The organism is Micromonospora sp. DT63, from assembly GCF_049841615.1.
Taxonomy (GTDB): domain Bacteria; phylum Actinomycetota; class Actinomycetes; order Mycobacteriales; family Micromonosporaceae; genus Micromonospora.
This window is the reverse complement of record NZ_JBNCKQ010000004.1, coordinates 202093-316035: the sequence shown is the minus strand read 5'-3', so window position 1 is coordinate 316035 and position 113943 is coordinate 202093. Positions and strand designations below refer to the sequence as shown.

At 71.8% G+C, this 113943-nt stretch carries 103 protein-coding genes (2 of these 103 cut by a window edge); 56 read left to right on the top strand and 47 right to left on the bottom strand.

The genetic code is table 11. The features are described 5' to 3' along the window. From ACLQ27_RS17245 to ACLQ27_RS17235, 3 genes are all read left to right on the top strand, one after another. A protein-coding gene (locus ACLQ27_RS17245) for a putative bifunctional diguanylate cyclase/phosphodiesterase (RefSeq protein ID WP_357493866.1) crosses the window boundary here: on the top strand, window positions 1–573 show its end. 1704 nt of this gene lie to the left of the window's left edge; 573 of the gene's 2277 nt are visible here — the last part of the coding sequence; its start codon lies beyond the left edge, outside the window; the stop codon is at window positions 571–573. Window positions 574–623: 50 nt separating this feature from the next. Further along, on the top strand, window positions 624–1382 hold the full coding sequence (locus ACLQ27_RS17240) for a MerR family transcriptional regulator (RefSeq protein ID WP_357493868.1): 759 nt from the start codon (window positions 624–626) through the stop codon (window positions 1380–1382). A 120-nt stretch (window positions 1383–1502) separates the two neighbouring features. Continuing rightward, window positions 1503–2303 (top strand): hypothetical protein, encoded by an 801-nt coding sequence (locus ACLQ27_RS17235; RefSeq protein WP_425867594.1) that lies wholly within the window; start codon window positions 1503–1505, stop codon window positions 2301–2303. Window positions 2304–2310: 7 nt separating this feature from the next. Here ACLQ27_RS17235 and ACLQ27_RS17230 read toward each other — a convergent pair whose 3' ends face one another. Then, entirely contained in the window at window positions 2311–3711 is a 1401-nt protein-coding gene (locus tag ACLQ27_RS17230; RefSeq protein WP_357493872.1) for a serine hydrolase, read from the bottom strand. 155 nt (window positions 3712–3866) lie between these two features. Between ACLQ27_RS17230 and ACLQ27_RS17225 the strand changes: the two genes are divergently transcribed. Beyond that, complete coding sequence (locus tag ACLQ27_RS17225; RefSeq protein WP_234583040.1) at window positions 3867–4151, top strand: putative quinol monooxygenase; 285 nt, start codon at window positions 3867–3869, stop codon at window positions 4149–4151. A gap of 12 nt (window positions 4152–4163) precedes the next feature. Here the strand turns inward: ACLQ27_RS17225 and ACLQ27_RS17220 are convergent, their stop codons facing one another. Both ACLQ27_RS17220 and ACLQ27_RS17215 read right to left on the bottom strand, forming a co-directional pair. Further along, window positions 4164–5828 carry an SLC13 family permease gene (locus ACLQ27_RS17220; protein ID WP_425867874.1) on the bottom strand — a complete coding sequence of 555 codons (1665 nt, stop codon included), beginning with the start codon at window positions 5826–5828 and terminating at the stop codon, window positions 4164–4166. Between the two features lie 80 nt (window positions 5829–5908). After that, window positions 5909–7462 (bottom strand): gluconokinase, encoded by a 1554-nt coding sequence (locus tag ACLQ27_RS17215; protein WP_425867592.1) that lies wholly within the window; start codon window positions 7460–7462, stop codon window positions 5909–5911. Window positions 7463–7706: 244 nt separating this feature from the next. Between ACLQ27_RS17215 and ACLQ27_RS17210 the strand changes: the two genes are divergently transcribed. The 4 genes from ACLQ27_RS17210 (at window position 7707) to ACLQ27_RS17195 (ending at window position 12118) form a co-directional block, all read left to right on the top strand. Beyond that, window positions 7707–8867: a hypothetical protein gene (locus ACLQ27_RS17210; RefSeq protein ID WP_357573239.1), complete on the top strand. Its 1161-nt coding sequence runs from the start codon at window positions 7707–7709 to the stop codon at window positions 8865–8867. A 46-nt stretch (window positions 8868–8913) separates the two neighbouring features. Next, on the top strand, window positions 8914–9459 hold the full coding sequence (locus ACLQ27_RS17205; RefSeq protein WP_425867589.1) for a WapI family immunity protein: 546 nt from the start codon (window positions 8914–8916) through the stop codon (window positions 9457–9459). 143 nt (window positions 9460–9602) lie between these two features. Next, entirely contained in the window at window positions 9603–10733 is a 1131-nt protein-coding gene (locus tag ACLQ27_RS17200; RefSeq protein WP_425867588.1) for an epoxide hydrolase family protein, read from the top strand. A gap of 140 nt (window positions 10734–10873) precedes the next feature. Then, window positions 10874–12118: a hypothetical protein gene (locus ACLQ27_RS17195; protein WP_425867586.1), complete on the top strand. Its 1245-nt coding sequence runs from the start codon at window positions 10874–10876 to the stop codon at window positions 12116–12118. A 27-nt stretch (window positions 12119–12145) separates the two neighbouring features. Here ACLQ27_RS17195 and ACLQ27_RS17190 read toward each other — a convergent pair whose 3' ends face one another. Beyond that, a complete protein-coding gene (locus ACLQ27_RS17190) occupies window positions 12146–12583 on the bottom strand; it encodes a VOC family protein (protein WP_357493884.1) in 438 nt (145 codons plus the stop codon). 281 nt (window positions 12584–12864) lie between these two features. Here ACLQ27_RS17190 and ACLQ27_RS17185 point away from each other — a divergent pair, with 281 nt between their 5' ends. The 3 genes from ACLQ27_RS17185 (at window position 12865) to ACLQ27_RS17175 (ending at window position 17659) form a co-directional block, all read left to right on the top strand. After that, entirely contained in the window at window positions 12865–13977 is a 1113-nt protein-coding gene (locus ACLQ27_RS17185; RefSeq protein ID WP_425867585.1) for a ricin-type beta-trefoil lectin domain protein, read from the top strand. Then, window positions 13974–15242 carry a cellulose binding domain-containing protein gene (locus tag ACLQ27_RS17180; RefSeq protein WP_425867583.1) on the top strand — a complete coding sequence of 423 codons (1269 nt, stop codon included), beginning with the start codon at window positions 13974–13976 and terminating at the stop codon, window positions 15240–15242. The genes ACLQ27_RS17185 and ACLQ27_RS17180 overlap by 4 nt, the downstream gene beginning before the upstream one ends. Window positions 15243–15514: 272 nt before the next feature. Beyond that, the gene (locus tag ACLQ27_RS17175) at window positions 15515–17659 is read left to right on the top strand and encodes an MMPL family transporter (protein WP_425867581.1); all 2145 of its coding nucleotides are present in this window, start codon (window positions 15515–15517) and stop codon (window positions 17657–17659) included. Between the two features lie 75 nt (window positions 17660–17734). Here ACLQ27_RS17175 and ACLQ27_RS17170 read toward each other — a convergent pair whose 3' ends face one another. The 3 genes from ACLQ27_RS17170 to ACLQ27_RS17160 all read right to left on the bottom strand — a co-directional run bounded on the left by ACLQ27_RS17170 (window position 17735) and on the right by ACLQ27_RS17160 (window position 20615). Continuing rightward, window positions 17735–18253, bottom strand: coding sequence for a flavoprotein (locus ACLQ27_RS17170; protein ID WP_357573231.1), 519 nt, complete (start codon window positions 18251–18253; stop codon window positions 17735–17737). Between the two features lie 191 nt (window positions 18254–18444). Next, window positions 18445–19305 carry a cellulose binding domain-containing protein gene (locus ACLQ27_RS17165; protein ID WP_357573230.1) on the bottom strand — a complete coding sequence of 287 codons (861 nt, stop codon included), beginning with the start codon at window positions 19303–19305 and terminating at the stop codon, window positions 18445–18447. 119 nt (window positions 19306–19424) lie between these two features. Next, on the bottom strand, window positions 19425–20615 hold the full coding sequence (locus ACLQ27_RS17160; RefSeq protein WP_357573229.1) for a hypothetical protein: 1191 nt from the start codon (window positions 20613–20615) through the stop codon (window positions 19425–19427). A 66-nt stretch (window positions 20616–20681) separates the two neighbouring features. Between ACLQ27_RS17160 and ACLQ27_RS17155 the strand changes: the two genes are divergently transcribed. The 3 genes from ACLQ27_RS17155 to ACLQ27_RS17145 all read left to right on the top strand — a co-directional run bounded on the left by ACLQ27_RS17155 (window position 20682) and on the right by ACLQ27_RS17145 (window position 22949). Then, window positions 20682–21653, top strand: coding sequence for an S-4TM family putative pore-forming effector (locus ACLQ27_RS17155; protein WP_357493898.1), 972 nt, complete (start codon window positions 20682–20684; stop codon window positions 21651–21653). 24 nt (window positions 21654–21677) lie between these two features. Beyond that, window positions 21678–21845: a hypothetical protein gene (locus tag ACLQ27_RS17150; protein ID WP_357493900.1), complete on the top strand. Its 168-nt coding sequence runs from the start codon at window positions 21678–21680 to the stop codon at window positions 21843–21845. Window positions 21846–22238: 393 nt separating this feature from the next. Further along, window positions 22239–22949 (top strand): hypothetical protein, encoded by a 711-nt coding sequence (locus ACLQ27_RS17145; protein WP_357573228.1) that lies wholly within the window; start codon window positions 22239–22241, stop codon window positions 22947–22949. Here ACLQ27_RS17145 and ACLQ27_RS17140 read toward each other — a convergent pair. Then, the gene (locus tag ACLQ27_RS17140) at window positions 22854–23222 is read right to left on the bottom strand and encodes a DUF4180 domain-containing protein (RefSeq protein ID WP_357573227.1); all 369 of its coding nucleotides are present in this window, start codon (window positions 23220–23222) and stop codon (window positions 22854–22856) included. The genes ACLQ27_RS17145 and ACLQ27_RS17140 overlap by 96 nt on opposite strands. After that, window positions 23215–23664, bottom strand: coding sequence for a helix-turn-helix domain-containing protein (locus ACLQ27_RS17135; protein WP_357573226.1), 450 nt, complete (start codon window positions 23662–23664; stop codon window positions 23215–23217). Before ACLQ27_RS17135 ends, ACLQ27_RS17140 begins: the two co-directional genes overlap by 8 nt. Window positions 23665–23778: 114 nt before the next feature. On the opposite strand from ACLQ27_RS17135, the gene ACLQ27_RS17130 reads away from it, so the two are divergent. Continuing rightward, a complete protein-coding gene (locus tag ACLQ27_RS17130) occupies window positions 23779–27246 on the top strand; it encodes an ATP-binding protein (protein ID WP_357573225.1) in 3468 nt (1155 codons plus the stop codon). Between the two features lie 107 nt (window positions 27247–27353). On the opposite strand, the gene ACLQ27_RS17125 is transcribed toward ACLQ27_RS17130, so the two are convergent. Together ACLQ27_RS17125 and ACLQ27_RS17120 are read right to left on the bottom strand one after the other, a co-directional pair. After that, the gene (locus ACLQ27_RS17125) at window positions 27354–28208 is read right to left on the bottom strand and encodes an ABC transporter permease (protein WP_357493910.1); all 855 of its coding nucleotides are present in this window, start codon (window positions 28206–28208) and stop codon (window positions 27354–27356) included. Next, window positions 28205–29218, bottom strand: coding sequence for an ATP-binding cassette domain-containing protein (locus ACLQ27_RS17120; protein WP_357573224.1), 1014 nt, complete (start codon window positions 29216–29218; stop codon window positions 28205–28207). Before ACLQ27_RS17120 ends, ACLQ27_RS17125 begins: the two co-directional genes overlap by 4 nt. A gap of 175 nt (window positions 29219–29393) precedes the next feature. Here ACLQ27_RS17120 and ACLQ27_RS17115 point away from each other — a divergent pair, with 175 nt between their 5' ends. Next, window positions 29394–29909, top strand: a complete 516-nt coding sequence (locus tag ACLQ27_RS17115) for a GNAT family N-acetyltransferase (RefSeq protein ID WP_425867575.1) — start codon at window positions 29394–29396, stop codon at window positions 29907–29909. Between the two features lie 24 nt (window positions 29910–29933). Here the strand turns inward: ACLQ27_RS17115 and ACLQ27_RS17110 are convergent, their stop codons facing one another. Both ACLQ27_RS17110 and ACLQ27_RS17105 read right to left on the bottom strand, forming a co-directional pair. Then, window positions 29934–30920 (bottom strand): aldo/keto reductase, encoded by a 987-nt coding sequence (locus tag ACLQ27_RS17110; RefSeq protein ID WP_425867573.1) that lies wholly within the window; start codon window positions 30918–30920, stop codon window positions 29934–29936. Between the two features lie 84 nt (window positions 30921–31004). Continuing rightward, on the bottom strand, window positions 31005–31757 hold the full coding sequence (locus tag ACLQ27_RS17105; protein WP_357493918.1) for an SDR family oxidoreductase: 753 nt from the start codon (window positions 31755–31757) through the stop codon (window positions 31005–31007). Window positions 31758–31859: 102 nt separating this feature from the next. On the opposite strand from ACLQ27_RS17105, the gene ACLQ27_RS17100 reads away from it, so the two are divergent. Continuing rightward, complete coding sequence (locus tag ACLQ27_RS17100) at window positions 31860–32702, top strand: helix-turn-helix transcriptional regulator (protein ID WP_357573221.1); 843 nt, start codon at window positions 31860–31862, stop codon at window positions 32700–32702. Window positions 32703–32765: 63 nt separating this feature from the next. Here the strand turns inward: ACLQ27_RS17100 and ACLQ27_RS17095 are convergent, their stop codons facing one another. Together ACLQ27_RS17095 and ACLQ27_RS17090 are read right to left on the bottom strand one after the other, a co-directional pair. Then, window positions 32766–33617, bottom strand: coding sequence for an aldo/keto reductase (locus tag ACLQ27_RS17095; protein ID WP_425867570.1), 852 nt, complete (start codon window positions 33615–33617; stop codon window positions 32766–32768). Window positions 33618–33714: 97 nt separating this feature from the next. After that, window positions 33715–34674: a LysR family transcriptional regulator gene (locus tag ACLQ27_RS17090; protein WP_357573219.1), complete on the bottom strand. Its 960-nt coding sequence runs from the start codon at window positions 34672–34674 to the stop codon at window positions 33715–33717. Window positions 34675–34725: 51 nt separating this feature from the next. Between ACLQ27_RS17090 and ACLQ27_RS17085 the strand changes: the two genes are divergently transcribed. Together ACLQ27_RS17085 and ACLQ27_RS17080 are read left to right on the top strand one after the other, a co-directional pair. Beyond that, window positions 34726–35640: a serine hydrolase gene (locus ACLQ27_RS17085; protein ID WP_357493926.1), complete on the top strand. Its 915-nt coding sequence runs from the start codon at window positions 34726–34728 to the stop codon at window positions 35638–35640. Window positions 35641–35793: 153 nt separating this feature from the next. Further along, window positions 35794–36771 carry an MBL fold metallo-hydrolase gene (locus ACLQ27_RS17080; protein WP_357573218.1) on the top strand — a complete coding sequence of 326 codons (978 nt, stop codon included), beginning with the start codon at window positions 35794–35796 and terminating at the stop codon, window positions 36769–36771. Window positions 36772–36803: 32 nt separating this feature from the next. Here ACLQ27_RS17080 and ACLQ27_RS17075 read toward each other — a convergent pair whose 3' ends face one another. Genes ACLQ27_RS17075 through ACLQ27_RS17065 form a run of 3 tightly spaced genes read right to left on the bottom strand, consistent with a single transcriptional unit; the run spans window position 36804 to window position 39195 of the window. Continuing rightward, window positions 36804–37343 (bottom strand): DUF1697 domain-containing protein, encoded by a 540-nt coding sequence (locus tag ACLQ27_RS17075; RefSeq protein WP_357493930.1) that lies wholly within the window; start codon window positions 37341–37343, stop codon window positions 36804–36806. Window positions 37344–37372: 29 nt separating this feature from the next. Further along, window positions 37373–38041, bottom strand: a complete 669-nt coding sequence (locus ACLQ27_RS17070; protein WP_234581547.1) for a response regulator — start codon at window positions 38039–38041, stop codon at window positions 37373–37375. Further along, window positions 38038–39195: a sensor histidine kinase gene (locus ACLQ27_RS17065; protein WP_357493932.1), complete on the bottom strand. Its 1158-nt coding sequence runs from the start codon at window positions 39193–39195 to the stop codon at window positions 38038–38040. The genes ACLQ27_RS17070 and ACLQ27_RS17065 overlap by 4 nt, the downstream gene beginning before the upstream one ends. Window positions 39196–39364: 169 nt before the next feature. Here ACLQ27_RS17065 and ACLQ27_RS17060 point away from each other — a divergent pair, with 169 nt between their 5' ends. From ACLQ27_RS17060 to ACLQ27_RS17050, 3 genes are read left to right on the top strand one after another with little or no spacing between them, the layout of a single operon-like run. After that, window positions 39365–40117 (top strand): ABC transporter ATP-binding protein, encoded by a 753-nt coding sequence (locus tag ACLQ27_RS17060; RefSeq protein ID WP_357493934.1) that lies wholly within the window; start codon window positions 39365–39367, stop codon window positions 40115–40117. Continuing rightward, window positions 40111–42540, top strand: a complete 2430-nt coding sequence (locus tag ACLQ27_RS17055; protein WP_425867566.1) for an FtsX-like permease family protein — start codon at window positions 40111–40113, stop codon at window positions 42538–42540. The genes ACLQ27_RS17060 and ACLQ27_RS17055 overlap by 7 nt, the downstream gene beginning before the upstream one ends. Window positions 42541–42582: 42 nt before the next feature. Further along, the gene (locus tag ACLQ27_RS17050) at window positions 42583–43563 is read left to right on the top strand and encodes a hypothetical protein (RefSeq protein ID WP_425867564.1); all 981 of its coding nucleotides are present in this window, start codon (window positions 42583–42585) and stop codon (window positions 43561–43563) included. Here ACLQ27_RS17050 and ACLQ27_RS17045 read toward each other — a convergent pair whose 3' ends face one another. The 4 genes from ACLQ27_RS17045 to ACLQ27_RS17030 are packed head-to-tail and all read right to left on the bottom strand — an operon-like array spanning window position 43564 to window position 46589. Beyond that, a complete protein-coding gene (locus tag ACLQ27_RS17045) occupies window positions 43564–44127 on the bottom strand; it encodes an SOUL family heme-binding protein (RefSeq protein ID WP_357493940.1) in 564 nt (187 codons plus the stop codon). A 31-nt stretch (window positions 44128–44158) separates the two neighbouring features. After that, window positions 44159–44896 carry a YqeB family protein gene (locus ACLQ27_RS17040; RefSeq protein ID WP_425867563.1) on the bottom strand — a complete coding sequence of 246 codons (738 nt, stop codon included), beginning with the start codon at window positions 44894–44896 and terminating at the stop codon, window positions 44159–44161. A 2-nt stretch (window positions 44897–44898) separates the two neighbouring features. Beyond that, complete coding sequence (locus ACLQ27_RS17035; RefSeq protein WP_425867561.1) at window positions 44899–45696, bottom strand: ABC transporter permease; 798 nt, start codon at window positions 45694–45696, stop codon at window positions 44899–44901. Continuing rightward, window positions 45693–46589: an ABC transporter ATP-binding protein gene (locus tag ACLQ27_RS17030; protein WP_357493946.1), complete on the bottom strand. Its 897-nt coding sequence runs from the start codon at window positions 46587–46589 to the stop codon at window positions 45693–45695. The genes ACLQ27_RS17035 and ACLQ27_RS17030 overlap by 4 nt, the downstream gene beginning before the upstream one ends. Window positions 46590–46721: 132 nt before the next feature. On the opposite strand from ACLQ27_RS17030, the gene ACLQ27_RS17025 reads away from it, so the two are divergent. The 3 genes from ACLQ27_RS17025 (at window position 46722) to ACLQ27_RS17015 (ending at window position 49300) form a co-directional block, all read left to right on the top strand. After that, complete coding sequence (locus tag ACLQ27_RS17025) at window positions 46722–47981, top strand: sensor histidine kinase (RefSeq protein WP_357573214.1); 1260 nt, start codon at window positions 46722–46724, stop codon at window positions 47979–47981. After that, window positions 47960–48682, top strand: a complete 723-nt coding sequence (locus ACLQ27_RS17020; protein WP_425867872.1) for a response regulator — start codon at window positions 47960–47962, stop codon at window positions 48680–48682. The genes ACLQ27_RS17025 and ACLQ27_RS17020 overlap by 22 nt, the downstream gene beginning before the upstream one ends. 126 nt (window positions 48683–48808) lie before the next feature. After that, the gene (locus tag ACLQ27_RS17015) at window positions 48809–49300 is read left to right on the top strand and encodes a hypothetical protein (protein WP_425867559.1); all 492 of its coding nucleotides are present in this window, start codon (window positions 48809–48811) and stop codon (window positions 49298–49300) included. A 100-nt stretch (window positions 49301–49400) separates the two neighbouring features. Here the strand turns inward: ACLQ27_RS17015 and ACLQ27_RS17010 are convergent, their stop codons facing one another. Next, a complete protein-coding gene (locus ACLQ27_RS17010; protein ID WP_234581536.1) occupies window positions 49401–50189 on the bottom strand; it encodes a D-Ala-D-Ala carboxypeptidase family metallohydrolase in 789 nt (262 codons plus the stop codon). Window positions 50190–50494: 305 nt separating this feature from the next. On the opposite strand from ACLQ27_RS17010, the gene ACLQ27_RS17005 reads away from it, so the two are divergent. Both ACLQ27_RS17005 and ACLQ27_RS17000 read left to right on the top strand, forming a co-directional pair. Next, window positions 50495–51133 carry a DUF6642 family protein gene (locus tag ACLQ27_RS17005; protein WP_234581535.1) on the top strand — a complete coding sequence of 213 codons (639 nt, stop codon included), beginning with the start codon at window positions 50495–50497 and terminating at the stop codon, window positions 51131–51133. Window positions 51134–51212: 79 nt separating this feature from the next. After that, window positions 51213–51677 carry a PPOX class F420-dependent oxidoreductase gene (locus ACLQ27_RS17000; protein WP_357493953.1) on the top strand — a complete coding sequence of 155 codons (465 nt, stop codon included), beginning with the start codon at window positions 51213–51215 and terminating at the stop codon, window positions 51675–51677. A 216-nt stretch (window positions 51678–51893) separates the two neighbouring features. Here ACLQ27_RS17000 and ACLQ27_RS16995 read toward each other — a convergent pair whose 3' ends face one another. Further along, window positions 51894–52535 carry an NAD(P)-dependent oxidoreductase gene (locus tag ACLQ27_RS16995; RefSeq protein ID WP_234581533.1) on the bottom strand — a complete coding sequence of 214 codons (642 nt, stop codon included), beginning with the start codon at window positions 52533–52535 and terminating at the stop codon, window positions 51894–51896. A 53-nt stretch (window positions 52536–52588) separates the two neighbouring features. Then, a complete protein-coding gene (locus ACLQ27_RS16990; protein WP_425867556.1) occupies window positions 52589–53821 on the bottom strand; it encodes a serine hydrolase domain-containing protein in 1233 nt (410 codons plus the stop codon). 94 nt (window positions 53822–53915) lie between these two features. Between ACLQ27_RS16990 and ACLQ27_RS16985 the strand changes: the two genes are divergently transcribed. From ACLQ27_RS16985 to ACLQ27_RS16975, 3 genes are all read left to right on the top strand, one after another. Next, entirely contained in the window at window positions 53916–54509 is a 594-nt protein-coding gene (locus tag ACLQ27_RS16985) for a pentapeptide repeat-containing protein (RefSeq protein ID WP_234581531.1), read from the top strand. Window positions 54510–54698: 189 nt separating this feature from the next. Then, window positions 54699–55667: a hypothetical protein gene (locus ACLQ27_RS16980; RefSeq protein WP_357573211.1), complete on the top strand. Its 969-nt coding sequence runs from the start codon at window positions 54699–54701 to the stop codon at window positions 55665–55667. 99 nt (window positions 55668–55766) lie between these two features. Further along, window positions 55767–56096: a hypothetical protein gene (locus ACLQ27_RS16975; protein WP_357573210.1), complete on the top strand. Its 330-nt coding sequence runs from the start codon at window positions 55767–55769 to the stop codon at window positions 56094–56096. A 39-nt stretch (window positions 56097–56135) separates the two neighbouring features. Here ACLQ27_RS16975 and dacB read toward each other — a convergent pair whose 3' ends face one another. Together dacB and ACLQ27_RS16965 are read right to left on the bottom strand one after the other, a co-directional pair. Continuing rightward, a complete protein-coding gene (gene dacB / locus ACLQ27_RS16970) occupies window positions 56136–57719 on the bottom strand; it encodes a D-alanyl-D-alanine carboxypeptidase/D-alanyl-D-alanine endopeptidase (RefSeq protein WP_425867553.1) in 1584 nt (527 codons plus the stop codon). 51 nt (window positions 57720–57770) lie between these two features. Then, entirely contained in the window at window positions 57771–58502 is a 732-nt protein-coding gene (locus ACLQ27_RS16965) for an MIP/aquaporin family protein (RefSeq protein WP_357493964.1), read from the bottom strand. Between the two features lie 108 nt (window positions 58503–58610). Between ACLQ27_RS16965 and ACLQ27_RS16960 the strand changes: the two genes are divergently transcribed. Next, the gene (locus tag ACLQ27_RS16960; protein ID WP_357573208.1) at window positions 58611–59684 is read left to right on the top strand and encodes an NAD(P)-binding domain-containing protein; all 1074 of its coding nucleotides are present in this window, start codon (window positions 58611–58613) and stop codon (window positions 59682–59684) included. A gap of 190 nt (window positions 59685–59874) precedes the next feature. Beyond that, window positions 59875–60156: an adhesin gene (locus ACLQ27_RS16955; RefSeq protein ID WP_007456076.1), complete on the top strand. Its 282-nt coding sequence runs from the start codon at window positions 59875–59877 to the stop codon at window positions 60154–60156. A 40-nt stretch (window positions 60157–60196) separates the two neighbouring features. Here the strand turns inward: ACLQ27_RS16955 and ACLQ27_RS16950 are convergent, their stop codons facing one another. Next, on the bottom strand, window positions 60197–61267 hold the full coding sequence (locus tag ACLQ27_RS16950; protein ID WP_425867551.1) for a beta family protein: 1071 nt from the start codon (window positions 61265–61267) through the stop codon (window positions 60197–60199). Between the two features lie 91 nt (window positions 61268–61358). Here ACLQ27_RS16950 and ACLQ27_RS16945 point away from each other — a divergent pair, with 91 nt between their 5' ends. From ACLQ27_RS16945 to ACLQ27_RS16930, 4 genes are all read left to right on the top strand, one after another. Next, window positions 61359–62252, top strand: coding sequence for a sulfotransferase domain-containing protein (locus ACLQ27_RS16945; protein ID WP_357573206.1), 894 nt, complete (start codon window positions 61359–61361; stop codon window positions 62250–62252). A gap of 244 nt (window positions 62253–62496) precedes the next feature. Beyond that, window positions 62497–62889 (top strand): cupin domain-containing protein, encoded by a 393-nt coding sequence (locus ACLQ27_RS16940; RefSeq protein ID WP_357493972.1) that lies wholly within the window; start codon window positions 62497–62499, stop codon window positions 62887–62889. A gap of 39 nt (window positions 62890–62928) precedes the next feature. Continuing rightward, window positions 62929–64725 carry a glycoside hydrolase family 15 protein gene (locus tag ACLQ27_RS16935; protein ID WP_234581522.1) on the top strand — a complete coding sequence of 599 codons (1797 nt, stop codon included), beginning with the start codon at window positions 62929–62931 and terminating at the stop codon, window positions 64723–64725. 279 nt (window positions 64726–65004) lie between these two features. After that, the gene (locus ACLQ27_RS16930; protein ID WP_357573205.1) at window positions 65005–66381 is read left to right on the top strand and encodes a pectate lyase; all 1377 of its coding nucleotides are present in this window, start codon (window positions 65005–65007) and stop codon (window positions 66379–66381) included. A gap of 39 nt (window positions 66382–66420) precedes the next feature. Here the strand turns inward: ACLQ27_RS16930 and ACLQ27_RS16925 are convergent, their stop codons facing one another. Continuing rightward, window positions 66421–67611, bottom strand: a complete 1191-nt coding sequence (locus ACLQ27_RS16925; RefSeq protein ID WP_234581520.1) for a threonine synthase — start codon at window positions 67609–67611, stop codon at window positions 66421–66423. A gap of 14 nt (window positions 67612–67625) precedes the next feature. Beyond that, on the bottom strand, window positions 67626–68675 hold the full coding sequence (locus ACLQ27_RS16920) for a DNA polymerase ligase N-terminal domain-containing protein (protein WP_425867548.1): 1050 nt from the start codon (window positions 68673–68675) through the stop codon (window positions 67626–67628). 94 nt (window positions 68676–68769) lie between these two features. On the opposite strand from ACLQ27_RS16920, the gene ACLQ27_RS16915 reads away from it, so the two are divergent. The 3 genes from ACLQ27_RS16915 to ACLQ27_RS16905 all read left to right on the top strand — a co-directional run bounded on the left by ACLQ27_RS16915 (window position 68770) and on the right by ACLQ27_RS16905 (window position 70804). Next, window positions 68770–69558, top strand: coding sequence for an aldo/keto reductase (locus ACLQ27_RS16915; RefSeq protein WP_357493980.1), 789 nt, complete (start codon window positions 68770–68772; stop codon window positions 69556–69558). A 125-nt stretch (window positions 69559–69683) separates the two neighbouring features. Continuing rightward, window positions 69684–69839 (top strand): hypothetical protein, encoded by a 156-nt coding sequence (locus ACLQ27_RS16910; RefSeq protein WP_425867546.1) that lies wholly within the window; start codon window positions 69684–69686, stop codon window positions 69837–69839. Beyond that, the gene (locus ACLQ27_RS16905) at window positions 69839–70804 is read left to right on the top strand and encodes an N-acetylmuramoyl-L-alanine amidase (protein ID WP_234581516.1); all 966 of its coding nucleotides are present in this window, start codon (window positions 69839–69841) and stop codon (window positions 70802–70804) included. Before ACLQ27_RS16910 ends, ACLQ27_RS16905 begins: the two co-directional genes overlap by 1 nt. Before the next feature lie 143 nt (window positions 70805–70947). Here the strand turns inward: ACLQ27_RS16905 and ACLQ27_RS16900 are convergent, their stop codons facing one another. Together ACLQ27_RS16900 and ACLQ27_RS16895 are read right to left on the bottom strand one after the other, a co-directional pair. Continuing rightward, window positions 70948–73836 carry a M20/M25/M40 family metallo-hydrolase gene (locus ACLQ27_RS16900; RefSeq protein WP_425867543.1) on the bottom strand — a complete coding sequence of 963 codons (2889 nt, stop codon included), beginning with the start codon at window positions 73834–73836 and terminating at the stop codon, window positions 70948–70950. Between the two features lie 242 nt (window positions 73837–74078). After that, window positions 74079–75203: a GH12 family glycosyl hydrolase domain-containing protein gene (locus ACLQ27_RS16895; protein WP_357493985.1), complete on the bottom strand. Its 1125-nt coding sequence runs from the start codon at window positions 75201–75203 to the stop codon at window positions 74079–74081. A 300-nt stretch (window positions 75204–75503) separates the two neighbouring features. Here ACLQ27_RS16895 and ACLQ27_RS16890 point away from each other — a divergent pair, with 300 nt between their 5' ends. Further along, entirely contained in the window at window positions 75504–76610 is a 1107-nt protein-coding gene (locus ACLQ27_RS16890) for an FAD-dependent monooxygenase (protein WP_234581513.1), read from the top strand. Window positions 76611–76740: 130 nt separating this feature from the next. After that, window positions 76741–78498: an aa3-type cytochrome oxidase subunit I gene (gene ctaD, locus ACLQ27_RS16885; RefSeq protein WP_234581512.1), complete on the top strand. Its 1758-nt coding sequence runs from the start codon at window positions 76741–76743 to the stop codon at window positions 78496–78498. Between the two features lie 583 nt (window positions 78499–79081). Here ctaD and ACLQ27_RS16880 read toward each other — a convergent pair. From ACLQ27_RS16880 to ACLQ27_RS16865, 4 genes are read right to left on the bottom strand one after another with little or no spacing between them, the layout of a single operon-like run. Then, window positions 79082–80329: an MFS transporter gene (locus tag ACLQ27_RS16880; protein WP_425867540.1), complete on the bottom strand. Its 1248-nt coding sequence runs from the start codon at window positions 80327–80329 to the stop codon at window positions 79082–79084. A 40-nt stretch (window positions 80330–80369) separates the two neighbouring features. Beyond that, the gene (locus tag ACLQ27_RS16875; RefSeq protein WP_425867539.1) at window positions 80370–80951 is read right to left on the bottom strand and encodes an isochorismatase family protein; all 582 of its coding nucleotides are present in this window, start codon (window positions 80949–80951) and stop codon (window positions 80370–80372) included. A 31-nt stretch (window positions 80952–80982) separates the two neighbouring features. Next, window positions 80983–82269: a nicotinate phosphoribosyltransferase gene (locus tag ACLQ27_RS16870; protein ID WP_234581509.1), complete on the bottom strand. Its 1287-nt coding sequence runs from the start codon at window positions 82267–82269 to the stop codon at window positions 80983–80985. Between the two features lie 16 nt (window positions 82270–82285). After that, entirely contained in the window at window positions 82286–84964 is a 2679-nt protein-coding gene (locus tag ACLQ27_RS16865; protein WP_425867536.1) for a LuxR C-terminal-related transcriptional regulator, read from the bottom strand. Window positions 84965–85161: 197 nt separating this feature from the next. Between ACLQ27_RS16865 and ACLQ27_RS16860 the strand changes: the two genes are divergently transcribed. The 11 genes from ACLQ27_RS16860 to rdgB all read left to right on the top strand — a co-directional run bounded on the left by ACLQ27_RS16860 (window position 85162) and on the right by rdgB (window position 94381). Continuing rightward, entirely contained in the window at window positions 85162–86712 is a 1551-nt protein-coding gene (locus tag ACLQ27_RS16860; protein ID WP_357493995.1) for a hypothetical protein, read from the top strand. A gap of 148 nt (window positions 86713–86860) precedes the next feature. Next, entirely contained in the window at window positions 86861–87151 is a 291-nt protein-coding gene (clpS, locus tag ACLQ27_RS16855) for an ATP-dependent Clp protease adapter ClpS (protein ID WP_234581506.1), read from the top strand. Between the two features lie 2 nt (window positions 87152–87153). Continuing rightward, window positions 87154–87648 (top strand): DUF2017 domain-containing protein, encoded by a 495-nt coding sequence (locus ACLQ27_RS16850; protein WP_234581563.1) that lies wholly within the window; start codon window positions 87154–87156, stop codon window positions 87646–87648. Window positions 87649–87700: 52 nt separating this feature from the next. Beyond that, the gene (locus tag ACLQ27_RS16845; protein WP_308195324.1) at window positions 87701–88189 is read left to right on the top strand and encodes a M67 family metallopeptidase; all 489 of its coding nucleotides are present in this window, start codon (window positions 87701–87703) and stop codon (window positions 88187–88189) included. Window positions 88190–88257: 68 nt separating this feature from the next. Continuing rightward, entirely contained in the window at window positions 88258–88629 is a 372-nt protein-coding gene (locus ACLQ27_RS16840) for a MoaD/ThiS family protein (protein ID WP_425867534.1), read from the top strand. A gap of 11 nt (window positions 88630–88640) precedes the next feature. Then, the gene (locus ACLQ27_RS16835) at window positions 88641–89606 is read left to right on the top strand and encodes a PLP-dependent cysteine synthase family protein (RefSeq protein ID WP_357494000.1); all 966 of its coding nucleotides are present in this window, start codon (window positions 88641–88643) and stop codon (window positions 89604–89606) included. 224 nt (window positions 89607–89830) lie between these two features. Beyond that, window positions 89831–90574 carry an MBL fold metallo-hydrolase gene (locus tag ACLQ27_RS16830; RefSeq protein ID WP_357494002.1) on the top strand — a complete coding sequence of 248 codons (744 nt, stop codon included), beginning with the start codon at window positions 89831–89833 and terminating at the stop codon, window positions 90572–90574. An 89-nt stretch (window positions 90575–90663) separates the two neighbouring features. After that, window positions 90664–91809 carry a glycosyltransferase family 4 protein gene (locus tag ACLQ27_RS16825; RefSeq protein WP_357573198.1) on the top strand — a complete coding sequence of 382 codons (1146 nt, stop codon included), beginning with the start codon at window positions 90664–90666 and terminating at the stop codon, window positions 91807–91809. Then, a complete protein-coding gene (locus ACLQ27_RS16820; RefSeq protein ID WP_425867531.1) occupies window positions 91806–92975 on the top strand; it encodes a glycosyltransferase in 1170 nt (389 codons plus the stop codon). Before ACLQ27_RS16825 ends, ACLQ27_RS16820 begins: the two co-directional genes overlap by 4 nt. Before the next feature lie 10 nt (window positions 92976–92985). Next, window positions 92986–93711, top strand: a complete 726-nt coding sequence (rph, locus tag ACLQ27_RS16815; RefSeq protein ID WP_357573196.1) for a ribonuclease PH — start codon at window positions 92986–92988, stop codon at window positions 93709–93711. Window positions 93712–93763: 52 nt separating this feature from the next. After that, window positions 93764–94381, top strand: coding sequence for an RdgB/HAM1 family non-canonical purine NTP pyrophosphatase (rdgB, locus tag ACLQ27_RS16810; RefSeq protein WP_425867529.1), 618 nt, complete (start codon window positions 93764–93766; stop codon window positions 94379–94381). A 62-nt stretch (window positions 94382–94443) separates the two neighbouring features. Here rdgB and hutH read toward each other — a convergent pair whose 3' ends face one another. Genes hutH through ACLQ27_RS16780 form a run of 6 tightly spaced genes read right to left on the bottom strand, consistent with a single transcriptional unit; the run spans window position 94444 to window position 102243 of the window. Then, window positions 94444–95982, bottom strand: coding sequence for a histidine ammonia-lyase (gene hutH / locus ACLQ27_RS16805; protein WP_234581498.1), 1539 nt, complete (start codon window positions 95980–95982; stop codon window positions 94444–94446). Beyond that, window positions 95979–97163, bottom strand: coding sequence for an imidazolonepropionase (gene hutI / locus ACLQ27_RS16800; protein ID WP_425867527.1), 1185 nt, complete (start codon window positions 97161–97163; stop codon window positions 95979–95981). Before hutI ends, hutH begins: the two co-directional genes overlap by 4 nt. Then, window positions 97160–98527, bottom strand: coding sequence for a formimidoylglutamate deiminase (locus ACLQ27_RS16795; protein WP_425867525.1), 1368 nt, complete (start codon window positions 98525–98527; stop codon window positions 97160–97162). The genes hutI and ACLQ27_RS16795 overlap by 4 nt, the downstream gene beginning before the upstream one ends. Beyond that, complete coding sequence (locus ACLQ27_RS16790) at window positions 98518–99720, bottom strand: allantoate amidohydrolase (protein WP_425867523.1); 1203 nt, start codon at window positions 99718–99720, stop codon at window positions 98518–98520. The genes ACLQ27_RS16795 and ACLQ27_RS16790 overlap by 10 nt, the downstream gene beginning before the upstream one ends. Next, window positions 99717–101375, bottom strand: coding sequence for a urocanate hydratase (gene hutU, locus ACLQ27_RS16785; RefSeq protein WP_357494019.1), 1659 nt, complete (start codon window positions 101373–101375; stop codon window positions 99717–99719). Before hutU ends, ACLQ27_RS16790 begins: the two co-directional genes overlap by 4 nt. A gap of 16 nt (window positions 101376–101391) precedes the next feature. Continuing rightward, window positions 101392–102243 carry a MurR/RpiR family transcriptional regulator gene (locus ACLQ27_RS16780; RefSeq protein WP_425867521.1) on the bottom strand — a complete coding sequence of 284 codons (852 nt, stop codon included), beginning with the start codon at window positions 102241–102243 and terminating at the stop codon, window positions 101392–101394. Between the two features lie 327 nt (window positions 102244–102570). Between ACLQ27_RS16780 and ACLQ27_RS16775 the strand changes: the two genes are divergently transcribed. From ACLQ27_RS16775 to ACLQ27_RS16765, 3 genes are all read left to right on the top strand, one after another. After that, on the top strand, window positions 102571–104538 hold the full coding sequence (locus tag ACLQ27_RS16775) for a trypsin-like peptidase domain-containing protein (protein ID WP_357494023.1): 1968 nt from the start codon (window positions 102571–102573) through the stop codon (window positions 104536–104538). After that, window positions 104538–106346 carry an O-antigen ligase family protein gene (locus ACLQ27_RS16770; protein WP_357494025.1) on the top strand — a complete coding sequence of 603 codons (1809 nt, stop codon included), beginning with the start codon at window positions 104538–104540 and terminating at the stop codon, window positions 106344–106346. Before ACLQ27_RS16775 ends, ACLQ27_RS16770 begins: the two co-directional genes overlap by 1 nt. A gap of 300 nt (window positions 106347–106646) precedes the next feature. Continuing rightward, window positions 106647–107576 (top strand): glycosyltransferase, encoded by a 930-nt coding sequence (locus ACLQ27_RS16765; protein WP_357494027.1) that lies wholly within the window; start codon window positions 106647–106649, stop codon window positions 107574–107576. 53 nt (window positions 107577–107629) lie between these two features. Here the strand turns inward: ACLQ27_RS16765 and ACLQ27_RS16760 are convergent, their stop codons facing one another. The 5 genes from ACLQ27_RS16760 to ACLQ27_RS16740 are packed head-to-tail and all read right to left on the bottom strand — an operon-like array spanning window position 107630 to window position 112973. After that, window positions 107630–108340 carry a nucleotidyltransferase family protein gene (locus ACLQ27_RS16760; RefSeq protein WP_357494029.1) on the bottom strand — a complete coding sequence of 237 codons (711 nt, stop codon included), beginning with the start codon at window positions 108338–108340 and terminating at the stop codon, window positions 107630–107632. Further along, window positions 108337–109377, bottom strand: a complete 1041-nt coding sequence (locus ACLQ27_RS16755) for a GDP-mannose 4,6-dehydratase (protein WP_357494031.1) — start codon at window positions 109375–109377, stop codon at window positions 108337–108339. Before ACLQ27_RS16755 ends, ACLQ27_RS16760 begins: the two co-directional genes overlap by 4 nt. Then, complete coding sequence (locus ACLQ27_RS16750; protein WP_357494033.1) at window positions 109370–110317, bottom strand: NAD-dependent epimerase/dehydratase family protein; 948 nt, start codon at window positions 110315–110317, stop codon at window positions 109370–109372. The genes ACLQ27_RS16755 and ACLQ27_RS16750 overlap by 8 nt, the downstream gene beginning before the upstream one ends. Beyond that, window positions 110314–111345 (bottom strand): glycosyltransferase, encoded by a 1032-nt coding sequence (locus tag ACLQ27_RS16745; protein WP_357573187.1) that lies wholly within the window; start codon window positions 111343–111345, stop codon window positions 110314–110316. Before ACLQ27_RS16745 ends, ACLQ27_RS16750 begins: the two co-directional genes overlap by 4 nt. Before the next feature lie 32 nt (window positions 111346–111377). Next, on the bottom strand, window positions 111378–112973 hold the full coding sequence (locus ACLQ27_RS16740) for a lipopolysaccharide biosynthesis protein (protein ID WP_425867518.1): 1596 nt from the start codon (window positions 112971–112973) through the stop codon (window positions 111378–111380). Window positions 112974–113177: 204 nt separating this feature from the next. Between ACLQ27_RS16740 and ACLQ27_RS16735 the strand changes: the two genes are divergently transcribed. After that, window positions 113178–113943 carry the 5' portion of an endo-1,4-beta-xylanase gene (locus ACLQ27_RS16735; protein ID WP_357494039.1) on the top strand. The gene runs 404 nt beyond the window's last position, so 766 of the gene's 1170 nt are visible here — the first part of the coding sequence; the start codon lies at window positions 113178–113180; the stop codon falls past the right edge of the window.

Here is a 113943-nt window from a genome sequence, read left to right as displayed (position 1 = left end):
GGGCTGATCCTCCCGATCGACCGCTGGGTGATCCACGAGGCGTGTCGGGCGGCGGCGACCTGGCGGGCCCGCGCGCCGGAGGCGACGGTCGCGGTGAACATCGCCGCGGCACACCTGCGCCGGCCCGACCTGATCGCCACGGTCACGGCGGCCACCGCCAGCGCCGGGTTGGCGCCGCGCGCGTTGACGCTGGAGCTGACCGAGTCGGCGTTGATCGAGGGGACCGACGCGGTGCTGGAACGGCTGCACCAGCTGCGGGAGCTGGGCATCCAGATCGCCATCGACGACTTCGGCACGGGCTACTCGTCGTTGAGCTACCTGCACCGCATCCCGGCCACCGAGCTGAAGATCGACAGGTCGTTCGTGGCACGGCTGGGCACGGACGACCGGGCGTACGCCACGGTGGAGATGGTCACCCGGCTGGCCGGAGCGTTCGACCTGGCGGTGATCGCCGAGGGCGTGGAGACCGAACGCCAGCACGACGCGGTCGCCGCGATCGGCTGCCCACGGGGCCAGGGCTATCTGTACGGGCGTCCGGACAGCCCCGCCACGGTGGGTCAGAATCGAGCTTGACCCTGACGTAACGGCAGGCGGGAGCCTGGTTCCCGGAAGGGAGGGGAACCATGGCGTACACGGTGGGTCAGGTGGCGAGGATCGCCGGCGTGACGGTACGGACGCTGCACCACTACGACGAGATCGGTCTGCTCTCGCCGAGCGGCCGGACGCCGACCGGCTACCGCCGCTACGACGACGCGGACCTGCAACGGCTGCAACTCGTCCTGTACTACCGCGAGCTGGGTTTCCCACTTGAGGAGATCACCGCGATCATCGACGACCCGGCGGCCGATCCGGCCGCGCATCTGCGCCGACAGCACGAGCTGCTGACGGTACGGATCAAGCGGTTGCAGGAGATGGTCACGGCTGTCGAGTTCGCGATGGAGGCGAGCAAGTTGAACATCCAACTCACGCCGGAGGAACGGTTCGAGGTCTTCGGCGACTTCAGGCCGGAGGAGCACGCGGCCGAGGCGGAGCAGCGCTGGGGCGACACCGACGCGTACCGGGAGTCGAACCGGCGGGTCGCCGGCTACCGCAAGGACGACTGGCTGCGTAACAAGGCCGAGAACGAGGACTGGGGCCGGCGGATCGTCGCGCTGCTGGCCGCGGGCGCACCGGCGGACGGCCCGGAGGCGATGGACCTGGCCGAGGAGCACCGGCAGCTCATCAGCCGCTGGTTCTACGAGTGCTCGTACGAGATGCACACCGGGTTGGCCGACATGTACCTGGCCGACGAGCGGTTCACCGCGTACTACGAGAACATCGCCGCCGGCCTGGCGGCGTACCTGCACGAGGCGATCCACGCCAACGCGATCAGCCGCGCCTGATCGACGGGGTGGTCGGCCGGGAACGGCTGTCGGTGCGGTCCGGCTACTCTGGCCGGACCGCACCGCGGTACGCGTCGATCGGCGACCGGCCGGCGGGCGCCCCGCCCAGGGGAGATGACAGTGAAGAAGCCCAAGCTGGTCGCCGTCGGCGCTGTCCTCGTCGTGGCCGTCGCGGTCGGCGTGTGGGCAGTGGTCGCAGCCGGTGACGAGCCGGAGGCGGGCCGCCCGTCAGCCGGTGCGTCGACCTCCCCGACCGGCGCGGCTCCGGCCCCGACCGACCCGGCCGGTGTGCTGGTGGCCGCCGCCGCGAAGGTCGACGAGCAGGCGTACCGGCTGACGGTGGGCAGCGGCGCGACGGCCGAGGGGGACACCACGGTCCTGACGTGGGACCCGAAGGCGCGGCGCGGCACGGAGACCACCTCGCTCAAGGTGCGCAACGGCGAGGTGCGGATCGAGCGGCTGACCACCGGTGCGGACGTCTACGTGCGGGTCAGCGCCCCGGACCGCCGGGTGCCGGTCTGGGACGGCAGGACCTGGTGGCACGTCGGCAGGCCGGGCCGACCGGTCACCAACAAGGGCCTGGACAACACGCGGCTGGCCAGCACGCTGACCGCGCCGTCCGTCGTCCGCCAGACCGGGGCCCGGGAGTACGCGGGCACGCTGGATCTGCGCGACAGCGCCGCCGTGCTGGGCGGCGGGATCGGCGGGGTGCTCGGTGACCGGGCCGCGAAGGTGCCCTTCACCGCCAGCGTCGACGAGCAGGGCCGGTTGGTCCGTTACCGGATCGAGTTGGCCACCGAGCAGGAGAAGACGGCTCAACTCGACCTGACGTACTCGGATTTCGGGCTGTCGGTGGCGGCGGACCCGCCGGCGGCCGACCTGGTCGGGGAGGACCCGCCGGCGAACATCCCTGGCGCCTGACGCCGGTTCACTCCTCGACCGCTCCGTCGCTCGGGGTGACCAGGAAGTCGTAGACGGTCCGGGCCATCCGGCGGACCGTCTCGTCGCCGGTCGCCATCGGGCCGGCGGTGAGGAAGGCGACGGCGGTCTCGGTGCCGGGGATCAGGTAGTAGCCGACGTCGTGGGAGGCGTCCGGCAGGTCGCCGGTCTTGTGGGCCACCGGAACTCCGGGCGGCAGCGCCGCCGGGATCTTGGTGTTCAGGGTCTGTTCCCGCATGAAGCCGATCATCAGGTCGCGGGAGGCCGGGGTGAGGATCTCGCCGTCCCAGACCGCGCCGAGCAGCGACACCACGTCGTCCGGGCTTGTGTAGTTCTCCTCGCCGCGCTGGGCCGCCGCGCTGTCGAGCATCCGGCGGGCCAGGATGGTGGACCGCTGGTTCATCGAGTCGATCAGCGCGTTGACCGGGGCGAACCCGCCCAGGTAGGTGATCAGCACGTTGGCCGCGACGTTGTCGCTGTACTTGATCAGGTATCGGGCGAGCCGGTACAACGTGACCACCTGCGGAAACGTCTCGAACTGGAGCTGACCGGTGCCGCCGACCACGTCGGCAGGTGTCACCAGCACGCCGTCGTCCAGCGACACCTGTCCACAGTCGACCCGGCGGAGCAGCTCCACCAGGATCCACAGCTTGATGACGCTGGCGGCCTTGGGGCGCAGCGCGCCGTTGACCGAGATCTGCTGGTCCCCGTACCGGCCGGACAGGTCGCGGACTGTCGCTCCGGACGGGTTGAGGCTCGCGTCGGCGACCACCCGGGCGAGCTGCCCGCTGAGCGGGAACAGCCGGGCGCCCTCGACCGGATCGGTGGGCGGCTGCGGGCTGGTGACCACCACGCCGGGCAGCTCCACCGGCTGAGCCTGCGGCCCGGACACCACGAGCGTGCCCGCGCTGCGCCCGATCAGCGGCACCCGGTAGCGAAAGCTCCTGCCCTCGACGGTGACCTCGCCACTGGCCACCCCGGCGGCGACCCGCATGTCCGGATCGGCGACCCGGCCGGTGTCGCCGTCGCAGGCCCGGTATCGCACGGTGTGCCCGAGCGAGTCCACAGCGAACGCCCCGCCGGGGAACGACAGCCAGGACACCTCACTTGTCGGCGCTCGCTCCGGCGCGGGCTCCACGCCCGGCTCGTCGCTGCGCCCGTCCTCGTCGACCGGCCCGTCGTTTCCCGTCGGTCCGTCGTGGGCCGGCTCGGTCCCGTACCCCGGCGTGGTCCGGTGGTCCGGGCCGGTTGCCGGGTCGAGGCCGTCGGCGGTGGCCGGCCCGGTCGTCGCGACGACGACCAGCGCGACTGTCGTCGCCAGCCACCGCAGGGGTACGCGGGGGTACGGCACGAAGAGGGAAGATGAGCGCTTCTTGTCGCTTTTTCTCACGTTTGCACGATAAGAAGCGGGGGAGGCGGATGGGGCTGCCGGGACCGCCATCACCCGTCCGGGAGCCGATGTGTCCGGGAGCGACATACCTCAGAGGTATAAATATGACTCTGCGGTATCAAGGGCATCAGCGACACCGGCCCGGGGAGGCACCCATGTTGATCATTGCCGGCAGTCTGCGCGTCGAGCCGGACGCCCGCGACGACTACCTCTCCGGTTGCCGCCAGGTCATCGAACAGGCCCGCGCGGCGGCCGGCTGCCTCGACTTCCTGCTCGCGGCGGATCCGCTCGACCCGGGCCGGATCCACGTCTTCGAGCGCTGGGAGTCCCCGGAGCAGTTGGCGGCGTTCCGCGGCGCCGGGCCGAGCGACGCCCAGACGGTGGCCATCCTCGACGCCGACGTGCACCGTTATCTGATCTCCGGCGTCGAGGCGGCCTGACCCCTCCGCGCGCTACACCAGCAGATCGAGCAGGAGTACGCCGGCGAAGCCGATCACCGAGATGAGCGTCTCCATCACCGACCAGCTCTTGATGGTCTGGCCGACGGTCAGGCCGAAGTACTCCTTGACCAGCCAGAACCCGGCATCGTTGACGTGCGAGAAGAACAGCGACCCACAGCCGATGGCCAGCGCCAGCAGGGCCACCCCCGGCCGGTCCAGGGTCGCGGCGAGCGGTGCCACGATGCCCGCCGCCGTGATGGTGGCTACCGTCGCCGAGCCGGTGGCGACCCGGATGCCGACCGCCACCAGCCAACCCAGCAGCAACGGGGAGAGGTTCGCGTCCTTGGCGGCGTCGGCGACCAGGTTGCCGACCCCGGCGTCCACCAGCACCTGCTTGAACCCGCCGCCGGCCGCCACGATCAGCAGGATGCCGGCGATCGGGGGCAGCGAACCGCCGAGCACCGACGAGACCTGGGACCGGCTGAACCCGGCCTGGTAGCCGAGGGTGAACATCGCCAGGATCACCCCGGCGAGCAGCGCCACGATCGGCGTGCCGACGATGTCGAGCGTCTTGCGGCCCGCCGTGCCCTCGTCCAGCGCCAGCTCGCCGATCGCGCGGAGCAGCATCAGCACCACCGGCAGCAGCACGGTGATCACCGCGGGCCAGAACGCCGGGGTACGCCGGGCGGTCTCCGTGCCGCTGTCGTCCACCGGCTCGCCCGGTCGACCGCCGCCCGGGTTGACGAGATCGTCGTCGGTGAGCAGGTCGCCGTCCACATCGCGCCGAGCCGGCGTCCCGGCGGTGCCGGTCGTTCCAGCTTGGCCCGTCGTTCCGGTGATGCCAGTCGTTCCAGCTGGGCCCGTCGTTCCGGCTACGCCAGTCGTTCCGACCGTGTCCGTCGTTACGCTGGTGCCCGGCGTTTCGGGGGTGCCCGCGGGGGTGGCGGGCCGGCGGCGGGTGGGCAGCAGCGCGGCGGGTGCGGTCGCCGGCACGTACCGGGCGATGAGGTTGCCGAAGACCGGCCCCGAGATGATCACCGTGGGGATCGCCACCAGCAGGCCCAGTCCGAGCGTCAGGCCCAGGTCGGCGTTGAGCGACGAGATCGCCACCAGCGGCCCCGGGTGCGGTGGCACGAGGCCGTGCAGCACCGACAGGCCGGCCAGCGCCGGGATGCCGAGTTTCATCAGCGGCACGTCGGTGCGCATCGAGACGAGCAGCACGATCGGCACCAGCAGCACCACGCCGACCTCGAAGAAGAGCGGCAAGCCGATGAGCGCCGCCACCCCGGCCATCGCCCAGGGCAGCGCGCGGCCGGACACCCGACCGACGACCCGGCTGACGATGCCGTCCGCGCCACCGGACTCGGCGAGCAGACCGCCGATCATGGCTCCCAGCGCGATCAGCAGCCCGACGCCGCCGACAGTGGTGCCGACGCCACCGGTGAACGAGGTGATCATCTTGTCGGGCGCGACGCTCGCCACCACGCCGAGCACCGCCGCGCCGAGGATCAGCGACAGGAACGGGTGGACCTTGGCCCAGGCGATCAGCAGCACCACGGCGACGATGCCGAGCACCGCGGCGAGGACGAGCTGGCCGTCGCCGGCGGTGGTGACCGGCTCGGCCGGCGCGGCGAACGAGGCGTGCGCGAGCGACGCCGGCGTGGCGAGGGAGGTCAGCGGTTCGGTGAGGGGTGGGAGCACGGCGATCACGACCTTCGGGACGGGGGGTCGACCCTGGGTGGGGCCGGCCGAAGGGCCTACATCGGTGGTCCTGCGGGGTTGGCCGGCTCGGCGGGCAGGCCGGGTTCCAGCCGGCGCATCGACGTGAAGGTGGGCACCAGCGCGTCGTACAGCTCGGCGAAGAGCGGCAGCAGCGCCGCGTACGTGGCGGCGGCGGCCGGGTCGGGGCGGATGACCTCCTCGATGCGGACCAGGTCGGCCGCCACGTCGATGCTGGGGATCAGGCCCAGCGCCTGCATGCCGAGCAGGGCCGCGCCGAAGCTCGACCCCTCACGGCCGGCCGGGAAGCTCACCGGCATGCCGAGCACGTCGGCGAGCATCTGCCGCCACAGGCCACTGCGGGCGAAGCCGCCACCGGCCCGGATCTCGCGAACCTCGTTGCCGGCGGCACGTACGGAGGTGAGCACCAGCGCGAGCTGTTGGCAGACCCCCTCCATCGCGGCCCGGACGAGGTGTTCGCGGCGGTGCCCGTGGGTCAACCCGACGTACGCGCCGCGGGGCAGCGCGCTCCAGTGTGGAGCCCGTTCGCTGTGCAGGTACGGCAGCATGATGAGCCCGCCCGAGCCGACCGGGGCACGGGCCGCGAGGGCCACCAGATCCTCCTCGGGGTGCTCGCCCAAGTCCGGCGCCAACGCCGCGCCCGCCCACTTGAGGACGATGCCGCCGTTGTTGATCGCGCCGCCGACCACCCAGCGATCCTCGGTCAGCGCGTAGCAGAACACCCCGCCCAGCGGGTCCACGCCGGGGCGTTCGACCATGACCCGCATGGCGCCGCTGGTGCCGATCGAGCAGGCCACCATGCCGGGGTGCACCGCGCCCAGGCCCAGATTGGCCAGCGGTCCGTCACCGGCGCCGACCACCACCGGGGTGCGTGGCGGCAGGCCGAGGGCGCTGGCCGCCTGCGGGGTGAGGCCGGGCAGGACGGCGGTGGTGGCGACAAGTTGCGGCAACTGCTCCTCGGTGATGCCCGCGATCGTCAGCGCCTCGGTGTCCCATTCGAGGGTGTGAATGTTCATCAGGCCGGTGGCCGAGGCGATCGAGTGGTCGGTGACCAGCGCCTCGCAGAGTCGCAGCAGCACCCAGTCCTTGATGCCGACCCAGTGCGCGACGCGCTCGAAGAGCCGGGGCTCCTGCTCGGCGAACCAGAGCAGCTTGGGCAGGGGTGACATCGGGTGCATGGGCGTACCGGTACGCCGGTGCAGGGCCAGCCCGGACGGCACCGCCCGCAGCCGCTCGGCCTGGCGGGTGGCCCGGGAGTCGGCCCAGGTCACCGACGGCGTGAGCGGCTTGCCGGCCGCGTCGAGCCCGATGAGGCTGTGCATGGCGGAGCAGAAGGCCAGGCCGGAGACCGGAACGGTCAGCTCGCCCACCACGGTCCGGATCGACTCGACGACGGCGGCGAGGATCACCTCCGGGTCCTGCTCGGCGTACCCGGGGTGCGGATCGTCGAGGGGATATGCGGCGGAGTGGCTGGCCAGCAGCCGCCCGTCGGTGTCGTACGCCATGGTCTTGGTGCTCGTGGTGCCGATGTCGACCCCGATCACCACACCGGGCAGGGTGTCTGGCGGCATGACCCTCACCCCCTTCGTGCAGGCGGTGCGGCGGCGTCGCCACCCGGCTGCGGCTGACGTTACCGAGACCGCGACCGCCCCGCACGACACGACGGAAGGTGAATCGACGCAGCAGTATCGCCCTATCGTCCGGGTTGCTCCGCCGTTCGGATAGTTCGTCCGTCGTGGCGTGTCCCGGTCGACCGTCAACGCTGTTAATTCGAGTGCACCCCGGATTGGTGGCCTGCGCGGCGAAGGAGTCGGCGTGGCAAAGACTGAATCGACGGGTTCCACGTGGCGGTACCGCTGGGCGCAGCGGCAGAACGTGCGGCGGGTCAGCACGTACCGCGGCGCCGAGAAGGCTTGGCGGCGACGCGACGACGAGTTACGGCGGCTGCGCGCCCTGGCCGCCGACTTCCAGGGCTCGGCGGCGGCCGGCGCGGGCCTCCCACTCGAGCTGGCCAACGACGAGGTGGTGCTGTGGGCACTGCCCGCCGCGCAACTGGTCGAGGTACGACACACGACAGTGCTGCCCGCACCGGACCTGACGGTCGCCGCGCCGGCAGCGCCGCTGCGCCCACGCCGGCCCGACGGCGTACGCGTCACCGACGCCGGCATGGCCGTCATCACCAGCCGTCGGCTGGTCCTGCTCGGCGGGCGCGGCCGGCGTGACTGGGCGTACGGCCGGATGACCGGCCTGGCGCACGACCCGGCGGCGCCGGTGACCCTGATCCAGGTGCTGGACCGGCGGCGTACCTCCGGACTGCTGCTGCCCACCGACGCGGCGGCGGACTTCCGGTTCAAGCTGACGTTGGCCTTCGCCGACGCGATCGAGCAGCGCGCCGCGGTGCTCGCCCAGCTCGACGAGCTGATCGCGGAGCACGGCCAGCTCAAGCCGTTCCGGCCGGCGGTGACCACACCGGCGCAGGCCCGGCTCTCCGCACTCGTTCCCGGCGGTCGTCGGACCATCGCGGTGGCCGCGGGGATCGCGTTGCTGGTGCCGGCGGCGCTCTTCGACTCGAACCCGTCGGACCCGACCGGAGGCGCGGAGGTCGCGGTGGCGGCCACGCCGGCGCCGACCCCCAGCGCGCTTCCCGCGCTGCTGCGCCCGGCCTCCCCGCCGCCGGCGCACACCACCGCGCCGAAGCGGTCGTCGCCGCGCCCGCTGTCGCCGCGCCCGTCGTCCACCCCGACCGCCGGGCCGCGCTGCGGGGCGCCGGAGAATCCCCTCGGGTACGACTTCTGTGCCGGAACCCGGATCCGCCGGCCGGCCGCCGAGGTCTGCGACTGGTTCGACTGCGTGCCGCAGTTCTGGGCGGGCCGGGGCTATCTGGTCCAGTGCCGGGACGGCTCGGTCAGCCTGACCGGTGGCCGGGCGGGCGCGTGCGCGGACCATCGGGGCGTCCGGCGGACCATCTCTCAGTAACCTGATTTGGGGGTTGTTGTCCGCTTCGGTCGGCGAGAATGATCGGGTGGAGATCCGGTCCGATGATGGTGCCCGGGTGCGGATCCGCCCGGTCGGCTACCAGCCCGGCATCGACCCGCCCGACGATCCCGAGCGGGCCGCGCCGGGCTGGCAGGACTGGCTGCTCATCGAGGTGGACGCCCGCACCGCCGACGGCCAGACCTGGTCGCACCACTACCCGAGCCTCATGGTCGAGGAGGCCCGCGCGCTCGGCAGTTGGCTGCACGGCCAGGCGATGGCGGCCGGCGGTCCGACCCCGCCACCGGCGCTGGTCCGCTTCACCGAACCCAACCTGGCCCTGCGCACCCGGGCGATCCGCCGTCGCCGGCTGGAGTTGACAGTCGAGTTCTCCGCCGAGTCACTGCCCCCGTGGATGCGCCGGCCGGCCAACGCCGTCTATCCGCTCGTCCTCACCGTCTCCGCGGACGCCCTCGCCGTCGCCGCCGACCAGTGGGCCGGGCACTGCGAGGCGTACCCGCCGCGTACCCGGTCGCGGTTTCCGGCCGACGGTCCACTGCTCGGCCCGCTGCCCCGTCGGCGGCGCGCGGGTTGACCGGGGTACGGTGATCCACGTCAGCGACGAGAAGGAGGTGAGCCCCGTGAACACCAGTTGTCACGTCTGGGCGCCCTTCTCGTCCGTCCCCCGCAGCTGACGTCTTCGCGTCGGGGAGTGCGCCCTCCTTCATCGGAGGACCAATGTCTGTTTCCCCGTTCCGCATCGACGTGTCCGATGCGGTCCTCGACGACCTGCGGGCCCGACTGGCCCGCACCCGCTTCACCGACCGCAGCGGCCACCGACAGTGGCAGGGCGGCACCGATCCCGACTACCTGCGGGACCTGGTGTCCTACTGGCACGACGGGTTCGACTGGCGTGCCCGGGAGGCCGCGCTCAACGCGTACCCCCAGTACCTGGCACTCGTCGGCGGTCGGAAGCTGCACTTCGTGCATGTCCGCGCGGACCGCCCGGCCGGTACGCCCGCGCCGCCGCCGTTGCTCCTGAGCCACGGCTGGCCCAGCAGCTTCGTCGAGATGCTGCCCCTGGTCGACCGGCTGACCGGCCCGCTCGGGGGCGCGTTCGACGTGGTGGTGCCCTCACTGCCCGGCTTCGGCTACTCGGAGCTGCCCGACGTGCCGCTGACCCGGGCGGTCCTCGCCCGGACGCTGCACGAGTTGATGACCGACGTGCTCGGCTACGAGCGGTACGGTGCCTTCGGCGGCGACGTCGGCGGGGTCGTCGCCGGTTGGCTCGGTGCCCTCTACCCGGAGCAGGTGGCGGGCATCCACATGATCCATCCACCGTTCCCGGCCAGCTTCGACGGCCAACCGCTGTCGGCGGCCGAGCAGGCGTTTCTGGACGCCGAGGCCGCGTACGACGAGACCGACGGCGGCTACAGCGCCATCATGGGCACCCGGCCGGACACCCTCGCGGCGGCGCTCGCCGACTCCCCGGCCGGGCTGGCCGCCTGGCTCGTCGACAAGTACCGGGACTGGAGCGACAACCGCGGCGACCTGTCGAACAGCTTCGACACCGACACGCTGCTCACGATCATCACGCTCTACTGGGTGACCGGCACGATCGGCTCGTCGTTCCGGCAGTACGTCGACTTCGATCACAACACCCCACGACCCGCCATCACCGTGCCCGCCGCGTTCACGGTGAGCACCGAACCCTCGCAGGCCAACTTCCCGCGCGAGATCGCCGAGCGGGCCTGCACCGACATCCGGCACTGGAGCGAACCCGGCCGAGGTGGGCACTTCATGCCGCTGGAGGAACCGGACCTGCTCGCCGGTGAGCTGAGGGCCTTCTTCACCTCGTTGCGGCAGTAGCCCTGTCCCGGCGGCTGCTCCGGTTCTTTGCCGGAGCAGCCGTCGGCGTCCGTCAATTCTCTCCTTTCGGGCGCAACGGGAGACATCGATTCGACGCGCGTTGCCTGTCACGTACGTGAGCGGTTGTACCGCGTGTGACCGTGACCGCACTGCTGGCACCTCCCTCCTGGCGGCTCGCCTGGGCCGAGCGCGAGAACGAGCGCCGTCGGCGCGCGTACCGCGACGCCACCGCCGCCTGGCGCCGACGCGGGGACCACCTGGTCCGGCTACGGATCGAAGCCGCCGGGTTCCTCGGGTGTACGCGGCCACGAACCGGCCTCCCCGTCGACCTCGACGTCGACGAACTCGTCTTCCGGGTCGTACCCGTCGCAGAGCTCGTCGAGGCCCAGGCCCGGCACGTCGCCGGCCTGCCCACGCCCGGCGGCTGCGCCTTCACCGAAGCCACCGACGCGGCAGTGCCTCCGGGCCTGCGGACCGTCGACAGTGGCCTTGCCGTCGTGACCAGCCATCGCGTGGCCTTCGCCGGCCACGAGCACCGGCGCGAGTGGCGGTACGCGGACCTGCTCGGCGCCGCCCACCACCCCGACGTGCCCGTCACCCTGCTGCACGACCACGGCCGACTCTCCGGGCTGCTGGTCCCGGCCGGCACCGCCGTGAACTTCCGCTTCTATCTCACCCTCGCGGCCGCCTCGGCCGCCGGGGATCGTGCCGCCGTCACCGCGCAGCTCGACGCCCTGCTGGCCGCGCACCAGGCATCCCCGCCCGTGCCGCCGCCGACGGTCGGGCCGGCCGACGCGCCGCTGACTGCGGTACGCCCCGACCGCCGGGTGCTCGCTGTCGCCGCCGTCGCGACTGTGGTGTTCGCGGCACTGGGCCCCGGTGCCGTGGGACCGCAGCAGGCCGGGCCGATGCGGCGGGCGGAAGCGGCGACAGTCGAACCGGCCGCGCGGAACACCGGTGTGCTCGCCCCGCTGCGGGTGCCCGCCGTCCTGGTGGCACCGCCGGCCCTGGTTCCGCCCGCCCGGCCGGCCGAGCCGGCACGGCCTCCGGCGGCCGAACCGCTGCGGCCCGCCGCGCCGGTCCCGTCCGCCGTCGCGGCTGCTGCGCCGGTGCCGGCGACCGCTCCGCAGTCGTCCACCGCTCCGCGGCCGTCCACCGAGCCGCCGCCGTCCATCGAACCGCCGCCATCCAGCGTGCCGACGCCCTCCAGCGCTCCCGAACCGTCGGCCAGCGCGATGACGCCTACCGACCCGCCCACCGCGGCCCGGCCCGGCGCACCGTCGCCCTCGCCAACCACGACACCCGATCCCGCCCTGTTGACGGTGTGCCTGGACACCCTGCTGCCGCTTGTGGACCGGCTGCTCTGCCCGCCGACCGGGCCGTGATCCGCCGCCGCTGCCGCTGGGGGCGGGTCAGGCCGTGGTGCCGAAGTCGGGGAGGGTGAGCGAGCCGTCCGGGCCGAGCGTGAAGCCGGGGTTCCAGGCGATCTCCCAGACGTGACCGTCCGGGTCGGCGAAGTAGCCGGCGTAGCCGCCGTAGAACGTCTCGCGCGCCGGCTGGGTCACCTCGGCGCCGGCCTCGCCGGCGGTGGCCATCACCTCGTCCACCTCGGCCCGCGAGCGGACGTTCTGGGCCAGGGTCATTCCGCCGAAGCCACCGGTGTCCGGGTTGGGAACGTCCGCGTCGGCGGCCAGCTTGTCGCGGCTCCACAGGACGAGGGCCAGGCCGCCGGCCTGAAAGAAGACGGTCCCCTCGACCTCCTGGCCGCGCCAGCCGAGGTGCTCGTAGAAGGCCTTGGCGCGTGGCAGGTCCGAGACGCCGAGGGTGATCAGGCTGATCCGCTGCTCCATCTTCGTAACCTAACGCGCGATCCCTCGGCAGCCGACGTTGCCGGTAGACCAGAGCAATCCAATGTATCTACAATCGTCGCTGTTAACGCTCACACTCGTCCCAGTGCTGAGGCAGTGACGCCGTGCCGACGTGACGATCGGCGCGCGCCGGGTGAACGCCCGGCAGCCGGCGGCTGCTCGGTCCGGCCGGCCCCGATCCCAGACGGTTGCCGGCCGCCCGTGGCGGCCCTACCGGTCGGCCCATGCCCTCGGCCAGCTCGACCAATCCAGGGGAGAAAGCTATGCGAACGAGGGCACGATGGCTCGCGACGCTCGCCGCGCTCGGTGTCGTGGTTGCTTCGGTGGTGACACCCACCGGACCGGCCAACGCGGAATCCAACGGTGGAGTGCGGGTGATGCCGCTCGGCGACTCCATCACCGAGGGCACCCAGGTGCCCGGCGGGTACCGCATCGGGCTCTGGCAGCGTCTCGCCGCGGGGCGGTACACGGTGGACTTCGTCGGATCGCAGTTCAACGGGCCGGCCAGCCTGGGCGACCACGACCACCAGGGGCACCCCGGCTGGCGCATCGACCAGATCGACGCCAACATCGTCGGCTGGCTGAACACCCAGCGACCGCAGACCGTCCTGCTGCACATCGGCACCAACGACATCCTGCAGAACTACAACGTGAGCACCGCGCCGAACCGGCTCTCCACCCTGATCGACAAGATCACCAGCACCGTGCCCACCGCCGAGGTGTTCGTGGCGCAGATCATCCCGATCTCGAACAGCGGCCAGAACGCGGCCGCCCGTACCTTCAACGCGGCGATCCCCGGCATCGTCCAGAGCAAGGTCAGCGCCGGCAAGCGGGTGCACCTGGTCGACATGTACAGCGCGCTCAGCACCTCTGACCTGATCGACGGCGTCCACCCCACCGCCAGCGGCTACGACAAGATGGCCGCCCGCTGGTACAGCGCGTTGCAGTCGGTGCCCGGCAGCATCGGCAACCCGAGCAGCGGCGGCGGACAGACCACCACGATCGTCGGCACCCGGTCGGGCCGGTGCGTCGACGTCCCCGGCGCCTCCACCACCAACAGCACCCAGCTGCAGTTGTGGGACTGCCACGGCGGCACCAACCAGCAGTGGACCTACACGTCCATGAAGGCGCTGACCGTCTACGGCAACAAGTGCCTCGACGCCGCCGGCAACGGCACCTTCCCGGGCACCCAGGTCACCATCTACGACTGCCACGGCGGGACGAACCAGCAGTGGAACGTCAACACGAACGGCACCATCACCGGCGTGCAGTCCGGCCTCTGCCTCGACCCGTACAACCAGGGCACCGCCAACGGCACGAAGCTCGTCCTCTGGACCTGCACCGGCCAGGCCAACCAGCAGTGGAGCCGTCGATGAAGCAGCCAACACGATGGCTGACGGCCACGCTCGCGCTGGTCCTCGGCCTGGCGATGGCGACAGCGACACGGGACGCGGCCGCCGCGGACAGCCCGTACCAGCGGGGGCCGGATCCGACCCTGGCCAGCGTCGCCGCCACCCGGGGCCCGTTCGCCACGACCCAGGCGACGGTGCCCGCCGGCAACGGCTTCAACGGTGGGTACGTCTACTACCCGACCGACACCAGCCAGGGCACCTGGGGTGCGGTAGCGATAGTCCCCGGCTATTCCGCCCTGTTCGCCAACGAGGAAGCCTGGATGGGCCCCTGGCTGGCGTCCTTCGGCTTCGTGGTGATCGGCATCGAAACCAACAGCCGCACCGACGGCGCCGACGCCCGCGCCACCCAGCTGCTCGCGGCGCTGGACTACCTCACCCGCACCAGCCCGATCCGCAACCGGGTCGACCCCAACCGGCTGAGCGTCATGGGCCACTCGGCGGGCGGAGCGGGAACCCTCCTCGCCGCCCTCCGGCGGCCGACCCTGAAGGCGGCGGTCGGCCTCGCACCCGGTACGCCCGGCAACAACCTGAACATGTCCACCACCCAGGTCCCCACCATGCTCCTGTCGGGACAGAACGACGGCACTGTCACGCCCTCCTACGTGCAGGGCATCTACAACACCCTGCCCGCCGGAGTGGAACATGCCTGGGCGGAGCTGGCCGGCAACGACCACCTCTCGTTCACCAGGTCGAACCCCACCGAGATGCGACTCTTGATCCCCTGGCTCAAGACGTTCCTGGACAACGACACCCGCTACACGCAGTTCCTCTGCCCACTGGCCGACAGCACCGGCGTCTCGCGGTACAACGCCACCTGCCCCCTGGTGCCGCCGGACGGGCCGACGTCACCACCCACGACCACCCCGCCCACGACGACCCCGCCCACGTCCACTCCGCCCACCACCAGTGCGCCGACCACGCCGCCGCCCTCCGGCGCTGCCTGCACCGCGACGTACCGCACGGTCAACTCGTGGTCCGGCGGCTTCCAGGGTGAGGTGACCGTGACGGCGGGCACCGCCGCCGTCAACGGCTGGACCGTCACGTGGAACCTCGGCAACGGCCAGAGCATCAGTCAGGTCTGGAACGGCACGTTGAGCACCAGCGGTTCGACCGCGACCGTCCGCAACGTCTCCTACAACGGGTCGCTGGCCCCCGGCGGTACGACGACCTTCGGCTTCCTCGGTTCCGGTACGCCAGCAAACGCGTCACCGACCTGCGCCAGCCCGTGAGCAGTCGTAGGACGTAACCGCGGGTCGTACGGCTCCGATCGGAGCCGCCTGTGGATCGCCGCGCCCTCGGCGGCAAGCGTCGAGGTGCGCGGCGAGGCTCGCCGACCTAGCTGAAACTCCCGCGGTCCTTGAAGGCCATGCATCCGAAAAGGAGTGGCGGGCGACGGTAATCTGCACAGCGGGTAGTGAAGACCACCCACAAGAGTGATGGGGTGTCCGCCCTGGGCGCTCCAGGCCCAGACGACGGTGGTGTCGAACGTACGGGGGAAACCATGTTCGAGCGGCTGGGCAGATTCGTTGTGGGCAGAGCGTGGTGGGTGATCGCCGGGTGGGTGTTGGCGGCGGCCGCCATCATCGCCACCACGCCATCGCTGAGCGACATCACCTCAGCGGATCAGGAGAGCTTCCTGCCCCGCTCGTACGAGTCCGTACAGGCCACCGAGCTCGGGCAGAAGGCGTTTCCGCAGCAGGCAACCGCGACCGCCGTCATCGTGGTCAAGCGCGCCGACGGTCAGAAACTCACGCCGGCGGATGAGGCGAAGGTGGGCCAGCTCGCCCAGGCGCTCAAGGCCAGGAACATCCCGCACACGTCCGGCTACCTGACCGGTCCGCCAGCTGTGGCGCCGGACAAGTCGGTGCAGATCATCAACGTCGGGCTGGACGCCCCCACCCCTGACGATCCGACGCTGCTCGACGCCGTCCGCGATCTGCGGGCGGACATCGGCCCGGAGCTGGCGAACAGTGGACTGTCCGCGGGCGTGGCCGGCGACGTGGCGAGCTTCGTCGACAACGAGGACACCTTCAACAACGCCTTCGCCGTGGTCGGCATCGCGACGATCATCCTGATCATCGGACTGATCCTGATCATCTTCCGGAGTCCCATCGCCGCACTGCTGCCCGTGGTGGTCGTCGGCGTCGTCCTGAGCATCACGACCGGTCTCGTCGCCGCCGCCGGCAAGGCATTCGATCTCAGTGTCAGCCAGGACCTGCAGACGATCCTGCTGATCGTGCTGTTCGGCATCGGTACCGACTACATCCTGTTTTTGCTCTTCCGCTACCGGGAGCGACTGCGGGCCGGCGACGACAAGCGCACCGCGATGATCGTCACCGTCCAGCGGGTGGGCGAGGTCATCACCTCGGCCGCCGGAGCGGTAATCGTCGCGTTCCTCGTGCTGCTCCTCGCCTCCCTGGGCTTCTTCGGCTCGCTCGGCCCGGCGCTCGCCATCGCGGTCGGCGTCATGCTTGTCACCTCGCTCACCCTCGTCCCCGCAGTCGTCTCCCTGCTCGGCCGGTACGTCTTCTGGCCGTCGAAGGCGTGGCAGCGTACGCCCAAGGCCACCCTGTCCCACCGGCTCGGCACCACAGTCGGGCGCCGGCCGGCACTCGTCGCGGCGATCTCCGGCGTCATCCTGGTCGCGCTCGCCGCAGGCGTACTGAGCTACAAGGCCGACTACGACTTCAGCGCCGGCTTCCCACAGGACACCGAGTCGGCGAAGGCCGCCCAGGACCTCCAGCGCGGGTTCGCCGCCGGTGCGCTCGCCCCGACCGAGGTCTACCTGACCACCACCAACCGGTCGCCGCTGACCGAGCAACAGGTCAACGACTTTGCTGCAGCCGTAGCGAAAGCCCCGGGTGTGGGTCAGGCGCAGCCTCCGGAGCGCAGCACCGACCCGAGTGTGGCCCGGGTCAACCTGCTGCTCAACGAGAACCCGGTCTCCAACGAGGCGATCACCCTCGTCCGCGAGGACCTGCGCGGCGCCGTGCACGCGTCGGCGCCGCCTGGCACCCGGGCGCTGGTCGGCGGGACCACCGCGATCTTCGCGGACATCAACTCGGCGAACAACCGCGACCTGTCGGTGATCCTGCCGGTAGCGGCCGGCCTGATCGCGCTCATCCTCGCGCTGCTGCTGCGCAGCCTGGTCGCGCCGATCTACCTCGTGATTGCGGTGCTGCTCAACTTCGCCGCCACGCTGGGCGCCACCGTCTACCTCTTCCAAGGGCTGCAAGGCGAGCCAGGTGTCACCTTCCAGTTGCCGATCATCCTCTACCTCTTCGTCGTGGCCATCGGGACCGACTACAACATCCTGATGATCGCCCGACTACGCGAGGAAGCGCGGGAAGGCAGCGAGCCGCATGAGGCAGCCGCCATCGGCGTGCAGCACGCCGGTCCGACGGTCGCGGCAGCAGGACTGATCCTGGCCGGGACGTTCGCGGTGCTGCTGCTCGCGCCGATCTCGTTCCTGCAGCAGATGGGCTTCGCGGTGGCGATCGGCATCGTGCTGTCGGCGTTCGTCATGTCGATGTTCTTCGTTCCCGCGCTGACCGCGCTGATCGGGCACAAGGCGTGGTGGCCGGGGCACGGCGACGAGCGGCCGACCAGCGGGCGACACGCCCGTGCCGTCGACCAGCCGGGCTAGTGGCACTGCGACGGCAGGATTCGAGTCGAATTCGACACGACTATCCCCGACCCACCGCCTGGCGCCGGACAGGGTTCAAGAAGGGCGAATCGAGCGTATTGCCTCGACGACTGCGCTCCACGGAGTCGATCCCTGCCTCGGGCTGAGCACTCTACCGTCGGCGATGACAACACCCGCTGCGCGCAGCACCCGCACATGGCCCGCATGCGCCGGGTGACGGGCCAGCTCCGCCTTGACGTGTGGAAAGGCGACGATCGGTAGGCCCGCGCCCAGCGATTCGTTGAGCACGCCGAGCGCCAGCGTGTCATTGATGCCCAGCGCCCACTTCGTCACCGTGTTGAACGTGACCGGCGCGGCCACCACCACGTCGGCCGGCGGGTGCGGCTCCGGGTCGCCGGGCATGCGCCACTCGACGCGTACGAGATAGCCGGTCTTTTCTTGCAACGCCGCCCGATCGAGCCACGGCGCGGCGGTGGGACTGACGATCATGCACACCTGCCACCCGTCGGCGATCAGCAGGTCGACCAGCTCGTCGATGTGCTCAGCGGGACCGGCGGCGCACACCACCAGATACAGCACCGGGCGTTCCGTCATGACCGCAGTCTGCCCGAGCCGGACGACGTTCGATCGGCGGGAGACGACCCGGGTCCTCGCGGCACGCGTCCGTCAACGTGTGCGGTCCGCCCGCGATGCTGGCCGGTGTCCGGTCGCGTCTGCGGTCCCTCGGCTTTCCCGCCGCCCACGTCCACACGCCGGTCACCTTCACCCGCTGACTCGCGATCGCGTCAGAACGTGTCGCCGAATTCGCGGACCCCGTCGACGTCCAGCGTGATCCGGTCGTTCTCGGTCCACTGGCCTGCGGGAGCGAGCCAGCTCGGGTCGTCGCGCTCGTCGATGTCGCTCCAACTGTGCCGGTGGTGGCGGAGCTGGATCGGCCCGGTCGACGCGCCCGGGGCGAGCGTCCCGCCGGTGAAGGTCAGCTCGACCCAGCCGGGGATCGTGGTGCCCGGGACCGGATAGCCGGGCGGCGTCCCCGGCGGGACGAAGAACAGCACTGTCTGCCGGACCTTGTCGCAGCCCAGCGCGGCCCAGTCGCAGTTGGTCACCAGCGAGGTGTTGCCGCCCTCGAAGCGCAGATGGTAGCGCACCCGGACGGTACTCAGGTCGAGCGGCCCGCCGCCGGTGTTGGTGACCTGGAGGACGTACTGGATCTGGTTGTTCGTCGGTGACCAGTCCAGGTTGCGGTAGCTGACCGTGGCCCGGCCGGCGGCGGTGCGGACGGTCGTCGTGGGGGAGCTGTCGGAGTAGCCGCCGGGCGCGCGGGCGGCGACCGCGATCCGGTACGTCGTGCCGGGCGCCAGGTCGGTGAGCATGAGGGTGGTGGCGGTGGTGGTGCCGAGGAGGCGGTACGTGTAGGGGCCCAGCGGCGCCTGCACCTCGTAGCTGATCGGACCGTCGCCGGTCGGCTCACCCGCCCAGGCGGCCGGCGCCCAGGTCAGGGTGAGCTGGTGTGGCTCGTTGGCCAGCACCGTCGGGCTGCCGGGGGTGGTCAGCGCCGGGGTGTCGTCGGCGCGGGCGGAGGCGACGGTGAGCAGGCTCGCCAGCACGGCGAGGGCGACGACGGCGGTGACGCGGCGGGCACGCATGGCCGAATCGTAACTGTGATTAACGAAGGTCTATCAGATTTTCCCACCTGGCGGCGTCAGCGCCCGGCGAGCTGACTGCCTCGGGTCTTTCGCACTTGGCGCTGGTTCAGGACTTGTGTCTATTTAGAATACGGCTGAGCCTCGGTGTAGGCATCTGCGGCTCTGGCGCCTAAGTTCAGATACCAATGATGGCCTGACCGGCCAACGTTGCTGTACGAAGTGTAAAGCAGTGACTGGGATAGCAGCGAGAGCAGGTATTGCTTATGAAAAATCTGACGATGGAATGGGTCTAAGCAGCCAACAGCTGCGGCGCGTATCGCTTGAACCGTAAGAGTGGAGGTCGACTCATCTGCTGCTGAAGTCACCGTCGGGCTTTCTTTCAGCAGTGCATGGGTGAGGGCTTTGCTTTGCGAATCGGGCATTCCATCTCGAACCGCCGACAGGACGGAAGAGAGGAGGAGGGCGGCCAGATCTCGTGACAGGGGGGCAGACGGATTGTATCCGGAGAGATCGATAAGGCGGATATCGTGAGCCGTGACCTTCGGATCCATTGTCGGAGGTACAAGAATGTTGTCTAGGTGCAGGTCTCCGTGGCTGTGCCCTGATATGTACTCGACTGACTTGGCGCGGAGGTGGGATCTGCCGGCCAGACGCTGAAGCAGCCCCGATGGCAGCATGCCTACTTGAATCACCGGGTCGGCCGCGTCGCTTTGGGTGTACGAGGGGCCGGTTTGACCGATCCGCGTCCCGGCGGCATCATCTTCTTGCGGTGTGCAGCCCAATTCGAGGCGGATGAAGCTCCTGGCGGAGGTGGTTATCCGTCTGAGACTCCCAGGATTGTTCCATTCTCGGAAAACTAGTCGGATGGTTGCCGTGGCCGCTTCCCGCTGGAGAGTAGTCGGCAATTCTCCCAATGTCCTGGCGTCCAGAAAAGCCTTGGGCGATTCCAGGAACATGATGGTGCGTCCGTCCTTCATGGCAACCGGAGGAAAGAGTTGCATGAAGAGATGCTGACCTGCGAACGCTGGTGCGTTTAGCCAGGCTCGTTCATGATTCTCTGGCTCGTTCGCTGGGCTTCCCTGGGCGCAGACCTTCATCAACGTGTCAGTCGGCTTGGCGGCCCTCCGGCTGGAGGTGATCTGGAGCCGCACCAGCAGTGCTCCACTGCCGCCACGTCGGCGCCAAGGCACTCCGGGAACGTCTACGGCAAGCGATTGATCTTGTGCCCACGCTTCGAGAGCCCGCAGCACCTCTGAGTCGCCAACATATCGGTCCAGGTCAGCGGCGTATTGACCGAGTTTCTGGTTCATCGGCACCGATGTTACTCAGGTCTTCGGGCAATCCTCAATCCTGCAGTCGCTCGGTATAGTGCCCGCATGCCTCCGCCTGAGCCCCTGTTCGTCAAAGCTCAGATCACGCCTTCGGCGCTGACGACGCTGAAGGCCATGTCGGTTTCACACGCGCGAGTTCGCGTTCTAGCGAGTGTTCGGCTCGCGTTGTCGGCGGTTATTGCCGTAGCTGGTGCGGTGGTCACCGTGACAGCACTTCCCGCAGCATGGATAACCGTGCTCGGTGCTGTGTGGGCGGGTGTGTATTCGATTGGTCTCGCATCATGGGTCGAGATGGAGTTAAATCGCGCTGCCAAGCTCCAGGAGATGTTCGAAGCGGAGCTGTTCGGGTTGGGTTGGAACACGGTCCTTGCGGGCCCCGTGGTTCGCTCGGAAGATGTCAGTCGGCTGAGCGGCAAGTTTGCGAGACGGAAAATCTCCGATGACTGGGATCACGTGCCGAACCTTCCGCGTCCCTTCAACGTCCTCGCTCGTCAGATCCAGAATCTCGGATGGGGTTCGAGGATTCGACGGCGGTACGCGAACGTGATTCAGGGAGTCTTGTTGGTGTGGACCCTCGCTGGCGCGGTAGTGGGATTTATCGGCGATTTTACTGTAGGTGAAATCGTGCTGCGATGGTACATTCCATCGCTGGGTGGGCTATTGCTGGGGATAGATGTTGTTCGTCAGCAACGAGCGATCGCGAAAGATCGCGAACGTGCGTGTGTATTTGCGGAGGAGGAGGTCCTGAAGGCTGCGACGAAGGCCGCTGGAGCGCTGCCGGACGCCGACTTGATATTGCTGTCGCGGCAGGTGCAAGATGTGCTCTTCAGGACACGTTGCCAGGCCCCGCGAGCGCCCAGTGGAATCTTCTACCGTGCCTTCTATGGCAATGACGAGATCGACTTCCGGGCTCCGGTTCAGCGGCTGGCGATGGCGCTCGCCCCTCCGGGCGGCACTGATGGCGTAACAGGTGATCCTGGCCTGATGTCCCCGCTCCCTGAGAGACGGAATCCATAACTCAGGTGAAGTCGAGTCCGAGTCGTGTACGCGTTTGAGCACCGCTTCTTTCACACTCGGCAAAGGCAGGCCCGCGTACCCGGCTGGTTCTTCCGACGGTTCCATGCCGCCGACCGGGTCGGCTTCCAGGCCGCGATGGTGAGCCTCGCCGAGTTGCTGGGCGCTCGCCCGCCGGCGGCTCGCACCGGCTGACGTCGCCTTCCGGGAGGCTATGGGACTCGGCTCACGAACCGCCTTGGCGCTGGATCCGTCCGTCGCCGGAGACCTTGGCCCGGCCCTGGTCGCGTTCGGTGCCGGCGGGGCCGGTCGCTGTACGGCGGTGCCGTTGGTCTGGCGAATGCTCAACTGTCGAACCCTGGCGGCCCGGAGCGCCGCTGCCCGGATGGCGCCGACCTCGCGCCGACTCGCCACCACTGTCGTGTTTGTTCTGCTTGTGGCTACCCATGCGGCACGCGTACCCGGTCGCCGGGCGGCTAGTCGTGAGCCCGCTCCCGGTTGATACCGCGATATGGCGTCAGCGGTCCGCAGGTGGGCGTCCCCGTCCGTAGCGTCCGACGGCAGGCGCAGGATCGAAAGGGGGCGGCCATGCAGGTGACCGGAGATGTGATGGTGTCGGATGAGGTCCCGGTGGCGGTTCGCGTCGACCGCTGGCGGGGTGGGCTGCCGCCGGATGCCTGGCCCGACAGCCTCCCGTCGACCGGCGTGATCTGGCGGCGGGACGCGTTTGCGGTCGCCGAGGCGTACCGGGCCGGGTCGGCGAGCGCGCGGCAACTGCTGGCCGCCGTGCTGGCCTGGGCCTACGGGCCGATCGGCTACGGGCCGTGGCGTGCCGCCAGGTCGCTCGCCGCTGACCCGCAGGGCACGCGCCTGGCGTACGCGCTCGAGGGCGTGTCGGGGCCGACGCCCGACGACGTTGCGCTGGGTAGGGCGTACCGGCGCTTGCGTGACCCCGACCAGGCTCGGCTGCCGTGGTTGGGGCCGGGCCTGGTCACCAAGGTTCTCTACTTCGTCGGCTACCGGCGTGGCGTCGGCGGGGTGCAGCCGTTGGTTCTCGACCGCGTCGTGGCCAGCCGTCTTCCCGCGGAAGCCGGTGTCCACCGGCCAAACGGCTGGTCGGCCGAGGAGTGGCTGGCCTATCTGCGCTGGGCGGCCGAGCAGGCCAACAGCCACGGTGTGGAAGCGGACGCGGTGGAGATGGCACTACGCCGTGGCGCGGAGGCGCTCGTCGAGGGCGTCGAGGTCGGGGACGAACCAGATGTGCCCGGCCTGGTTCGATTCGTGCACCAGAGCCCGTAGTGCCGAGCTGTCGTCCAGGTGTGCCGAGATGTCACCGACGATGGCCAGGCGCAGCCGGTAGTTGACGAACTTCTGCATCACGTCGCCGGCGAAGCGGGTGCCCAGCGAGAAGAAGCGTTCGTCGAGTCGGTTGGCGGGCACGGCCACCACCTGCGCGCCGGCGAAGGCCGCGCCGATCAGGTCCAGCGCGTCCTGTTCGGTGGCGACGATCGGGCCGGCCGGGTCGCAGACCAGCACCGGCACCCCGGCGCGTTCCTGGATCTCGTCAGGCATCGTGGACCTCCCGGTCGATCAGGCCGTTGTCGGCGTTGAGGACGGCGTCGAGCAGGTGCAGCACCTCTGCGGTGCCGGCGGGGTCGCCGAGGATGATGATCTTCAGGCGGCGGCGGTCATCGTCGTGCACGGTCTGCACCCGCAGCGGCCGGGCCGGGTCGTGTCCGGTGTTGACGCTGGCCAGCACGAGCGTGCCGAGCCGGTCGGCGGCGGCCCGGTCGACACCGTCGATCTGCACGATGCTCGACACCTCCGCCTGGCCGGCCACGTTGGGGGCGGGCGGCCGTCCGGTGAACGCGTCGAGATCGCTGGCGGCGATCCGGTACTGCTTGCCGATCCGCACGGCGCGCAGCCGGCCGGAGCGGATGTAGCCGCGCACCGTCCGCACGTGCAGGCCGAGCCGGTCAGCAACCTGTTCCACCGAGTACATTTCTTCCGTCATCGTTCCCTATCCTAACCCCATGGGGAAGGATAGGGATTCATGGGATAGCCGTTGCTTGTTGGCAGTCACAGCGAGACGCTCAGCGTCGGTGGGGTCCAGTACCGTCTGGGAACCATGGACGCGCGGGTCGGCGACGCCATCATCGGGCGGGATCACCCCGCGGGTCTGCTGCGCGCCGAGTTGGATCGGGCCGCCACGAGCCACGGCGGTTTCGTCCTGGTCACCGGCGAGCCGGGCATCGGCAAGACCACCCTCGTCACGTCGGTGGCGCGGGAGGCCCGCCAGCGTGGCGCGCTCGTGCTCGGTGCGGCCTGCTGGGATTCCGACAGCGCCCCCGGCTACTGGCCCTGGGTGCAGGTCCTGCGTGCCCTGCGCCGCTCCGCCGACGACTGGGCGCTCGCCCGACCGGACGCCGAGCCGGCCCTCGCCGCCCTGCTCGGCGAGACCGGCGGTGACGTGCCCGGCCTCGCCGCCACCTGGACCGCTCCGCCCGGCGGCAGCCACGTCGCCGAGCAGGAGGCGTTCGCCCTGTACGACGCGGTGACCGCCGCGCTGGTCGCGGTCTCGGCACACCGGCCGGTGGTGGTCGTCCTCGACGACCTGCACTGGGCCGACCCGGCCTCGCTGCGGCTGCTGGCGTTCGCCGCGCAGCACACCTGGTTCGAGCGGCTGTTGCTGATCGGCACGTACCGCGACGCGGAGGTCGAGGCGGGCGAGCACCCGCTGCGTCCGCTGCTGATGCCGCTGGTCGCCAAGGCCACCACGATCACCCTCACCGGCCTCGCCCGCGACGAGGTGGCCGCGTTGATGGCGCGTACCGCCGGACGGGAGCCCGACGCCGACCTGGTCGACGAGGTGCACCGGCGTACCGGCGGCAACCCGTTCTTCGTCGAACAGACCGCCCGGTTGTGGCATGCCGACGGCACGACCGGCACCATCGCGCCCGGCGTACGGGAGGCGGTGCGCCAGCGGCTCGACCAGTTGCCCGCGACGGTGGTCGAGGCGCTGACCGTTGCCGCCGTGCTCGGCCGTGAGTTCCACCGGGAGGTCCTGGCGGCCAGCGCGGCGGCTCCGGCGGCCCAGGTCGACCGGCTGCTCGACCAGGCGGTGACCGCCCGGCTGGTGGTGGCTCGCAGCAGTGGCCGGTTCGCCTTCGCCCACGACCTGGTCCGGGAGACCCTCTACGACGGGCTCACCGCCGACGACCGGCAGGCCCGCCATGCCGCGGTGGTCCGTGCGGTGGACCCGCCGACGGCCCTGACCGACCGGCTGATCCCGGCCGACCTGGCCCGACACGCCTACCTGGCCGGCCCGTCGCTCGACCGGGCCCGGGTCGTCGAGCTGCTGGTCGCCGCCGGGCGGGACGCGTTCGCCCGGCTCGCGGCCGACGAGGCCGGGGTGCACTTCCGCCGGGCGTTGGAGATCGTCGAGGACCCGGCGCAGCGGGTCCGGCTGCTCGTCGACTTCGGTGAGGTGCAATATCACCACGCCGGTCGGGACGAGGCCGTACGCCTGCTCGCCGAGGCCGCGACGCTGGCCCGCACCCTCGACGACCCGCTGCTGCTGGCCCGCGTCGCGCTCACCGTGCACCGGTCGCGCCAGGTCGACACCATCCGTTCGGTCGACACCGCGAACCTGGTGCGCGAGGCGTACCAGCGGTTGATCGGCGAGCCGTCGGCCACCGCGTCGGTGGCCACGCTGGTGGCCGATCTGATCACCGCTACGGAGACCATCGCGCGTTCCGGCCGTGACGACGAGGCGCTCACCTTCAGCCTGTGGGCGCGTCACGACACCACCTGGGGTCTGGGCACCGCGGCGGCGCGAGCCGCGCTCACCGCCGAGATCAGGGAGGTGGCCCGTCGCTCGGGCGACCGGGAGACCGAGTTGTGGGCCACCTCGCTGCGCTGGGTGGCGTTGCTGGAGCTGGGCGACCCCGGGTTCGTCGAGGAGTTCACCGCCTTCGTCACCGTGGGTCAGCAGGGCGACCTGGCCCGTCCCCGCATGGCGGCTGCGGTCGACGGCGGGATCATCGCGGCGTTCCGGGGCGACTTCGCCGAGGCCGACGAGCGGTTCACCGTCATCACCGACCTGTCCGACCCAGGGCACGCCGAGTTCGCCTTCATGGGTCATCACCTGCGCTGGGCCCGGCTGCTGTTGCAGGGGCGGTTCGACGAGATCGACGCGCTGCTGCACGAATGGGCGCCGACCGACTACCCCTACCGGGAGCTGCTGTCCGCGATCACGGCGGCCGAGCGCGGCGACGACGAGACGGCGGTGCGGCTGACCGCCGTCATCGAGGCCGCCGACATCCACTACCCGCGCCCGGTGTCACCGCTGTGGCTGCGCCTGCGGGCGCAGGCCGCCGCCGCGTCCCGCGATCCGCAACGCTGCCGCGACGCGCGTGCCGCGCTGGCCCCGCACCGAGGGCAGTGGGCGGTCGGGCTCTTCGGCTGCGACATCAGTGGGCCCGTCGACCACTGGCTCGCCGTGGTCGACGCCGCCGAGGAACGCTGGGACGACGCCATCGCCGGATTCACCGCGGCCCGCGAGGCCGCCGACCGGATGGGCTTCCGCCCCTGGTCGCTCATCGCTCGCGCCGGGCTGGTGAACGCCCTGGCCGGCCGCGACCACCCGGGCGACGCCGCGACGCGTGCCGAGCTGCGCGCCACCACCGCACGGGAGGCCACCGCCCTCGGCATGCGACAGGTGCTCCTGCGGCTCGCCGTCCCGGGAACGGCCGACGCCGAGCCGGACCAGGTCGCCGACCGGGGCGACGACGCCGGGCCAAACCACGTCGGCCGTCCGGGCCGCAGCACCGAGCCGGGTCGCACCGCCGAGCCGGGTCGCACCGCCGAGCCGGGCCGGACCACCGAGCCGGGCCGGACCACCGGGCCGGGTCGCACCGCCGGGCCGGACCGCGTCGCCGGCCGGGGCGACGACGCGGGGCCGGACCGGGTCGGCCTTCCGGGCCGCACCTTCGAGGTGGGCCAGGTCGTCGGGCGGCGTGAGGTGACGCTGCCCGACTCGACGACCGAGGGGTACGCCTTTCGACGCGACGGTCCGGTCTGGCGGCTCGCGTACGCCGGAGTCGTGGCGCATCTGCCCGACGCCAAGGGCCTGCACGACCTGCAGCTGCTGCTGAGTCGGCCCGGCAGCGACGTGCCGGCGGTGGAGCTGCTCGATCCGGCCGCCGGGCCGGTGTTGGCGGCCGCCCGCCGGATGGGCGGCGATCCGGTCCTCGACGACGAGGCGAAGGCCCGCTACCGGCGGCACCTGACCCGCCTCGACGACGAGATCGACCGCGCCGCCGCACGCGGCGACGAGGCGAAGGTGGTCGCGCTGGACGCCGAGCGCGGCGCGCTGCTCGACGAGCTGCGCGCCGCGGCGGGGCTGGCCGGCCGCAGCCGACGCCTGGGCGACGAGGCCGAACGCGCCCGCAAGACGGTCACCGCGCGGATCCGCGACACGTTACGCAAGCTCGACGACCGTCATCCCGCGCTCGCCAACCACCTGCGCGATTCGGTCACCACCGGCGCCACCTGCCGCTACCTCCCGCAGACCCGCCCACCCTGGCGCCTCTAACCCACCCCACCGCCGCGATCTTGCACTTTCGGTCCCCGAAATAGGGGGTTTCGCCACTCTTGTCGGGGCAGCAAGTGCAAGATCGCGGCGGTAGGGGACGGGAGGGGTCAGCGGCGGTTGTACTTGTACATGGTCAGCGTGCCGAAGACGAGCACGAAGCCGACGCTCCACACCAGCAGCCACATCGTGGCGGACGGGTCCGACTCGCCGGCCATCACCGCGCGCACCGAGGCCACCAGCTGCGTCACCGGGTTGACCTTCACGAACGCCTGGAGCCAGCCGGGCATGGTGCTCGGCTCGACGAAGACGTTGCTGAGGAACGTCAGCGGGAACAGCACCATCATGCTGACCCCCATCACCGACTTCTCGCTGCGCAGGATCAGTCCGAAGAACGTCCACACCCACGAGAACGCGAACGAGAAGATCACCAGCAGCCCGATGCCGCTGGCCACCCCGACGACGCCGCCGGCGGGTCGGAAGCCGAGCGCCAACCCGACGCCGAGGATGACCAGGGCGGCGAGGACGTAGCGCAGCACGTCGCCGAAGATCATGCCGACCAGGGCGGCCGGCCGCCAGACGGGCAGCGTCCGGAAGCGGTCGAAGATGCCCTTCTCGATGTCGGTGTTCAGGCCGACGCCGGTGTACATGGTGATCATCACGACGCTTGTCACCATGATGCCGGGCAGGAAGAACTGCAGGTAGTCACGCGGGCTGTCGGCGAGGGCGCCGCCGAACAGGTACGTGAACATCAGCACCATGATGATCGGGAACGCGGTGACGTCGAAGAGCTGCTCCGGCACGTGCTTGATCTTCAGCAGGGCCCGCCAGCCGAAGGTGAGCGACGCCCCCAGTGCGCTGGGTCGGGCCGGCCGCGCGCCCGGCGCGAGGACTGTCGCCAGCGCCTCGGCGGACGGTACGTAGACCGACGGCGCCCGTTCGGTAGTGGTGGTGGTGTCGCTCATCGGGCTGCCTCCAGCTCGTCGTCGCGCTCGTCGGCCGACACGGCCGGATGATCGGTCAGGGCCAGGAAGACCTCGTCCAGGCTCGGCTGACCGAGGGAGAAGTTGTCGACGACGATGCCGGCGCGGGCCAGGTCACCGAGCGCGCGGGCGGCCTGCGCGCTGGCGTCGAGGTCGCTGCCCGCCTCGCCGACCCGGGCGGTCAACGCGACCGGATCCGCGGCGAGCTGCACGGGCACGTTGAGGGCCTCGCGGAGCACCTTTTCGGCCTGCGGCCGCTGACCGGGGTCGCGCAGTCGCAGGTGGACGGTGCCGGAGCCGACCGACGACTTCAGCTCGCCCGGGGTGCCCTCCGCGATCACCCGGCCGTGGTCGACGACGGCGATCCGCCCGGCGAGCTGGTCGGCCTCGTCGAGGTACTGCGTGGTCAGCAGCACCGTAGTGCCGTGCGACACCACAGCCCGGACGATCTCCCACACCTGGTTGCGGCTGCGCGGGTCGAGACCCGTCGTCGGCTCGTCGAGGAAGAGCAGGTCAGGCGTGTTGAGGATGCTCGCGGCGATGTCGATGCGCCGCCGCATCCCACCGGAGTACTTCTTCACCTGCCGGTCGCTCGCCTCGGTCAGCCCGAACGCGGCGAGCAGCGCCGCCGCGCGCTCGCGGGCGGCCGGCTTGCGCAGGCCGAGCAGGCGGGCCAGGAGCACCAGGTTCTCCGTGCCGGTCAGGTCCTCGTCGACGGAGGCGTACTGGCCGGTGAGGCTGACCCGGCTGCGGACCTTGTCCGCCTCGGTGACCACGTCGTGCCCGAAAACCCGGGCGGTGCCGCCGTCGGGGCGCAGCAGCGTCGCCAACACCCGGACCGCTGTGGTCTTGCCCGCCCCGTTCGGGCCGAGCAGGCCGTAGACGGTGCCGGCGGGCACCCGCAGGTCCATGCCGGCCAGCGCCCGGGTCTCCCCGAACGAACGGGTGAGCCCCTCTGCCTCGATGGCCAGGCCGGTGGAGCGTCTGTTCATCATCCCTACCTCTCGTCCGATGGCCGGCGACGTCGTGGTCGGTGAGGTCAACGACGCCGCCCACCACAGGGCGCGAGGTGACGACCGCCCGCCCGCTAGATCGGAACTAGCGGGCGCTGTTCCGGGCCGGAATGTCGGTGGGATCGGCTTGACTGGGGTCGACGAGGGGGGCGGAATGACGCAGGTACGCATCGAACCGTGGCACGAGGATGATCTCGACCTGCTGCGGCAGCTCAACTCACCTGACACGCGCAGGCACACCGGCGGCCCGGAGACCGACGAGCAGGTGCTCGCCCGCCACGACAGGTACGTGCACTTCGCCGAGGGCGGGCAGGGGTGCATGTTCACAGTGGTACTGCCGGACGGCGCGCGGGCGGGCAGCGTCGGCTACTGGGCCCGCGAGTGGCGCGACCGACAGGTGTACGAGCTGGGCTGGGCGGTGCTGCCCGCGTACCGGGGAATGGGGCTGGCCACCGGCGCGGTGCGCGCGGCTCTCGACGTGGTTCGCGCCCGACGGGACCGGCGCTACGCGCACGCGTACCCGTCCGTCGACAACCCCGCCTCGAACGCGGTCTGCCGCAAGGCGGGCTTCACTCTGCTCGGAGAGACGAATTTCGAGTACCCACCCGGGCACCTGATGCGTGCCAACGACTGGCAGCTCGACCTGACCGCCCCGCCGACCGACGACTGAGGTCGGCGGGGCGGTCGCCGCGGGTCACCAGGTGGTGTCGAGGCGGTGCCGCTGCTCGGCGGTCAACTCCAGCTCCACAGCGGCCAGGCTCTCCTCGAGCTGGGCCACCGAGGAGGCCCCCACCAGCGGAATCGTCGGCAGGTCACCGCCCAGCAACCAGGCGAGCACCACCTGGTTCACCGTCGCGCCGGTCTGCCCGGCCACCTCCCGCAGGGCGGCCAGCCGCCGGGGCGCGCTCGGCAGGTCGTACTCCGCGCCCAGCGGCCTGTCCGCCCGCGTGAACGCCCCCTTGAGCAGCGGCGAGTACGCCACCAGGGTCAGCTGCGGCTCGGCGCGCAGGTAGCTGAGCAGGTCACCGCCGGCGGCGCCCGGGTCGCCGTCCGGGTCCAGTTCGCTGGCCACGTCGGTGCGCCGGGGCAGGTAGCTGTGGTGGTACTGGAGCACCTCGTACCCCGGGAGGCCGGCGGCTGCGGCGAGCGCGCGGGCCCGCTCCACCCGCCAGGCCCGGTGGTTGCTCGCCCCGAGCAGGCCGACAGTGCCCTCGGCGACCAGCTCGGCGAAGCCCTCCACGGTCTCCGCGAGCGGCACCGTGCGGTCCTCGATGTGTGCGTAGAGCAGGTCCAGCCGTTCCACGCCGAGCCGGTCACGGCTGCGCTCCGCCGACTCGCGGATCACCTTCGCCGACAGGCCCTCGGCGTTGTCCAGGTAGCTGGTGCCGGGGGTCAACGGACGGGCACCCAGCTTGGTGGCGATGACGATCTCGGCGCCGATGCCCCGGCTGCGCCGCCACCGCCCGAGCAGCTCCTCACTCTGGCCGCCCTGCGAGCCGTCGACCCAGAACGCGTAGTTGTCCGAGGTGTCGATGAAGGTGCCGCCCGCCTCGACGTACCGGTCGAGGATCGCGTACGAGGTGGCCTCGTCGGTGGCGCTGCCGAACAGCATGGCCCCGAGACTGAGCACGCTTACCTCGCGCCGGGTCGCCGGGTCGGTGCCGATCGTGCGGTACCGCATGGGGATCTCCTTTCGTGCGCCCTGCCGGTGGGCGCCCGAGGACCACCCTGGCGGCTGGAGTGCGCTCCAGGTCAAGCCGTCGTCTCACCAGGGGAGTACGCCGTACCCGCCGCCGGCGTCCATCTGGAAGCCCCACAGCAGCCCGCTCGGGCCGTCGGCCGGCAGCGTCGCCAGGTGCACGCTCACCTCGGCGCCCTGCTCGGGCGTGCGGAAGCCGTTGTTGCCGTTCAGGTCGGTGGCGCAGTAGCCGGGGTTCGCCGCGTTCACCTTGATCGGGGTGTCGCGCAGCTCCTTGGCGTACATGGCGGTGAGCATGTTCAGCGCCGCCTTCGACGACGGGTACGGCACGGAGGTCAACTCGAACAGCGCGCCGTCCGGGTCGGTCATCACCGCGATCGAGCCGACCTCACTGGAGACGTTGACGATCCGCGCCGCCGGCGACCGGCGCAGCAGCGGCAGCAGCGCGTTGGTCACCGTCACCACCCCGAAGACGTTCGTCTCGTACAGCTGACGCAGTGTCGCCACTGTCGTCTCGCTGGGCAGCCCCCGCGCACCGTCGGCGCGCACGATGCCGGCGTTGTTGACCAGCACGTCCAGCCGGCCGTACTCCGCCTCCACCCGCTTCGCGGCGGCCGTCACCGACTCCGCGTCGGTGACGTCCAGTGGCACGTACACCGCGTCCGCGCCGCCGTCGCGCAGCTTCCGCTCGGCGGCCCGACCCCGCTCGGCGTCGCGCGCGCCCACCAGGACTGTCATCCCGAGGCCGCCGAGCTGTCGTGCGGTGGCGAAGCCGATTCCCTTGTTGGCCCCGGTGATCAGGGCGATCGTGTTCGTCATGCCGTCGAGCCTCACCCCGGCGACGGCCTGGGGACAGGGACGGGCCGAGCCTGGGACCGGCGGTACCACCCTGGCCGACTCCGTCCGGGGCATGCTGGGGGGATGACGAGCAGCGGCCTGCGACGTGACGAACTGGCGGCGTTCCTGCGCACCCGCCGCGCCCGCCTGAGCCCCGCCGAGGTCGGCCTTCCCGACGGGACACGTCGGCGCACCCCCGGGCTGCGTCGACAGGAGGTCGCCCAACTCGCCGGGATGTCGATCGACTACTACATCCGCCTGGAGCAGGGCCGTGGGCCGCACCCGTCCCGGCAGGTGCTCGCCGCGATGGCCCGGGCGCTGCTGCTGAGCCGCGACGAGCGCGAGTATCTGTTCCGGATCGCCGGTGAGCATCCGCCCGCGACAGTGGGCCCGAGCCGGGAGGTGAGCCCCGGGCTGCGGCACCTGCTCGACGCGATGACCGAAGCCCCCGCGTACCTCGTCGACGCCGCCTACCACGTGCTGGCCTGGAACCGTCTGGCCACGCACTTCGTGGGCGATCTCGCGACCGTGCCCGACGCCCGGCGCAACATGATCCGCTGGACGTTCCAGCAGCCGATGACCGACGCCCACTGGGCCGATGCCGACGTACGCCGGTTCGTGCACAGCACGGTGGCGGATCTGCGGGCCGCCTACGGCCGCTATCCGGCGGACCCGGCGATCCGGGAGCTGGTCACCGAACTGCTCGGCACCTCGCCGCACTTCGCTCGCCTGTGGGCCGAGCACGACGTCGAGGAACGTCGTCCCATCGTGAAGCGGGTGGCGCACCCCGAGCTGGGGCCGCTGGAGTTCGAGTGCCGGGTGCTGCTGGTGCCGGAGACCGAGCAGCGGTTGATCGTCTACGTTCCCGAGCCCGGCTCGCCGACCCAGGCGGTGTTCCGCCGGCTCGCCGAGCGCGTCGGCTCGTGAACGTGCGAGAACGAGCGCTGCCGCCCGGTCAGATGACCGAGCGGCAGCGCCGTCATTCGAGCGTCAGCGGGGTACGTAGGCGAAGGTGTCCGGGTTCGGGCCCTGCCGCCCGGCCTCACCCTTGTCCAGTGCCGTGATCCGCTCCATCGCCGTGTCGTCCAGCTCGAAGTCGAAGATGCGGGTGTTCTCCTCGATCCGCTTCGGCGTGGTCGACTTCGGGAAGATGATGTCGCCGCGCTGCACGTGCCACCGCAGCACCACCTGCGCCGGGGTGCGGCCGAGCTGCTCGGCGATGTCGACGACCGTCGGGTCGTCGAGCACCTTGCCCTGCGCGATCGGCGACCACGCCTCGGTGAGGATGTTGTGCTCGCGGCCGTAGGCGCGCACCTCGTCGTTGCCGAAGTAGGGGTGCGCCTCGATCTGGTTGACCGCCGGCACCACGCCCGCCTCGTCGGCCAGTCGCCGCAGGTGCGCCACCTGGAAGTTCGACACGCCGATCGAGCGGGCCCGACCGTCGCGCTGGAACTCCTCCAGCACCTTCCAGGTCGAGACGTAGTCGCCGTCGTACAGCGTCGGCAGCGGCCAGTGGATCAGGAACAGGTCGATGTAGTCCATCTTCAACGCGGCAAGCGTCGAGTCGAACGCCTTGCGGGCGTCGTCCGGGCGGTGGAAGCCGTTGTTCAGCTTGCTGGTCACGTAGACGTCACCCCGGTCGAGGCCGGACACGCGGATCGCCTCGCCGACCTCGGCCTCGTTGCCGTACATCTCGGCGGTGTCGATGTGCCGGTAGCCCGTCTCCAGGGCCGTGGTCACCGCCGCAACGGTGTCCTTCGGCTCGATCTGGAACACCCCGAAGCCGAGCTGCGGGATGGTGGTGCCGTCGTTCAGGCTGATGTCAGGAATCGTGAGTGCCACTGCGGCTCCTTCGCGTCTTCGTTATCCGTCATCCATACCCGGGCGGGTGGACGATCCACCGTCCAACGCGAGGTGACGAGCGCAACGTCGGGCCGGTTCACCCGGTCGTGTCGAACAACACCGGCCAGGGTCGCGCCGCCGGCACCGAGGGCGGCGTGGGCGGCGCCGGCTCGGCGACGGCCAGCACCTCGGCGGCGATCTGCCCGACCATCGGGGCCGCCGGATGCGCCGACCGTTGCGGCCAGACCGCCGAGGTGCGTTTCGTCAGCGAGGCGTCGGCGATCGGCCGCCACGCGATCCGGGGTTCCCGGCGTGCCAGCGCCGCCGGCTCCACGGCCACCCCACCGCCGGCCAGCACCAGCCCGAACAGGAACTCCGGATTGCGCGCCGGCCGCACCCGCGCCGGCCGCCACCCGTGCCGCCGGCACACCGCGAGCAGGTGGTCGTGCCAGCCCGGCGCGGTGGCCCGGGGCGCGGCCACCAGGTCGAGGCCGGCGAGCGCCGCGAGCGGCACCTCCCGGCCGCGGGCCAGCGGCGACGTCCGCGGCAGCAGTACCCCCAGTGGTACGTCCACCGGGGCCCCGAAGCGCAGCCCGTCCGCCTCGACCGGATGGTGCACGAGCCCCACGTCCAACCGCCGCTCGGTGAGCATCCGCACCTGCTCGGCGGTGGTCAGCTCGTGCAGCTCCACGTCCAGGCCGGGCGCTCGGCCGGTGAGCTGGTCGAGCAGCGCGCGCAGCGTCACCGCGGGGGTCTCCGGCGGCACTCCGGCCCGCAGGATGCCCAGCTCGCCCGCGCGGACCTGCCCCATGAGGTTGCGCAGCCGGCCCTCGCCGGCGAGGAGTTCCTCCGCCTCGGCGAGCAGCAGACCGCCGGCGGTGGTGAGCCGCACCTGGCGGCGGGAGCGGTCGAACAGCTCGACCTCCAGCTCCCGTTCGAGGCGCTGGATCGACTGGCTCAACGGCGGCTGGGCCATTCCGAGCAGTTCGGCCGCCCGCCCGAAGTGCAGCTCGTGGGCGACCACCACGAAGTGCCGCAGGTGCCGGAGCAGGTCCACGGCCGGACCCTACGCCAGCGGCGGACCACCGCCACTGGATACCGTGCCCGGGTGGATGTGGGGGAGCGGATCGAGGCCATCTTCGCGGGCGTCGGGGTGACGGCCAGCCTGCACGCCGTCGACTTGGACGCGGTGGACGTCGACGCCGTCGACCCGGCCGGAATGGACCGGCAGGTCGGGGTGCGTGCCGACGAGCAGGTGGTGATCGCGTCGATCTTCAAGATCCTGCTGGTGCTGGAGTTCGCCCGGCAGGTCGACGCCGGCCAGCTCGACCCCACCGAACGGGTCCTGGTCACCGCCGCCGACCGGCTCGGCGGGTGGGGGCTGGCCGGCTGCGTCGACGACGCCGAGGTGTCGCTGCGCGACCTCGCGTACTTCGCCATGTCGGTGAGCGACAACACGGCCGCCGACCTGCTGCTGCGCCGGGTCGGCCCGGACCTGCTGCCGATGCTCGCCGCCGAGCTGGGCCTCACCCGCACCCGCGTTCTCGGCGGTCCTCGGGAACTGGTCGAGATGATGCTCGCCGACGTGGGGGCGCGGACCGAGGCGGAGTTCGCGCGGATCTTCCCGACCCTGCCGGCGGAGCGGGTCCAGGCCATGCGGGTCTTCGACCCCGCGCACACCACCAGCAGCACCGCCCGGGAGATCACCCGGCTGCTCACCCTGATCTGGCGCGACCAGGCCGGCCCGGCGGCGGCCTGCGCGATGGTCCGCACCTGGATGGCCCGGCAGCTCTTCTGGACCCGGCTGGCCGCCGGCTTCCCGCCCGGCGTCCGGGTCGCCGGCAAGACCGGCACCCTGCCCGGCCTGCACCTGGAGGCCGGTGTCGCCGAATACCCCGACGGCGGCCGGTACGCCATCGCCGTCTTCGCCCGCGCCGACGAGCTGACCCCGCGCCGGATCGACGTGGACCTGGCGATGGGAACTGCCGCCCGGACGGCAGTCGAGGCGCTGCGCGGCGAGTGAGTTTCCGGGCGTCCGAGCGCCGAAGGGGGACCGCTGAGCAGGCACGATATGCGGTGACGTATCGGAGCTGAAGGCGTTCGATCTTGGACCGGGGCGCGGTGGCGCTGGTTGGCTCGTGCTGACCGATCACCCGAGCACGGGGAGTAGATCCGCATGTCCAACCTCGACCGTCGACGCTTCCTGCGCGACGCCGCCGCCACCACCGCCCTGGTCTCGGCCGGCGGTCTCGCCGCCACCTCGGCCACCCCGGCCCAGGCCGCGCCGCCGGCCGTCGCGCCGACGCCCGCCAGAGGCCGCACCGGCGCGGTCAGCTTCCGCTGGTGGGGTACGGCCGGCTGGCGCATCGACATCGCCGACCGGATCGTCCTGGTCGACCCGTTCCTCAGCCGGATCGACACCGGGCTGTTCAACCCCCCGTTCCGGACCGACGCCCCGTTGACCGTGCGCACCGACGTGATCGATCCGCGCGTCGACCGGGCCACGACCATCCTGGTCACGCACACCCACTGGGACCACTTCATGGACGTCCCGTACATCGCCGGGCGTACCGGCGCGCGGGTGTTCGGCACGCTCACCGCGTACCACCTGGGGTTGGCCTACGGGGTGCCGTCGACGAAGCTCAGCGCCGTCAAGGGCGGGGAGGTGCTCGACTTCGGCGACCACAGCATCGAGGTGGTCGGCTCGCTGCACAGCCGCAACGCGTCGTACTCCGTGGCCTTCCCCGGGGTGCGGGTGAGCCAGCCGGCGCAGCCGGCGACCATCGCCGACCTCCCGGAGGGCGACACGCTGGGCTACCTGCTGCGGGTCGAACGCGGCCCGTCGGTCTACTTCACCGGAGCCAGCGACGTCGCCGAGCGCAACCTCACCGGCCTGGCGCCGGACGTGGCGATGGTGGCCATGCAGAGCGCCACCACCACCGGCGACTACCTGCCCCGGCTGCTGGCCGGTCTGGACTACCCGAAGGTCGTCGTGCCGGTGCACTGGGACAACTTCGAGACGCCGTTGCAGAATCCGCCGGTCGTCGCGCCGGCCGACCGGGACCGACTCAACGACATGATCGCGGCGGTGCGTCGGATCTCGCCGCGCAGCCGGGTGCTGGTGCCCGAGTACGAGACCGCGTACCACTTCTGACCGGTTCCGGGCGGGCGTCCGCGCCCGCCCGGTCAGCCGGCGGCCATCTCCGCCAGGGCGCGCACCGACTTCCAGTTACGGGTGGTCGCCACCACGCCGAGCTTCTTCTCCAGGTAGGCGTTGGTGAACTTCGTCCGGCCGTAACCACCGTCGGGGAAGTGCAGGTAGACCTCCCGGCCGGTCACCGTGAACGATACGTTCTCACCGCCGGGCACGGCGAGCGCGTCCACCACTGCCTTCGCCGGAGGGGTCGCCAGGAACGCCACCAGCAGGAGCTTCGGATCGTCCTCGACCTCGGCGTACGGGTTGCCACCCGCCACCGCCGCCAACTCCCGGCCGCTGCGGACCAGCACCGGCACGGTCAGCCCCAGTTCGTCGGCGAGCGCCCGCTCGATGCCGGCGGCCAACTTCTCCGCGTCGCGCACGGTGCTGCCGAAGGCCACGTTGCCGCTCTGGAGGTACGTCTCGACCGCCTCGTGCCCGAGGTCGGTGACGATCCGGCGCAGGTCGGCCATCGCCAGGCGGGTGGTGCCGACGTTGACTCCGCGCAGCAGCGCGACGTACCGGGTCATGTCTCCTCCTGGGTGCACGGCCGACCGGCTCAGCGTAGGCCGCCCGGCCCCACCAGGCCCGTCTCGTACGCGACGATGACCAGTTGCGCCCGGTCACGGACCGCCAGCTTGGTCAGCAGCCGCCCGACGTGTGTCTTGACGGTGGCCTGGCTGAGGTTGAGGTGCGCGGCCAACTCCGCGTTGGACAGGCCCCGGGCGATCAGCGCCAGCACCTCCCGTTCCCGGTCGGTCACCCCGTCGAGCTGTCGGGGCAGCGGCCGGGTCGGCTCCGGCTGGCGGGCGAACTCGTCGATCAGTCGGCGGGTCACCGTCGGCGCGAGCAGCCCCTCCCCGGCGGCGACCACCCGGATCCCGGTCAGCAGGTCCGCCGGTGGGGTGTCCTTGAGCAGGAACCCGCTGGCTCCGGCGCGCAGCGCGCCGTAGACGTACTCGTCGAGGTCGAACGTGGTCAGGATGATGACCCGGGTGCCGGCCGTCGCCGGGTCGGCGCAGATCCGCCGGGTCGCCTCGATGCCGTCCATCTCCGGCATCCGAACGTCCATCAGCACCACGTCCGGCAGGTGCTGCCCGGTCAACGCGACGGCCTGCACGCCGGTGCCCGCCTCGCCGACAGTGGTGCAGTCCGGGCTGAGGTCGACAAGCAGCCGGAAACTGCCGCGCAGCAGCGCCTGGTCGTCGGCGATCAGGACGCGGATCACGCGGCCACCCGGTAGGGCAGGCTGGCCGTCACCGCGAAGCCACCGTCGGAGCGTGGGCCGGCGCGGAACTCCCCGCCGTGCAACGCCACCCGTTCCCGCATCCCGATCAACCCGTGCCCCTCCCCGCCGAGCAGGACCGGACGCTGGCCGTCGTCGGTCACCTCCACCCGCACCTCGTCGGGCAGAACGGTAACCGTGGCCCGGCACGCCGCCGGCGCCGCGTGTTTCACCACGTTCGTCACCGCCTCCTGCACGATCCGGTACACCGCGAGGCCCACCGACTCCGGCACCGCGCCGACCGGCTCCTCCCGCCGCACGTCGAGCCGCACGTCGACGCCGCCGATCGCCGCCTGCCGGGCGAGGACCGGCAACTCGTCCAGCCCGGGCGTCGGTGCGTACGGGCTGTCCGCGCGCAGGACGCCGAGCACGCGACGCACATCGGTCAGCGCGGTGCGGCCGGTCTCCTCGATGACCCGGAGCGCGGCGCCCGCCTCGCGGGGGTCGGCCTCGGCGACGTGGTTGGCGACGGCAGCCTTTACCACGATGAGGCTCAGCGTGTGCGCGACCACGTCGTGCAGCTCGCGCGCCACCCGCAACCGCTCCTCGGTGGCGGCCTGACGGACCAGCTGGTCGCTCTGCCGGGTGGCGAGGGCGCGTCGCTCCCGGATCAGCCAACCGATCACCCAGGCCGGCGCGACCATGACCGTGGCGTAGACGACCGCCCCGGTCCGCGACCAGAGGTCACCCGCGGTCAGCACCAGGGCGACGCTCACCAGAGCGAGACAACCGGCGGCGCAGAGCAGCGACCGGCGCGTGGTGGTCGACACGGCCACCGTGTAGAAGGACAGGCTGATGGCCACTGCCGGCGCGGCGGCGGCGAAGTTGGGGATCACGCCAGTGATCAGGGCGACGGTGGTGACCGCGCTGATCGCCACGGCGACGGGGATCGGCCACCGTCGCCGGGCGGCCAGCGGCAGCCCGATGGCCATCCCGACGAGCACCGACACCCAGAGCGGTTCGTCCACGCCCCCGTGCAGCGGCGACTCCAGCGCCGCGTACGGGCAGAGCAGCCCACCGACCGCCACGGCGAGCACGGCGTCCACGATGTACAGGTCCACCGGCCGCAGCCGCCGGGTCAGCAGGAGAGCTGTCACCTGTCAGACCGTATCGGCGGGGCGGCCCGGCCGCGTCCACCCGTGGGTGGTCATCCCCGAGGACGACCCGCGGAGGTTCGCGCGCCGTCGACTCCGCCCAGGGGAGGGCCGGAAAGTGCCCGCCCCGGCACGACGCGCCGCACCCCCCGTGTTCGGCACCGTGACGGTCATGACCACAGACACGGTGACCCTGACGGGGCTGCGGACGGTGTACGGCACCGGAGACCGGCGGGTGACGGCGCTCGACGGCGTGACCACCAGCTTCGCGGGCGGCACGTTCACTGCGGTGATGGGCCCCTCGGGCTCGGGAAAGTCCACCCTGCTGCACTGCGCGGCGGGGCTGGACCGCCCGACCGAGGGGGTCGTCACGATCGACGGCGTCCGCCTCGACGACCTCGGCGAGGACGAGCTGACCCGGCTGCGGCGCGACCGGATCGGTTTCGTGTTCCAGGCGTTCAACCTGGTGTCCACGTTGACCGCCGCGCAGAACGTCGAGCTGCCGTCGCGCCTGGCCCGCCGCCGCCCGCCGGCCGCGGACGTCGCCGCCGCCCTCGACGCGGTCGGACTCGCCGACCGGGCCGGGCACCGGCCGAGTGAGCTGTCCGGCGGGGAGCAGCAGCGCGTCGCCGTGGCCCGCGCGTTGATCACCCGTCCGGCCGTGGTGTTCGCCGACGAGCCGACCGGGGCGCTGGACAGCTCGGCGTCCCGGCAGGTGCTCCGGCTGCTGCGCGCGCTCGTCGACGACCACGGGCAGACAGTGGTGATGGTGACCCACGATCCCGCCGCCGCCGCGTACGCCGATCGGGTCCTCCTGCTCGCCGACGGTCGCGTCGTCGACGAGCTGACCGGCCCGATCACCGCCGCTGCCGTCGCCGCCCGGATCGCCGAGCGGGAAACCGTTCCGGCGGAGTCGTCGTGCTGAGCGTCCGGCGGTCGACCAGCGCGTTCGTGGCCGTCGCCATCGGGGTCGCGCTCGTCGCGGCGGCCACCCTCCTCCTCGCCTCCGGGCGTCCGCAGGTGCCGGACCGGTTGGCGCGGGCGGCGGTCGTGGTGCAGAGCCCCGAGGCGGGCGCGTCGGCCGACGCCTTCGTGCCGACCCGGCCCTGGTCCGCCACGGCGACCGCGGGACTCGTCGGCCGGCTGGCAGCGCTGCCCGGTGTCGCCACCGTGGTGCCGGACCGGACCTTCTACGCCCAGCCCCTCGTCGACGGTCGGCCCGTGGCCGCCGACACCCGACGGGAGGACGCCCACCAGGGGCACGGCTGGTCCAGCGCCCAGCTCGGTGGGCTGCGCCGCACGGCCGGCGAGCCGCCCCGCAGACCCGGCGAGGTCGTCGTCGACCGCGCGCTCGGGCTGCGGACCGGCGCACCGGTCACCCTGCTGACCGCCGCCGGTCCGGAGGCGTACACCGTCACCGGTCTGGTCGACGGGCCCGGCGTCCTTGTCGCGGACGAGGTCGCCGCCGCGCTCGCGCCCGGTGTCCGGGCCATCGGGCTGATGCTCGCGCCGGGAGCCGACCCCGAGCGGGTCGCCACGGCGGCGCGCGGAGTCGTCGGCGGCGACGGACAGGTGCTCACCGGTGCCGCCCGTGGTGCGCTGGAACCGCGGGGCGACGCCCGTACCCGGTGGATCGGCATGCAGGTGCTCACCGCCACGGCGGCCCTCGCCGGCTTCGTCACGGTGTTCGTGGTCGCCTCCACCTTCGCGTTCACCATCGCGCAGCGCCGCCGCGAGCTGGGCCTGCTGCGCGCCGTCGGCGCGACCGGACGTCAGGTCCGCCGCATGGTGTACGCGGAGGCGCTCGCCGTCGGCGCCGCAGCCGGGCTCGTCGGCCTGCTGGTCGGCGCGGCGCTCGCCCCGCTGCTGGGTCGGCTGCTCGTCGACGTCGGCTACGAACCGTCGACCTTCCGGGTCCGCTATGAACTCTGGCCGGTCGCGGTCTCGTTCGCCGCCGGGCCGGTGATCGCGCTGCTGGCCGTCTGGTCGGCGTCCCGCCGAGCGGCGCGGGTCCGCCCGCTGGAGGCGTTGCGCGAGGCCGCTGTGGAACAGCGCCCGATCGGGCGGGTTCGCGTCGCCGTCGGGGCGCTCCTCGTCGCGGCGGGGCTCGCCCTCAGTGTCGCAACGGCGACCGCCGACGAGGCCCGGATCGCCGCGCAGTACGCCCTGTACGCGGTGATGGCGCTGGTGGCCGGTGCCACAGTGCTCGCCCCGGCGGTGGTCGGGCCGGTCGTACGGCTGCTGCGGTCGCCGCTGCGTGGGCCCGGAGGCGCGATCGGAATGCTGGTCCGGGGCGGGGCGTTGACCGCGACCCGGCGGACCGCCGCCATCGCCGCGCCGGTGCTGCTCACCGTCGCGTTCGCGGTGCTGGTGTCCGGGATGGTGCGCACCACCACCGCCGCCTACGCGGCTGGTCGGGCCGACAACGTCAACGCCGGCTGGATCATGGTGCCCGACCGGGCACCCGGACTGTCGGACCGGGCCGTCGCCGCGACAGGTGGCACCGCCCTCCTGCCGACCACCGTCTACCGCACCGATCCCGGAAAATTGCCGGCGGACCGGCCGCTGACCGCGCTCGGCGTGGAGCCGGCCGGCTTCGCCGCCGCGAACCGGGCGCTGACCGTCGTCGCCGGCTCGCTCGACGACCTGCGCGGTGACGACACGGTGGTGGTCACCGAAGCGGCGAACCTGCGGCCGTCCGAGGCGTACGCGGTGGTCTTCGCGGACGGGACGTCGGTGTCGCTGCGCGTCGTCGCCGTGGTCAGCGACACCTCGATCCCCGGCGACCTGCTCGTGCCCCGGGCCGTGGTGCGTACGCACGACCCGTCGGCGCTCACGTCCACTGTGTACGCCCCGGACCGGATCGACCCTCCGGCCGGCGCGCGGGTCGTCGACGTCGCCACCTGGGCGGCCGAGGCGGACGCCGCCGAGGACCGTCTCGTCTGGCTCTTCACGTTGCTGCTCATCGGGGTGTCCGCCGGCTACGGCGCCATCGCGGTGGCCAACACGCTGCTGCTGGCCGCTGCCGGCCGCGCCGCCGACCTGCGGCTGATCCGGTTGGCCGGGGCGACCCGACGGCAGGTCCTCTGGCTGGTCACGGCCGAGTCGGCAGTGGTGGTCCTGATCGGCGCGCTGCTGGGTGGGGCTGTCGCGTTCGTCGGTCTGCTGAGCATCCGCGCCGGTCTCGCCGACCAGGTGGGTGCCCCCGTCGACCTGGTGGTGCCGTGGTCGGTGGTCGCCGGTGTGGTGGGGCTGTGCCTGCTGCTCGCGGCGCTGGCGAGCGCGTTGCCGACGTGGCGGATGATGCGGCACCGTCCCGCGCGGTCGCCGGTCGGCCTCGTCGGATGACCGCGGCCCCCGTGACGGCGATCGGGCGGCTACCGTCGACGGATGCGATTCGCGCGCCCGGTCGGGCTGCTCCTGGCTGCCGCCGCCGTGCTGATCTGGGCGGTCGGCATGGCGGTGTGGCAACCGTTGACCGAGCCGATCGGCCCGTGGTCGGAGCGGCTGCCGGGCAACAACGCCTACTGGGCACGGGATCTGCGGTTCGTGGCGATCGTCGCGATCGTGCTCGGGTTGCTGCTGGCGGGCCGGGGGCAGCTCCGGTGGGGCGCTCCGGCGGTCGTGCTCGGTGGGCTCTGGATCGCGGCCGACGTGGCGATCGACCGGGCGGACCCGGCCGGCACGGGGTCGACGGTCCTGCTCGCCGTCTACGGTGCGGCGGTGCTCGGCGTACTGGCGGCCGTCCTGGTGTGGCGGGATCGGGGCCGGCCCCCCACCACCGACCGGCGGGTGTTGACCGGCGCGGCCTGCGTGGCCGGGGTGCTGGCGGTGGTGGCGGCCGGCATCGAGTCACCTACCGACCGGGAGCCGGAGCTGACGCCGGCGGCCTTCGCCACCGGCGTGCTCCTGGTCGCCCTGACCGTCGTCGTCGCCCTGGCGGCGGCACCGGCCCGCACCCGGGGCCGCCGCCTGCTGGCCGTCGGGCTCGGCGCGGTCGCCATCGGCGGTGTCGCGCTGGTCCGGGCGGTCCCGCCCGGCCCGCGCATCCTGCCGATGATCGCGCTCGGCGCGGTGCTGCTCACCGGCGTCACCCTGCTGGCGTGGGACTGGCCGGGCGGTCGACCGGTCTGGCGGCAGCACGCGCTCGCCGGTCTCGCCGCGCTGGTGGGCCCGGTGCCGATGCTGCTGGTCGCGGCCGTCGCCATGATGGTGCTGCTCCCGGTCGGCGCGACGTTCACCGCGCTGGCCGGCAACAGCCCGATCAACTCCGCCGACTCGGACCTGCTGCTCTCGCTGGCCGGGCTGCTCGCCGGGCTGGGAATGGGGCTGCTGCTGGCCTGGCCGACGGTCGACAACCGTCGCCGCTAGCTACTCCACGACGGGCAGCACGACCTCGTTGCGGCGCAGGAACCACGGCTTCCACGGCGGGTCGAAGCGCGCGTACCGGATCGCGCCTGTCGGTTGCAGCCCGGCCGCGGTCACCGACCGTCCGAGCATGGTGGCCCGCTGACTGAACGCCTGCTCGGTCCACCGCCCGGAGAACCGCATGGCCGCCGCCAGGCGTGCCGGGACCTCGTGGACGCGCACCCGGGTGTCCACCGGCTCGGGCAGGGTGGCGGTGGTGAAGGTGGCCGGCATGACGAACTGGATCAGGTAAGCCCCCGGCCGCTCGCCCTCGATCTGGACCACCGGCACGGTCATGGCGATCTTCTCCGAGTCGCCGGCCGCCGACATCGGCGGCCCGGCCGAGCCGATCGGGTGTCGGGCCCGGTTGGCGCCGCCGAGGTAGGCGGCCAGCGGCCGGAACGCCTCGATCGGGGCCCGGGTGAACGACGCCTGGATCTGCATCTCGGCCACCAGGTGAGCCGGGTAGCGGCGCAGCTCGAAGCCGGGGTGTCGGGACACCACCCGGTACGGCTGCTGCTCGGTCATCGCGCGCTCCCAGGATCTCCTGGGACAGACGCTACCGTCCCTTCGGCTCCTGCTCGGCCGAAGTCGGTTGTCCCGCACCGGGGACGGCGGTCCGCCAGTACTGGCGTTTGCCCTCGTCGCGCAGCACCACCCCGAGTCGTCCCAGCTCCCGTCGCAGCTCCCGGGCGTCGTCGCGGCGGTCCCGCTCGATCGCGCGCTCCCTCGCGCGCAGCAGCACGTCCGCGCCGGCGGGCAGACCGGGCAGGTCGGGCACCCACAGCCGGTACGCCGACCGGTGGGGATCGTCGTCCGCCCAGGCCCAGCCGTGCGCCCGGAACGCGGCGGCGAGCCGGGCGGCGGGCAGGTCCGTCGACTCCCGCACCAGTTCCGCCCCGTCGGCGTCGAGCAGCACCAGGTGCTTGTCGGCGAGGAAGACGACCCGGGTGTCGGCCCGTGCGACGGTCCGGTTCTCATCGGCGCGGCGCAGCCGGACCTGCGCCGCGTCGACGCTGACGATCAGTCGTTCGGCGGTGCCGATCCCGGCGAGGACCAGGCCGGCGAGGGTGCCCACGGCGATTGTGCCGGCGGTGGCCTGCGGCTGGGGCAGCCGGTCCAGCCACTCGACGAGGTCGCTGAACGGCACCCAGGGCAGCCGGGCGAGCCAGCCTGTCGTCGCCGCGAGGAGCCATCCGGCGCCCGCGCCGAGCAGCGGGAAACCACCCCAGAGGACCGCCAGTTCCAGCGGGCCGTCGCTGACGGTGGTGCGCGGACGGTGACCGGCCAGGTCCATGGTCAGGACACCTCGCGGCGCAGCGTCCGGACCAGGCCGACGGCCAGGGGCAGGACCATCCAGACGAGCAGGGACACCGCCAGACGGCCCCACTGCCCACCGGTGAGCGCGTCGCCGCTGAACAGCGGTTCCATGGTCCGGTTGGTGTCCAGCCAGCCGGATGGGCCGCGCAGGGGTCGGACCATCTCGCCGAGCACCGCCCACAGGGTGGGCAGCAGCAGATAACCGACGATCGCCAACGGCGGATTGAGCAGCAACAGACCGAAGGCCGCACCCATCAGCACGCTGGCGACCTGAAGGATCGCCGCGTTCAGCAGCAGCGACCAGTCGAACTGCCAGGTGCCCGCGCCGCCGGTGGCGGACGCCACGAGCGTGCCGACGGCGGCGACGGCCAGGCTGGCCAGCACCGAGGCGAGCGCGGTGAGCACGACGGCGATCAGCTTCGCGCCGATCACCCGCTCGCGGCGGGGCACCAGGGCGTACGTGGTGAGGGCGGTGCGTTGCGACCACTCGCTGGTGATCGACAGGATGCCCAGCACCGGCAGCAGCACCGACACCGGCAGCAGCGAGGGGCCGAAGAAGTCGAGGAAGGTCTGGTCGGCGTCCTTCGCGTAGATCAGCTGGAGGGTGACGATCGCGGCGGTGACCAGGCCGATGGTGATCAGCAGCCAACGGCCGGCCCGGGTGTCGACGAGCTTGCGCAGTTCCACGGCGGTGAGCCGGAGCAGCGACGGACGGCGTACCGCCGTGTGCTGCCGGGGCGCGACGGGCCCGGCGGCGGGCGCGGTGGTGGTGGTCATCGGACGGCCTCCTTGGTGGACTCGCCGGCGGTGAGGGTGAGGAAGAGTTGTTCGAGGCCACCGCTGCCGGCCGGGCGCAGCTCGGCCAGCGCGACGCCCGCGTCCGCGGCGGCCTGGCCGACCGTCTCGGCGTCGGCCTGCACGAGCAGACCGTCGGTGCCGTCGGTGGCGCTGAGGCCCGCCGTGTCCAGTGCCCGGCGCAACGCCGCGCCGTCGCGGGCCCGCACGAGCGAGCCGCCCCCGGCGAGCAGGTCGTTCTTGTCGCCCTGGGCCACGATCCGGCCGCCCCCGATCACCACCAGCCGGTCCGCGACCGCCTCCACCTCGCGCAGCAGGTGGGAGGAGAGCAGCACGGTGCCGCCCCGGTCGGCGAAGTCGCGCAGCAGGCCGCGCATCCAGAAGATCCCCTCCGGGTCCAGGCCGTTGGCCGGCTCGTCGAGGATCAACACCCGGGGGTCACCGAGCAGCGCCTGCGCCAGGCCGAGCCGCTGGCGCATCCCCAGCGAGTACGCCCGGACCCGACGCTTCGCGGCCACCGCGTTCAACCCGACCAGGTCGAGCTTCGCGGCGACCTCGCGCTTGTCCAGACCCATGGTGTACGCGGACAGCGTCAACGCCTCGCGGCCAGTGCGCCCGGCGTGCTGGGCGGAGGCGTCCAGCAGCACCCCGACCTCCCGCCCCGGGTTGGGCAGGTCCCGGTAGGGGCGCCCCGAGACGGTGGCCCGGCCGGCCGTCGGCGCGGTGAGGCCGCAGATCATCCGCATGGTGGTCGACTTGCCGGCGCCGTTGGGGCCGAGGAAGCCGGTGACCGTGCCCGGTTCGCACTGGAACGACACGTCGTCCACCGCCGGGTGTGGCCCGTATCGCTTGGTGAGGTTCTCCACGGTGATCATGCCGACGAGCGTGCCCGCGCCCCCCGGCCATCCGCTGCGGCCGCGGGTCGGTGTCGCACCGACCTTGGTCGACGCTCCGGTCGATACTTTGGTAGCTGGTTGCCGGTGCCCGTTGCTGCCTAGCATGGGCGCGTGACCAGCCTCGCCGTCCCGGAACACCCCTGGCTGCTGCCAGGGGAGCTGGTCGTGCCGGGCGAACGCGAACGTGACCGGGCACATCCGCGCCGCACCACCCGTGACTGGATCGTGGACAGCCTCGCGTTCCTGGCCGGGCTGCTCTGGGTGTTGTTCGCCACCGTGGACGCCCTGTCGCCCTCCCCGGAGACGGCGATTCCGCTGCCGCACGACTGGATGGTCGGTGTGGACGCGCTGCTCGGGCTGGCCTCCTGCGGGCTGCTGTGGGTGCGGCGGCGGTGGCCGCTCGGGTTGGCGGTGGCCACCCTGCCGTTGAGCGCGTTCTCGTTGGCCGCGGCCGTCCCGCTGCTGATTCTGTACTTCACCGTCGTGGTGCACCGCCGCACCGCCGTCGCGATCGCGTTCACCGGTGCCGGTCTCGTCACCAACCTGATCTTCAGTTGGGCGCGTCCGGACCCGAACTGGCCGTACTGGGCCACCGTGTCGTGGGGCGTGGTGATCACGATCGCCGTGCTGGCCTGGGGGATGTTCGTCCGGGCCCGGCGACAGTTGATCGTGTCGCTGCGGGAGCGGGCCGAGCGGGCCGAGGCCGAGCAGCAGTTGCGGGTCGCCCAGGCCCGACACCTCGAACGCACCCGCATCGCCCGGGAGATGCACGACGTGCTGGCCCACCGGATCTCGCTGCTGAGCCTGCACGCGGGCGCGTTGGAGTTCCGCCCCGACGCGCCGGCCGACGAGGTCGCCCGGGCCGCCGGGGTGATCCGGGGCAGCGCACACGCCGCCCTGCAGGACCTGCGGGAGGTCATCGGTGTGCTCCGCGCCGACGGCGACAACACCGGCGACGCCCCCGAGCCGCCGCAGCCCACCCTCGCCGACCTGCCCGCCCTGATCGAGGAGTCGCGCGCGGCCGGGGTGCGGGTGAACCTCACCGACAGCGTCGTCGCGCCCGGGGCCGTGCCGGCGGCGCTGGGGCGGGCGGCGTACCGGATCGTGCAGGAGGGCCTGACCAACGCCCGCAAGCACGCGGCCGGTGCGGCCGTCACCGTGGACGTGGCCGGTGGCCCGGGCACCGGGCTGACCGTGGCGATCTCCAACCGGTGGCCGCTGGGCACGCCGGCCGGGGGCGAACTGCCGGGCGCCGGCACCGGGCTGGTCGGCATCACCGAGCGGGTCACCCTGGCCGGAGGCCGGTTGGCGCACGGGCGGGACGAGGCCGGCGACTTCCGGCTGGCCGCCTGGCTGCCGTGGCCGGCGTGACCGGGCCGTCCGGCGGGGCCGGGGAGGCCACCGCGCCGGTGCGGGTGCTGATCGTGGACGACGACGCGCTGGTCCGGGCGGGCCTCTCGATGATCCTCGGCGGCCTGGCGGACCTGCGGGTGGTGGGTGAGGCTGCCGACGGCGGCGAGGTTCCGGCGGCGGTCGCCGCGTACGCGCCGGACGTGGTCCTGATGGACATCCGGATGCCCCGGGTGGACGGGCTCACCGCCACCGAGGCGCTGCGCGCGCGACCGAACCCGCCGGAGGTGCTGGTGCTGACCACCTTCGACGCCGACGAGCAGGTGCTGCGGGCGCTGCGCGCCGGCGCGGCCGGTTTCCTGCTCAAGGACACCCCTCCGGCGGACATCGTGCACGCGGTACGCCGGGTGGCCGCGGGGGAGGCGACGCTCTCCCCGACGGTGACCCGCACGCTGATCGACCACGTGACCGCCGCCGCCCCGGGTCTGGCCGGCCCGGATCCGCGTCGCGAGCGGGCGCTGCGGCTGCTCGACGGGCTCAGCGAGCGGGAGCGTCAGGTGGCGGTGGCGCTGGGGCGGGGCCGCACCAACGCGGAGATCGCGGGGGAGTTGTTCATGAGCGTGGCGACGGTGAAGGCGTACGTCTCCCGGCTGCTCACCCGGCTCGATCTCAACAACCGGGTCCAGGTGGCCCTGCTGGTGCACGACGCGGACCTCGTCTGAGCGCGCGTTAGGGGGACGGTTAGGGGGCGGGGGATTGAACTTTCGTCCGATGCCGGCCGTACCACTGCCCGAGGATGTCGGTGCGGTGGGTCCGCCGTACCGCTGCCGAACTGCGGGAGGCCTGCCGTGCGTGTTGGTGAGCAGTCGACGGATCCCATCGACCAGGTGCTGGGTGAGGTGCCGCTGCCGGCACACCTGACACCCGAGGATGTCCGGCTCGCGGTCCGGGCGGTGGTCGTGCACACCGCCGAGGAGTGGCCGACCGGGCCGTTGTGTCGCAACGACGGCGCCTCCTACCCGTGCCGACTGCACCGGTGGGGGCGTCGGGTTCTTGAGACACACGGGCTCAACGAGCGCCAGATCGAGGCGTTGATCCAGCACGGCAACCCCTTCGTGCACGTGCCCTTCCCGTTCACCGCGACCGGGCCGTCGTCCGCGCGTCCCACCGGCGCCCGGCCGGCGGCGACCGCCGGCTATCCGGCGCCGGCTCCCGGCCGCGCCGGGCTCCCGGCGCGACACCAGGCCGCGCGCGTCACCCCTGCGGGGGTACGACAGGCCTCTGCCGGCCGGCCGGTGACTCCCGGTGTCACCGCGCCGCGCTGGCCCCGGGCCAGCTGAGCGGCGCCACCCCCGCCCGCCCTGTCCGGGGCGACACGACGTCGGCCCGACGCGGAGATTCCCCATCCGCGCCGGGCCGACGTCACACCGGCCGGTTCGTTCAGTCGTTACCGGCGCCGACGCCGCAGTCCGGCGCGGACCAGCTCGTCGTGTTCGAGCTGTGGTCGCTGTTGTTCTCGCGCCGCGAGTCGACGTGCACGTGGTCGTCGTGGTCGGGGTAGCCCGGCCCGTAGATCCCGCTGAAGCCGTTGTCACGGGCGTCCTTGGCCACCCGGCACAGCGAGGACGTCCGCGAGGTGACGTCGGCGGCGTTGCCGTACAGGTGCTGGCTGTCCGAGGCGCCACCGACCTGGTTGTTGCAGGCGCGACTGCGGAAGCCACTCGACACGTTCAGCGGCTTGTCGCCGAGGCTCTTGCGCAGCGCCTCCAATTTCCACATGGTGCGCAGCGCGTTCTGCTTCGTCTGGTTCGCCGACAGGGGGCCGCCGCTCCAGCCGCTGCCGCCGCAGCCGTTGTCCAACTCGCTGTAGGTGAAGTGCGCGGGCGTGCAGTCGTTGTCCTGGAGCTGGTACAGCTTCGCGTAGGTCTGCGGTCCCGCGACGCCGTCGGCGCGCAGTCCGTACGCCTGCTGGAACCGCTTGACCGCGGCGGCGGTCTTCGGTCCGTAGCGACCGTCGTTCTCGACGATGTCCCGGTAGCCGGCCCAGCCGGCGACCCGGATCTGCAGCTGACGGACGTCGTCGCCGGAGCGCCCCTGGTAGAGGTTGCGGTTCCAGGTGTAGCAGCCGTCCGCGTACGCTGCCGGCGCGGCGACCACCGACGCGATCGCTGCCCCGGGCAGTGCCAGGGCGAAAGCGACAGCAACTCGCTTCAAGGTGTTTACGCGCACAGAAGTCCTCCCGATAGGAGAGCGAATGGGGTTGCTTCGGGACATCGACCGGGACGTCCCGTGATTTCCACCCTCGCACTGATCGGTGCGCTAGGCGGCAATTAACGAGAATTGTCCTCACGATTCGTTGTTCCTGGGCATCGGCTGTGAATTCGACTGATTTGCGAAACAGCCATTTCCCCCGGATCGGCCCGGTGGCGCAAGAACTGCACCGAACGTCGCATTCGGCCACACCCAGGGTGATGTTCCTCGCCCGGCGGGGGCCGGTAACGTCAGCCCCGGGCGGCGGACTGGCGGAGGTGCACGTGGCACGCGGTGGCGTCTTCTGTGTCGAGGGTCAGTGGCACCGCGACCTCAACGAACGCGGTTCCGTGCTGCCCACCCTCGAACTGCTGGAGCGGCTGGGCAAGATCCGCTTCATCCACAAGGACGCGGCCACCCGCGACGAGCTGTTCTACTTCCTGGACCGCTGGCTGCTCAAGCAGTACGCCGACCACCGTGTCGGCTTCTTCGCCATGCACGGCGAGCCCAGCCGGCTCTGCCTCACCGACTGGCAGTCGGTGGAGCTGAACGAGGTGGCCGAGCTGATGGCCGGCCGCTGCGAGGGGCGCCGGCTCTATTTCGGCAGCTGTTCGGTCCTGCGCGCGTCGGACGCGGTGCTGCGCGAGTTCCTGGAGGTCACCGGGGCCGCCCTGATCTGCGGTTTCACCCGGGACGTCGACTGGGTCGAATCGGCGGCCTTCGAAACCGTCCTGCTCGACGTGCTGGCCAACGGGCAGCGGCACAACGCCGCCGAACTGCGGATGGGCTCCGCGCACTGGGCACCGCTGGCCTCGTACCTCGGCTTTCGGGTGATCTATGCCAACGGCCGGGCCTGGCGCCCGGCCGGCCGGCCCCGCGTGCCCACCCAGGCCGTGCCCCGCGCCGCCACCGGCCCCCGCTGACCCGCCGACCCGCCGACCCGCCCTGCTGACCCGCCGCCCTGCCGCCGCTGGTTCGTGGCCGCCCTGGTAGGACTGAGTGATGGCGCCCAGCATCGCGAAGAACACCCGGGTCGACCGGGACGCCCTGCTCGACTTCCTCCGGCCTCGGCACCGTGTCGTGCTGATGACCACCCGGGCCGACGGCCGCCCGCAGTCCTCCCCGGTCTCCGCCGGCATCGACGGCCAGGGTCGGCTCGTCGTGTCCACCTACCCCGAGCGGGCGAAGGTCACCAACATCCGCCGTGACCCCCGGGTCTCGGCCTGCGTGCTGTCCGACGACTGGAACGGCCCCTGGGTGCAGCTCGACGGCACCGCCGAGGTGCTGGACCTGCCCGAGGCGCTGGAGCCGCTGGTCGAGTACTTCCGCAGCATCTCCGGCGAGCACCCGGACTGGGACGACTACCGGGCGGCCATGGTGCGCCAGGGCAAGTCGCTGATCCGGGTCACCATCGACGCCTGGGGCCCGATTGCCACCGGCGGCTTCCCGGCCCGCCTCGCCGACTGACCGCGCCTTCCCGGTAGGCGGCGGCGACCGCTACCCCAGGTCCGGCGGCGTCCGAACCTCCGAGCGCGCCCGCACCCGCCGGGTGGGTTGGCGTCCTGTCGAGCTGCCCCAGATATGGGGCGGGCTGCGCGCTGTCCTCTGCGGTTGGTTGCCCCACAGCTGGGGCAGCTCGACAGGACGCGAAGGGGAGGTAGGTTCCTCGGCCTCGACCGGCGGTCAGTACGCGGCGGTGAAGCGCGTGTTGACGTACCGGGGCTGCTCGATCTCGTCGACGATCGCGACCGCCAGGTCCTCGTAGGTGAGCACCGACCGGCCCTGGTCGTCGGTGACCGGTTCGTCGGTGCCGGTGCGGTAGTGCCCGGTGCGGTCGCCGGGGTGGAACTCCAACGGCGGCGGGGAGACGTAGGTCCAGCTCACCCCGTCGGCGGCGGTGCGGTAGTAGTCCAGGGCGTCGGCCTGGCCCAGCGCCGCGTCCCGATACTGCTCCGGGAAGTCCGGCTCGTCGAGGATGCGGGTGCCACGCGGCGTGAGCAGCGTCGACCCGCCGCCCAGGTGGATGATCCGGGGTGCGGCCGGCATCGACCGCAGCGTGGTCACCAGGTTCTCCGCGGCGCTGCGCCACAGCCCGCGCTCGCCGCCGCCGATCGCCACCACCAGCGCGTCCGCCTCCGGCGCCAGCTCCCGGACACTGCGCTCGCTGGTGGCGTCGCCGGTGACCGTCCGTACCCCGGCCGGCAGGTACGAGGTGGCCTCCGGGCGGCGGACGGCGGCGATCACCCGGTGCCCACGGTCGGCCGCCTCGGCGGTGACCCGCGACCCGGCGGTGCCGCCCGCGCCAAACACGACGATGGTGCTCACCAGCCCAGGCTAGGGACCGGGCCGCCCGCCCGTCGGCGGAACGCCGATCCCGGTCAGTCGACGAGAGCGGCGTAGACGAGCTGGCGCAGCTGGGAGCGCAGCGGGTACGTGCTCGACGGCATGAGCTGGGTGAACAGCAGCGCGGTGATCTCCTCGGCCGGGTCGACCCAGAACGCCGTGCTGGCGACCCCACCCCAGTAGTACTCGCCGACGCTGCTCGGCACCCGGCTCGGGACCGGGTCCTCGACCACCGCGAAGCCGAGGCCGAAGCCGATCCCGTCGAGGGTGGTCTCGGCGAAGCCGCCGGTGGACAGGGTGCCCAGATCCTGCCCGCCGGGTAGGTGGTTACGGGTCATGAAACGCACCGTGCGCGGCCCGAGCAGGCGTACGCCGTCCAGCTCCCCGCCGCGCAGCAGCATCTGCGTGAACCGGTGGTAGTCGGCGGCGCTGGAGATCAGGCCACCGCCGCCGGAGAGCAGGCCGGGCTTGTGGTGCGCGAGCGTGCCGAGCCGGTCGTAGCGGACCGCCCGCCCGCTCCGCGGATCCGGTGCGTAGAGCGCGGCCAGCCGCTCGGCCTCGTCGCCCTCGACCCACCAGCGGGTGTCGGTCATCCCCAGCGGGCTGAAGATCCGGTCGGCGAAGAAGGCGTCCAGGCTCTGCCCCGAGACGACCTCGACCAGCCGACCGAGCACGTCCGTGGCGACCGAGTAGCCCCAGGCCGTGCCGGGCTCAAAGAGCAGGGGCAGCTCGCCGAAGGCCGCGCAGGCGCCCGCCAGGTCGACGTCCGCCGGCGGGTACAGGTCGTAGCCGGCCGCCCGGTAGATCCCGTCGACCACCGAGGTCTGCATGAAGCCGTACGTCAGGCCGGCGGTGTGGGTGAGCAGGTGCCAGACCCGGATCGGCTCGGTCGCCGGCACGGTGTACGGCTTGAGGGCCGAGCCCTTCGAGTAGACCCGCACGTCGGCGAACTCGGGCAGCCAGCGGCTGATCTCGTCGGTCAGCTCGAAGCGGCCCTCCTCCCACAGCATCATGGCCGCGACCGAGGTGACGGGCTTGGTCATCGAATAGATCCGCCAGAGCGTGTCCGCTTCGACCGGGGCGCCCGACTCCCGATCCCGCAGGCCGTACGTCGAGGAGTGCGCCACCTCGCCGCGCCGGGTGACCACCACCTGCCAGCCCGCCAACCGGCCGTCGTCGACGTACCCGCCGAAGTGCTCGTCGATCCGCGACAGCCGCGCCGGGTCGAAGCCGATCTGATCGGGGTCCTTGCTCCGCGCCACACTCACGTCGCCGAACCTACTCGCCGGTACTCCGCCACCGGAAGGGGCTGCCCCCACCGGGCCGTTCCGGGGCGTCGGTGGGCGGCACTAGCCTGGCCGGATGCCGGAGTTGACCGAGGACAAGACCTTCCGCCACGAGGACTGGTACGCCGAGGAGCTGACCGACCGCCAGTTCGTGGCGTGCGAGTTCTTCGACGTGGACCTGACCGAGGCGGTCACCCGGGGGGCGGTCTTCACCGGCTGCACGTTCGGCAACGTGCAGTTCAACGCTTCCCGACATCTCGACTCGGCGTTCACCCGCTGCGTCTTTCGGCGCTGCAACTTCTTCGAGGCCGAGTTCACCGGCTGCAAGCTGGTCGGGAGCAGCTTCGTCCAGTGCGAGCTTCGTCCGTTGCGGGTCGACGGCGGCGACTGGTCGTTCGTCGCGCTGCCCGGGGCGGACCTGCGCGCCGCCTGGCTGAGCGGCGTACGGATGCGCGAGGCCGACCTCACCGGGGCCAACCTGACCGGTGCCACGGTGACCGGGGTCGACCTCTCCGGGGCGCAGCTGCACAACTGCCGTCTCGGCGGCGCCGACCTGCGGCGCAGCGACCTCACGGCGCTGGATCCGACGTCCGTCGAACGGGCCGGTGCCATCGTGGACGCCGAGCAGGCCCTCGTCATCGCGCAGGCGCTCGGCTTCCGGATCGGCTGACCCGGGGTAGCTCCCGGTCGATCGACCGCGGGATCGCCGGCTGTCCCATACCGTCCCGATCCGGACTGGACACGCCAGCCTGTCCCGATTTAGCGTGTCGTCCACGCCCCTGCAAACGTGAAGCGACCCACAGTGGACGGTCGATCCCGTCGCGTGCGGTGGTGGCCGGGCGGCGGACTGGAGGGGTCGGTGGCGGACGAGGACCGTACGCGGGCGGATTCGCGGGCCGGGGACGAGTCGACCGGCCGACCGCCGTCGCACCGGCCGCGGAGCATCGCCCTCGGGCTGAGCCACCGGACGCTGCGCCGGCTCGCCCGTGCCCGACAGCGACGGCGCTGGGCGCTGGAAGGGCTTGGCGCGGTCGTCTGCCTCGCGATGCTCGTCGCGTACCTCGGCACCCGGTCCGGCCCGGAATCGGGCGATGGTCCGGTCGGCGGCTCGGGGGGCGTGCCCGCCGGAGCCACCCGACCGACAGCCCTTCCGGCCGCCGACGGGCACGCCACCGACCCCGGGCCGGCGCTGCCCGGGCTGCGCCCCCGGGAGCGTCCGCCCTCGCCCGACCCGCCGCCGCCGTCGACGAGCGCGCCCGCTCCGCCGCCGAAGAAGCCGGAGGAGTCGCTGCTGTCGGTGAGCCGCGCCGAGGTCCCCGCCGAGGTCGACCTCACCGCTGTGGGCACCCGCGACTGGATGCACTGGGGGCTGCGCGGCGGCAAGTCGACAGTGCGCAAGCGCTCCGGCTCCGGGGAGATCGTCGACGGTGGTGGGAAGGGCGCCCGGGTCGGCTGGGACGGCAACCAGGAGGTCGTCCGCTGGTCCGACGGCGCACCCGAGCGGTGGGACCGTGGCAGTTCCGACGGCGTCTACACCTGTGGCGTGGGTAACGGGTTCACCCTGACGGTCGCCGGCAGCGGGGCGCCGCGCACCGTGCAGCTCTACGCCGGGATCTGGATGGCACGGGGTCGTTTGGACGCCCGCCTGTCCACCGGTGGGCCGGTCCGCACCGTACGCCTGGAGGATCCGTACACCAGCCAGAGCGCCCAGTTCACCATCCGGTTCGAGCTGCCGAAGAACGCCCGGTTGGTGCTGACCTGGACCGTCGAGAAGGTCTTCACCGAGCACTGCGGCAACGTCGGCCTCCAGGCCGTCGCGCTGCGCTGAGCCGTCGAGGTGGCGGGACAGTTTGTCCGTCGCGCTCGGTCGACGGCGACGTAACTTTCTGCTGTCCCCGTCTCACCTTCCACTGTGGAGTAAGCGCAGATGAGCAGCAGTACCGCCCACCGCGTCCGTCCCGCCGTTTCCTCCGGCGCCGATGAGCTGCCCGGCGAGGTGCTCCGCGACATTCCCCTGCCGCCGTACGTGACGGTCGAGGACGCCCAGTTCGCGGTGCGCGCGGTGGTGGTGCACGCGCCCCGGCGCTGGTCCGGCGGGGTCGTCTGTCGCAACGACGCCAGCCCACACCCGTGCCGGCTGCACCGTTGGGGCACCCGGGTGCTGGCGCTGCGTGGCCTGCGGGCCGCCGAGATCGCCGCGCTCATCGAGCGCGGCGACCCCGCGGCGGTGCCCCCCACACCGAACCGTCCGGCCTGACCCCACCGCCGGGGCTGCGCCGGTTTCCGGCCCCCCGGGTCAGCAGGTGATCGGCTTGACCCAGGAGCACTCCACGCCCTCGGGCGTACGCGGCGTCTCCGGCACCGCGGGCGGCGCGACCCGTGCCGCGCTCACGCCGTCATTCCGATGGCTGGCCAGCGCCACGGCGATCTGGTCCTCCAGTGGCTTGACCGACGCCGTCAGGTAGTTGTTCAGCAGGATGGAGAACGCCAGCAGGTGGCCGTCCGCGCTGGTGACGTAGCCGGACAGCCCGGAGACGCCGGTGAGGCTGCCGGTCTTGGCGTGTACGTTGCCCGCCGCCGGAGTGCCGGCCATGCGGCTGCGCAGCGTGCCGCCGACGAACCGTTCCGGCTGTCCGGCGATGGGCAGCGCCGCGTACCAGGTGGGGAACCAGGGCTCCGCCCGGACGGCGGCCAGCAGGTCGACGAACTCCGTGGCCGGCACCAGGTTGCGCCGGGACAGGCCGGAGCCGTCGCGCTGGCGCAGCGTTCCGGTGTCCATCCCGGTGTCGGCGACGTACTCGCTGATCGCGGTGAGGCCGGCGGACCAGGTGCCGGCGCCGGAGAGCACCCGGCCGATCTCCTTGGTCAGGACCTCGGCGTGCCCGTTGTTGGAGAGCTTGAGGAACGGCGTCATCAGCTCACCGAGGCTCATCGAGTCGTGTCGGGCCACCGGGTGGGCCGTCTCCGGGGTGGCCTGGCCGAGCACCGTCCGGCCGAGCACCCGTACGCCGTGCCGGTGCAGCGCCGCCCGGAAGACGTCCGCCGCGTAGCCGGTGGGCTCCCAGACGGTCACCCAGTCGCTGGCGGGCTCGTCGCCGACGGCGATCTGACCGGTCACCACTATCGTGTTGCCGCCGTGTTCGCGTTCGATGGAGATCGAGGTCTCGCCCTCGCTGACCGTCTCGGCGCGGTTGTCGATGTGGACGTAGCCGGTGGGCGGCGTGGTGGTGACCACCGGCCGGGCGCCGGCCCGGTCGGCGGGCGCGGCGTGCACGATCACGGTGCCCGCGTCGTAGTCGGTGTCCGGCGCGACGGTCAGCGCGGAGACCTGCGCGGCGTAGTAGTAGGGCTCGTCGTCCCAGGTCCAGTCGGGGCCCAGCCGGGTGCGGTCGTAGCGGGTGTCGTCGGCGATCAGGTTGCCGGTCACGACCCGGACGCCGTCGGCGGCGACCTGCGCGGCCAGGGCGTCGTAGTCGGCCGCGAGCATTGTCGGATCACCGCCGCCCCGCAGGTACAGATTGCCGGAGAGCAGCCCGGCGCGGCGCTTGCCGGTGGTGTGGACGTCGGTGCTGAAGTGGTGCCCGGGGCCGAGCAGTTCCAGGGCGGCGGTCGAGGTCAGCAACTTGGTGTTGGAGGCCGGGACCAGTCGCCGGTCGCCGTTGCGGTCGTAGAGCGTCTGCCCGGTGCTCGTGTCGACGACGACCACCGACGTCTGTGCGCCGGCCAGCCGGCTGTCGGCGAGGATCGTGTCGATGGTGGCGCGCAGTCGGGTCGTCGCGGGAGTGGGCGACTCGGCGGTGGCGCCGGACGCGCCGACGGTGGCCGTGGTGACGGCCAGCGCGAGCAGCGCGACAGCGCGCGGAAAGAGACGACGATGCATGCGCCGATGCTGCCACGAAGGTAATCGCCAGGAAAGGGCCTGGGTCGAAGGTTATTGCCGTTCGGGTTCCGGCGGTCCCCCCACGGACTTCGTGTGACCGCCCCAGTAGTGTCGCTGCGCGCCCATGGCCAGCGGTGCCACCAGCGCGGCGAGCGCCCCGCCGAGCAGCGGGAAGACGATGAAAACCCAGAGCTGGCGCAGCGCGGTGCCGCCCTCGAAGACGGCCGGACCGAAGGCGCGGGCCGGGTTGACCGCGGCCCCGGTCAGCGTCACGCCGACCAGTTGCGTCGCCGCCAGGGCCAGCCCGATCGCCACTCCGGCGGTGCCCGGATTCTCGCTACGACTGGTCACGACCAGGACCACCAGCACGAAGAGGAAGGTCAGCACGATCTCCAGCACGGCCGCGCCGCCCCGGTTGATGTGCGCGCCGTACCCGTTCGAGCCGAGCGCTCCGGTCTGGTCCGCCACGTCACCCCAACGGGTCAGCGCCCAGAGCAGGAAGCCGGCCACTGTCGCGCCGGCGAACTGGGCGATCCAGTAGGCCACCGCGCCGATCGCCGAGATCTTGCCGGACAGCAGCACGCCGAGGGTCACCGCCGGGTTGACGTGACTGCCGGAGAGCGGACCGATCGTGTAGACGAGGGCCAGCATGACGAACCCGAAGGCCAGCGCGACGACCACCACGCCACCCTGCACCCGGGCGGCGACGGCCGCACCCACGCCGAAGAACACCAGCAGCAGGGTGCCGAGGAACTCGGCAGCGGCGCGACGGGCGTCATCCATTCACCCAGCGTAAGGACAATTCGGGCGAACCGGTGGGGAATCGGCGCTGTGAGCAGGGCGACGACCCGCGACGGGCACAGCGCAGCCGGACATCGCGTTGCACAACGCGTGAACACCCACTCCGTCGACGTCGTGGTGATCGGTGCCGGCCAGGCGGGCCTGAGCGCCGCGTACCACCTGCGCCGCACCGGGTTCGCTCCCGGCGACGGCTTCGTCGTCCTCGACGGTGACGACGGCCCGGGTGGGGCCTGGCGGCACCGCTGGCCCACCCTGCGCCTGGAGCGTGTGCACGGCTTCCACGACCTGCCCGGGATGCCCTTCCCGCCCGCCGACCCGCAGCGTCCGGCCGCCGAAGCGGTAAGCGCCTACTTCGCCGCGTACGAGCGCACCTTCGACCTGCCGGTCCGCCGGCCGGTGCGGGTCCGTGCCGTACGCCCGCGCCCGGACGGCCGCCTCGACGTCGACGCCGACCACGGCAGGTGGACCGCGCGGGCCCTGATCAACGCGACCGGCACGTGGACCAGGCCCTTCTGGCCGTACTACCCGGGTCGTTCGTCGTTCCAGGGGCGACAGCTGCACACCGCCGACTACCAGGGGCCGGCCGAGTTCGCCGGCCGTCGGGTGGTGGTGGTCGGAGGCGGCACCTCCGCCGTGCAACTCCTCGCGGAGGTCTCGACCGTCGCGGCCAGCACCACCTGGGTGACCCGCCGGCCACCGGAGTTCAGCGACGGCGAGTTCGGCCCGGAGCTGGGCCGGGCCGCCGTGGCCCGGGTGGACGCGGCGGTACGGGCCGGACGTCCGCCGGGCAGCGTCGTGGGTGTGACCGGACTGCCTGTCACACCCGAGATCCGTCGGCTGCGCGAGCGTGGCGTGCTCGATCGGCTACCCGTCTTCGACCGCATCACACCTAACGGGGTGGCCTGGACCGACGGGCGGTTCGTCCCCGCCGACATCATCCTGTGGTGCACCGGTTTCCGCGCCGCGCTCGACCACCTGGCGCCTCTCGGTCTGCGCGCGGCGGGCGGTGGAATCGTCATGGACGGCACCCGCGTGGTCGCCGACGAACGGGTCCACCTGATCGGTTACGGCCCCTCGGCGAGCACCATCGGCGCCAACCGGGCGGGCCGCGCGGCGGTCACCGAGATTCGCTCGTTGCTCGCCCCCACCCCCGTGCTCGACTGATCCGGCTCTATTTGACGGATCGGTCGGCAGCGGGCACCGTGGGCAGGGAAGGGGCCCTCAGCTGCCCCGATTCGACGCGACGGCGATGACCGTCCCTCCCGTCGCCTCCCACGCGTGCTCGTACGCGGGCCACCTGTCCGGTCTGCGCGACAACCGACCGCGAGCCGAGAATCCACGAGGAGTTCCGCAAATGCTCACCATGACCGACAATGCCGTGCTCGTCATCCGTGACCTCGCCAACCAGCAGGACGTGGCCGAGGACGGCGGTGTGCGGATCGCCGCCGACGCCGACGCCGGATCGCTCACCGTGGAGCTGGTGCCCGAGCCGGAGCAGGGCGACCACGTCGTCGACAACCAGGGTGCCCGGATCTTCCTCGACCCGGACGCCGCCGAGCTGCTCGGCGACGCCTCGGTGGACGCCACTGTCGACGACGAGGGCATCATCCAGTTCGGTTTCACCGAGCAGCAGTAGCACCCGGACCAGGCAGCCCACGCACGTTCCCGGCGGTACCTCACCGCAGCGGTCGCCCGCGCTGCGGCGGGCCCGGCCGGGGGTTCCACCCGGGATCGGTGCTGTCGTCCGGTCGCGCCAACGTGGCGAGCACGTGCGCCAGGTGGTGCGACGTGCTCCACGCCGTCCAGTTGGCGACCGACCCGGCGCCGGCGCCCCGACGGGCACGGCGCAGCAACTCGTGGTCGCCCCAGGAGAACGCCGCTCCGGCGCTCGACCAGTGCGGTGCCGCCACCAGCGTGCGGCACAGGTCGGCGAAGCGGTCGTCCCCCCGGCCGCCGCGGCGCGACCAGCGGTAGACCCACCAGGCGTCGTCGGCGGTGTACCGCACGGTGGGCGTCCGGTCGCCCGGATCGCCGGAGTCGGACAGCGCCGGACCGACGCCGTAGTCGCCGTAGTCCACCCCGACGTCGGCCAGCCGCTGCCAGAGCTGCCAGTCCCACCGCTCCAGCCGGACCGGCTCGTCGGTGGGCAGCCGGGACAGTGTCGGCGGCATACCGCCGGCCGCCACCGTCGCCGAACGCCAGGCGTGCCGCCGGGCCCAGTCCAGCAGCCGGCGTACCCGCGGCTCGGCCACCCGCACGTCCGCCGGGCAGCAGACGTCGCCCGCGTCCACCAGCAGGTCGCACTCCTCCGGAGCGAGGCCGGTGAGCCGCCAGATCCGCTCGACGGCGGTCGTGTCCGCGTCCGGGCCCGCCCGGTCGTGCGCGGCGCGCAGCCGGACCAGCGCCCGCCGCGCGTACGCCCGGGCCGCCGTGCCGTGCGCGACCAGCCGGCGGTCACTCTCCGCGAGCCCGATGACCGGCATCAGCGGTACGCCCCACCGGGCCAGCTCCGTGTCGGCCGAGTCGGGCAGGGCGGCGACGTCGACGGCCGGCAGCAGGCCGGACGGCAGGCGGCGCAGGGCGTCCCTGGTGGCGCGGTCGACGGTGCTGACCTCAAGGATCGGGGCGAGCAGCGGGGCGAGCGCGGGGTCGAGGTGGTTCAACGCTTCCAGCTCGCCGCGTCGGCGGCTGGCGAGGATGGGGCGGTAGACCGGTTCCGCCGCCCGGCCCCGCTCGGCGGGCACCATACTTCAATCTAGTCAGGCATTCACATGCCTCCACAGCTTCCGGGCCGAAAATTCGCTGCCTGGCTGTCGTGTCGGCGACTACGCTCGCCCGATGTCCGCGTCACCCCACCGTTACCGCTCCGTGGACGAGGACAGCGCCCGCTGGGTCGGGTTCCCGTTCCGCGACGGCGACATCGTGATCAGCACCCGGTCCAAGAGCGGCACCACCTGGATGCAGATGATCTGCGCGCTGCTGGTGCTGGGCACCGCCGAGCTGCCGGCGCCGCTGCCCGAGCTGTCGCCCTGGCTGGACTGGCTGGGCGAGCCGCGCGACGTGGTGTACCAGCGGCTGGCCGCCCAACCGCATCGCCGGTTCATCAAGACGCACACCCCGCTGGACGGGGTGCCGCTCGACCCTCGGGTGCACTACGTGGTGGTGGCGCGGCATCCGCTGGACATGGCGGTGTCCCTCTATCACCAGTCCGGCAACCTGAACCGGGTCCGGATGGCCGAGCTGACCGGCCAACCAGTGCCGGCGGGACCGCCGCGGGCCCGTCCGTCGGTGCGACAGTGGTTGTCGAGCTGGGTCGACCACGAGGTGGACCCGCGCGTGGAGCTGGACTCGCTGCCCGGGGTTCTCTGGCACCTGAGCGACGCCTGGGCCCGCCGACACGAGCCGAACGTTGAGCTGGTGCACTACGACGACCTCCAGGCGGACCTGGGCGGCCAGATGCGCCGCCTGGCCGACCGGTGGGATGTCCCGGTGTCCGTCGAGCGCTGGCCGGCGCTAATCGAGGCGGCGACGTTCGGCCGGATGCGGGAACGTGCCGACCAGCTCGCCCCGGACATGCTGGGCGTGTTGCGGGACCGCCGGGCGTTCTTCCGCCGGGGTGGCTCGGGGCAGGGGCGCGGCATGTTGGACGCGGCCGGTCTGGCCCGCTACGAGCAACGGGTGCGTTCCCTGGCCCCGCCCGACCTGGTCGCCTGGCTGCACCGCGACGCCTGAAGGGGTGCGCAGACGAGCGCGCGGCGCCGTTTCGACAGTTGTCGGAACGTCGCCGCGCTCTGGCCGTCTCCCACCACCGCAGCCGTTCGGCAGTACGCCAGCGGGGACCTGGCTCGACCGGCCGTTCGCGCCGGTCAGCGTTGTCGATCCCCGGTCCGGGCGGATCCAAACCTGCCGACCGTGGGGAATTCCACCATCTGCCAGTCCCGGCGTGACGCGCGGCCGAACGGGGTATGAGCGGGCCATGGAGCATTTCACGATCGCGACCGTCGCCGAGAAGAGCCCGGACTTCCGGCGGGTGCTGTGGACCGGCGAGCACACCCAGCTGGTGATCATGACCATTCCGCCCGGCGGGGAGATCGGCGAGGAGGTGCACGACGGGATCGACCAGATCCTGACCTTCGTCAGCGGCACCGGCGAGGCCCGGGTCGCCGGTGCGAAGCGGGAGGTCGTCGCGGGCGACCTGGTCGTCGTGCCGTCCGGGACGAAGCACAACTTCGTCAACACCGGCCCCAACCCGCTGGTGCTCTACACCGTCTACGGCCCTCCGGAGCACGCCGACCAGGCCGTGCACCACACCAAGGAGGAGGCCGACAAGGCCGAGGAGGCCGGCGAGGACGAGCCGCCCACGTCGTGACGGCTGCCTGAACCAGGCCGATCCGGGTACGCCCGGCGGGTGACGCAGCCGGCGATCTCCGACTACGGGTTCCTCTCGGATGCCCGTTCCGGCGCGCTGGTCGGGAAGGACGGCTCGATCGACTGGTGGTGCCCCCACCGGTTCGACGGCGCCTCGGTCTTCGGGCGGCTGCTCGACCCGAGCGGGGGGTACTTCCGGTTGGCGCCGGTCGGCGTGGGTGGCCCCGGTTACCGGGTCGAACGCGCGTACCGGCCGGACACGCTGGTGCTGCGGACGGTGCACCACACGCCGCACGGCAGCGTGGCGGTGACGGACGCGCTCGCCGCCGAGATCGGCGCCCGCGCGCACGACCTGGGCAAGAACTCACCCGCTGTGCTCATCCGGGTGGTCGAGGGCCTGTCCGGGCGGGTGCGGATGGCGTTGGACTTCGCTCCCCGCCCGGAGTACGGGCTGCTCACGCCTTATCTGCACGAGCAGCCCGGAGGTGGGGTGCTGGCCGGGGCCGGCCCGGTGGTGCTGGTGCTGCGCGCCGACGACCTGCCGCTGCGGGCCGGCGGGGACCGGGTGACCCACGAGTTCGAGGTCTCCACCGGCCAGGTCGTCGCGATGGACGTGGCGTTCGGTCAGACGTACGGGACGCCGCCCGCCCGGCTGGACCCGCTGGCCGCCCTCGCCGAGACGACGCGGGCGTGGGAGGCGTTCCGGCAGACGCACGGGTACTCCGGCCGGTACGCCAAGCTGGTCCGGCACAGCGCGACAGTGCTGGGTGGTCTCACGTACGCCCGCAGTGGCGCGGTGGCCGCGGCGCTGACCAGCTCGTTGCCGGAGCAGATCGGCGGCGACCGCAACTACGACTACCGCTACTCCTGGCTGCGGGACTTCTCACTGACCATGCGCGCGCTCTGGGTGGCGGCCTGCCCGGACGAGGCGTCAAGGTTGTTCGCCTGGGCGACCCGGTCGATCGGCCGGTTCGGCGACGAGCCGGTGCCGGTGCTCTTCGGGTTGGAGGGCGAACGCGACATCTCCGAGCACCACTGCAATCACCTGCGCGGATACCGCGACAGCCGCCCGGTGCGGGTTGGCAACGACGCCTGGAAGCAGCGGCAGCTCGACGTGCCGGGTGAGGTGATCTCGGCGGTGTGGCGGCTGCGCGACTACCTCGGCACACCGTTCGAGGGGGAGTTGCGGGAGATGGTGCTCGGGCTGACCGAGCAGGTGGCGGGGACCTGGCACCTGCCGGACCGGGGCATCTGGGAGACCCGGGACGAAGAGCGGCACTACGTCTCCTCGAAGGTGTCCTGCTGGCTGGCCATGGATCGGGCGGTGGGGCTCGCCGACCGGCTCGGTGAACGGGCCGACCCGCGGAGGTGGGCAGGCGTACGCGACGAGATCCGCGCGGCGGTGCTGCGCGACGGGTGGAACGACCGGATCGGGGCGTTCACCGGCTCGTTCGGTTCGGCGGAGCTGGACGCCTCGGTGCTCGCACTGCCGGTGGCGCACTTCCTGCCGGCGACCGATCCCCGCATGCGGTCGACCATCGCGATGGTGGAGCGGGAGTTGGGCACCGACGACGGGCTGGTCCGGCGGTGGACGACCGACCCGGCCGGGTTCCTGATGTGCTCGTTCTGGCTGGTGGAGTGCCTGGTGATGGCGGGTGAGCCGCGCCGGGCCGAGGAGCTGTTCGAACGCGTGGTGGGTCACGCCAACGACGTGGGCCTGTTCAGCGAGCAGATCGACCTGACCACCGGTGCGCAGCTGGGCAACACGCCGCAGGCGTTGTCCCACATCGGGCTGATCAACGCGGCCTGGCGGCTGACCGAGCCGGACAGCTTCTGACCCGGGCCGCCTCTGACCCGGACAGCTTCCGACCCGGGCCGCCGAAATCCTGCAACAGACCTGCAAGCGTCAGGCATTGACGCTGATGCGTGCGCAGTCCTAGCCTCGAAGAGACGGGAAAGCCCTTTCCCACGGCTTTCATCCCGCTTCACCCCACTGTCGGAGCCGGGCATCCGACGGGGCACACCGATCCCCGCTCTCACGGCAGCGCGCCGTGCCGGCACGTCCCCGCGCGGCCAGACCCAGGGATCGCCACCACACGCGTCAAGGAGGACAACCGTGCACAAGAGACGACACCCCGGCCGACGACCACTGGTGCTGGCGGTGGGCGCCGGCGTGACGGCGGCGGCGCTCACCGTCGGCATGACCTCGGCCTTCGCGGCCACCATCTTCACCGACACCTTCAACGACGGTGACACCTCCGGCTGGTCCAAGTCCGGCGGCACCTGGGCTGTCGACGGCTCGGGCGTACTCAACCAGTCGAACGCCGGCAGCGAGCTGGCCCGGCAGTTCGCCGGTCAGACCAGCTGGACGAACTACTCCGTACAGGCCCGTGTCCGGCCGGCGAGCTTCGGCTCGTCAAGCGCCCTGGTCGGCCTGGCCGCCCGGTCCACCAGCAGCACGAAGATGTACCGGCTGGCCCTGCTCGGCTCCGGCCGGGCCGAGTTGCAGGCCGTCAACGGCAGCAGCATCACCGCGATCGGTTCCGCATCGCTCGGCGTCGCCACCGGCACCTGGTACACCCTGCGCATCGAGGCGAGCGGCAGCACCATCCGCGGCTTCGTCAACGGCACCCAGATCGCCTCGGGCAGCAACAGCCTGGCCAGCGCGGGCCGGATCGGCCTGGTCACCGCGTACGCCAGCGGCGGGTTCGACGACGTGGTGGTCGACTCGTCCGCCGGCGGCACCCCGACCACGCCACCGGCGACCACCGCGGCGCCGACCACCCCGCCGCCCACCACGTCGGGCCCGACCACCCCACCGCCGTCGGGTTGGCCGACGCCCACCGGCAGCCAGAAGGTGGACGCCACCATCGGAGTGTCCGGCACCTTCGACGGCGGGCTCAAGCGCTACTACGGCATCGGCGACGGTGGGCAGAGCGAGAGCCAGGACCCGATGTTCGAGCTGGCCGCCGGCGCCACCCTGCGTAACGTGATCATCGGTGCGCCGGCCGGCGACGGCGTGCACTGCAACGGCAACTGCACCCTGATCAACGTCTGGTGGGAGGACGTCGGCGAGGACGCCGCCACCTTCCTCGGCGGCACCACGTACACCGTCGACGGTGGCGGTGCCCGATCCGCCAGCGACAAGGTCTTCCAGCACAACGGCCCGGGCACCGTCTACATCAGGAACTTCCGGGTGGAGAACGCCGGGAAGCTCTACCGGGCCTGCGGCAACTGCTCCTCGTCGTACCAGCGGCACGTGGTGATCGACAACGTGGTCGTCCGGGACACCGACGCGGTGGCCGGCATCAACACCAACTGGGGCGACACCGCCCGGTTCAGCCGGATCACCATCGTCGGCGACCCGGACCGGGAGACCTCGATCTGTGTCAAGTACAAGGGCGTGCCCAAGGGCAGCGAGCCGACCAAGATCGGCGAGGGCGCCGACGGCGTCAACTGCTTCTACACGCCGTCCGACATCACCTACCAGTAGGCCCGGCCGCCGGCACCCCACCGTCGGTGGGGTGCCGGCTCAGGCCATGACGGGTACGCCGGAGACGTCCACGGTCTCCGGATACTTCAGCCCCGCGCCGGTGTTGAGCACCACCACCCGTTCCCCGGCACGGATCCAGCCACCGGCGCGCAGCTGCCGCGCCGCCGTCAGGCAGGCCGCACCCTCCGGGCAGAGCAGCAACCCCTCGCGGGCGGCGAAGTCCCGCAGGTCGGTCAGGATCTCGGCGTCGTCGACGGCGACAGCGGTGCCGGCCGACGCCCGCAGCGCGGCCAGGATCAGCTCGTCACCCAGTGGGGACGGCACGGTGATGCCGAACGCCACCGTGTGCGCGTCCTCCCACGGCTGCGCCCGGTCCTCGCCGGCGGCGAAGGCCCGCACGATCGGCGCGCAGCCGGTCGACTGCACCGCCACCAGCCGGGGCAGCTTGTCGCCGACCCAGCCCAGCTCGCGCATCTCGTGCAGCGCCTTGTGGATGCCGATCAGGCCGACCCCGCCACCGGTCGGGTAAATGATCACGTCGGGCACCTGCCAGCCGAGTTGCTCGACGATCTCGTACCCCATCGTCTTCTTGCCCTCCAGGCGGTAGGGCTCGCGCAGTGTGCCGGCGTCGAAGATCGTCCCGTCCGACTCCGCGATCAGCTCGGCCACCTTGCGGCCCGCGTCGCTGATCAGCCCGTCCACCAGACGCAGATCGGCTCCCGCTGCCACACACTCGCGCCGGCAGATGGTCGGCGCCGCCAGCGGCATGACGATCGTGGCGCCCATCCCGGCGCGCGCCGCGTACGTCGCCCACGCCGAACCGGCGTTGCCGTTGGTGGGCATCGCGATCCGCTCGACGCCCAACTCGCGAGCCCGACTCACGCCCACCGCGGCGCCGCGTGCCTTGAACGAACCGGTCGGGATCAACCCCTCGTCCTTGACCATCAGGTCCGCGATGCCGATCTCGGCGCCGTACGACGGGGCGCGCAGCAGCGGCGTCCAGCCCTCACCGAGCGTGGTGACGTGCCGGGGATCGGCGACGGGCAGCAGCTCCCGGTAGCGCCACAGGTCGGCCGGGCGCAGCGGAAAACGCTCCGGGGTGACCGCCTTCGCCACCGCCGGCAGGTCGTAGCGGGCCAGCAGCGGCGAGCCGCACTCGCAGAGGTTCTGCGGCTTGTCGGCGGCGTACTCCAGGCCGCAGCGTGGGCAGTCCAGATGGGTCAGGTACACGTCGCTCCTCGCCGTCAGGCCGCGTCGATGCTCAGCCACCGTCGGCTGCGCCGGCCCGGCTCGTACACCGAGTCCAGCCGCTTGGCGACCACACCCGGCAGCCCCTGCTCCCGCCCGGTGCGCAGGGCCTCGTCGCCGGCACCGGGAAACCACGGCGGAGTCTGCCAGTGCGTACCGGCCAACGCCAGCCCATCGAGCAGTTCCCGGCGTTGCGCGTACGGGACGTCGACGCTGCTCACGCCCTCCAACCACAGCAGGTCGACGAGCAGGAACTGGGCGCCGGCCGGAACCCGGCCACCGCTGGCGGGACGGGCGGGACGCACCCGGCCCGCGCCGTCGATGCGGACGAGCACACCGTCGAGCACCGCCTCGGTGGGCGCCAGCGCCTCGGCCATGGCACGAAGCCACGGGTAGCCGCCGGTGATCTCCTCGTCGGTCTCGGCGAGCAGCCGCAGCCGGCCGCCGGAGACGTACGCCATGGCGCGGACCCCGTCCCAGCGCAGCTCGTATCCCCAGTCGGCGCGGTCGCGGGGCAGCCCGGCGGCGGGCGTGGCGTGCATCGGGCGGACCAGCTCCGGCATGCTCGTCCAACCCGGCGGCGCGGGGTCGGTGCGCCGGATCATCCAATCCTTGCCGCCGGTGGCGAACAGCGCGTAGCGCCCGGCGGTGCGGTCACCGGAGAGGGTCACGATGACCTCGTCGTCGCGCCACTTCTCGCAGCGGTACGTGCCCCGGTCGTGGATGACCATCCGGCCGCCCCCGTACTCGCCGGCGGGGATCTCGCCGGAGAAGTCGAGGTACTCCATCGGGTGATCCTCGGTGTGCACGGCGAGGTGGTTGCGGCCCGGGTCGCGGGGCAGGCCGCGCGGCACCGCCCAGGACGCGAGCACGCCCTCGTGTTCCAGTCGCAGGTCCCAGTGCAGGCTGCGGGCGTGGTGCTGCTGGATGACGAAGCGATCCGCGCCCTCGTCGGGTCTGGTCGGCGTGGGGGCGCCTTCTGGCACCGGCTCGGGCGTACGGGCCGCGTCGCGGCGGCGTCGGTACTCCTGCAGCCGGTCCGTCACACCCGCATTCTCCGGCAAACCGGGCCATTGCGCTGGACGCCGGAGTGTCCGGTTCGCTCGGCGTCCGGGAGCGCGGCGGGGTAGAACGGACCTCATGGACCTCAGCGACCAGCCCACCGCCCTGCTCCCGGGTGACGTGCGGATGCCCCTGCTCGGCTTCGGCACCTGGCAGGCCACCGGCCGGGCGGGCTACGACGCCGTGCTGGCCGCGCTCGACACCGGCTACCGGCACCTCGACACCGCCACCATGTATGGCAACGAGCGGGAGGTCGGCCGGGCGGTGCGGGAGAGCGGGCTGCGTCGCGAGGACATCTTCATCACCACGAAGCTCCCGCCGGACCGGGTTGGCCGGGAGCGCGAGACGTTGGAGGCCAGTCTGGAGGCGCTCGGCGTCGACCAGCTGGACCTCTGGTTGATCCACTGGCCGCCGTCGTCCCCGGCGGACAGCATCCCGATGTGGCGGGAGTTGCTGGCCGCCCGGGACGAGAACCTGACCCGTGCCGTCGGGGTCAGCAACTACAGCACCGGCGAGATCGACGAGTTGATCCAGTCGACCGAGGAGAACCCGGCGGTCAACCAGATCCGGTGGAGCCCCACGCTGTACGACCGGCAGCGGCACGCCGAGCACCGGGACCGGGGCGTGGTGCTGGAGGGGTACAGCCCCTTCAAGACCAGTGACCTCAGCGATCCGGTGCTGACCAGGATCGCCGCGGCGCACGGCGTCTCCCCGGCGCAGGTGGTGCTGCGCTGGCACATCGACCACGAGATCGTGGTGATCCCGAAGTCGGTGACCCCGGAGCGGATCACCGCCAACTTCGACGTCTTCCACTTCTCGTTGACGGCGGAGGAGATGCGCGACATCGACGCGCTCGGTGACGCCTGAGTCGGCGGATTCCTTCAAGATGCGGCCCGGCTGTGAAGGGTATCGACATCGACGCTCATGACGGTATAGCGTGCCGTCATCACGCTCGTCGATGCGTGTGAACCCGTCGCCGCTGGAGGACCGCCATGGCCCGATCCCCGTCCGTCCGTCTGCGCCGTCGTGGGGTGCTCGGCATCCCCGCCCTGGTGGCCGCCGCGCTGACCACCCTCGCCGTCCGACCCGCACCGGCGGGCGCCGCGCCGAAGGCCGAGTGCCTTGCCGACCTGCTCAAGGACTCCTGATGGCGACGATTCCGTGGCTCGTCGACGTGCTGCGCGGCGCCGGGGTCCAGGTCGTCGTCGAGGGTGACTGGCTCAACCGGATGCGGCCCGGCTCCTTCGACCCGATCGGGGTGCTCTGGCACCACACCGCCTCGACCTCCAGTGCCAGCAACCCGCACCCCGCGCTCGGCATCTGCATCAACGGCCGCTCCGACCTGGCCGGCCCGCTCTGTCAGGCGCTCGTCGACTACAACGGCGTCTTCCACGTCATCTCCGCCGGCCGCTGCAACCACGCCGGCGTCAGCGGGGGCAGCGGGCCCATCCCCGCCGGGGACGGCAACACGCTGATGATCGGGTGGGAGATCGACTACAACGGCGTCGACCAGGAGATGACCGCCGCGCAGTACAGCGCGTCGATCGCCGCGACCGCCGCCGTGCTCACCCGCCTCGGCCGGGACAGCAGCTACGCCCGTGGCCACCGGGAGACCAGCACCACCGGCAAGATCGACCCGTCCTTCATCGATCTGAACGTGATGCGCGCCGACGTCGCCGCGAAGATGGCCGGCGGCGGAACCGCGTGGTCGTCCACTGTGGACAACACGACCTCCGGCCGGTTCACCGCCAGCGCCAACTGGGGTGTGTCGACGTTCTCCAGCCAGCGGTACGGCGCCGACTACCGCTACGCCGACCCGGTCGCGGCCAGCGATCCGGCCTGGTACAGGTTCAACGTGCCGGCGACCGGCTCCTACCGGGTCGAGGCGTGGTGGCCGACCAACAGCGGCTACAACAGCGCCACCCCGTACATCGTCGCCACCACCACCGGCAACCGGACGGTGTACGTGGACCAGCGCGCGACCGGCGGGCAGTGGCGGGTCCTCGGCACGTTCACCCTGCCGGCGGGCGACGCCAACCGGGTGGCGGTGAGCCGTTGGAGCAGCGCGGCGGGCCTGGTCATCGCCGACGCCGTACGCCTCACCCGGGTCTGATCTGTCCCGCCGCCCGGGACAGTCCGGCGGCGATAGCGTGATCCACTCGGATTCCGCGAAGTCGGGGTGTCCCAGCAGCAAGGACGCCCCGACTCCACGGATCCGAGTGGATCACGAGGGTGGCTTCGACCGCGGCAGCTACCTCACACGATGGAGATCGACCGCACCTGGGTGTTGCCCTTGGTGTCGACGTACACCTGGTAATCGCCGACGGTGTAAGTGCCGGCGGCGTTGTTGTTGATGGTGAACGTGCCCGTCACGGCCGACTCGCTGCCGTCGATACGGGTCTGCTTCACCGTGATGGTCAACTCGTTCGTGTTGCCCTTCAGCTTCTTCACCACCGCCGACGGCTTCGCACCGGTGACCGCATTGGCCACGGTCACGTAGACCGCGTCGGGTGAGGAGAACTCCGCGTTCTTCTGCCCGTCACCGAACTGGAAGAAGCCCCGCTGTTCGGTGGCCCCGCGCCCCGGGAACGGATCCGGGTTCGAGGCCAGGTACGTCGGGTTGACCTTGTACAGGTCCGTCTTGGAGTCCGCGAGCTTGGCCTGCACCCCGGTGTACGGAGCATCGGTGATCGCGAGGTTGACCGACAGGTAGATCGCGTCGGGGTTGTTGGCCGAGATGCGCGAGGAGAAGTACTTGTCCGCGCTCTGCCCCGCAGGCACGGCCAGCGGCACAACCTTGTCGCCGACGAGAATGTTGAACCGGAAGTCTCCGTAACCGCCGGCGACGAACTTCGCCCACGCCGCGTCCGACATGTGGCCGGGGCGCTCCACCTTGAACTCCAGACGCATCGGCGCCACGTACGTGCTGCTCTGGAACTCGGGGTCGGTCAGGGGCAGGTAGACCCCTCCCGGCTCGTGACCCAGCGCGAAGGCCGCCGCCGTCGGGGCCGAGTTGCCGCGTCCGTTCCACATCGGGATGGTGAACGAGGTGGCGCCGAGCAGGGCCTGGTTGCCCAACTGGTTCGCGCCGACAGCGCCCGACGCGTCCTGGTAGGTGCCGATCGTGACGTCGAGCAGGTCCAGGTCCGCCCGGTCGGCGTTCAGCCCCGGCATGTCCGCCCACATGAACTTGGCGCCAGCGGGCCCGGAGTACCGGGCCATTTCCAGCATGCCGTCGGCCATCATCTTGGTCATCTGCACCGCCGAGTCGACCTTCATCCGCTCGTTGGCCGTGTGCCACCAGCGCTCGTTGCCCGGGATGACGGCGCCGAAGGCGGTCATCTTGTTGCGGAAGCTGCTGGCCAGAGTGCCGCCGGTCGTGCCCTGCGGATACACCACGTCCCGGAGGGCATAGGGGTCCGGGAAGTCCTGCGGGCTGTTGTTGATCGTGGCCTGGTAGCTCTTGAACTGCAGGGCCGTCAGCGGGTTGTCGTGGGTGACGTACAACCCGGCGCCGGTGGGCGACCCGAGGGTGCCGATGGTGAACCCCTTGCCCTCGAAGGCGGCAGTGACCGCCGCCGTCGCCTGGCCGGAGTCAGCCGCGGTGACGTGCATGCTGCGCACGTACATCGGCATGTTGAGGTTGCCGGTGGCCTCCGTGTAGAAGCTCGTCGGGGTCTCCGAGTTGATGTTCCCCATGAGGGCGAAGGTCAGGTTCGGCGTGCCGTTGCTCGGGTTGCGCAACAGGTTCGCCGGGATGCCCATGTACCTGCCGATATAGGCCTCGCCTTCGACCCCGTCGCGGAAGAACAGGTCGGCGATGCCGTCGGCTGCCTTCTTCACCTGCAGGTCGGCGGTCGTGCCTCCCAAGGCGCCAAGTCCCTGGGAGAGGAGGAACATGCCCCACACGACGGCGTTCTTGCCGTACTGCGGGGTCGGCATCTCCATCGCCACATCAGTGTTGATCTCCAGCGTGAGCGAGTCGCCGGTGATCGTGGTCTGCACCTTGGGCGTGGTCCGGGGAGCAGCCGGGAGCCAACCCTTCGTGGTCGCGGCAGCGGTGATCGCCGCCACGAACCTGTCGCGCTCGGCGGAGCCCGCCCCCGCCACATCGAGGGTGAAAGTGGCCCGCGAGGCGATCTGGGTGGTGCTGCCGTAGGCGATGTCCTTGAGCGTCGGGTCGCCTTCGCGCCGGGTGACGCCTGCCGTCGCATCCGTCAGCCGGAAGGCCTTGGTGCTGTCTGCGGACAAGCGCATCGACACCGACGGGGTCACCGACCCGGAGTTGCCGACGATCACCGGGAACCGCGAGTCGGAGGTGTAGCCGGCGACCGGCGTCTCCTCCCGGTTGAGGTTCTTGTAGGCCCAGTTGTCGTAGAAGCTCGGGTTCGAGTTGTACGGGATGGACTGGAAGGTCGCGGTGTTCGCTGCCGTGGGCGTGCCGGGACCGCCGTCCTCGTAGATCCCCATGACGATGCGGATGCGTCGGTCCAGGGGCAGCCCCGCCTCGAGCAGCGCCTTGGCCGCGAGCAGCGTCGCCAGGGTCGGGCCGCTGTCGTCCTGGATGCCGGCCCCGTAGACCCAGCCGTCCTTGATGTAGGGCGAGTGGTAGGCACCAGGAGTGCCGAGGTTGCCGTCGGCGTCGCGCCAGCGCGCCAGCTGGGCGGGCGAAACGGAAGACGTCGGCGAGTCGAGGTGACTCAACGCCATGACCATCTCGGGGGCGTCCGGGTCACCGATCTCCGCGTAGACGTACTTGTCGGGCTGGCGCTGCACGACCACCGGGAAACCCAGGTCGGTGGCCAGCTTGACCACCCAGGCGAGCTTGGCGACCTTGCGGTCGTACTCGTTCTGGTTGGCTTCGGTGTTGCTGACCGGGAAGGGGTACGCCGTGGCGGCAGTGCCGCCACGGGAGATGGAGTCGTAGCTCGACCCGTCCAGCATCGCCCCGACGAGAGTGAGCGGGTTGTAGGTGCCGTCTCCCGCTCGCGCGCTGCTGACGCGTCCCGCCAACGCCTCGACTTCGGCGTGGATCGCGTCGCGTTCGGCGTCGGTTACCGACAGGTCGTAGGTGACACCCGGCTGGAAGCGCTCAGCGCCGGAGCTGGTCGGGGACGCGTGGGCCGGGGGGGCGACGCTCGCCACGAGTGCCGTGGCGAGCAGGGCGGATAAGACAGGCGTTCGTCTATCTATCATGAGGGCGGCTCCAGGACAAGGGGGATGATCAGTAGCGACAGCACACACCGGCCGCGCCGCCAGCGGCCGTGGAGGTGCCATTTCTTGAGGATCATCTGAGAATCGGCCGGAGCCGTCAGCTCCGCCGCAGCGGGCTGAACGCGAGGGGCGTGACCAGATGGTCACGCCCCTCCCGTCGGTGGTGATACCGCTCAGGCGCGGGAGCAGTTGGCGCCGTTGAGCGAGAAGCTGGTCGGGGACGAGTACGACCCGCTCAGCGTGCCCTGGTAGCCGAAGCTGGCCGTGCCGCCGGGTGCGATCGACCCGTTGTGGCTGACGTTGCGGGCGGTGACAGTGGACCCGCTCTGGCTCACGGTGGCGTTCCAGGCGTTGGTGACCTGCTGCCCGCCGGGCAGGCTGTAGGTGAGCGTCCAGCCGTTCAGCGCACTGGACCCGGTGTTGGTGATCTGCACGTCGGCGGTGAAGCCGTTGTTCCACGAGTTGGCCGTGTACTTCACCGCGCAGCTCGCGCCACCGCTCGGCGGCGGCGTGGTGGGCGGCGGGTTGGTGGGGTTGCCGCCACCGTTGACGTTCGCCGAGAACGAGGTCACCGCGAGACCGACGCCGCCCTGCCACGGCTCGAAGCCGGCCTGGATGCTGGTCAGGTACCAGGAGTTGGTGATCGCGCCCCGGTTGCGGGTGTCGTTGATGAAGTCCAGCACGCTGAAGTTCAGGCTGGAGATCGGCGACGGCGCGACATAGGAGATGACGTTGTTGGAGCCGTTGCTACCGCGCCACACCTCCCACGTCCGGCCGGCAAGGTTTGTCGTGCCGACCACCGAGCCGATGGGTTGGATCGGGCCCTGCCGGTTGAGCCAGATCATGATCTCCATCTGGTTCACCCCGTCCCGCTTGGGCGACGGGTCCAGCCAGATGTCGTACGCCGCGTCGTAGGTGGCACCGCTGACGTACCGGTAGGAGATGCTGCTGGTGGCGCTGCTGATCTGGCTCACCTGGATCGGCAGGTTCGTGCCGGGCGAGCAGTTGGTGTAGTGACAACCGAGGAAGATCGACGGGTACGCCGTGGGTGCCCCGTTGGTGGGGCTGCTGCCGTTCTGCGTGGTGATCTCGAAGCCGTTGCTGGTGACGTTGAGGCACTGCTGGGCGGAGGTGCCCCAACGGTTGTTCTGCACGACGTAGCGACCCTGGATCACTGTCGAGCCGTACTGCTCGCAGATCTGGGTGTCGGCGGAGGCGCTGCCGCTGACGGCGACGGCGACGAGTGAACTGGCGACCAGCAGCCCGGCGGCGGCCAGGGCTCGAAGTTGACGTTTCATGACGCTCCTTGACTCGGCGCGTGCCGGGCGCCGGATGTGGTGGGGTGGTGCGGGAGCGCTCCCACGCTCAACGACACATTTACATGCCTGAAACTAAGGCGCAACCGCCCGCGTCAAACTGGTGAATTGTGAGGATTGCCATCGTGGCGCCGAACGGGGGTCGACAGGCGGCCAGCTAAGCGGCGCGGACCGCCGACGAGCGGATCCGGCGGGCCGATCGGGCTCTGGTGTGCGCCGATCGCTCCGAGTAGCGTGTTGCCTCCGACGCGTGCCGCTCCCCCTCCGGAGGCGTACACCACCATGGGTGGCTCCCCCCTGCGCATTCTCATCGTTGGCGCGGGCATCGCCGGCCTGGCCGTGGCCCGGGCCCTGCGTCTGGCGGGCTTCCGGCCGGACGTCACCGACAAGCTGCCCCCGGGGGAGTCCACCGAGACCGGCCTGTACCTGCCCGGCAACGCCGCCCGCGCGCTGCGCCGGCTGGACCTGCACGATCCGGTCCGACCGCTCGGGCAGGTGATCCACCGGCAGCGCTTCTTCGACGCCGCCGGGCTGCCCCTCTGCGAGGTGGACCTCGACGCCCTCTGGGCCGACGTCGGCGAGTGCCGTGCGCTGCCCCGGGCGGACCTGCACCGGGTGCTGCTCAGTGGCGCCGGCGGCGCCGTCCGACACGGCGCCGAGGTCCGCACCCTCGATCTGCTCCCGCGCGCGGTAGGGGTCACCTTCACCGACGGCACCAGCACCGAGTACGACCTGGTCATCGGCGCCGACGGGCCGCGTTCCTCGGTTCGGGCACTGGCCGCGCTCGGCGGGCCGCCCCGCCCGGCCGGGCACGTCGTCTACCGGGCCGTCCTGCGTGACGGCCCGCCCGTCACCGACTGGACCGCCCTGCTCGGGCAGCGCTCCGGTCTGCTGCTGGTGCCGATCGGGGAGGGGCGGCTGCACTGCTACGCCGACGAGGCGGGCACCGAGCCGCCCGCCGACCCGTTGGCCCGGCTGCGCGAACTCTTCGCCGACTACCGGGGCCCCGTGCCCGAGGTGCTGGAGATGCTCGACCGGGTGCACGCCGGGATCACCGACGAGGTCGAGCTGGGCCGCTGGTACCGGGGGCGGGTCCTGCTGGTCGGTGACGCCGCGCACGCCACCGCGCCGACCCTGTCCCAGGGTGCCGCGATGGCCCTGGAGGACGCCGTGGTGCTGGCCGAGTCGCTGCGCGCCGCCGGCAGCGTCGAGGCGGCGCTGATGGCGTACGAGAGTCGTCGTCGCCCGCGTACGCGCTGGGTGGCTGACCGGACCCGCGACCGCAACCGGACCAGGGACGTGCCGCCGGCGCTGCGCGACCCGCTGCTGCGCGGACGTGGCGGACGGATCTTCGGGGAGCACTACCGGTTGCTCGTCGGCCCGCTGTAGGCCCGTAGTAGATCGTGTCACGCCACCCCACGCGGCGCTGCGACCTGCCGAGGACTATCCTCCCTACGGATGACGGCCCGCAGATAATCAGCGTGTGCCGAGCGGGACAACCGAGAACCGGAGGCCACTCGTGACCACCGTCGCACCCAAGCCGGTCGTGACCCGGCCCTGGCCGGTCCGGGAGCCGGTCAAGGGGTCGGCCATCGCGCGGCTGCTGCGTACCACGGACGCGAAGCAGATCGGGATCATGTACATGGTCACCGCGTTCGTGTTCTTCATGGTTGGCGGCCTGATGGCCCTGATCATGCGGGCTGAGCTGGCCCGCCCCGGGCTGCAGTTCCTGTCGCCGGAGCAGTACAACCAGCTCTTCACGATGCACGGCACGATCATGCTGCTGTTCTTCGCGACGCCTATCGTGTTCGCCTTCGCGAACTACATCGTGCCGATCCAGATCGGCGCACCTGACGTTTCCTTCCCCCGCCTGAACAGCTTCGCCTACTGGCTGTACCTGTTCGGCGGCACGATGGCGACGGCCGGCTTCCTCACCCCGGGCGGCGCCGCCGACTTCGGCTGGTTCGCGTACGCGCCGCTGAGCAGTGTCGAGCACTCGCCCGGCGTCGGCGCCAACATGTGGATCATGGGTCTGGCCATCTCCGGCCTGGGCACCATCCTCGGCGCAGTGAACATGATCACCACGGTGCTCACCCTGCGTGCGCCCGGCATGACGATGTTCCGGATGCCGATCTTCACGTGGAACATCCTGGTCACCAGCCTCCTGGTGATCCTGGTCTTCCCGCTGCTGGCCGCCGCGCTGTTCGCGCTCGCCGCGGACCGCATCCTCGGCGCCCATGTGTACGACCCGGCGACCGGTGGGCCAATGCTCTGGCAGCACCTGTTCTGGTTCTTCGGGCATCCCGAGGTCTACATCGTGGCGTTGCCGTTCTTCGGCATCATCAGCGAGATCATCCCGGTCTTCTCCCGCAAGCCGATCTTCGGCTACAAGGGTCTGGTCGCCGCGACGGTCGCGATCGCCGCGCTCTCGATGAGCGTCTGGGCGCACCACATGTTCGCCACCGGCCAGGTGCTGCTGCCGTTCTTCAGCTTCCTGAGCTACCTGATCGCGGTGCCGACCGGCATGAAGTTCTTCAACTGGATCGGCACCATGTGGCGGGGCCAGATCAGCTTCGAGACGCCCATGTTGTGGGCGGTCGGCTTCCTGGTCACCTTCCTCTTCGGTGGTCTCACCGGTGTGCTGCTGGCCAGCCCGCCGCTCGACTTCCACGTGTCGGACTCGTACTTCGTGGTGGCGCACTTCCACTACGTGCTCTTCGGCACCATCGTGTTCGCCGTCTTCGCCGGCATCTACTTCTGGTTCCCGAAGATGTTCGGCCGGATGCTCGACGAGCGCCTGGGCAAGGTGCACTTCTGGCTCACCATGATCGGCTTCCACACCACCTTCCTGGTGCAGCACTGGCTCGGCGCCGAGGGCATGCCCCGCCGGTACGCCGACTACCTGCCCGGTGACGGTTTCACCACGCTGAACACGATCTCCACGGTCGGCGCGTTCATCACCGGTATCTCCACGCTGCCGTTCATCTACAACTGCTGGAAGTCGTACAAGACCGGTCCGGTGGTCGAGGTGAACGACCCCTGGGGCCACGGCAACTCGCTGGAGTGGGCGACCAGCAGCCCGCCGCCGCTGCGCAACTTCGACCGGATGCCCCGCATCCGCTCCGAGCGGCCGGCCTTCGACGCGAAGTTCCCGGAGCTGGCCGCCGGCCAGAGCCTGGCCGGCCCGCCGGAGGGTGGCTCCAAGCCGCTCACCAGCGAGTCGGACGGCGGCGCTCGCTACAGCGAGGACACCGCCAGCAACATCGACAGGAACTGACGCTCCACCAGTTCGGCTGTACGACGGGCGCCGCCCCCCGGGACCATCGGGAGCGGCGCCCGTCGCTGTGCCCGCCCACTGCATGTCGGCGCACTGCATGTCCGGCGCACTGCATGTCCGGCGCACTGCATGTCGGCGTACTGCATGTCCGGCGCACTGCATGTCGCGCGTGGCCCGACCGCTCGCCGCGTTGACCGCGAGGCGTCGATGGCAGAGCAACGTCCCCGGCCGGCGACTCAGAGCGCGCGGCGACCTGCGGGATCGGCGGTGCCCCGCACATGCTTGCGACGGTGATGCCTGTGAGTCATTTTGATGACTCACAGGCATCATGCTCATCGGGGAACCTGGGCCGGGCAGGCGCGGGACCCGGCATGCGCGGGGCCGGGCATGCGCGGGGTCGGGCGGGCGCCGGACCGGGCAGGCGCGGGGTCGGGCAGGCACCGGGCCGGGCAGGCACGAGGCCGGGCAGGCACGAGGCCGGGCAGGCGCGGGGCCGGGCGGAAACAGCGGGTCGGGCCGGCGCCAGGCCAGGCGCGCGGGACGCCGGCGGACACACGGGCCGGGCAGGTGCCCGGCCAGGTTGTCAGCGGGTGGCGGAGGCGAGGTCCGCTTCGACGGGAAGCGCGGCGAGCGCGTCGTCCTTGCGGCGGCGGCGCAGCTCGATCGGCAGCACCACGAGGGTGATCAGTGCGCCGAGCGCCCCGGTCACCACGAAGCCCCAGAGCGGCGCGCTGCTGTCGATCACCGCGCCGGCGAGCGGTGCGCCGACCGCGATGCCGACGGTGACCGCCGAACCGTGCAGGCCCATCGCCTCGCCGCGTACCTCGGCCGGTGCGAGGCGGCTGACGGCGTCGGAGGAGGCCGCGATGGTGGGCGCGCACAGCGCGCCGGCCGGGATCAGCGCCAGGCAGAGCAGCCACCAGTGCGCGCCGCCCAACCCGACCGGGATGGTGCAGAGCGCGAGCGCTGCGGTGAGGGCCAGCGGAGAGAGTGAGCGGTGCACCGCCCCGTAGGCGAAGCCGCCGGCCAGGGAGGCGATCGCCCAGCCGGCCAGCACGACGCCGGTCCAGCCGACGTCGCCGCTCTCGCGCAGGACGGCTACCACCGCGACGTCGGTGCCGCCGAGCACCAGGGTGGCGGCGGTGCTGAGCGCCAGGACGGCGAGCAGGCGAGGCGTCAGCCACTCCCGGCGGGGCACGTGGCGTCGTGGGCCGGTGGGTTCGGCGGCACCGCGGATCGGCGGGTTCACCAGCCACAGGGCGATCCCGGCGGCGACGATGCCGCCACCGACGAGGTACATGGTGGTCTGCGCCGAGATGGCGGTGACCAGCGCCACCGCCAGCGCCGGGCCGATCATGAAGGACAGCTCGACGGACATGGAGTCCAGGGCGTACGCCGGCCGCCGTTGATCTTCCGGAACCAGCGCGGCGATCGACTGGCGGACCACCGAGAAGATCGGCAGGGCCAGCGAACCCGCCACGAAGGCGGTCGGCAGCAGCAGCGGGTACGGCAACGACGGCGCGGTGGTCCAGAACACCGCCTCGGCGATGCCGGTGAGCACCAACACCGGACGCAGACCACGCCGGTCGACCAGACGGCCGAGCAGCGGCCCACCGATCGCCGCGCCCACGGTGATGGCGGCGCCCACCAGGCCGGCCGCGCCGTAGCCCCGGTCGAGGTCGAGCACGACGTGGAAGGTCAGCGTGACCCCGGTCGCCGTGAGCGGGATGCGGGCGAGGACGGCGATCAGCAGCAGCGACCGCAGGCCGGGCAGAGCGAGGGCTGTGCGGTAAGGCTTCATGTTCACGTTGGTCCGTACCTCCGGCGACATCCTCGACGGATGGTGGACCATTGGCCAACCAATTAGCGCCTCATGCGGCCCTGATCACAGGCTCAGCGTCCAGGATCACGCCGGCGCCGTCCATCGCCCGCAGCGCCACGTCGGTGGTCTCCGGAGCGACAGCGGCGGTCAGCTCCAGCAGGACGGTGGTGGCGAAGCCCTCCCGGGCGGCGTCGAGCGCGGTGGCGCGGACGCAGTGGTCGGTGGCGATGCCGACCACGTCGACCCGGTCCACGTCGTGCCGACGCAGCCAGTCGGCCAGGCACTCGCCGTCGTCGGCGTGCCCCTCGAACCCGGAGTACGCCGCCGCGTGCTCGCCCTTGTGGAAGATCGCCTCGACCCGACCGGTCTCCAGGTCCGGGTGGAACTCCGAGCCGCTGGTGCCGACCACGCAGTGCCGGGGCCACGACTCGACGAAGTCCGGCGGATCGCCGAAGTGCGCGCCCGGGTCGATGTGATAGTCCTTCGTGGCGACCACGTGCGCCCACCGGTCCGGCTCGGCGGCGAGCAGCCGGGAGATCCCGGCGGCCACTCCGGCGCCGCCCGCGACGGCCAGCGAGCCGCCCTCACAGAAGTCGTTCTGCACGTCGACGATGATCAGCGCGTTGGCCATCGGGGGTCCCTTCGAGAACGGATCAGCGGGCTCAGCCGGCGGGTACGACAGTGACCGGCACCGCGGGGTCGCCGGCCGAGAGCTTCAGCCCCTCCCACGGGATGGAGATGAGGCACTCGCGCAGGTGCTCCCGGGACTCGTCGAGGGTGGGCAGACCCACGGGCTCGCCGTCGATCACGTACGAGCGCTGGAGCATCCGGTCGTTGGCCTGCCGGTCCGGCACGCCCTGCGGGACGATGATCTCCTCCGTGGCGGTGCCGGTCGGCTTGTGCCGGCGAACCGCGACCTTGCGCCCACCGATGGTCGCCTTGTGCTCGGAGCGCTTCACCACCGGGCGGCCCTCGACCTCGACGAGCTTGTAGACCAGCCCCGCCGTGGGCGCCCCGGAACCGGTGACCACTGCCGTCCCCGCGCCGTACATGTCGACCGGCTCGGCGGCCAGCGCCGCGATCGAGTACTCGTCCAGGTCACCCGAGACGATGATCTTCGTCTCGGTGGCGCCCAGCGAGTCCAGCAGTTCCCGGGACTGCTGCGCGATCACCGCGAGGTCACCCGAGTCGATCCGGATCGCCCGCAGCTCGGGCCCGGCCACCGCGATCGCGTTGCGGATGCCCTGGCTGATGTCGTACGTGTCGACCAGCAGCGTGGTGTCCCTGCCCAGCGTGGCCACCTGCGAGGCGAACGCGGCCCGCTCGTCGTCGTGCAGCAGGGTGAACGCGTGTGCCGCGGTGCCCGCCGTCGGGATGCCGTAGCGCTCGCCGGCGGCGAGGTTGGACGTGAACCGGAAACCGGCCAGGTACGCGGCCCGCGCCGCCGCCACCGCGGCCTCCTCGTGTGCCCGGCGCGATCCCATCTCGATCAGCGCCCGGCCCCGGGCAGCGGTGACCATCCGCGCCGCGGCGGCCGCCACCGCGCAGTCGTGGTTGAGCACGGAGAGCGCCACCGTCTCCAGCACCACGCACTCGGCGAAGCCGCCGGAGACGGTCAGGATGGGCGAGCCGGGGAAGAACAGCTCACCCTCGGCGTACCCGTCGATGTCGCCGGTGAAGCGGTAGTCGGTGAGCCAGGCCGCCGCCGCCTCGTCGACCACTCCGGTGCGGCGCAGGAAATCGACCTCCGCCGGGTCGAACCGGAAGTCGCGGATCAGCTCGATCAGGCGCGCGGTGCCGGCGACGACGCCGTAACGCCGGCCGCTGGGCAGCCGACGGCTGAACACCTCGAAGACACAGCGGCGGTCGGCGGTGCCGTCCTTGAGTGCGGCGCTGACCATGGTCAGCTCGTAGTGGTCGGTCAGCAGCGCGGGGCCCAGGGTGCTCACCGCCCCAGCCTAAGGTTCAGCCCGCGCCGCCGCCTTCGTGGCCCGGGATCGACCGCAGCGCGGCCCACAGCTCGGACCGGCCGGTCACGCCGAGCTTGGTGTAGATCCGCTGCAGGTGGTTCTCCACAGTGCGGGCGGAGAGATAGAGCCGCTCGGCGATGGCCTTGCTGGTCGCACCGTGCGCGGCGAGGCGGGCCACCTGCCACTCGCGTTCGGTGAGCACCGGCGCCCCGGCCCGCAGCGCCGGCGTGCGGATCAGGTCGTACCGGCCGAGCAGCCCGGCCAGACGCTCGCGCGCCTCGCCGGCCGCCACCGACTGTTGCTGGCGTAGCCGCTGCAGCGCCTGGGCGGTGGCCTCGGCGGCGTACACCGTCAGCTCCAGCGCGGCGTAGTCGTCGGCGACCGCGAGCAGATCCGCGGCGGAATCGGTCACCGCGGCCCGGGCGTGCCGGGCCAGTAGCGGCGGGAGCACCCCGTCCACCTGCTCGGACAGCTCGGCGAGGCGCTGCGCCACCGTGCGCCGCCCGCCGTCGGAACAGGTGGGCCCGACCGCCGCGCCGGCCTGGTCCAACCGGACCAGGTCGTGCAGAACGTGCACCTCGTGCCCGGCGAAACCGTCCGCCCGCAGCCGGTCGGCCAGGTCGTTGAGCTGCTTCACCGCGCCCGGCAGGTCACCCGACGCGGCGAGCACCGCGCCCCGGGCCTGCTCCAGCCATGGGTAGAGCACCGCCATGCCCGGCGCGTGGGTGCGGTCGGCCTCGGCCATCGCCTCGGCCGCCTGCGCCGCGTCGCCACGCAGCGCCGCCGCCTGGGCCCGCTCGGCCTGGGCCAGACCGGCGTAGACCCGGCTGGTCGCCAGCACCGCGCAGGCGCCCAACGACGTCCGCATCGCCGAGTCGCTCTGCCCGCGCAGCCGCGCGGCGTACGCCTGGAGGATGGCCAGGTATCCGGTGCCGAGTCGGAAGTCACCGGCACCGGCCAGGTCGGCGAACTCGTCGGCCACGATCGCGTCGATCCCGACGAGGTCGCCGGTGAGCATGAGCCGGGTGCCGCGGGCCAGCTCCAGGGCCAGTTGCAGGTACGGCATGTCGGTGCGCCAGCTGGCCGCGGCGGAGTGCACCTGCGCGATGGCCGCACCGCTGCGCGTCAGCTGACCCTGGGCCGCCTGGACGTACGCGATGGTGCTGCGCGCCAGTTCACGGGCGGCGATGCTGGCCGCGGGCCGATCGAGCACCCGCTGACTGAGCCGTACGGCGGTGGTCGTGTCGAGCCGGTGCAGCCGCATGATCGCCTCGAAGGCGTGCACCCGGGCGCGGTCGGCCGAGTCGCCGAGCTGCTCGACCCGGCTCGCGATCTCCTCCACGGTGGACTCCCGGCTGAGCCCCCAGTAGCTGACCATGCCGCGGACGGTCAGCCACCGGCAGAGCCGCCGCTCGTCCCCGGGCTCCAGGGTCACCGCGTCGAGAACGGTGATCGCCTCGTCCGGTCGGTCGGCGAACATCAGAATCGTGGCCAGCAGCTCCGCCGCGTCCGAGCCGCCGTCGGCGTTCAGCGCGGCCCGGGCCAGCCGGGTCGCCAGCGGTACGTCGTAGCGGGTGAACGCCTGCATCGCGGCGTCCACGAGCAGGGCGGCGTCCTGTGCGGTGCCCGAGTCGAGCCGCCAGACCGCCACCCGCAGCAGGTCGTCGCGGCGGCGCTTGCCGACCTGTTCCAGCAGCTCGGCGAGGTGCGCCTGGAGGCGTCTGGTGCGGCTGACCGGGCACCGGCGACGCATCACCTCGCCGTAGAGCGGGTGGGCCAGGCGTACGTTGGTCCGCCGGTCGTGCTGGATGACGGTGATCAGGCCGCGCTCCTCGGCGCACTCCACATCGGACTGCTCGGCGGCCTGGTTGAGCAGGTGCAGGCCGAGTGGCTCACCGAAGGCGACCAGCTCGACGACCGTACGAACGCCGTCGGTGAGCTGCCCGACGCGGGTGTCGATCAGGTCGGTGAGGCTGGGCGCCAGCTCCAGCCGCCCGGTCCACTTCCAGATCCCGTAGGTGCGCTTCAGCTCCTCGCTGCCGCTGGCGGCGTGCACCAGCTCGCGCAGCAGCAGCGGGTTGCCTGCCGACAGCCGGCCGAGCCGGTCGGCGGAACCGGCGTCGACCGGGCCGCCCAGGATCGCCGCCAGCAGGCCGGCGGTCTCCGACGGTGGCATGGGGGTCAGCTCGACGTGCTCGACCAGGTCGTCGGTCCAGAGTGCCCGGATCGGCAGCGGGATCTGTTCGCCGTCGCGCAGGGTGCCCACGACTGTGGCGTTGTCGGCGCGGGCGACCAGATGCACCAGCGCCGCGGAGGGTGGGTCGAGCAGGTGCGCGTCGTCGATGGCGAGCACGATCCGGCGGCCGGCGGCCTGCTGTTGCAGAACGCCGAGCGCCCAGCGGAGTATGCCGGCGGGGGAGAGGCCCTGGGGCTGCTCCGCCGGGAGGACCTGCACCAGCCCACCGAACGGCAGCGCGGCAGTGGTGGCGCTGGCCGCGATGGACCAGATCGCGTACCTGTCGGTGGGCAGGGTGTTGACCCCCTCGCGCAGCAGCCGGCTCTTGCCGATGCCCGCGCTGCCGCTGAAGAAGAGCCCTCGGCCGGCCTCGCCGGTCACCGCCGCCAGCAGGCGGTTGAGCTCGTCGGTCCGGCCGACGAACTGCCATCGACTCATCCGGGCAGCATATCCATCGAATTCCGTCCGCGCCCGCATCGTCACGCACCGAAGTTGAGTAGCGGCACAATTACCGGTGAGTATCCGATGTGTTCCGCCTGGTCGGCCGGCCGAACGTACTCTTCCGGCATCCGGGTAGTGTCACCGGAATTTCCACGCGACCGGCGTGCCGGTCGCCTGCCCCGGGAGGCCACCCGATGCAGCAGGGCCCTCTCCCCTCGCTCGACTCGCCCGGCGACATGGCCAGCTCAGCCGACCCGCCGAGCTGCGCCCCGCTGCCCACCGATCTCGGCGTGCCGGTTGCCCGCGCGGACGAGCCGCTCGGCGTGGTCGCCGTCGGCCCGGCCGGCGCGGACCGGCGCGCGGTCCTCGCCAGCCTCGTCGGGCTCGACCCGGTGATGCTCACCGTGCCGGCGGGCAGTTGGCTGCTGGTCCGGCACGCCCAGGTGCCCACGCGGGCAGCCTTCGTCCCCGGCTACCGCCAGCCGCACTCGTACGGCGCGGACCGGGACGCCGCCGGCCCGGCGTTGGCCCGGCCACCGCGGCGGGTCGAGCTGAGCGTGCCCGAACCCCTGCTGCGCCACTTCACCCTGATCGACACACCGGACACGGGCGCGCTCGGCGTGGCCGGCGTCCGGGTGCTGCGCGAGGCGGTCGGCCGGGCCGGCGCGCTGCTCTTCGTGATCGCGGCCGACCAGGCGTTCACGGCCCAGGAGCTGAACCTGCTCGCCGAGGTGGCCGCCGCTGCAGTGGAGGTCGTCTTCGCGGTGACGCCGGGTGCGGCGGGTTGGGCGCCACCGGCCGACGGCGGGGCGCTGACGGAGGACGCGGGGGCGTCCGTCTCGCCGGCCGACGGCCGGCCGGGGGAGGTGGACCCGGTGGCGGTGATCGTCGAGGCACACCGGGCGGCGCTGCTGGCCGCGGTCCCCTCGCTGGCGGGCTCGCGGTGGTTCCCGGTCGACGGCGCCGATTCCGCAGCCGACCTGCGCCGGGCGCTGGTGGGCTGGTCGGCGAACGAGGGGTTGCAGCGGGCCAGCGCCGATCCGCCGGTGCTGCCGGGGCAGCACGACCGGGTGGCGGTGTCCGCCGAGCCGGGGGACTGGTCCGAGCGGCTCGACCGGCAGACCCGCTCCTGCTCCCAGCGGATCCGCCAGCACCTGGCGCTGGAGCTGGCGAACATCCACCTCCGGGCCGTCCAGGAGATCGTCTTCGGGGTCGGCTGCGCCGGCCTACCGGACCTGCTCGACCGGGAGATGGCGGCGCTGTCGCTGCTGGCCACCGCCCAGTGCGACCACGCGGTACGGGGCATCGTGGCCGACACCGCCGCCCAGGTGCTCGGCGGGACACCGGCGGAGGGCGTCCGCCGCCGGATCGCCACCGCCGTCCAGTACGGCCTGGCGGATCACCGCTCCGGGCGCGACCTGGACCGGGTGCTGCTGATCACGAGTACGGCGGGTGTGGCCGGACTGACCGGCACGGAGGCGATCGACGCGCTCGCCGGCTATCCGACGGTGACCCGTGACGAGGTGCTTCCGCCGGTCGCGGTGGCGCTCTCCGGCGGGTGCTGGCAGCAGTGGCGTACCCCGGGCAACGATGACCACAGCGCCGCGCGGGCCTGGTCCCAGCGGGCGTTGCGGGAGGTCGAGTTGGAGCTTTCCCGGGAGATCTCCCGACGGTTCGAGGTGATCCGTCTCTCGCTGGGCGTGGTGCTCTCCGATGCGGTCGACCACGGCATCCTGCTCGCCTGACGGCGTGGCCATCTCCTGGCTCGGGCCCGTACCGCGCCCCGGCTCCGACGGGGTGCGGGCCGACTCCGGGGTGGCCACGGCGGGTGATCCTGGTTCGCCCGGCGTTCCGGTTCCTCGGTTCCGGGAAACCGGTGGCACGATGGGGGGCATGGCGGCTCCACAGGTTGCACCGGTCGAGACGCCGGCCACTGACGAGGTGCCGGCGCCCGACCGGCAATGGGTGACGATCGTGTGGGACGACCCGGTCAACCTGATGACGTACGTGACCTGGGTCTTCCAGAAGCTGTTCGGCTACAGCCGGGAGAGGGCGGAGCAGCTCATGCTGGACGTGCACCACAAGGGCCGCGCCGTGGTCTCCACGGGGGCCCGGGAGCGGATGGAGCACGACGCGTCGCAGTTGCACGCGTACGGGCTGTGGGCGACGGTGGACCGCTCGTGAGCATGTTCCGGCGCCAGGCCGGCCGCTATGTCGCCACCTTCGCCGTGGACGAGGTGCGGGTGCTGCGCAAGGTCGCCAGCGAGGTGGTCGGCCTACTCACCGACGGTTTCGACCACACGGACCCGGTCGTGGGCCGGCTGTTTCCGGCCGTCTACCCGGAGGATGCGAGCGGCACCGCCGAGTTCCGCCGCTACACCGAGGGTGATCTGAAGACTGCCAAGATCGACCAGGCGGGGGCCATCCTGGCCGCGCTGCCCGACGAGGCCGGCGGCGAGGTGCGGTTGGACGCCGAGGCCGCCGAGGCGTGGCTGCGGGCGCTCAACGACGCGCGGCTGGCGATGGGCGTCCGGCTGGAGATCAAGGACGGCACGGATCTGGGTGAGGAGCTGGACGACGCGGTGACCGAGGATCCCGGTTCCAGCCGGGTGTTCCAGCTGTCGGTCTACGCGTATCTCGGGTATCTACAGGAGTCGCTGCTCAACGCCTTGATCGACTAGGCGTGACCGGCACCACTTCAGGGCCCGCCCGCTAGGCGTTAGGCTGGTGCACGTGCTGAGCATCGACCGGTCGATCATTGACGCGATCGTCGCCCACGCGCGCCGGGACCACCCCGACGAGGCGTGCGGCGTCGTCGCCGGTGCCGTCGGCAGCGACACCCCGACCCGGCACATCCCGATGGACAACGCCGCCCGGTCGATGACCTTCTACGAGTTCGACTCGATGGAGCATCTGCGGGTGTGGCGGGAGATGGACGACCGGGACGAGGAGCCCGTGGTCATCTACCACTCGCACACCGCCACCGAGGCATACCCGTCCCGGACGGATGTGTCCTTCGCCGGCGAGCCGGGCGCGCACTACCTGCTCGTCTCGACCCGTGAGCCCGACTCGGAGGAGATCCGGTCGTTCCGGATCGTCGACGGCGTGGTGACCGAGGAGCCGGTCCAGATCGTGGAGGCCGGGATCGACCCGCACGCCGTGCAGTCCTACATGTTCGGGCAGAGCCCGGCGACGGTCGACTACGAGTGTTCCGGCCGCTGACCCGTCAGCGTTCGCACCCGTTCTCCGTCCCGTCACCGTTGGCACACCCGTTTGAGGAGCACGACATCATGGCCATCGAGGTTCGCATCCCCACCATCCTGCGCAGCTACACCGGCGGCGCCAAGGTCGTCGAGGGTGCCGGCGACACGCTGGCAGACCTGCTCACCGACCTGGACTCCCGGCACGCCGGGCTGCGTGGCCGCCTGGTCACCGAGGCCGGCGCACTGCACCGTTTCGTGAACGTCTACGTCAACGACGAGGACGTCCGCTTCCTCGGCGCGCTCGACGCGAAGCTCTCCGACGGTGACAGCGTCACCATCCTGCCGGCCGTGGCCGGCGGCGCGTTCGGTTTCGCGGCGGCAGCGGCGATCAGCTCGCACAGCGCCGCGGCAGCCGCGATCAGCTCGCACCGCGCCGCGACCGCCGTCGCCGCGCGCTGAGGGCGGCCGCCATGGCGCGGTACGACAGCCTCCTCGACGCCTGTGGTGGCACGCCGCTCGTCGGTCTGCCCCGGCTCTCGCCGACGGTGCCCGACGGCGCACCGCCGGTGCGGCTCTGGGCGAAGCTGGAGGACCGGAACCCGACGGGCAGCATCAAGGACCGCGCGGCGCTGTTCATGGTCCGCGCGGCGGAGGAGGCCGGCCGGCTCCGGGCGGGTGACACCATCCTGGAGCCGACCAGCGGCAACACCGGCATCTCGTTGGCCATGGTGGCCAAGCTGCGCGGGTACCGGCTGGTCTGCGTGATGCCCGAGAACGTCTCCACCGAGCGGGTCCAGCTGCTCCGGATGTACGGGGCGGAGATCATCTTCTCGGCGGCGGCGGGCGGCTCCAACCAGGCCGTCGCGACGGCCAAGCAGATCGCCGCCGAGCACCCGGACTGGGTGATGCTCTACCAGTACGGCAACGAGGCCAACGCGCGGGCGCACTACGAGACGACAGGTCCGGAACTGCTGCACGACCTGCCCACCATCACGCACTTCGTGGCCGGGTTGGGCACCACCGGCACCCTGATGGGCACCGGGCGCTACCTGCGCGAGAAGGTCGAGGGCATCCAGGTCGTGGCGGCCGAGCCGCGCTACGGCGAGCTGGTCTACGGCCTGCGCAACATCGACGAGGGGTACGTGCCAGAGCTGTACGACGCCTCGGTGCTGTCCCGGCGCTTCTCGGTCGGCACCCGGGACGCGGTGCTGCGTACCCGTCAGCTCGTCGAGGTGGAGGGCATCTTCGCCGGCTTCTCCACCGGGGCGATCCTGCACGCCGCGCTCGCGGTGGCGCACGAGGCGGTCCGCGACGGCCGGCGGGCCGATGTGGCGTTCGTGGTCTGCGACGGCGGCTGGAAGTACCTGTCCACCGGCGCGTACGGCGGCACCCTCGCGGATGCCGAGGACGCGCTGGAGGGTCAGCTCTGGGCCTGATCGCAGGGGTCTTGCGCGAACGGGCCGTCGGCGTACGCGTCGGTGGCCCGTTTGTCGCACCTGGGCTGTGAGCGGGTGTCACGTTCGTGACAACTTCCAACGGATGATTCTTGTCCTCGGGCACCCCAGCGTAGGCTGCGCAGCGTGGCGTACGCGTCGGTAGAGATCATTGCCGGGACGACCGCCGGCACGGCTGCTACTGACAGTGACAGCGAGACGACCCGATGCGACTGACTGTCCTGGGGTGTGCCGGTAGCTTCCCCGGCCCCGAGTCGCCGTGCTCCGCCTATCTCGTCGAGGCGGACGGCTTCCGCCTCCTGGTCGACTTCGGCCCGGGGTCGCTGTCCAGCCTCCAGCGCTACGTGGGGCTGCACGCGCCCGACGCGATCCTGCTGACCCACCTGCACTGTGACCACATCCTCGACGCCGCGTCGTACGTGGTGGTCCGCCGGTACGCCCCGGACGGCCCCTACCCGCCGTTGCCGGTGTACGCGCCCTCCGGCGCACCGGACCGGCTCAGCGCCGCCTACGGCGACGACGGCACGGTGGAGGACGTCTACCAGTTCTACGCGTTGCAGCCGGGCACGTTCCCGATCGGGCCGTTCACCGTCACCGTCGACCGGGTCAACCATCCCGTCGAGACGTACGGCGTGCGGTTGGAGCACGGCGGTCGGTCGCTGTGCTACTCGTCGGACACCGCGCCCTGCGACGCGTTGCTGCGCCTGGCCCAGAACGCCGACGTGTTCCTGTGCGAGGCCAGCTACCTCGACGGCGTGGACAATCCTCCGGACCTGCACCTGACCGGCCGCGAGGCGGGCGAGACGGCGACCAAGGCGGTGGTGGGGCGGTTGCTGCTCACCCACCTGGTCGCGGCGTGGGGCAGCGAGGCGCACACGTTGGAGTCGGCTGCCGCCGCGTACACCGGCCCACTCGAGGTGGTCCGGGCCGGCGCCAGCTACGACATCTGACCGCCTCGCGGCGGTGTTGTGCCGTACTGTTCGCCGGCCGGTCAGCGGCTGGTCGCCTGGGGCACCCGTGGCACCAGCACGGTGTGGGCATGCGGATCGCCATCGTGACCGAGTCGTTCCCGCCGGACGTGAACGGCGTCGCGCACTCCGTGGTGCGCACGGCGGAGCACCTGCTGGCCCGGGGCCACGAACCGGTGGTCATCGCACCCGCACCGCCCGGGGCGGCAGGGCGGGACATCGAGGGGTCGCCGTACCCGGTGGTGCGCATCCCGAGCGTGCCGTTGCCCCGTTACCAGGGTTTCCGGCTGGGCGTGCCGACCACCACCCGGCTGGCGGGGGCGTTGCTGTCGGCGGCGCCCGACGTGGTGCACCTGGCCAGTCCGTTCATCCTCGGCGCCCGCGCGGCAACCCTCGCCAGCCGGTACGGGCTGCCCATGGTGGCGGTGTACCAGACCGACGTGGCGGCCTATGCCAGGGCGTACCGGGTGAGCTGGGGTGAGGCCGCCGCGTGGCGACGGCTTCGGGAGATCCACAATCTGGCGCAGCGGACCCTCGCGCCGTCGACCCGGGCGGCCGCCGACCTGATCGCCAACGGGGTGCAGCGGATCTGGCTGTGGGGCCGGGGCGTGGACGCCGTCCGGTTCGATCCGGCCAAGCGGTGCGACGACCTGCGGCGTCGGCTGGCCCCCGGCGGGGAGCTGCTGGTCGGCTACGTCGGCCGGCTGGCCCCGGAGAAGCGGGTGGAGCTGCTGGCGGCGACGTCCCGGCTGCCGGGCGTGCGGGTCGTGGTGGCCGGCGACGGCCCCGCCCGCCGCCAGCTGACCCGGGCGCTGCCGGGGGTGGACTTCCTGGGGGTGCAGCACGGCGAGGACCTGGCCCGGCTCTACGCCAGCCTGGACGTGTTCGTGCACACCGGGCCGCACGAGACCTTCGGCCAGACCCTCCAGGAGGCGCTGGCCTCCGGGGTGCCGGTGGTCGCGCCGGCCAGTGGCGGGCCGGTCGATCTGGTCGACTCGGGAACGACCGGGCTGCTGGTCCCGCCGGCCGACGGCGACGCCCTCGCCGCCGCGGTGGCCGAGTTGGCCGGGGACGCCGACCGGCGGCGGGCGTACGGGGTGGCCGCCAGGGCCGCGGTCCGCCGACGCAGTTGGGCGGCCGTCGGCGACGAGCTGGTCGGGCACTACCGGGCGGTACGCGCCCAGGGTGCCACCGTGGGCCTGCCGGCCGCGTCGTGACGGGGACGGCCGGCGGGCTGCGGATCGTCCGGCTCGCGAACTTCGTGACCGCGCGCTCCGGTGGCCTGCGCACCGCGCTGCGCCACCTCGGCGAGGGCTACCGCGCGGCGGGGCACGATCCGGTGCTGGTGGTGCCCGGTCGACGCGACGCACACGAGTGGCACCCGTGGGGTCGGGTGGTGACCCTGCCCGGCGTGGAGCTGCCCGGCACCGGCGGTTACCGGCTGCTGGTTGGTCGGCGGCGGCTGGCCCGGGTGCTCGCCGAGCTGGCGCCGGACCGGCTGGAGGTGTCCGACAGGTCGTCGCTGCGCTGGACGGGGAACTGGGCGAAGGCGCACGGGGTGCCGTCGGTGATGGTCTCGCACGAGTCGCTGACCGGGCTGCTCGGCCAGTGGGGTGTGCCGGACGTGCTGCGGCGGCCGGTCGCGGACCGGCTCAACCGGGCCACCAGCCGGGCGTACGACCGGATCGTGTGCACGACCCGGTGGGCGGCCGAGGAGTTCGACCGCATCGGCGCCGACAACGTGGATCTCGTGCCGCTCGGGGTGGACCTGGACACCTTCCACCCCGACCGGGTCGACCCGGCGATGCGGGAGCGCTACGCCGACCCGACCGAACTGCTGCTCGTACACTGCGCCCGGTTGTCTCCGGAGAAGCGGCCGGAGCTGGCGGTCGAAGCCCTCGCCGAGCTGCGCCGCTCGGGCGTGCCGGCGGTGCTGGTGCTGGCCGGGGACGGGCCGTTGCGGGCGTCGCTGGCCCGCCGGGCCGCCGGCCTGCCGGTCACGTTCACCGGTCACCTGCCCGACCGGGCGGCGGTGGCCGCGCTGCTCGCCAGCGCGGACGTGGTGCTCGCGCCCGGCCCGGTGGAGACCTTCGGCCTCGCCGGGCTGGAGGCGTTGGCCTGCGGCACCCCGGTGGTGGTGAACGCCGCGAGCGCGTTGCCCGAGGTGGTCGGCTCGGCCGGGATCGCCGCATACGGTTCCGGAAAGTCGATGGCCGAGGCCGTGACCCGCCTCGTGGCCCGGCCGGAGGCCGCGCGACGGCGGGCCGCCCGGGCCCGGGCACAGGAGTTCGGCTGGCCGGCGGCGGTCGCCGGATTCCTGCGGGTGCACGACGCGGACACTGCTCGGGACACCCAGGGGGAAGCGGATCGCCGCACCGCATAGGGTGCAGGGCATGGCGCGACCTGACGGGCGAGGGCCCTCTCAACTCCGACCGGTGACCCTGACCCGGGGCTGGAGCACCCATCCGGAGGGCTCGGTGCTCGTCGAGTTCGGCGGCACCCGGGTGCTCTGCACGGCGAGCGTCACCGAGGGCGTGCCCCGCTGGCGCAAGGGCTCCGGGCTCGGCTGGGTGACCGCCGAGTACGCGATGCTGCCCCGGGCCACCAACACCCGCTCGGACCGGGAGAGCATCAAGGGTCGGGTCGGTGGGCGCACCCACGAGATCTCCCGGCTGATCGGCCGCAGCCTGCGGGCCAGCATCGACCTCAAGGCGCTCGGCGAGAACTCGGTAGTGCTCGACTGCGACGTGCTCCAGGCCGACGGCGGCACGCGCACGGCCGCGATCACCGGCGCGTACGTGGCGCTGCACGACGCGGTGGGCTGGCTGGCCGCCCGCAAGGCCCTCGCGGGCAAGCCGGAGAAGGTGATGCACCGGTCGGTGGCGGCGGTCAGCGTGGGGATCATCGCGGGGGAGGCCCGGCTCGACCTCTGCTACGAGGAGGACGTGGCCGCCGAGGTGGACATGAACGTGGTGTGCACCGGTGCGGGCGACTTCGTCGAGGTGCAGGGCACCGGTGAGGCGGGCGTGTTCGCCCGCGACCAGCTCGACAGCCTGCTCGACCTGGCCGTGGCGGGGTGCGCGGATCTGGCCGAAGCCCAGCGCAAGGCACTCGCGTGAGCGCGAGGAGTGAGCTTGCGAGCCCCGCAGTCGCGAACGAAGGTGAATCCGCATGAACAAGGTCCTGCTGGCCACGCGTAACCGTAAGAAGCTGGTGGAGCTTCAGCGGATCCTGGACGGCGCGCTCGGCGCGCACCGGATCGCCCTGCTCGGCCTCGACGACGTCGACGAGTATCCGGAGCTGCCGGAGACCGGCCTGACTTTCGGCGAGAACGCGCTGATCAAGGCGCGGGAGGGCTGCCGGCAGAGCGGGCTGCCGACCATCGCCGACGACTCCGGGCTCGCGGTCGACGCGCTCAACGGCATGCCGGGGGTGTTCAGCGCCCGCTGGTCCGGCCAGCACGGCGACGACCGGGCCAACCTTCAGCTGGTGCTGGACCAGATCGCCGACGTCCCGGACGAGCAGCGCGCCGCCTCGTTCGTCTGCACCGTGGCGTTGGTGCTGCCCGGCGGCAAGGAACACCTCGTCGACGGCCGGCAGTCCGGGCGGGTGCTGCGTGCGCCGCGTGGTGACGGCGGGTTCGGCTACGACCCGATCTTCCTGGGCGACGGACAGGACCGGACCAACGCGGAGCTGACCCCGGCGGAGAAGGACGCCATCAGTCACCGGGGCAAGGCGCTGCGCGAGCTGGCCAAGCTCGTCGCGAAGGTGCTGCCGCCCGCCGCCTGACGATCGTTGAGGTGCTGCCGCCCGCCGCCTGACCCGCGGCGGGCGACAGCGACCCGCGGAGGTCAGCCCAGCGGGCCGACCTCCCGTTCGATGGCGGCGCGCAGCTCCGGCCCGGCCAGCACCGCGCGGGCGGCCTCCAGCACCGGGGCGAGGAACACGTCCGGGCCGGGTTCACCGGCGGCCGTGCCCAGGGCGGCGACGGCGGCCCGGCCGGCCGGCGACGGCACCAGCGGTGCGCGCAGTTGCAGGCCGCGTACGCCGGCCAGCAGCTCGACGGCGAGCAGGCTGGTCAGGTTGTCCAGCACCGTGCGCAACTTCTTGGCCGCCGCCCAGCCCATCGAGACGTGGTCCTCCTGCATGCCGCTGGTGGGCAGCGAGTCCACCGAGGCGGGGGCGGCGAGCCGGCGGTTCTCCGCGACGATCCCGGCCGCCGTGTACTGGGCGATCATCAGGCCGGAGTTGACCCCGGCGTCGGGGGAGAGGAACGCGGGCAGTTCCCGGTTGCGGGCCACGTCCAGCAGGCGGTCCACCCGCCGCTCGGCGATCGCGCCCACCTCGGCGGCGGCGATGGCGAGGAAGTCGGCGGCGAAGCCCAGCGGCGCACCGTGGAAGTTTCCGGTGGACTCGACCCGGCCGTCGGGCAGCACCACCGGGTTGTCCACCACCGACACCAGCTCCCGTGCCGCGACCGTGCGGACGAAGTCCAGGGTGTCCCGGGCCGCGCCGGCCACCTGCGGCGCACAGCGCATCGAGTACGCGTCCTGCACGGCGTGCGCCAGGTCGTCGCGGTGCGAGTCCATGACCCGGGAGTCCTGCAACAGCCGGTGGATGTTCGCCGCCGACGCCGCCTGGCCGGGGTGCGGACGGATGGCGTGCAGCTCGGGCAGGAACGGCCGCTCCGAGCCGAGCATCGCCTCGATGGCCAGCGCTGCCGTTACGTCCGCCATGGCGAACAGGTGCGCCGCGTCGTGGATGGCCAGCAACAGCATGCCGAGCATGCCGTCGGTGCCGTTGATCAGCGCCAGCCCCTCCTTGGCGGCCAGGTCGATCGGCTTGAGCCCGGCGGCGGTCAGCGCGTCGGCGGCGTCGCGCCGCTCGCCGTCCGGGCCGAGCACCCAGCCCTCACCGAGCAGCGCGAGCGCGCAGTGCGCCAGCGGCGCCAGGTCGCCGGACGCGCCCAGCGAACCGTGCTCCGGCACCCACGGGGTGATGTCGTGGTTGAGCAGGTCGACGAGCGCCTCGGCGACCAGCGGGCGGACCCCGGAGCGGCCCAGGGCGAGCGAGCGGACCCGCAGCAGCATCATGGCCCGGACCACCTCGCGCGGCATCGGGGCGCCCACCCCGGCGGCGTGCGAGCGGATCAGCGCGTGTTGCAGTTCGGCCCGTCGCTCCGGCGCGACGAACGTGTTGGCGAGCGCGCCGAACCCGGTCGACACGCCGTACACGGGCCGCCCGGCGGCCTCGATCCCGTCGACGATCGCGCGGCTGGTCGCCATCGCGTCCCGGGTGGCCGGGTCGAGGGACACCGTGGCGGTGCCGCGCGCGACCGCGAGGACGTCGTCGGCGGTGATACCGGTGGGTTGAATGATCACGGTCGTCACTGGGGAACTCCGTTGCGTATTACCTGGTGGATCAGGGGGACACCGGGCCGGTAGGCCAGGTGCAGGTAGGACGGCGCGTCCAGGACGACCAGGTCGGCCCGCGCGCCGGGGATGAGCACGCCGACGTCGTCCCGGCGCAGGGCCCGTGCGCCGCCGGCGGTCGCCGCCCACAGCGCCTCCGCCGGGGTCATCCGCATCTCTCGGACGGCGAGGGCGATGCAGAACGGCATCGACGAGGTGTACGACGAGCCGGGGTTGCAGTCGGTAGCCAGCGCCACGGTGACTCCGGCGTCGAGCAGCCGGCGCGCGTCCGGGTAGGGCGAGCGGGTGGAGAACTCGGCGCCGGGCAGCAGGGTGGCCACGGTGCTGGTGCCCGACCCGTCGCTGTGGGCAGTGCCGGCGAGCGCGTCGATGTCGGCGTCGGACAGGTGGGTGCAGTGGTCCACGCTCGCCGCGCCCAGCTCCACACCGAGCTGGACGCCCGGGCCGGGGCCGAGCTGGTTGGCGTGCAGCCGTACGCCCAGCCCGGCGGCCTGCCCGCAGGCCAGGATGGCGCGGGCGTGGTCCACGTCGAAGGCGCCCCGCTCGCAGAACACGTCGATCCACTTCGCGTACGGTGCGGCGGCGGCAAGCATCGGTCCGCAGACGAGTCCGACGTAGTCGTCGGGGCGGTCGGCGTACTCGGGGGGCACCACGTGGGCGCCGAGGAACGTGGTCTCGCTGCTGGTCTCGGTGGCGATCCGCAGCGAGCGGGCCTCATCGGCGACGTTCAGGCCGTACCCACTCTTGATCTCGATGGTCGTGGTGCCCTGGCGCAGCGCCTCGCCGCGCAGCCGGCGCACGGTGGCCCGCAGCTCGTCGTCGGTGGCGGCCCGGGTCGCGCCGACAGTGGTGCGGATGCCACCGCCGGTATAGCGCTCGCCGGCCATCCGGGCGGCGAACTCGGCGGCCCGGTCCCCGGCGAAGACCAGGTGCGCGTGGCTGTCCACGAAGCCAGGCAGCACGGCGGCGCCACCGGCGTCGATCCGCCGGTCGGCGGCCGGCGCGTACGCGGCCGGCCCGACCCAGGCCACCCGGCCCTCCTCGATCAGCACGGCCGCCTTGCGGCGGATGCCCAGCGGGCCCTCGCCGACGCCGTTGGTGACCAGTTCGCCGATGTTGTCGACCAGCAGACTGCTCATGAGGGGATCACCGCCTCGATGGCCGCCGACAACTCGGCAGGCACGTCGACGCTCAGGTGCCGGCCCTCGGCCACCACCACGCGGCCGTCCACCACCACCTGGTCGACGTCGGCCGCCCCGGCGGCGAAGAACGTCCCCACCGGCGGCACCCCGGCGGTGCGGGCGCTGTCCAGTCGTACCGTGACCAGGTCGGCGCGGGCGCCCACGGCGATCCGCCCGGCGTCGGCCCAACCCAGCGCGGCGTGCCCGGCGGCGGTCGCCATGGTCAGCAGGCCCGCCGGCGTGAAGTGGCCACGGCGGCGGGTGCGCAGCCGCTCGTCCAGCTCCACCGCCCGGGCCTCCTCGAACAGGTCGATCACGGCGTGGCTGTCGCTGCCCAGGCTCAGCCGGATCCCCGCGTCCGCCATCTGCCGGGCGGGGCCGATGCCGTCGGCGAGGTCGCGTTCGGTGGTCGGGCAGAGGCACACCCCGGTCCGGCTGTCGCCGAGCAGCGTCAGGTCGCCGCTGGTCGGATGGGTGGCGTGCACGGCTGTGGTGTCCGGCCCGAGCACCCCGTGCTCGGCGAGCAGCGCGGTGGGCGTACGCCCGTGCACGGCCCGGCACTCGTCGTTCTCGGCGGGCTGCTCGGAGAGGTGCACGTGCAGCGGCGCGTTCCGCTCCCGGGCCCAGTCGGCGACCGCGCGCAACTGCTCGGCGGGGACCGCCCGCACCGAGTGCACGGCCGCGCCCACCCGGACGTGCGGGTCCGCCGGTGCGAACGCCGACACCCGCTGCGCCCAGCGGGTCGCGTCGCCGTCGCCGAAACGCCGCTGCGGCCCGGCGAGCGGCCGGCCGTCCACTCCGGCGCTCAGGTAGCAGGCGTCCAGCAGGGTGAGCCGGATGCCGGCGTGCGCGGCGGCCTCGACAAGCGCCGCCCCCATCGCGTTCGGGTCGTCGTACGCGCCGCCGTCGGGCCGGTGGTGCAGGTAGTGGAACTCGCCGACGCCTGTGACCCCCGCGAGGGCCATCTCGGCGTACACGGCGCGGGCCAGCGCCAGGTAGGTGTCCGGGTCCAGCCGGTCCGCCACCGCGTACATCCGGTCCCGCCAGCTGAAGAAGTCGCCCCGGCCACCGTGGGTACGCCCGCGCAGCGCCCGGTGGAAGGCGTGCGAGTGCACGTTCGCGAGGCCCGGCAGGGTCAGGCCGGGCAGCGGCACGGCGTCGGCGTACACGTCCACACCTGCGCTCGGCCGGCCGGGCGCGGCCAACGCGGTCACCGCGGTGATCACCCCGGCGTCGGTCTCGATGAGCACGTCGGGCGTGGGCTGGGCGAGATCGGGCAGCCAGGCGTACTCGGCGAGCCAGCGCGTCGGGGTCACCGGCATGTCAGCTCCTTGAGCACGCGGGCCAGCGCGCGCACCCCGGCGGCGCAGTCGTCGTCGGTCGCGGCCTCGGCGGGGGAGTGCGACACCCCGGTGGGATTGCGGACGAAGAGCATCGCGGTGGGCAGGTGCGCGGCGAGCACCCCGGCGTCGTGCCCCGCACCGGTCGGCAGCACCGGCGCGTCGAGCAGCGTGGCCAGGCGTCTGGCCAACTCACCGTCGAAGGCGACGAGCGGGGTCACCGACTCCTCGGTGACTGTCACCTCCGTACCGTCGCGGCGGGCCCGCTCGGCGAGCTTGCCGCGCACCGCGTCGACAAGCCCGGTCAGCGTCTCCGGGTCGGCGGCGCGGGCATCCAGCCAACCGGTCACCTTCGACGGGATCGCGTTGGTGGCGTTGGGTTCGACCGCGACCCGGCCCACTGTGGCGTGCGCCCCGCGCAGCCGGGCCTCCTTGTTGGCCGCCAGCACAGTGAACGCGTAGGTCAGCATCGGGTCGCGGCGGTCGGCCATCCGGGTCGTACCCGCGTGGTTGCCCTCGCCGACCACGTCGAAGCGCCAGCGGCCGTGCGGCCAGATCGCGCTGGCCACCCCGACCGGCGCGTCCGTGTCGACGAGCGCGCGGCCCTGCTCGACGTGCAGCTCCACGAAGGCGCCGATCCGGCCCAGCAGATCCGGCCGGGCGCCCGCCGGCGCCGCGCCGAGCGCGTCGGCGAAGCTCACCCCGGCCGCGTCGCGCAGGCCGGCCGCGCGGTCGGCCGCGAGCGCGCCGGTGAGCAGCCGCGAGCCCAGACAGGGTACGCCGAAACGGGCACCCTCCTCCTCGACGAACGCGCCCAGCACCAGCGGCCGGACGGGGGTGACGCCGGCGGCGCGCAGCTCGTCCACGGCCAGGAACGCGCTGACGATGCCGAGCGGCCCGTCGTACGCCCCGCCGTGCGGCACCGAGTCGAAGTGGCTGCCGGTCAACACCGCGTCGGCGCCCTCGGGGTCACCCCAGTGGGCGAACAGGTTGCCGTTGCCGTCCTCGGTGACCGGCAGCCTCCGCCGCTGCGCCTGCGTACGGAACCAGGCCCGCAGCTCCTGCTCCGGCTCGGTCAACGCGTAGCGCAGGTAGCCGCCGCTGCCGGCGTCCCGTCCGACCGACGCGATCTCGTCCCACAGGGCCCGGAAACGGGCGGAAAGGTCGTCGCTCACGCGGGTCCCCCTTCCGTCATGGGCACCCGGACCCCGGTGCGCTCGGCCACCTCGCGGGCGCTGTCGTAGCCGGCGTCGACGTGTCGGATGACGCCCATCGCCGGGTCGTTGGTGAGAACCCGCTCGATCTTCTGCCCCGCCAGGGCGGTGCCGTCGGCCACGCAGACCTGCCCGGCGTGGATCGACCGCCCGATGCCCACGCCACCGCCGTGGTGGATCGACACCCAGGACGCCCCGCTGGCCGTGTTTACCAGGGCGTTGAGCAGCGGCCAGTCGGCGATGGCGTCGGAGCCGTCGGCCATGCCCTCGGTCTCCCGGTACGGGCTGGCGACGCTGCCGGTGTCCAGGTGGTCACGACCGATCACCACCGGGGCGGAGAGCTCACCGGACGCGACCATGTCGTTGAACCGCACACCCGCCCGGTCCCGTTCGCCCTGACCGAGCCAGCAGATCCGGGCCGGCAGGCCCTGGAAGGCGACCCGCTCGCCGGCCAGCTTGATCCATCGGGCCAGTGACTCGTTCTCCGGGAACAGGTCCAGGATGGCCCGGTCCGTGGCCGCGATGTCGGCCGGGTCGCCGGAGAGCGCCGCCCACCGGAACGGGCCCCGGCCCTCGCAGAACAGCGGCCGGATGTACGCGGGCACGAAACCGGGGAAGTCGAAGGCCCGCTGGTAGCCGCCGAGCTGCGCCTCGCCCCGGATCGAGTTGCCGTAGTCGAACACCTCGGCGCCGGCGTCGAGGAAGCCGACCATCGCCTCGACGTGCTTCGCCATCGACGCACGGGCCCGGTCGGTGAACTCGGCCGGCTTCGCGGCGGCGTAGTCGCGGGCGTCGGCCAGCTCGACCCCCACCGGCAGGTACGCCAGCGGGTCGTGCGCGCTGGTCTGGTCGGTCACGATGTCGATAGCGACGCCCCGGTTGAGCAGCTCGGGAAAGACCTCGGCGGCGTTGCCGACGACGCCGACGCTCAACGCCCGCCGCTCCCGCTTCGCCGCGAGGACCCGCTCGACGGCGTCGTTGAGGGAGTCGGCCACCTCGTCGAGGTAGCGGTCGTGCACGCGACGGTCGAGCCGGGTGCGGTCCACGTCCACGATCAGGCAGACGCCGCCGTTCATGGTGACCGCGAGGGGCTGCGCGCCACCCATACCGCCGCAGCCGGCGGTCAGCGTCAGCGTGCCGGCGAGGGTGCTTCCGAACCTCTTCGCGGCCACCGCCGCGAACGTCTCGTAGGTGCCCTGGAGGATGCCCTGAGTGCCGATGTAGATCCACGAGCCGGCGGTCATCTGCCCGTACATGGTCAGGCCGAGCTGTTCGAGGCGGCGGAACTCCGGCCAGGTGGCCCAGTCACCGACCAGGTTCGAGTTGGCCAGCAGCACCCGGGGCGCCCACTCGTGGGTGCGCATGACGCCCACCGGGCGGCCCGACTGCACCAGCATCGTCTCGTCCTCGCGCAGGTCGGTGAGCGTACGGACCAACGCGTGGTACGACGGCCAGTCCCGCGCCGCCTTGCCGGTGCCGCCGTAGACGACCAGATCGTCGGGGCGTTCGGCCACCTCCGGGTCGAGGTTGTTCATCAGCATCCGCAGGGCGGCCTCCTGCTGCCACCCGCGGGTGGTGAGCTGGCTGCCCCGTGCGGCGCGAATGGGCTGGGTCATCTGCGGTCTCCTCCGGTCAACCGAGGAACAACTGTCGGCGGGCCGCGGAGGCTTCGAACGCCTCCAGACGGCGTTGGGTGTCGGCCGGCGCGGCGTCGCAGATCGCCTGCAACAGCACCATGGCCAGGGTCATCGGGGCGGTGTGCAGGTCGAAGACGAGCTGGGCGCCGACGGCGGCCGGCAGCAGCACGTCGGCGTGTTCGGCGGCCGGGCTGACCGGCGAGTCGGTGATCGCCACGACGGTCAGTCCGGCGGCACGCGCGTCGCGCAGCGCGTCCAGGGTCTCGCGGGGGTAGCGGGGCAGCACGAAGGCGAGAACGGCGGACGCCCCGGCCTCGGCGGCCTGCTCCAGGCGGTCGGTGAGCAGGCTGCCGCCGTCGTCGAGCACCCGTACGTCCGGGTGCACCTTGGCGGCGAAGTAGGCGAAGTACGCCGCCAGCGGCGCGGCGGCGCGCAGGCCGAGCACCGGCAGCGGTCGGCTGGTCGCGAGCAGCCGGCCGGTCTCGGCGATCCGATCGGTGTCGGCGAGCTGGCCCGCCAGCCGGTCGAGGTTGCCCATCTCGGCGCGTACCGCCTGCTGGAGCTCGTTGCCGGCGTCCGTCGGCCCGCCGGGCGTCGTGCTGGTGAGGTCGCGCAGCCGGCGGCGCAGCGCCGGATAGCCGTCATGGCCGAGCGCGACGGCGAACCGGGTGACCGACGGCTGGCTGACCCCGGCCAGTTCGGCGACCTCCGCCGCGGAGAGGTACGCCACGGTCGGCGCGTGTTGCACGAGACAGTGCGCGATCCGGCGTTGGGTCGGGGTGAGCCGTACGCCGTCGAACAGGTGGAACACCTGTTCGGCCGACGCCTGGACAGCTCCTTCATTCACTCCGTGACTCTATGCATGAAAACTTTCAGAGGGCAAGCGGCTACGCGGACAGGCTGGATGCCACAGCCGGGGCGGCCATCGATTCGGCAGCGTCGGCGAGCGACATACCCGTGTGGATGGCCAGCCTGGGTGCCGAGCGGATCCCGACGAAAACAGGTGCCCAAGAACCCGGTCCCTGCTGGTTTGCTGGGGAGAGCGAACGTCGTCGGTGTGGGCGAGAGTGCCGTCGGCGAGGGGTCCGGACGAGTGTCGGGCCGACGACCGCCGGGCCGGTGGGCGAGCGCGCTCTCTGTAGTATCCGCACGGCGGTTGAGCAGAGGAGTGCGCATGCAGCCGGTTGGCCCTTACAGGTTCACCCACATGCTGGGCGTCTGCCCTGCCGGGAAGGCATGGGCGGCTATCGACGGGCAGGGCCGATTGGTGACGATCGCCGTGCTGGACGCCGCCGTAGCCGGCACGCCGGGCTGGCGCGAGTCCTTCGCCGCAACGTCCAATGCGTTGGCACAGGCTTCCGGTGGCCAGGCGTTCGCGTACGCCGATTTCTCCGCCACCGAACCGTGGGTGGCGTACCCCGCGGAGGTCGGTCCGGGCGCGGAGCGGTTGTTCCGAGCGCTCGGTCAGGAATACCAGCCGATTCCGGCGGAGGGTGGTGCCACGGCCCCGGTTTCCGGGATACCGCAACAGGTGTCGGGCATTCCCCAGCAGGTCTCGGGGATACCGCAGCAGGTCTCGGGCATTCCCCAGCAGGTGTCTGGTGTCCCGCAGCAGGTATCGGGGCCGCCGCAGCAGGTTTCCGGCGTTCCGCAGTTGACTTCGGGACCGCCGCCGGCGCCGTGGGCGCTGCACGCCGGTCCGTCCGCTGCAGTCCCCGCCCCGACACCCGTGCAACCCGACGCTGACGCGCCGCAATCGCCCGCCGCTGCGCCGGTGGATGCGCCGTCCCATGATCCGTTCTCCGGCTCGATCCGCAGGATCCGGCCGTCGGAGCCGCCGAAGCGGCAGGCCGGGCTCTGGGGCGGACTGGTCGCGCTCGTGCTGGTGGTGGCCGTGGCCAGCGGCGGCCTCGTCTGGATACTCTCCGACGACGAGCCGGCTGGGCCCGGTACGCGACCGACGAGCGGCGTTACCGCGTTTCCGACGGCCGCCGCCGTGGATCCGCCGCTGAAGCCGTGGGCGCAAGCCGCGCCGTACAGCCCGGAGGAGCGCGCCCTGGCGGTCGCCGCGCCGTCGTTGGTCTTCGTCGAGGCGGTGTTCACCGGCTACGTCCGCGACGCCAGCACCAATGCACCGGTCCGGGCCACGCCGATCAGCTTCAGCCGCCGGTGCAGCGCATTCGTGGTCACGCCGGACGGGCATGCCCTCACCAGTAGCGCCTGCGTCAAGCCAACGCAGGACAATGCCCGCCAGATCGCCCTCGACGCCGTGGCCCGGATGCTCGTGCGCGAGAACCAACTGGACGCCGCGCAGGTCGAGACCTATGTGCGTACCAACCTGAGCAAGACCAGGTTCACCGGCATCGACCCCGGGACCGAGCCGGTCACCGAGATTCGTGGTCAGCTCAACACTGCCAAGGGCAATCTGACCACCGACACGGCGATCCCGGCGCAGGTAATCCGGACCCTGCCCAACGAGACCGGGAACACCGCGCTCATCAAGCTTGCGGGGGAAAACCTGCCCGTGGCGGAACTCAATCAGTCGGCGAGCCTCGCGGAAGGCAGTTCGCTGCTGATCCTGGGCTTCACGACCGCTGACACCGACTTCCGCACAGCCTCCTACGGCCCGCAGTCGAAGCTGGTGGACATCACGAGCACCGGCCGGCGGGGCCCGGTGTCCATCTACCGGATCAACCAGGATCTCGGTGCCAGCTCCCATGGCGGCATCGCGCTCGACCCGACCGGCCGGGTCGCTGGCATGATCGACCAGGACCAAGCCCGCCCCGACCGGGCGAATCGGGTGGTGGTGCCGTCGTCGGCCCTGGGCACGCTGCTGGGCGAGGCCGGCGTCGCCAACAGGCTCGGTGATTCCGACAAGCTCTACCGCAGTGCCCTTGACGCCTATTTCGCCGGCGAACACTCGACCGCTATCGCTCAGTTCAGCACCGTCGCGCAGACCTCCCCGGCCAACCTCCTCGCCAAGGCGTACCGGCAGAACGCCGTGGAACGGCAGCAGAACGAAATCGAATCGGGCAACCGGACGACGTGGCCCATGGTGCTGCTCGCCGCCGCCGGCGGTGCGCTGTTTGTCGGTCTGGTCGTCCTCGTGGTGATGCTGGTCCGGCGCCGTAGGAACGTGTGATGACCGGTTCGCTCGACCGAGAAGTGGCGCCGGGGGCCGGCCCGACAGAGCCGTCCTTCCGGCCCATCTCGGCGTTCCTCTCCACCGTCATCGTGGTGGTCGTCGGCGCACTGCTGGTGCACGTGCTTCTCGAGACGTGGGCCCAGGTGCTCACCGGGCCAACGAGCGAGGATCCGCGGGTCAACCTGGATAGCGCCGCGCAGTGGCCCAAGCAGTTGAAGACCGCCCTCTACCTGGGGCTCGCGGCATTGACCGTGGCCAAGGTCGCCACCGACCGCCTGTGGCACCGGTTTCGTACCGGTGCCGACCTCGCCCTGGTGGCGCTGGGGCTGGTGATGGTGCTCACCGGAGTGGTCAACGACTCCTCCACGTCGCTGATGGGCGAGGCGCTGTTCGTCTACTTCCGCGGCGTCATCGTCTTCTACGCCTTACGCGCTGCCGAGCTGAATCAGACGATGATTCGCCGTCTGTTGCTCGTGGTGGCTGCTGTGGTGGGCGTCAACGTACTGCTCGCACTGGTCCAGATGGTCGTCGGTCGCCCGGCCTACCGTGCCCTAGGCTGGGTGGATCTGACCTGGGCGGATCAGAGCCGCGCGCAGGGTCTGCTGTCCCATCCGAATCACCTCGGTCACGTCCTGGGGCTGACTCTGCTCGGCGTCGTCGCGTGGGTGGCGACCACGACCGAAGTCCGACGGCGTTGGTGGGTGGCGGGTGCCGTCATCGCCGTCGCCATGTCAGCTACCCAGTCCCGGGAAACCCTGCTGGGTGTGTTGATCGGCGCGGCGGTCGTCGCGGTGGTGGTCCGGAGCAACCTCCGACGGATCCTCGCCGTCTGCCTGCTCGTGGTTCTGTGTACGGTCACACAGATCGCCGTCCGCCCGGACAACCGGGCCGAGTGGGAACGCCGCATCGGCAACGCGTTCTCGAGCTTTAACCACCCCGCCGGAAGCGAACCGTCCCGGCCTGCGGCGGCACCCGGTACGACGCCGGGGCCTCCCACCGTCAGGCCCTCGGCCCCTGTCACAGCGAAGCCGTCCACACCGGCCACGGGTAAGGCCAGTGGCCTCAAGGCCTCGGTGAAGCCGTCGTCATCTCCCCGGCCGGGCGGTTCCGCATCTCCCCGGCCGGGCGGTTCCGCGCAGCAGGCCACGTCGCCGAGGGCGGTCACGCCGACGGCCACTCGCTCGCCGGCTCCGGTCCGCGAGATCCGGGTGCTCTACCTCCAGCAGGCAGCGAACATTCTGCCGCGTCAACCCGTTCTCGGCTTCGGTATCGGTCAGTTCGGTGGTGTGGTTGCCGAGAAGAACAATCCCAACTGGCACAAGAACCCGAAACTTGGTCCAGGCGGCTTCAATCGCTACGGCTTCCAGGCCGTTCAGGTCGACTCGTTCTGGCTGCATCTGATCATGGAGGTCGGCGTCCTGGGGTTCGCCACCTACCTGGTGTGGCTGTTCCTCGTTGCCAGACCGCTCCTGTCCCGGCCGCGGCATTTGCATCAAGTGGACCGACGCATACCGCCCACCGTCCTATGGGGAATCGCCGCCCTCGTATTCGCCTGTATCGTCGGCTTCTTCTCGCCCTCGATGGAGGATCCGTTGCTCCCGCCGCTGCTCTGGACGGTCGTCGGGCTCGCGTGGTGGGCCGAGCGCCAGCCTGCGGCTGTCGATCAGGAGCCAGACAGAGAAGGTGTTGCGGCCGCGGGTAGCGGTCGCCCCGCAGGGGCGCAGGAGGCCGAGACTCTCGTCCTCGCCACTGACGAGATCCTGGCTACCGCACGTCAGATGCGTCCTCCGACCGAATCCACCTGAGTCGGTCCGACACGGCCCGCGTGACCCTCCGTCCACTTTCGGTAGTGGTGCGGTGGTGTGAGCATCGTTAGAATCCATCTGCCGCGCACGGCGTCCACATCGGCGTCCATCGGTGTGACGGTCCTCCGGAGCGTCGCCAGGACGGCCAGCAGTGACCATCACGGGGGTTTTGGGCATGGGCGATAGCAGCAGAGTCGACGGCTCGTTCGACGGGCGGGTTCCGACCTGTGTGGACGCCATCCCGGACGGCGGTCGGCGCTCGCCGTGAGCGACAGCGTTTCCGTTCTGAGGGCCGCGCAGGTGACCAACCAGGACGGCCATGCGCCGCCGCGATGCCCGGGGGTGTCCGGCCACGACATTGACGCGCCGACTGTTGGTCCCAACGAGCCCGTGCGCACGGCGGTCGACGCGCCGACGGTCGGCCTCATCGAGCCAGTACGACGGATCACCCCGGCAATCTCTGTGTGCATCGCCGTGCGCGACCGCCCGGAGCTGCTGGTCACGTCGATCCGCAGTGTCCTCGGTGGCACCTTCGACGACTTCGAGGTCGTCGTGGTCGATGACGGCTCCACCGTCCCTTCCCAGGAGTGCCTGGCAGCCGCCGGTCTTCTGGCCGACCAACGCATTCGGCTCGTCCGTCAGAAACCCTCGGGCATCAGTGCGGCCCGCAACACGGCGCTGCGCGTCGCCCGCGGTCGGTACATCACCGTCCTCGACTCCGACGACGAGCTCACCGAAGACGGTCTGAGCCACATCCAGGACTTCCTGATAGCGACCGGCGCCGTATGGATCTACACCGACTATCGGGAACTGGCCGGCGGTTCCGTCCGGCAGATCCGCCTTCCGTCCTATCCGACGGCACGCCGCATGCTCTGGTCGGTCCTGGCTCGCCCCCGGCTGCCGTTCAAGCACTCCGGCATGTCCATCGATCGGGAGCTGCTGATCCGGTTGGGCGGATACGACGAGAAACTGCCCATCAAGGTGGATGTCGAACTCGTCCTGCGGGCACTCGCCAGCGGCGTTCATCTGACTCATCTCGGGCATCCGGTCGTCCGGTTCCATCGGCACGTCGGGAGTATCAGCCGGCATCGGCTCGCCGGGCTCGCCGTCTGGTTCCAGCTGATCAGCCGGTACACCCGACCCCGCGTGCCGGGTCTGGCGCTGGGCATCAAGATGCTCCGCGCAGCCAGCGAGATCGGCAAGTTGCTGGTCGCCGCGCTCGGGCGGTGAGCCGCCGTCAGCAGCCCGGCCGCCCCTGCGGTGGCCGGGCTGACTCGGCAACGTCAGCTGGGAGGCAGAAACACCGCGGGGTTCTCGGTGAACATCTTGTTCGCCAGGTTGTAGTCGTCCAACCGGCCGATGTCCAGCCAGAACCCGTCATGCCGCCAGCTGGCGACCCGGCCGGTCCTGGCCAGCAGGTCGAGAACGAGTTGCGGCATGTCGTACGCGCCCACGGGAATCTGTTCGAGCGCCTTCGGTGACATCGCGTAGGCACCCATGGAGACGTCCAGGTTCAGCGTCGGCTTCTCGTCGTAGCCGACCACGTCACCAGACTCGTCGATCTTCAGGATGCCCAGCTCGATCTTCTCTGACCGGGTGTACACGCTGACCGTCACGGGGGCGCCGCTGCCGCGGTGATGCGCCATCAGGGCGTCGAAGTTCAGGTCGGTGAGCAGGTCGCCGTTCATCACGAGAAAATCGTCGAGCAGGGACCCCGCGAGCTGGCGCAGCGGCCCTGCCGTGCCCAGTGGCCGCTCCTCACGGAGGTAGTCGATACGCAGGCCGAGCTTGCTGCCGTCCTCGAAGTACCCCTCAAGCAGGTAGGCCAGGTGACCGGTCAGCAGCGTCACGTCCGTGACGCCGTGTGCCTTGAGCTGGCGGAGCAGAATCTCCAGGATCGGGATGTCGCCGACCGGCATCAGGGGCTTGGGGAAGCTGGTGGTGAAGGGACGCAACCGGGTGCCGCGCCCACCAGCGAGAATGATCGCCCTCATACCGCGTACCGGTCCACGTCGAATCGGTCCAGGTGCGTGCGTACATAGTCGACGACTTGGGCGAGACCGTCACGCAGCGACACCGTGGGTTCCCAGCCGCAGCGTTCCCGCACCCGGTCGATGCCGGCGATCAGCTCGAACACCTCGCTCTGGGCAGGTCGGAGCCGCTGGCTGTCCTCGACGATGTCGACGTTCGGCCGCCCGGCCACCTCCGCGATGAGGCGGGCGAGATCACCGATCGTGATACCCCGGCCGTTGCCGATGTTGGTGACCCGTCCCACGCAGTCGTCCGCACCCGCCACGGCCAGGAAGCCGTCCGCAGTGTCGGTGACGAATGTCAGATCTCGCACCGGCCTCAGATCGCCCAGGGCGATCTTCTCTCGACCAGCCACGACCTGCGCGGCCACGGTGGGAATCACCGCGCGTGCGCTCTGGCGGGGGCCATACGTGTTGAACGGGCGGATTACGGCCACTGGCAGACCGAACGACCGGTGGAACGACTCTGCCACCGCGTCGGCGCCGATCTTCGACGCCGAGTACGGCGACTGGGGCTGGAGGGGGTGCTCCTCGTCGATCGGTGTGTAACGAGCCGTTCCATACGTCTCGGAGGTGGATGTGTGCACCAGCCGCCGTACCCCGAGATCCCGTGCCGCCTCCAGCACGTTCAACGTGCCGCCGACGTTGGTCGCCAGGTACGACGCCGGGGCGACGTAGCTGTAGGGAATCGCAATCAGCGCGGCCAGGTGGAAGACCGTGTCGCAGCCGGCGATCGCGCGACGGACCGCGAAGGGATCGGTGATGTCGGAGTGCACCACCTCCATCGACCCGCGTACCTCCGGATCGACGTCACCGAGCATGCCGAGATCCGACCTGCCGGTGTACCGGACCATGGCGCGTACGTCTGCGCCGGCCCGGACCAACCTCTCGGTCAGGTGGGAGCCGATGAACCCGCCGGCACCGGTGACCAGGACACGGCGCCCCGTCCAAGCCCGATCGGTCGACAACGCGGTCATCCCGTGCCTCTCCTTGTCAGTCATCGGCCGACTCCGGCCGGGTGGCCAGTTCTGTCAGTAGGTCACGAAGGCTCTCCCGCAACGGCGTCTCAATCTTCCAGTGGGTCTCGACCGCGAGCCTGTCCGCGGAGCCCACCTGACAACGGATGTCGCTCTGCCCGGCGGTCACGTCGACGACCGACCAGTCCAGCCCGGCCACGTCCAGCAGAATCTCCAGGACCCGTCGCACCGTGACACCGGAACCCGAGCAGACATTGTAGATTCCGCCCGGTGTTCCCAGCTCCGCCAACTCGACGTAGGCCCGCGCGACATCCCGGACGTCCGTAAAGTCACGCACCGCGTCTAGGTCGGAGACCCGGACCCGCTCGGCGCGACCGGCTGCCACCTCGACCACCCTTCGAGCGAGCGCACCGGTCACGGTGAAGCTGTCCTCGCCGGGACCGACATGGTTGAAGGAGCGGGCAGCGAGCACCGCTATCCGCCCGTCAGCGCCGAGCGCGAGGGCCAGGGACTCGGCGGCAGCCTTGGCGTGGCCGTATGCGCCAACGGGGCGGGGCAACGTCTGCTCGGTCACCGGATTCAGCTCCGGCGGCACGGCCCCGTACTGTGCGGAGGACCCGGCGAGGACGAGACGTACCGGGGCGCCCGACCGGGTGTCGACGCGTCGCAGTTCCTGGCAGAGGTTGTAGGTGGTCTGCACGGCATCGGCCACCACGTCGGCCCCGTCGGCGCCGCGCTGGGGGAGGGTGGCGGCCAGGTGGAACACGACGTCGGGCCGCACCGCCTGAAGTGCCGCCTGCACCTTCCTCGGGTCGCGCAGGTCCACTTGGTGGTAGGTCTCGCCCGGCCCCGCCGGCCGCGGCTGGCGACCCAGCCCGACGACCCGCTGGCCATCAGCGACGAGTAGGCGGCGCAGGTGGGTACCGACCCAACCGCAGGAACCGGTGACGAGCGCGGTGCTCACGAGTCGAGCACCGACCGGTAGATCTCGGCGATCCGCTGCGCGACGAGGCGCTCGTCCAGCCAGCTGCTGCGTTCCCGCCCATCAGCCCGTGCCCCGTGGTCCAACACCTGGCGCACCTGGTTGGCCAGCTCGGTCACCAGATGGTCGCGAGCAGGACCGGTCACCGGGCCTGCCGGGAAGGGCACGACCGCTCCCGGTCGGACGTCGGCCAGCACCTCGACGACATCTCCGACGTCAACGGAGACGACCGGCAGGCCCATCGCCGTGGCCTCCTTGACCACCGTGGGGGAGCCCTCGCTGCCGGGCCGTGAGGTGAACAGAAGGACGTCGGCCGCGTCGTACTTACGGACCAACTCCGCCTCGGGCTGGCCCGGCGCGGACAGGATCAGCTCCTGCACGGAGGGATCCGCACGTCGCAGTTCGGCCAGCGCGTCACGGAAGACGTCGTACCCCTTCACGGGCCGGCCTGGGTCGGCGCCGAAGAGCATCACCCTGGCGGTGGGTGAGATGCCCAGCGCGCGCCGGGCGGCGAGCCGGTCACCCGGTCGGAAAAGCTGGAAGTCGACCCCGTTCGCCACCACGTGACCGGCGGGATCGCCGGCCGTCTCGGCGAGCCGGCGGGACACGTAGATCCGAGCCCGAGTGCCACCCCAGCCGAACTTCGTGACGAGCCGCTGGCGTGGCGCGTTGACGTCACTGCCGTAGAGAGAGAGCACCCGCGCGGGGTGACCGGCGAGCCGGGCGGCGGGAGCCGTCATTCCGTAGTGCACGTGGACGATGTCGTAGCCGCCCGTTCTCGCACGCCGACGAATCCGCGGCGCCGCAGTGAGATAGTCCCGTTTGCCGCGGGACTGCGCGACCACCTCGACGTCGACGTGATGGCCCAACGCCCGCAGCGCAGACACCTGCCGCTGCACGAAGATTCCCCGGTAGCTGCCCTGCTCCGGCCACAGATTGGTCACCGCCAGGATCCGCAGGCTACGTATCTTGGCGGGGGACGGGGACAACTGCTTGTGAGTCTCGTTCACGTTGTTCTCTCTCGTGGTCCGCACGGGTTGTCTCAGGCAGGAGTTTCGGCTGACGGGTACCCGGATCCGCGGTGGGCCCGGACGAGGCCGAGGAGCTTGCGGAAGTCCCCGTTCAGCACCAGCACGGTCACCGCGAGCCCGGCGAGGGTCACGGCGGCGGCGGTCCACGACCAGGTCTGCAGGACGTCCAGGCGGGCCACCAACGCGGCAAGCGTGACCACACCGATGCTGCGTGCCAGAGTCGCCGCCCAGGCTAGTCGGTGCAGCCTCCAGACCGTGACGACTGGGATGGTCGCGGTGATGGCCGTGCCCACCAGGTAGCCGATGCCGACTCCCGTGGCACCCATCGATCCGGCCGTGGAGACCGCCACACCCAGCCCGACCAGGCAGCCCACCACAGCGGAGATCACCGGAACCCGGGCCTGCGTCAGCGGTCCGCTGGCCAAAGCGTTCACTGACGGCACCTGGAGGGTGCCCAGGAAGGCGGCGCACAGCATGATCCGCAGCACGGGGGCGCCTGCGGTGTATTCGTCACCGCCGAAGACTCCCAGCACGAGCGGGGTAGCCAGCAGGCCGACCACGAAGACCGGGGCCATCGTCACCGCCAGGGCCCGGGTGGACGCGTCCACCTGCCGGCGTACCGCGGTGGTGTCACCCGCTCCCTGCGCCCCGGCCATAGCGGGGAACAACGCCAGCGCAAGGGCGCGGGGCAGGAACCACAGCGGCGCGATCAGCGCGACGGCCGCGACCAGGTAGGCCACCTCGGACGGGTCGGCGAAGTGTCCGGCGAGAAGCTGCGTCGCCTGGAGGAATCCGGCGCTGGCCAGAGTGCCGATGCTGCCCAGGACGGCGAACATGACGACCTGCCGCCGGTCGAAGCGTCCGCCCTCCGGCGCACCCTCGCGTCGACGCTGGGCGCGCAACCGATGCCGGCACAGTCCGACGAAGATGCCGTACCCCAGGCAGAGCGGCAAAAGATAGGCGGTCTCGCCGGTCGCGATGACCACGACGGTGCTCACCACGGCCAGTGCGGAGGTGGCCAGCTCGATGCGGGCGTACTGCGGGACGAGTCCGTGCCCGTACATGGCCGCCTTGTCCACCGTGTAGAGCGAGTAGGTGGCCGTCAGCACCGCGAGCGTCAGTGTGTCCAGCACGCCCAGGTTGTATATCCGCTGGATCACCAGCCCGGTCGCCGCGCCGAGCACCAGGCAGGCCATCAGGCCGAGTCGGGAGAGGAATCGGTGGACCGCCCAAGCCCCGGGCAGGTCGCCTGCGCCGCGATGAAAGGCGACGAACTTGGACAGCCCGCTGGAAACACCGCCCGGCAGCAGCAGGCTGGCGACCATGCTCGCGGCAAGCATGATGCCGACCAGTCCGTAGGTTGCGCGGTCGGTGGCGTGGCTGGTGAGCGAGCCGTGCACGAGCCGGGTCGCGCCCACCGCAACCAGGGCGAGCATCGAGAGCGCCCCGGTCCGGATGATGGCAGAGCCACCGAGGACCGGGGGTGTCGCCAAGGACGCCATGGTGGCGCCGGTCGTGGTGGCGTCGCCAGGGGTCCGGCCGAGCGGTGGGAGCCCGGGGTCCCGCAGCCGGGCCGCGCTGCCGTCGGAGGGGTTGCCGTATGGCACTGTCGGACCGCCGATGTCTCTATGGGTCGCGACGCGACCGAGGTCGAGCGCTGGCTCCGGTCGGCCAGCGCCGTAACGTCAGCGCTGAGGAGTTCCGCCGACAGTAGGGCGGACCCGGTGTACCGAGGGCCGTAGGATCTGTCAGGCGCACCAGTTGGACCTCGTCATGCTGGCGTCGCTACGTCTGTCTGTCGGGGGATGGTAATGGCCGAAGAGGTCCGCACCGGTGCCGCAACCGGCACCACCACCCCGCCTGACCAGGGCTGGCCGGCGAGGGCGCGCGTTCCCGTGCTGTCAGTTGTAGTGCTGGTCCTCGTTGCCTGCGCAGCATACGTGGGCTGGGGTCGTGGCGTGGGGCAAGCCGAGTCGGCAGCCATGCCCTCCTGGGAGGCGTCCCCTACGCCGGGCTTCCCGGCGTTGCGCGACCTGATGCCGGACAACGTCCGGATCGGATCGGCCGTCGACGGGCGCCTGTTGGCCGTCGACCCCCGGTACCGCGCGACGCTCACGAGCCAGTTCAACGCTGTGACCTCGGAGAACGCGATGAAGTGGGGCAACCTCGAACCATCACCGGACGTGTACGACTGGACGATCAGCGACCAGTTGGTCGACTTCGCCCAGGCCAACGGGCAGGCCGTGTACGGTCACACGCTCTTGTGGCACAGCAGTGTCCCGGCCTGGGTGTCCGAGGAGTGGTCGCCCGAGCAGCTGCGGGCGGTGCTCAAGGAGCACATCAGCACCGTGGTAGGCCGGTACCGGGGCAAGATCTGGGCCTGGGACGTCGTGAACGAGGTGCTCGCCGAGGACGGGTCCCTGAGGAACTCGCTGTGGCTTCGCAAGCTGGGCCCCGGTTACATCGCCGACGCGTTCCGCTGGGCGCACGAAGCCGACCCGGATGCCCGACTGTTCATCAACGACTATGGCACCGAGGGCCGCACCCGCAAGGCTAATGGGCTGCTGCGGTTGGTCA

What these genes read in the sequence shown, in the direction of transcription:
- ACLQ27_RS17240 (WP_357493868.1), top strand. Translation starts at nt 624, where the DNA reads ATGGCGTACACGGTGGGTCAGGTGGCGAGGATCGCCGGCGTGACGGTA.
- ACLQ27_RS17225 (WP_234583040.1), top strand. Translation starts at nt 3,867, where the DNA reads ATGTTGATCATTGCCGGCAGTCTGCGCGTCGAGCCGGACGCCCGCGAC.
- ACLQ27_RS17215 (WP_425867592.1), bottom strand. Translation starts at nt 7,462, where the DNA reads ATGCCGCCAGACACCCTGCCCGGTGTGGTGATCGGGGTCGACATCGGC.
- ACLQ27_RS17200 (WP_425867588.1), top strand. Translation starts at nt 9,603, where the DNA reads ATGTCTGTTTCCCCGTTCCGCATCGACGTGTCCGATGCGGTCCTCGAC.
- ACLQ27_RS17190 (WP_357493884.1), bottom strand. Translation starts at nt 12,583, where the DNA reads ATGGAGCAGCGGATCAGCCTGATCACCCTCGGCGTCTCGGACCTGCCA.
- ACLQ27_RS17185 (WP_425867585.1), top strand. Translation starts at nt 12,865, where the DNA reads ATGCGAACGAGGGCACGATGGCTCGCGACGCTCGCCGCGCTCGGTGTC.
- ACLQ27_RS17180 (WP_425867583.1), top strand. Translation starts at nt 13,974, where the DNA reads ATGAAGCAGCCAACACGATGGCTGACGGCCACGCTCGCGCTGGTCCTC.
- ACLQ27_RS17175 (WP_425867581.1), top strand. Translation starts at nt 15,515, where the DNA reads ATGTTCGAGCGGCTGGGCAGATTCGTTGTGGGCAGAGCGTGGTGGGTG.
- ACLQ27_RS17170 (WP_357573231.1), bottom strand. Translation starts at nt 18,253, where the DNA reads ATGACGGAACGCCCGGTGCTGTATCTGGTGGTGTGCGCCGCCGGTCCC.
- ACLQ27_RS17165 (WP_357573230.1), bottom strand. Translation starts at nt 19,305, where the DNA reads ATGCGTGCCCGCCGCGTCACCGCCGTCGTCGCCCTCGCCGTGCTGGCG.
- ACLQ27_RS17160 (WP_357573229.1), bottom strand. Translation starts at nt 20,615, where the DNA reads ATGAACCAGAAACTCGGTCAATACGCCGCTGACCTGGACCGATATGTT.
- ACLQ27_RS17155 (WP_357493898.1), top strand. Translation starts at nt 20,682, where the DNA reads ATGCCTCCGCCTGAGCCCCTGTTCGTCAAAGCTCAGATCACGCCTTCG.
- ACLQ27_RS17145 (WP_357573228.1), top strand. Translation starts at nt 22,239, where the DNA reads ATGCAGGTGACCGGAGATGTGATGGTGTCGGATGAGGTCCCGGTGGCG.
- ACLQ27_RS17140 (WP_357573227.1), bottom strand. Translation starts at nt 23,222, where the DNA reads ATGCCTGACGAGATCCAGGAACGCGCCGGGGTGCCGGTGCTGGTCTGC.
- ACLQ27_RS17135 (WP_357573226.1), bottom strand. Translation starts at nt 23,664, where the DNA reads ATGACGGAAGAAATGTACTCGGTGGAACAGGTTGCTGACCGGCTCGGC.
- ACLQ27_RS17130 (WP_357573225.1), top strand. Translation starts at nt 23,779, where the DNA reads ATGGACGCGCGGGTCGGCGACGCCATCATCGGGCGGGATCACCCCGCG.
- ACLQ27_RS17125 (WP_357493910.1), bottom strand. Translation starts at nt 28,208, where the DNA reads ATGAGCGACACCACCACCACTACCGAACGGGCGCCGTCGGTCTACGTA.
- ACLQ27_RS17120 (WP_357573224.1), bottom strand. Translation starts at nt 29,218, where the DNA reads ATGAACAGACGCTCCACCGGCCTGGCCATCGAGGCAGAGGGGCTCACC.
- ACLQ27_RS17115 (WP_425867575.1), top strand. Translation starts at nt 29,394, where the DNA reads ATGACGCAGGTACGCATCGAACCGTGGCACGAGGATGATCTCGACCTG.
- ACLQ27_RS17110 (WP_425867573.1), bottom strand. Translation starts at nt 30,920, where the DNA reads ATGCGGTACCGCACGATCGGCACCGACCCGGCGACCCGGCGCGAGGTA.
- ACLQ27_RS17105 (WP_357493918.1), bottom strand. Translation starts at nt 31,757, where the DNA reads ATGACGAACACGATCGCCCTGATCACCGGGGCCAACAAGGGAATCGGC.
- ACLQ27_RS17100 (WP_357573221.1), top strand. Translation starts at nt 31,860, where the DNA reads ATGACGAGCAGCGGCCTGCGACGTGACGAACTGGCGGCGTTCCTGCGC.
- ACLQ27_RS17080 (WP_357573218.1), top strand. Translation starts at nt 35,794, where the DNA reads ATGTCCAACCTCGACCGTCGACGCTTCCTGCGCGACGCCGCCGCCACC.
- ACLQ27_RS17075 (WP_357493930.1), bottom strand. Translation starts at nt 37,343, where the DNA reads ATGACCCGGTACGTCGCGCTGCTGCGCGGAGTCAACGTCGGCACCACC.
- ACLQ27_RS17060 (WP_357493934.1), top strand. Translation starts at nt 39,365, where the DNA reads ATGACCACAGACACGGTGACCCTGACGGGGCTGCGGACGGTGTACGGC.
- ACLQ27_RS17050 (WP_425867564.1), top strand. Translation starts at nt 42,583, where the DNA reads ATGCGATTCGCGCGCCCGGTCGGGCTGCTCCTGGCTGCCGCCGCCGTG.
- ACLQ27_RS17045 (WP_357493940.1), bottom strand. Translation starts at nt 44,127, where the DNA reads ATGACCGAGCAGCAGCCGTACCGGGTGGTGTCCCGACACCCCGGCTTC.
- ACLQ27_RS17040 (WP_425867563.1), bottom strand. Translation starts at nt 44,896, where the DNA reads ATGGACCTGGCCGGTCACCGTCCGCGCACCACCGTCAGCGACGGCCCG.
- ACLQ27_RS17035 (WP_425867561.1), bottom strand. Translation starts at nt 45,696, where the DNA reads ATGACCACCACCACCGCGCCCGCCGCCGGGCCCGTCGCGCCCCGGCAG.
- ACLQ27_RS17030 (WP_357493946.1), bottom strand. Translation starts at nt 46,589, where the DNA reads ATGATCACCGTGGAGAACCTCACCAAGCGATACGGGCCACACCCGGCG.
- ACLQ27_RS17000 (WP_357493953.1), top strand. Translation starts at nt 51,213, where the DNA reads ATGGCGCCCAGCATCGCGAAGAACACCCGGGTCGACCGGGACGCCCTG.
- ACLQ27_RS16985 (WP_234581531.1), top strand. Translation starts at nt 53,916, where the DNA reads ATGCCGGAGTTGACCGAGGACAAGACCTTCCGCCACGAGGACTGGTAC.
- ACLQ27_RS16975 (WP_357573210.1), top strand. Translation starts at nt 55,767, where the DNA reads ATGAGCAGCAGTACCGCCCACCGCGTCCGTCCCGCCGTTTCCTCCGGC.
- dacB (WP_425867553.1), bottom strand. Translation starts at nt 57,719, where the DNA reads ATGCATCGTCGTCTCTTTCCGCGCGCTGTCGCGCTGCTCGCGCTGGCC.
- ACLQ27_RS16965 (WP_357493964.1), bottom strand. Translation starts at nt 58,502, where the DNA reads ATGGATGACGCCCGTCGCGCCGCTGCCGAGTTCCTCGGCACCCTGCTG.
- ACLQ27_RS16955 (WP_007456076.1), top strand. Translation starts at nt 59,875, where the DNA reads ATGCTCACCATGACCGACAATGCCGTGCTCGTCATCCGTGACCTCGCC.
- ACLQ27_RS16950 (WP_425867551.1), bottom strand. Translation starts at nt 61,267, where the DNA reads ATGGTGCCCGCCGAGCGGGGCCGGGCGGCGGAACCGGTCTACCGCCCC.
- ACLQ27_RS16945 (WP_357573206.1), top strand. Translation starts at nt 61,359, where the DNA reads ATGTCCGCGTCACCCCACCGTTACCGCTCCGTGGACGAGGACAGCGCC.
- ACLQ27_RS16940 (WP_357493972.1), top strand. Translation starts at nt 62,497, where the DNA reads ATGGAGCATTTCACGATCGCGACCGTCGCCGAGAAGAGCCCGGACTTC.
- ACLQ27_RS16915 (WP_357493980.1), top strand. Translation starts at nt 68,770, where the DNA reads ATGGACCTCAGCGACCAGCCCACCGCCCTGCTCCCGGGTGACGTGCGG.
- ACLQ27_RS16910 (WP_425867546.1), top strand. Translation starts at nt 69,684, where the DNA reads ATGGCCCGATCCCCGTCCGTCCGTCTGCGCCGTCGTGGGGTGCTCGGC.
- ACLQ27_RS16905 (WP_234581516.1), top strand. Translation starts at nt 69,839, where the DNA reads ATGGCGACGATTCCGTGGCTCGTCGACGTGCTGCGCGGCGCCGGGGTC.
- ACLQ27_RS16895 (WP_357493985.1), bottom strand. Translation starts at nt 75,203, where the DNA reads ATGAAACGTCAACTTCGAGCCCTGGCCGCCGCCGGGCTGCTGGTCGCC.
- ACLQ27_RS16890 (WP_234581513.1), top strand. Translation starts at nt 75,504, where the DNA reads ATGGGTGGCTCCCCCCTGCGCATTCTCATCGTTGGCGCGGGCATCGCC.
- ACLQ27_RS16880 (WP_425867540.1), bottom strand. Translation starts at nt 80,329, where the DNA reads ATGTCGCCGGAGGTACGGACCAACGTGAACATGAAGCCTTACCGCACA.
- ACLQ27_RS16875 (WP_425867539.1), bottom strand. Translation starts at nt 80,951, where the DNA reads ATGGCCAACGCGCTGATCATCGTCGACGTGCAGAACGACTTCTGTGAG.
- ACLQ27_RS16865 (WP_425867536.1), bottom strand. Translation starts at nt 84,964, where the DNA reads ATGAGTCGATGGCAGTTCGTCGGCCGGACCGACGAGCTCAACCGCCTG.
- ACLQ27_RS16860 (WP_357493995.1), top strand. Translation starts at nt 85,162, where the DNA reads ATGCAGCAGGGCCCTCTCCCCTCGCTCGACTCGCCCGGCGACATGGCC.
- clpS (WP_234581506.1), top strand. Translation starts at nt 86,861, where the DNA reads ATGGCGGCTCCACAGGTTGCACCGGTCGAGACGCCGGCCACTGACGAG.
- ACLQ27_RS16850 (WP_234581563.1), top strand. Translation starts at nt 87,154, where the DNA reads ATGTTCCGGCGCCAGGCCGGCCGCTATGTCGCCACCTTCGCCGTGGAC.
- ACLQ27_RS16840 (WP_425867534.1), top strand. Translation starts at nt 88,258, where the DNA reads ATGGCCATCGAGGTTCGCATCCCCACCATCCTGCGCAGCTACACCGGC.
- ACLQ27_RS16835 (WP_357494000.1), top strand. Translation starts at nt 88,641, where the DNA reads ATGGCGCGGTACGACAGCCTCCTCGACGCCTGTGGTGGCACGCCGCTC.
- ACLQ27_RS16830 (WP_357494002.1), top strand. Translation starts at nt 89,831, where the DNA reads ATGCGACTGACTGTCCTGGGGTGTGCCGGTAGCTTCCCCGGCCCCGAG.
- ACLQ27_RS16825 (WP_357573198.1), top strand. Translation starts at nt 90,664, where the DNA reads ATGCGGATCGCCATCGTGACCGAGTCGTTCCCGCCGGACGTGAACGGC.
- rph (WP_357573196.1), top strand. Translation starts at nt 92,986, where the DNA reads ATGGCGCGACCTGACGGGCGAGGGCCCTCTCAACTCCGACCGGTGACC.
- rdgB (WP_425867529.1), top strand. Translation starts at nt 93,764, where the DNA reads ATGAACAAGGTCCTGCTGGCCACGCGTAACCGTAAGAAGCTGGTGGAG.
- hutI (WP_425867527.1), bottom strand. Translation starts at nt 97,163, where the DNA reads ATGAGCAGTCTGCTGGTCGACAACATCGGCGAACTGGTCACCAACGGC.
- ACLQ27_RS16795 (WP_425867525.1), bottom strand. Translation starts at nt 98,527, where the DNA reads ATGCCGGTGACCCCGACGCGCTGGCTCGCCGAGTACGCCTGGCTGCCC.
- hutU (WP_357494019.1), bottom strand. Translation starts at nt 101,375, where the DNA reads ATGACCCAGCCCATTCGCGCCGCACGGGGCAGCCAGCTCACCACCCGC.
- ACLQ27_RS16775 (WP_357494023.1), top strand. Translation starts at nt 102,571, where the DNA reads ATGCAGCCGGTTGGCCCTTACAGGTTCACCCACATGCTGGGCGTCTGC.
- ACLQ27_RS16770 (WP_357494025.1), top strand. Translation starts at nt 104,538, where the DNA reads ATGACCGGTTCGCTCGACCGAGAAGTGGCGCCGGGGGCCGGCCCGACA.
- ACLQ27_RS16760 (WP_357494029.1), bottom strand. Translation starts at nt 108,340, where the DNA reads ATGAGGGCGATCATTCTCGCTGGTGGGCGCGGCACCCGGTTGCGTCCC.
- ACLQ27_RS16755 (WP_357494031.1), bottom strand. Translation starts at nt 109,377, where the DNA reads ATGACTGACAAGGAGAGGCACGGGATGACCGCGTTGTCGACCGATCGG.